The 110,939-nt window shown below is 71.4% G+C and carries 103 protein-coding genes and 5 pseudogenes; 46 read left to right on the top strand and 62 right to left on the bottom strand.

Annotation, left to right across the window (positions count from 1 at the left end):
- Positions 1-377 precede the first annotated feature (377 nt).
- The 3 genes and pseudogenes from HT134_RS47930 to HT134_RS40235 form a co-directional block, all read right to left on the bottom strand.
- On the bottom strand, positions 378-698 hold the full coding sequence (locus HT134_RS47930; protein ID WP_217708927.1) for a tyrosine-type recombinase/integrase: 321 nt from the start codon (positions 696-698) through the stop codon (positions 378-380).
- Positions 699-1,052: 354 nt separating this feature from the next.
- A pseudogene (locus HT134_RS48230) lies at positions 1,053-1,283 on the bottom strand (N-terminal phage integrase SAM-like domain-containing protein); the annotation flags it as partial.
- Positions 1,284-1,538: 255 nt separating this feature from the next.
- Positions 1,539-1,940, bottom strand: a complete 402-nt coding sequence (locus HT134_RS40235; RefSeq protein WP_175605755.1) for a squamosa promoter-binding protein 15 — start codon at positions 1,938-1,940, stop codon at positions 1,539-1,541.
- Between the two features lie 607 nt (positions 1,941-2,547).
- Between HT134_RS40235 and HT134_RS40230 the strand changes: the two genes are divergently transcribed.
- On the top strand, positions 2,548-2,910 hold the full coding sequence (locus HT134_RS40230) for a hypothetical protein (protein ID WP_175605754.1): 363 nt from the start codon (positions 2,548-2,550) through the stop codon (positions 2,908-2,910).
- A gap of 332 nt (positions 2,911-3,242) precedes the next feature.
- Here the strand turns inward: HT134_RS40230 and HT134_RS40225 are convergent, their stop codons facing one another.
- Complete coding sequence (locus HT134_RS40225; RefSeq protein ID WP_217708926.1) at positions 3,243-4,583, bottom strand: aspartyl protease family protein; 1,341 nt, start codon at positions 4,581-4,583, stop codon at positions 3,243-3,245.
- 513 nt (positions 4,584-5,096) lie between these two features.
- Positions 5,097-5,636: a signal protein gene (locus tag HT134_RS40220; protein WP_217708925.1), complete on the bottom strand. Its 540-nt coding sequence runs from the start codon at positions 5,634-5,636 to the stop codon at positions 5,097-5,099.
- Positions 5,637-6,103: 467 nt separating this feature from the next.
- Between HT134_RS40220 and HT134_RS40215 the strand changes: the two genes are divergently transcribed.
- Positions 6,104-6,895, top strand: a complete 792-nt coding sequence (locus HT134_RS40215; protein WP_175605752.1) for a type I restriction enzyme HsdR N-terminal domain-containing protein — start codon at positions 6,104-6,106, stop codon at positions 6,893-6,895.
- A gap of 99 nt (positions 6,896-6,994) precedes the next feature.
- Here HT134_RS40215 and HT134_RS40210 read toward each other — a convergent pair whose 3' ends face one another.
- Entirely contained in the window at positions 6,995-7,525 is a 531-nt protein-coding gene (locus HT134_RS40210) for a hypothetical protein (RefSeq protein ID WP_175605751.1), read from the bottom strand.
- 477 nt (positions 7,526-8,002) lie between these two features.
- Here HT134_RS40210 and HT134_RS40205 point away from each other — a divergent pair, with 477 nt between their 5' ends.
- A complete protein-coding gene (locus tag HT134_RS40205; RefSeq protein WP_175605750.1) occupies positions 8,003-8,269 on the top strand; it encodes a hypothetical protein in 267 nt (88 codons plus the stop codon).
- 15 nt (positions 8,270-8,284) lie between these two features.
- Here the strand turns inward: HT134_RS40205 and HT134_RS40200 are convergent, their stop codons facing one another.
- Together HT134_RS40200 and HT134_RS40195 are read right to left on the bottom strand one after the other, a co-directional pair.
- Complete coding sequence (locus HT134_RS40200) at positions 8,285-9,397, bottom strand: hypothetical protein (RefSeq protein WP_175605749.1); 1,113 nt, start codon at positions 9,395-9,397, stop codon at positions 8,285-8,287.
- 209 nt (positions 9,398-9,606) lie between these two features.
- Positions 9,607-10,125, bottom strand: a complete 519-nt coding sequence (locus HT134_RS40195) for an RICIN domain-containing protein (protein WP_175605748.1) — start codon at positions 10,123-10,125, stop codon at positions 9,607-9,609.
- 414 nt (positions 10,126-10,539) lie between these two features.
- On the opposite strand from HT134_RS40195, the pseudogene HT134_RS46475 reads away from it, so the two are divergent.
- Positions 10,540-11,625: pseudogene (locus tag HT134_RS46475) on the top strand (AfsR/SARP family transcriptional regulator); the annotation flags it as partial.
- Between the two features lie 2,016 nt (positions 11,626-13,641).
- On the opposite strand, the gene HT134_RS40185 reads toward HT134_RS46475, so the two are convergent.
- The 3 genes from HT134_RS40185 to HT134_RS40175 all read right to left on the bottom strand — a co-directional run bounded on the left by HT134_RS40185 (position 13,642) and on the right by HT134_RS40175 (position 16,409).
- A complete protein-coding gene (locus HT134_RS40185) occupies positions 13,642-14,478 on the bottom strand; it encodes an ABC transporter permease (protein ID WP_175605747.1) in 837 nt (278 codons plus the stop codon).
- Complete coding sequence (locus HT134_RS40180; protein ID WP_175605746.1) at positions 14,475-15,578, bottom strand: ATP-binding cassette domain-containing protein; 1,104 nt, start codon at positions 15,576-15,578, stop codon at positions 14,475-14,477. Before HT134_RS40180 ends, HT134_RS40185 begins: the two co-directional genes overlap by 4 nt.
- Positions 15,579-15,776: 198 nt before the next feature.
- Positions 15,777-16,409, bottom strand: coding sequence for a TetR/AcrR family transcriptional regulator (locus HT134_RS40175; protein ID WP_246366404.1), 633 nt, complete (start codon positions 16,407-16,409; stop codon positions 15,777-15,779).
- A 240-nt stretch (positions 16,410-16,649) separates the two neighbouring features.
- On the opposite strand from HT134_RS40175, the gene HT134_RS40170 reads away from it, so the two are divergent.
- The gene (locus tag HT134_RS40170; RefSeq protein ID WP_312888784.1) at positions 16,650-18,107 is read left to right on the top strand and encodes an MDR family MFS transporter; all 1,458 of its coding nucleotides are present in this window, start codon (positions 16,650-16,652) and stop codon (positions 18,105-18,107) included.
- Positions 18,108-18,131: 24 nt separating this feature from the next.
- Here HT134_RS40170 and HT134_RS40165 read toward each other — a convergent pair whose 3' ends face one another.
- From HT134_RS40165 to HT134_RS40140, 6 genes are all read right to left on the bottom strand, one after another.
- The gene (locus HT134_RS40165) at positions 18,132-18,545 is read right to left on the bottom strand and encodes a hypothetical protein (protein WP_175605744.1); all 414 of its coding nucleotides are present in this window, start codon (positions 18,543-18,545) and stop codon (positions 18,132-18,134) included.
- 50 nt (positions 18,546-18,595) lie between these two features.
- Complete coding sequence (locus tag HT134_RS40160) at positions 18,596-19,054, bottom strand: VOC family protein (protein ID WP_175605743.1); 459 nt, start codon at positions 19,052-19,054, stop codon at positions 18,596-18,598.
- A gap of 58 nt (positions 19,055-19,112) precedes the next feature.
- Positions 19,113-19,544: a hypothetical protein gene (locus HT134_RS40155; RefSeq protein WP_175605742.1), complete on the bottom strand. Its 432-nt coding sequence runs from the start codon at positions 19,542-19,544 to the stop codon at positions 19,113-19,115.
- Between the two features lie 316 nt (positions 19,545-19,860).
- Positions 19,861-21,108 (bottom strand): formamidase, encoded by a 1,248-nt coding sequence (gene fmdA / locus HT134_RS40150; RefSeq protein ID WP_175605741.1) that lies wholly within the window; start codon positions 21,106-21,108, stop codon positions 19,861-19,863.
- 77 nt (positions 21,109-21,185) lie between these two features.
- Positions 21,186-21,851, bottom strand: coding sequence for an AmiS/UreI family transporter (locus HT134_RS40145; RefSeq protein WP_175605740.1), 666 nt, complete (start codon positions 21,849-21,851; stop codon positions 21,186-21,188).
- A 57-nt stretch (positions 21,852-21,908) separates the two neighbouring features.
- Positions 21,909-22,187, bottom strand: coding sequence for an FmdB family zinc ribbon protein (locus tag HT134_RS40140; RefSeq protein WP_175605739.1), 279 nt, complete (start codon positions 22,185-22,187; stop codon positions 21,909-21,911).
- Positions 22,188-22,548: 361 nt separating this feature from the next.
- Between HT134_RS40140 and HT134_RS40135 the strand changes: the two genes are divergently transcribed.
- The 3 genes from HT134_RS40135 (at position 22,549) to HT134_RS40125 (ending at position 25,818) form a co-directional block, all read left to right on the top strand.
- On the top strand, positions 22,549-23,628 hold the full coding sequence (locus HT134_RS40135; RefSeq protein WP_175605738.1) for an NAD(P)H-dependent amine dehydrogenase family protein: 1,080 nt from the start codon (positions 22,549-22,551) through the stop codon (positions 23,626-23,628).
- Positions 23,625-24,134, top strand: a complete 510-nt coding sequence (locus HT134_RS40130) for a carboxymuconolactone decarboxylase family protein (protein WP_175605737.1) — start codon at positions 23,625-23,627, stop codon at positions 24,132-24,134. The genes HT134_RS40135 and HT134_RS40130 overlap by 4 nt, the downstream gene beginning before the upstream one ends.
- A gap of 61 nt (positions 24,135-24,195) precedes the next feature.
- Complete coding sequence (locus tag HT134_RS40125) at positions 24,196-25,818, top strand: GMC oxidoreductase (protein WP_175605736.1); 1,623 nt, start codon at positions 24,196-24,198, stop codon at positions 25,816-25,818.
- Positions 25,819-25,893: 75 nt separating this feature from the next.
- On the opposite strand, the gene HT134_RS40120 is transcribed toward HT134_RS40125, so the two are convergent.
- A complete protein-coding gene (locus HT134_RS40120; protein WP_175605735.1) occupies positions 25,894-27,075 on the bottom strand; it encodes a flavin-dependent oxidoreductase in 1,182 nt (393 codons plus the stop codon).
- 140 nt (positions 27,076-27,215) lie between these two features.
- On the opposite strand from HT134_RS40120, the gene HT134_RS40115 reads away from it, so the two are divergent.
- From HT134_RS40115 to HT134_RS40095, 5 genes are all read left to right on the top strand, one after another.
- A complete protein-coding gene (locus tag HT134_RS40115; RefSeq protein ID WP_175605734.1) occupies positions 27,216-27,914 on the top strand; it encodes a DUF4328 domain-containing protein in 699 nt (232 codons plus the stop codon).
- 65 nt (positions 27,915-27,979) lie between these two features.
- Positions 27,980-28,591, top strand: a complete 612-nt coding sequence (locus HT134_RS40110; RefSeq protein ID WP_175605733.1) for a TetR/AcrR family transcriptional regulator — start codon at positions 27,980-27,982, stop codon at positions 28,589-28,591.
- A 325-nt stretch (positions 28,592-28,916) separates the two neighbouring features.
- Positions 28,917-30,221 carry a hypothetical protein gene (locus HT134_RS40105; RefSeq protein ID WP_175605732.1) on the top strand — a complete coding sequence of 435 codons (1,305 nt, stop codon included), beginning with the start codon at positions 28,917-28,919 and terminating at the stop codon, positions 30,219-30,221.
- Positions 30,222-30,279: 58 nt separating this feature from the next.
- Positions 30,280-31,689 carry an amino acid permease gene (locus HT134_RS40100; RefSeq protein ID WP_175605731.1) on the top strand — a complete coding sequence of 470 codons (1,410 nt, stop codon included), beginning with the start codon at positions 30,280-30,282 and terminating at the stop codon, positions 31,687-31,689.
- Positions 31,690-31,792: 103 nt separating this feature from the next.
- Entirely contained in the window at positions 31,793-32,908 is a 1,116-nt protein-coding gene (locus HT134_RS40095) for a hypothetical protein (protein WP_175605730.1), read from the top strand.
- Between the two features lie 18 nt (positions 32,909-32,926).
- Here the strand turns inward: HT134_RS40095 and HT134_RS40090 are convergent, their stop codons facing one another.
- The 3 genes from HT134_RS40090 to HT134_RS40080 form a co-directional block, all read right to left on the bottom strand.
- Positions 32,927-33,382, bottom strand: coding sequence for a MarR family winged helix-turn-helix transcriptional regulator (locus HT134_RS40090; RefSeq protein WP_175605729.1), 456 nt, complete (start codon positions 33,380-33,382; stop codon positions 32,927-32,929).
- 80 nt (positions 33,383-33,462) lie between these two features.
- Positions 33,463-33,774, bottom strand: coding sequence for a hypothetical protein (locus HT134_RS40085; RefSeq protein WP_175605728.1), 312 nt, complete (start codon positions 33,772-33,774; stop codon positions 33,463-33,465).
- Between the two features lie 88 nt (positions 33,775-33,862).
- Positions 33,863-34,372 carry a VOC family protein gene (locus HT134_RS40080; protein WP_175605727.1) on the bottom strand — a complete coding sequence of 170 codons (510 nt, stop codon included), beginning with the start codon at positions 34,370-34,372 and terminating at the stop codon, positions 33,863-33,865.
- Between the two features lie 63 nt (positions 34,373-34,435).
- On the opposite strand from HT134_RS40080, the gene HT134_RS40075 reads away from it, so the two are divergent.
- The 3 genes from HT134_RS40075 (at position 34,436) to xylB (ending at position 37,402) form a co-directional block, all read left to right on the top strand.
- Positions 34,436-34,885 carry a MarR family winged helix-turn-helix transcriptional regulator gene (locus HT134_RS40075; RefSeq protein WP_217708922.1) on the top strand — a complete coding sequence of 150 codons (450 nt, stop codon included), beginning with the start codon at positions 34,436-34,438 and terminating at the stop codon, positions 34,883-34,885.
- A gap of 216 nt (positions 34,886-35,101) precedes the next feature.
- Positions 35,102-35,290, top strand: coding sequence for a hypothetical protein (locus tag HT134_RS40070; RefSeq protein ID WP_175590937.1), 189 nt, complete (start codon positions 35,102-35,104; stop codon positions 35,288-35,290).
- Between the two features lie 654 nt (positions 35,291-35,944).
- Positions 35,945-37,402 (top strand): xylulokinase, encoded by a 1,458-nt coding sequence (gene xylB / locus HT134_RS40065; protein WP_175605725.1) that lies wholly within the window; start codon positions 35,945-35,947, stop codon positions 37,400-37,402.
- Positions 37,403-37,751: 349 nt separating this feature from the next.
- Here the strand turns inward: xylB and HT134_RS40060 are convergent.
- Positions 37,752-38,945, bottom strand: a pseudogene (locus HT134_RS40060) (RNA-guided endonuclease InsQ/TnpB family protein); the annotation flags it as partial.
- 232 nt (positions 38,946-39,177) lie between these two features.
- Between HT134_RS40060 and HT134_RS40055 the strand changes: the two are divergent.
- The 3 genes from HT134_RS40055 (at position 39,178) to HT134_RS40045 (ending at position 42,796) form a co-directional block, all read left to right on the top strand.
- Entirely contained in the window at positions 39,178-40,050 is an 873-nt protein-coding gene (locus HT134_RS40055) for a DUF998 domain-containing protein (protein ID WP_246366402.1), read from the top strand.
- Between the two features lie 62 nt (positions 40,051-40,112).
- Positions 40,113-42,425, top strand: a complete 2,313-nt coding sequence (locus tag HT134_RS40050) for a sensor histidine kinase (RefSeq protein ID WP_175605724.1) — start codon at positions 40,113-40,115, stop codon at positions 42,423-42,425.
- On the top strand, positions 42,422-42,796 hold the full coding sequence (locus tag HT134_RS40045) for a DUF742 domain-containing protein (RefSeq protein ID WP_175605723.1): 375 nt from the start codon (positions 42,422-42,424) through the stop codon (positions 42,794-42,796). The genes HT134_RS40050 and HT134_RS40045 overlap by 4 nt, the downstream gene beginning before the upstream one ends.
- Positions 42,797-42,848: 52 nt before the next feature.
- On the opposite strand, the gene HT134_RS40040 is transcribed toward HT134_RS40045, so the two are convergent.
- Genes HT134_RS40040 through HT134_RS40025 form a run of 4 tightly spaced genes read right to left on the bottom strand, consistent with a single transcriptional unit; the run spans position 42,849 to position 46,339 of the window.
- Positions 42,849-43,421 (bottom strand): GTP-binding protein, encoded by a 573-nt coding sequence (locus HT134_RS40040; protein WP_175605722.1) that lies wholly within the window; start codon positions 43,419-43,421, stop codon positions 42,849-42,851.
- On the bottom strand, positions 43,402-43,776 hold the full coding sequence (locus tag HT134_RS40035; RefSeq protein ID WP_175605721.1) for a DUF742 domain-containing protein: 375 nt from the start codon (positions 43,774-43,776) through the stop codon (positions 43,402-43,404). The genes HT134_RS40040 and HT134_RS40035 overlap by 20 nt, the downstream gene beginning before the upstream one ends.
- Positions 43,773-44,180, bottom strand: coding sequence for a roadblock/LC7 domain-containing protein (locus HT134_RS40030; RefSeq protein WP_175605720.1), 408 nt, complete (start codon positions 44,178-44,180; stop codon positions 43,773-43,775). The genes HT134_RS40035 and HT134_RS40030 overlap by 4 nt, the downstream gene beginning before the upstream one ends.
- Positions 44,177-46,339, bottom strand: coding sequence for a sensor histidine kinase (locus HT134_RS40025; protein ID WP_175605719.1), 2,163 nt, complete (start codon positions 46,337-46,339; stop codon positions 44,177-44,179). Before HT134_RS40025 ends, HT134_RS40030 begins: the two co-directional genes overlap by 4 nt.
- A 153-nt stretch (positions 46,340-46,492) precedes the next feature.
- Here HT134_RS40025 and HT134_RS40020 point away from each other — a divergent pair, with 153 nt between their 5' ends.
- Positions 46,493-47,275 (top strand): SDR family NAD(P)-dependent oxidoreductase, encoded by a 783-nt coding sequence (locus HT134_RS40020; RefSeq protein WP_175605718.1) that lies wholly within the window; start codon positions 46,493-46,495, stop codon positions 47,273-47,275.
- 59 nt (positions 47,276-47,334) lie between these two features.
- Here the strand turns inward: HT134_RS40020 and HT134_RS40015 are convergent, their stop codons facing one another.
- Positions 47,335-49,263: an NAD(P)-binding protein gene (locus tag HT134_RS40015; protein WP_246366400.1), complete on the bottom strand. Its 1,929-nt coding sequence runs from the start codon at positions 49,261-49,263 to the stop codon at positions 47,335-47,337.
- 362 nt (positions 49,264-49,625) lie between these two features.
- On the opposite strand from HT134_RS40015, the gene HT134_RS40010 reads away from it, so the two are divergent.
- Positions 49,626-50,279, top strand: coding sequence for a hypothetical protein (locus HT134_RS40010; protein ID WP_175605717.1), 654 nt, complete (start codon positions 49,626-49,628; stop codon positions 50,277-50,279).
- A gap of 64 nt (positions 50,280-50,343) precedes the next feature.
- On the opposite strand, the gene HT134_RS40005 is transcribed toward HT134_RS40010, so the two are convergent.
- Together HT134_RS40005 and wecB are read right to left on the bottom strand one after the other, a co-directional pair.
- Positions 50,344-52,380: a glycosyltransferase family protein gene (locus HT134_RS40005; protein WP_175605716.1), complete on the bottom strand. Its 2,037-nt coding sequence runs from the start codon at positions 52,378-52,380 to the stop codon at positions 50,344-50,346.
- Positions 52,381-52,494: 114 nt separating this feature from the next.
- Positions 52,495-53,625, bottom strand: coding sequence for a non-hydrolyzing UDP-N-acetylglucosamine 2-epimerase (wecB, locus tag HT134_RS40000; protein ID WP_175605715.1), 1,131 nt, complete (start codon positions 53,623-53,625; stop codon positions 52,495-52,497).
- A 56-nt stretch (positions 53,626-53,681) separates the two neighbouring features.
- On the opposite strand from wecB, the gene HT134_RS39995 reads away from it, so the two are divergent.
- The 5 genes from HT134_RS39995 (at position 53,682) to HT134_RS39975 (ending at position 60,398) form a co-directional block, all read left to right on the top strand.
- The gene (locus HT134_RS39995; RefSeq protein WP_175605714.1) at positions 53,682-55,349 is read left to right on the top strand and encodes a glycosyltransferase family 4 protein; all 1,668 of its coding nucleotides are present in this window, start codon (positions 53,682-53,684) and stop codon (positions 55,347-55,349) included.
- Positions 55,350-55,485: 136 nt separating this feature from the next.
- A complete protein-coding gene (locus tag HT134_RS39990; RefSeq protein ID WP_281387883.1) occupies positions 55,486-56,733 on the top strand; it encodes a nucleotide sugar dehydrogenase in 1,248 nt (415 codons plus the stop codon).
- Between the two features lie 19 nt (positions 56,734-56,752).
- Positions 56,753-57,841 carry a glycosyltransferase gene (locus HT134_RS39985; RefSeq protein ID WP_175605817.1) on the top strand — a complete coding sequence of 363 codons (1,089 nt, stop codon included), beginning with the start codon at positions 56,753-56,755 and terminating at the stop codon, positions 57,839-57,841.
- Positions 57,842-57,884: 43 nt separating this feature from the next.
- On the top strand, positions 57,885-59,693 hold the full coding sequence (locus tag HT134_RS39980; protein ID WP_175605712.1) for a DUF4434 domain-containing protein: 1,809 nt from the start codon (positions 57,885-57,887) through the stop codon (positions 59,691-59,693).
- Between the two features lie 39 nt (positions 59,694-59,732).
- Complete coding sequence (locus HT134_RS39975; RefSeq protein WP_175605711.1) at positions 59,733-60,398, top strand: NUDIX hydrolase; 666 nt, start codon at positions 59,733-59,735, stop codon at positions 60,396-60,398.
- Positions 60,399-60,407: 9 nt separating this feature from the next.
- On the opposite strand, the gene HT134_RS39970 is transcribed toward HT134_RS39975, so the two are convergent.
- Positions 60,408-60,983: a TetR/AcrR family transcriptional regulator gene (locus tag HT134_RS39970; RefSeq protein ID WP_175605710.1), complete on the bottom strand. Its 576-nt coding sequence runs from the start codon at positions 60,981-60,983 to the stop codon at positions 60,408-60,410.
- A 69-nt stretch (positions 60,984-61,052) separates the two neighbouring features.
- Here HT134_RS39970 and HT134_RS39965 point away from each other — a divergent pair, with 69 nt between their 5' ends.
- Together HT134_RS39965 and hisC are read left to right on the top strand one after the other, a co-directional pair.
- Positions 61,053-62,306 (top strand): FAD-dependent monooxygenase, encoded by a 1,254-nt coding sequence (locus HT134_RS39965; RefSeq protein WP_175605709.1) that lies wholly within the window; start codon positions 61,053-61,055, stop codon positions 62,304-62,306.
- Positions 62,307-62,315: 9 nt separating this feature from the next.
- Positions 62,316-63,380 carry a histidinol-phosphate transaminase gene (gene hisC / locus HT134_RS39960; RefSeq protein WP_175605708.1) on the top strand — a complete coding sequence of 355 codons (1,065 nt, stop codon included), beginning with the start codon at positions 62,316-62,318 and terminating at the stop codon, positions 63,378-63,380.
- 18 nt (positions 63,381-63,398) lie between these two features.
- On the opposite strand, the gene HT134_RS39955 is transcribed toward hisC, so the two are convergent.
- A complete protein-coding gene (locus HT134_RS39955; protein ID WP_175605707.1) occupies positions 63,399-64,382 on the bottom strand; it encodes an EamA family transporter in 984 nt (327 codons plus the stop codon).
- A 204-nt stretch (positions 64,383-64,586) separates the two neighbouring features.
- Between HT134_RS39955 and HT134_RS39950 the strand changes: the two genes are divergently transcribed.
- Positions 64,587-65,057, top strand: coding sequence for a rhodanese-like domain-containing protein (locus tag HT134_RS39950; RefSeq protein WP_175605706.1), 471 nt, complete (start codon positions 64,587-64,589; stop codon positions 65,055-65,057).
- Between the two features lie 368 nt (positions 65,058-65,425).
- Here HT134_RS39950 and HT134_RS39945 read toward each other — a convergent pair whose 3' ends face one another.
- The 4 genes from HT134_RS39945 to purD form a co-directional block, all read right to left on the bottom strand.
- Complete coding sequence (locus tag HT134_RS39945) at positions 65,426-66,715, bottom strand: GTP cyclohydrolase IIa (protein ID WP_175590959.1); 1,290 nt, start codon at positions 66,713-66,715, stop codon at positions 65,426-65,428.
- 201 nt (positions 66,716-66,916) lie between these two features.
- Positions 66,917-68,185 carry a UDP-N-acetylglucosamine 1-carboxyvinyltransferase gene (gene murA, locus HT134_RS39940; protein ID WP_175605705.1) on the bottom strand — a complete coding sequence of 423 codons (1,269 nt, stop codon included), beginning with the start codon at positions 68,183-68,185 and terminating at the stop codon, positions 66,917-66,919.
- Positions 68,186-68,267: 82 nt separating this feature from the next.
- Entirely contained in the window at positions 68,268-69,104 is an 837-nt protein-coding gene (locus HT134_RS39935) for a phosphoribosylaminoimidazolesuccinocarboxamide synthase (protein ID WP_175605704.1), read from the bottom strand.
- Complete coding sequence (gene purD, locus HT134_RS39930) at positions 69,104-70,342, bottom strand: phosphoribosylamine--glycine ligase (RefSeq protein WP_175605703.1); 1,239 nt, start codon at positions 70,340-70,342, stop codon at positions 69,104-69,106. The genes HT134_RS39935 and purD overlap by 1 nt, the downstream gene beginning before the upstream one ends.
- Before the next feature lie 470 nt (positions 70,343-70,812).
- Between purD and corA the strand changes: the two genes are divergently transcribed.
- A complete protein-coding gene (gene corA / locus HT134_RS39925) occupies positions 70,813-71,823 on the top strand; it encodes a magnesium/cobalt transporter CorA (protein ID WP_312888779.1) in 1,011 nt (336 codons plus the stop codon).
- A gap of 339 nt (positions 71,824-72,162) precedes the next feature.
- Here the strand turns inward: corA and HT134_RS39920 are convergent, their stop codons facing one another.
- A complete protein-coding gene (locus HT134_RS39920; RefSeq protein WP_175605701.1) occupies positions 72,163-73,317 on the bottom strand; it encodes an NAD(P)/FAD-dependent oxidoreductase in 1,155 nt (384 codons plus the stop codon).
- Positions 73,318-73,382: 65 nt separating this feature from the next.
- Complete coding sequence (sigJ, locus tag HT134_RS39915; RefSeq protein WP_175605700.1) at positions 73,383-74,255, bottom strand: RNA polymerase sigma factor SigJ; 873 nt, start codon at positions 74,253-74,255, stop codon at positions 73,383-73,385.
- A gap of 115 nt (positions 74,256-74,370) precedes the next feature.
- On the opposite strand from sigJ, the gene HT134_RS39910 reads away from it, so the two are divergent.
- On the top strand, positions 74,371-75,165 hold the full coding sequence (locus tag HT134_RS39910) for a phosphatase PAP2 family protein (protein ID WP_217708919.1): 795 nt from the start codon (positions 74,371-74,373) through the stop codon (positions 75,163-75,165).
- 115 nt (positions 75,166-75,280) lie between these two features.
- Here the strand turns inward: HT134_RS39910 and HT134_RS39905 are convergent, their stop codons facing one another.
- Positions 75,281-75,733 carry a MarR family winged helix-turn-helix transcriptional regulator gene (locus HT134_RS39905; protein ID WP_175605699.1) on the bottom strand — a complete coding sequence of 151 codons (453 nt, stop codon included), beginning with the start codon at positions 75,731-75,733 and terminating at the stop codon, positions 75,281-75,283.
- Between the two features lie 62 nt (positions 75,734-75,795).
- On the opposite strand from HT134_RS39905, the gene HT134_RS39900 reads away from it, so the two are divergent.
- On the top strand, positions 75,796-76,917 hold the full coding sequence (locus tag HT134_RS39900) for an FAD-dependent oxidoreductase (protein ID WP_175605698.1): 1,122 nt from the start codon (positions 75,796-75,798) through the stop codon (positions 76,915-76,917).
- Between the two features lie 575 nt (positions 76,918-77,492).
- On the opposite strand, the gene HT134_RS39895 is transcribed toward HT134_RS39900, so the two are convergent.
- Entirely contained in the window at positions 77,493-77,870 is a 378-nt protein-coding gene (locus HT134_RS39895; RefSeq protein WP_175605697.1) for a hypothetical protein, read from the bottom strand.
- Between the two features lie 152 nt (positions 77,871-78,022).
- On the opposite strand from HT134_RS39895, the gene HT134_RS39890 reads away from it, so the two are divergent.
- Positions 78,023-78,829, top strand: a complete 807-nt coding sequence (locus HT134_RS39890) for a UTRA domain-containing protein (RefSeq protein ID WP_175605696.1) — start codon at positions 78,023-78,025, stop codon at positions 78,827-78,829.
- 101 nt (positions 78,830-78,930) lie between these two features.
- Here HT134_RS39890 and HT134_RS39885 read toward each other — a convergent pair.
- Positions 78,931-79,873 (bottom strand): annotated as a pseudogene (locus HT134_RS39885) (AraC family transcriptional regulator).
- A gap of 74 nt (positions 79,874-79,947) precedes the next feature.
- On the opposite strand from HT134_RS39885, the gene HT134_RS39880 reads away from it, so the two are divergent.
- The gene (locus HT134_RS39880; protein WP_175605695.1) at positions 79,948-80,778 is read left to right on the top strand and encodes an NAD(P)H-binding protein; all 831 of its coding nucleotides are present in this window, start codon (positions 79,948-79,950) and stop codon (positions 80,776-80,778) included.
- Positions 80,779-80,797: 19 nt separating this feature from the next.
- Here HT134_RS39880 and HT134_RS39875 read toward each other — a convergent pair whose 3' ends face one another.
- Positions 80,798-81,223 carry a hypothetical protein gene (locus tag HT134_RS39875; protein ID WP_175605694.1) on the bottom strand — a complete coding sequence of 142 codons (426 nt, stop codon included), beginning with the start codon at positions 81,221-81,223 and terminating at the stop codon, positions 80,798-80,800.
- Positions 81,224-81,272: 49 nt separating this feature from the next.
- The gene (locus HT134_RS39870) at positions 81,273-81,902 is read right to left on the bottom strand and encodes a TetR/AcrR family transcriptional regulator (protein ID WP_175605693.1); all 630 of its coding nucleotides are present in this window, start codon (positions 81,900-81,902) and stop codon (positions 81,273-81,275) included.
- Between the two features lie 313 nt (positions 81,903-82,215).
- Between HT134_RS39870 and HT134_RS39865 the strand changes: the two genes are divergently transcribed.
- Genes HT134_RS39865 through HT134_RS39855 form a run of 3 tightly spaced genes read left to right on the top strand, consistent with a single transcriptional unit; the run spans position 82,216 to position 83,447 of the window.
- Positions 82,216-82,578 (top strand): type II toxin-antitoxin system RelE/ParE family toxin, encoded by a 363-nt coding sequence (locus HT134_RS39865; protein WP_175605692.1) that lies wholly within the window; start codon positions 82,216-82,218, stop codon positions 82,576-82,578.
- A 30-nt stretch (positions 82,579-82,608) separates the two neighbouring features.
- Entirely contained in the window at positions 82,609-83,004 is a 396-nt protein-coding gene (locus tag HT134_RS39860; protein WP_175605691.1) for a helix-turn-helix domain-containing protein, read from the top strand.
- The gene (locus tag HT134_RS39855) at positions 83,004-83,447 is read left to right on the top strand and encodes a hypothetical protein (protein ID WP_175605690.1); all 444 of its coding nucleotides are present in this window, start codon (positions 83,004-83,006) and stop codon (positions 83,445-83,447) included. The genes HT134_RS39860 and HT134_RS39855 overlap by 1 nt, the downstream gene beginning before the upstream one ends.
- Before the next feature lie 25 nt (positions 83,448-83,472).
- Here HT134_RS39855 and HT134_RS39850 read toward each other — a convergent pair whose 3' ends face one another.
- From HT134_RS39850 to HT134_RS48220, 3 genes and pseudogenes are all read right to left on the bottom strand, one after another.
- Positions 83,473-83,832, bottom strand: coding sequence for an SbtR family transcriptional regulator (locus tag HT134_RS39850; RefSeq protein ID WP_376768147.1), 360 nt, complete (start codon positions 83,830-83,832; stop codon positions 83,473-83,475).
- Between the two features lie 24 nt (positions 83,833-83,856).
- Positions 83,857-83,970 (bottom strand): annotated as a pseudogene (locus HT134_RS48225) (helix-turn-helix domain-containing protein); the annotation flags it as partial.
- The gene (locus HT134_RS48220) at positions 83,919-84,029 is read right to left on the bottom strand and encodes a hypothetical protein (RefSeq protein ID WP_217708917.1); all 111 of its coding nucleotides are present in this window, start codon (positions 84,027-84,029) and stop codon (positions 83,919-83,921) included. The gene HT134_RS48220 and the pseudogene HT134_RS48225, both read right to left, overlap by 52 nt.
- A gap of 76 nt (positions 84,030-84,105) precedes the next feature.
- Here HT134_RS48220 and HT134_RS39845 point away from each other — a divergent pair, with 76 nt between their 5' ends.
- A complete protein-coding gene (locus tag HT134_RS39845; RefSeq protein ID WP_175605688.1) occupies positions 84,106-84,546 on the top strand; it encodes a nuclear transport factor 2 family protein in 441 nt (146 codons plus the stop codon).
- A 13-nt stretch (positions 84,547-84,559) separates the two neighbouring features.
- Here the strand turns inward: HT134_RS39845 and HT134_RS39840 are convergent, their stop codons facing one another.
- On the bottom strand, positions 84,560-85,189 hold the full coding sequence (locus HT134_RS39840; protein WP_246366398.1) for a LysE family translocator: 630 nt from the start codon (positions 85,187-85,189) through the stop codon (positions 84,560-84,562).
- 204 nt (positions 85,190-85,393) lie between these two features.
- On the opposite strand from HT134_RS39840, the gene HT134_RS39835 reads away from it, so the two are divergent.
- Complete coding sequence (locus HT134_RS39835; protein ID WP_175605686.1) at positions 85,394-86,233, top strand: SDR family oxidoreductase; 840 nt, start codon at positions 85,394-85,396, stop codon at positions 86,231-86,233.
- 31 nt (positions 86,234-86,264) lie between these two features.
- On the opposite strand, the gene HT134_RS39830 is transcribed toward HT134_RS39835, so the two are convergent.
- The 6 genes from HT134_RS39830 to HT134_RS39805 are packed head-to-tail and all read right to left on the bottom strand — an operon-like array spanning position 86,265 to position 90,068.
- On the bottom strand, positions 86,265-86,639 hold the full coding sequence (locus HT134_RS39830; protein ID WP_175605685.1) for a nuclear transport factor 2-like protein: 375 nt from the start codon (positions 86,637-86,639) through the stop codon (positions 86,265-86,267).
- A complete protein-coding gene (locus tag HT134_RS39825; protein ID WP_175605684.1) occupies positions 86,636-87,214 on the bottom strand; it encodes a MarR family winged helix-turn-helix transcriptional regulator in 579 nt (192 codons plus the stop codon). The genes HT134_RS39830 and HT134_RS39825 overlap by 4 nt, the downstream gene beginning before the upstream one ends.
- Positions 87,215-87,259: 45 nt before the next feature.
- Complete coding sequence (locus tag HT134_RS39820) at positions 87,260-87,595, bottom strand: winged helix-turn-helix domain-containing protein (RefSeq protein WP_175605683.1); 336 nt, start codon at positions 87,593-87,595, stop codon at positions 87,260-87,262.
- Positions 87,595-88,068: a hypothetical protein gene (locus tag HT134_RS39815; RefSeq protein ID WP_175605682.1), complete on the bottom strand. Its 474-nt coding sequence runs from the start codon at positions 88,066-88,068 to the stop codon at positions 87,595-87,597. Before HT134_RS39815 ends, HT134_RS39820 begins: the two co-directional genes overlap by 1 nt.
- Positions 88,069-88,122: 54 nt before the next feature.
- Positions 88,123-89,208: an FAD-dependent oxidoreductase gene (locus HT134_RS39810; protein WP_217708916.1), complete on the bottom strand. Its 1,086-nt coding sequence runs from the start codon at positions 89,206-89,208 to the stop codon at positions 88,123-88,125.
- The gene (locus tag HT134_RS39805; RefSeq protein ID WP_175605681.1) at positions 89,205-90,068 is read right to left on the bottom strand and encodes an NAD(P)H-binding protein; all 864 of its coding nucleotides are present in this window, start codon (positions 90,066-90,068) and stop codon (positions 89,205-89,207) included. The genes HT134_RS39810 and HT134_RS39805 overlap by 4 nt, the downstream gene beginning before the upstream one ends.
- A gap of 81 nt (positions 90,069-90,149) precedes the next feature.
- Here HT134_RS39805 and HT134_RS39800 point away from each other — a divergent pair, with 81 nt between their 5' ends.
- Positions 90,150-91,121 carry an Lrp/AsnC family transcriptional regulator gene (locus HT134_RS39800; protein WP_175605680.1) on the top strand — a complete coding sequence of 324 codons (972 nt, stop codon included), beginning with the start codon at positions 90,150-90,152 and terminating at the stop codon, positions 91,119-91,121.
- Between the two features lie 61 nt (positions 91,122-91,182).
- Here the strand turns inward: HT134_RS39800 and HT134_RS39795 are convergent, their stop codons facing one another.
- Together HT134_RS39795 and HT134_RS39790 are read right to left on the bottom strand one after the other, a co-directional pair.
- Positions 91,183-92,088 carry a glycerophosphodiester phosphodiesterase family protein gene (locus tag HT134_RS39795; protein ID WP_175605679.1) on the bottom strand — a complete coding sequence of 302 codons (906 nt, stop codon included), beginning with the start codon at positions 92,086-92,088 and terminating at the stop codon, positions 91,183-91,185.
- Positions 92,089-92,212: 124 nt separating this feature from the next.
- Complete coding sequence (locus tag HT134_RS39790) at positions 92,213-92,635, bottom strand: GNAT family N-acetyltransferase (RefSeq protein WP_175605678.1); 423 nt, start codon at positions 92,633-92,635, stop codon at positions 92,213-92,215.
- An 86-nt stretch (positions 92,636-92,721) separates the two neighbouring features.
- Between HT134_RS39790 and HT134_RS39785 the strand changes: the two genes are divergently transcribed.
- Positions 92,722-93,417, top strand: coding sequence for a GNAT family N-acetyltransferase (locus HT134_RS39785; RefSeq protein WP_175605677.1), 696 nt, complete (start codon positions 92,722-92,724; stop codon positions 93,415-93,417).
- Between the two features lie 2 nt (positions 93,418-93,419).
- Here the strand turns inward: HT134_RS39785 and HT134_RS39780 are convergent, their stop codons facing one another.
- The 3 genes from HT134_RS39780 to fbaA form a co-directional block, all read right to left on the bottom strand.
- Positions 93,420-94,703 (bottom strand): adenylosuccinate synthase, encoded by a 1,284-nt coding sequence (locus HT134_RS39780; protein WP_175605676.1) that lies wholly within the window; start codon positions 94,701-94,703, stop codon positions 93,420-93,422.
- Between the two features lie 101 nt (positions 94,704-94,804).
- On the bottom strand, positions 94,805-95,215 hold the full coding sequence (locus tag HT134_RS39775) for a DUF3151 domain-containing protein (RefSeq protein ID WP_217708914.1): 411 nt from the start codon (positions 95,213-95,215) through the stop codon (positions 94,805-94,807).
- 34 nt (positions 95,216-95,249) lie between these two features.
- Positions 95,250-96,272 carry a class II fructose-bisphosphate aldolase gene (gene fbaA / locus HT134_RS39770; protein ID WP_175605674.1) on the bottom strand — a complete coding sequence of 341 codons (1,023 nt, stop codon included), beginning with the start codon at positions 96,270-96,272 and terminating at the stop codon, positions 95,250-95,252.
- A 123-nt stretch (positions 96,273-96,395) separates the two neighbouring features.
- On the opposite strand from fbaA, the gene HT134_RS39765 reads away from it, so the two are divergent.
- Positions 96,396-97,106, top strand: coding sequence for a DedA family protein (locus tag HT134_RS39765; protein ID WP_312888776.1), 711 nt, complete (start codon positions 96,396-96,398; stop codon positions 97,104-97,106).
- A gap of 36 nt (positions 97,107-97,142) precedes the next feature.
- Positions 97,143-97,559: a hypothetical protein gene (locus HT134_RS39760; RefSeq protein ID WP_175605673.1), complete on the top strand. Its 417-nt coding sequence runs from the start codon at positions 97,143-97,145 to the stop codon at positions 97,557-97,559.
- Positions 97,560-97,581: 22 nt separating this feature from the next.
- Here the strand turns inward: HT134_RS39760 and pyrE are convergent, their stop codons facing one another.
- Positions 97,582-98,115, bottom strand: a complete 534-nt coding sequence (gene pyrE / locus HT134_RS39755) for an orotate phosphoribosyltransferase (RefSeq protein ID WP_175605672.1) — start codon at positions 98,113-98,115, stop codon at positions 97,582-97,584.
- Between the two features lie 182 nt (positions 98,116-98,297).
- On the opposite strand from pyrE, the gene HT134_RS47370 reads away from it, so the two are divergent.
- Positions 98,298-101,579, top strand: coding sequence for a sigma-70 family RNA polymerase sigma factor (locus HT134_RS47370; protein WP_175605671.1), 3,282 nt, complete (start codon positions 98,298-98,300; stop codon positions 101,577-101,579).
- A 187-nt stretch (positions 101,580-101,766) separates the two neighbouring features.
- Positions 101,767-103,032, top strand: coding sequence for an NYN domain-containing protein (locus tag HT134_RS39745; protein WP_175605670.1), 1,266 nt, complete (start codon positions 101,767-101,769; stop codon positions 103,030-103,032).
- Between the two features lie 10 nt (positions 103,033-103,042).
- On the opposite strand, the gene HT134_RS39740 is transcribed toward HT134_RS39745, so the two are convergent.
- The 3 genes from HT134_RS39740 to HT134_RS39730 form a co-directional block, all read right to left on the bottom strand.
- Entirely contained in the window at positions 103,043-104,197 is a 1,155-nt protein-coding gene (locus HT134_RS39740; RefSeq protein ID WP_175605669.1) for a VLRF1 family aeRF1-type release factor, read from the bottom strand.
- Positions 104,198-104,324: 127 nt separating this feature from the next.
- On the bottom strand, positions 104,325-104,954 hold the full coding sequence (locus HT134_RS39735) for a response regulator (protein ID WP_175605668.1): 630 nt from the start codon (positions 104,952-104,954) through the stop codon (positions 104,325-104,327).
- A 3-nt stretch (positions 104,955-104,957) separates the two neighbouring features.
- A complete protein-coding gene (locus HT134_RS39730; RefSeq protein ID WP_175605667.1) occupies positions 104,958-109,121 on the bottom strand; it encodes a HAMP domain-containing protein in 4,164 nt (1,387 codons plus the stop codon).
- 119 nt (positions 109,122-109,240) lie between these two features.
- Between HT134_RS39730 and HT134_RS39725 the strand changes: the two genes are divergently transcribed.
- Entirely contained in the window at positions 109,241-110,785 is a 1,545-nt protein-coding gene (locus HT134_RS39725; protein ID WP_246366396.1) for a PP2C family protein-serine/threonine phosphatase, read from the top strand.
- 27 nt (positions 110,786-110,812) lie between these two features.
- Here HT134_RS39725 and HT134_RS47365 read toward each other — a convergent pair whose 3' ends face one another.
- Positions 110,813-110,938 (bottom strand): BBE domain-containing protein, encoded by a 126-nt coding sequence (locus HT134_RS47365; RefSeq protein ID WP_312888071.1) that lies wholly within the window; start codon positions 110,936-110,938, stop codon positions 110,813-110,815.
- Between the last annotated feature and the right edge of the window lies 1 nt (position 110,939).

Here is a 110,939-nt window from a genome sequence, read left to right as displayed (position 1 = left end):
TCTGGGAGGTCGGGTTGCTGCCCACTCGGAGTCGCTGCGCTCTCTCGCCTCTTGACGGGCGCCAGGAGAGGGGTCACGGGCGAGCGCGAGTCCGTGTGTCCAGCCGTGCTGTGCTCCGCCGCACGCGGAACAACCGCAGTAGTGACCCTTGGCGCGCTCACAATTCACCGGATGTGTCATTCGCCCTCCGCTGCGTACGGCACGAAAGTGAACTGGCGAATCGCCGGGAGCTCCACTCCTTTGAATCACATACAAAGAAAAGCGAAAGGGGCGCCATGGTCATAGCGACATGGCTCTTCGGTTACGAGAAGAAGCCATGCACGGACAAGGGCCCTTTGGGGTGATCCCAAAAGGCCCTTGCGGTAACGAAAGCTAGGTCACACATCGCTGGGGCGATCGAGGCTCTGGTTCAGCCGGTCGAGCGCCTTGCGGGTTTCGGGAGTGGGAATCTGGGTGTAGACGTCCATGGCCATCGAGATCTGCGAGTGGCGCATGATACGCATCGCCACGCGCGGATGGACGTCGAGGGCAGCCAAGAGCGAGGCGCAGGTGTGCCGGGTGTCGTGAACGCGGATGCGCGGGACGCCGGCTTGGTGGCAGTGGCTCTCGAAAGCCCGGTTGAAGTTCCGCGGCTCGATCGGCGTGCCCGTCCGAGTCGTGAACGTCAGGTCCGAGTTCTTCCACTCCTCACCGGCCACTTTGCGCGCCTCCTCCTGAACTCGCGATGGTGCCTGAGCGCCGCGACGCAGATGCCGAAGAGCGGCAGCGAGGCGGTTGAGTCCTCTGTCTTGGTCGTCTCCCGGTGGAGGAGCCGACCGCTGACTCTGGTGAGTTGATGGGAAATGCGAGCTGGGCACTGGGGAAGTCCACGCAGCTCCATGTGAGGCCGAGGACCTCTCCGCGACGAAGGCCCAGAACGAGAATGAGCACATACGCCGCGTAGAGCGGGTCGTCGGCCTCCCGGAGGTGTTCAAGGAACCTGCGCGCCTCATCGACGCTCCACACCCCATGCTGCCGCTTCTTGTTGGTCTTGCTGGCGCTCGGAAGGGTGGTCAATGAGGCGACGTTCTTCGTGGCCAGTTCTTCCCGTAGGGCATGGCCGAGCGCTGACCGCAGGACTCGACGGACGCCGGCGATAGAGTCGGCAGGGTGTTCAACCAGGCCTGCACGTCGCGGACTGTGAGCTTGGCCAGCCGCTTCTTCCCCACTCCGGGGATGATGTACAGCCGGATGAGGGGTTCGTACGCCACGTAGGTCGTGGGCTCGCGATTGGGCGCGATGACTTCGGCGAGCCATCACTCGAGGAAGACAGCGACCGTCTACTTCAGCGGTCATGCGCAGCTCCAGGCTGGTTGCCGGTGAGTGCGGTGACGAGGAGCGGGAAGCCTTTGCCCGCGTAGCGCCATTCGCTGATCGCTAGAACCGTGTCGTCTTGGAACAGCGGCAGGCGGCCGTGGGTGACCTCTCCGGTGTGAACGAAGCGTTCACGCGCTGCTTGTAGGTCCCGGAGGGTGGGGCGTAAGTAGCGGGATCGGGCTTCACAGACCAGCGGGGTAGAAGTCCGGGTCATCCTCGTCGGGCGTGACCGGCGCGTACTGCCGTAGCTCACCGTCCCTCAGCATCCACACCCTGAAGAACGAGTCCTCCTGATCCATCACGAACACCTGCAGCGCATTCGCCCACCGCCAGGGCATCCGCACAATGCGATCAAGGACTGCTTTCAGATCGGCATGGTTGAGCGCACCGGCCCACACATCGCACTCCGGGTACTTCCACCCGCCCCATGCCGTGTCCTGGCCGGTGGTCTCGCAGAGAAAGCCGCACCCCGCTCCCAGCCGATCCCTCAGCGGAGCTTCTGTGCGCAGCCACTCGCTCAGCGTCTCCACGTTCGGACGGTCATCGGGATGGACCGACACCATCACGTTGGCGACCCAGCTCATCGACCTATTGTCGGTCACAGCCGGCCCATCAGGTGGACAACTCCGGCCCATCGGATGTCTCGGGCCGGGTGGCCCTGAGCTCCGGGTCGGCTTGCCACCGGATACGCGGGTTGTTGTGGTCTGCCGTACAGGAGGGAAGTACAGCATCGCCGTGCAGCCTGATCGTCCCGTACGCCGTCACACAGTTGAGCAGCAGCGCCAGCCCTCGACCACCGCTCTCCGCTTCACACGTGATCAAGAGAGTGTCCTCGGTGTCCCAGCTCAGCAGGGGGAGGAATGACCGGCTCAAGCGCAGCAGGGGTCTCTCTGGCTGGCGCTGCTGGCGGGACGGCCTACGAAAAGAAGGTGTCTCCGGGTCGCAAGTTTGATCGCCGCATCATGTGGATCTGTGACCCCTGGAGAGAAGGAGAGCATGTCCGAGGCCCGCTGGCAGGCTACGCGTAACTACGACAAAATCACGGCTCTGCTCAAGCGTTATAGAGGTACGCAGCGGTAGGCCGCGCTCCCGCGAACATGGCTGCGGCGGCCGAGAAAGCAGATCAGCAGGGCGGTTCTGCGCGGTGTCAGGCTGCTGCTGTTCGTGGGCGGCCTCGAGTATGGTCGCGTCATGGAGATCCCCGAGCTGGCGGAACTGATCTGGCTCTTCGAGGACGAGCCGCAAGGCGAGGACGGGGACGTTCGTTGGCCAGTCGGCCTCCACTCCTTTCGACTCACCCGAGGCGCGATATCGGCCCTCTTCTCCGTCGATCCCACGGCGGGTGAGGCGTATATCAGCCTCTACGTGGACGGTGAGGAGATCATGTACATCGGGCGGCTGCGGCGTCTCGGAAGGCTGACGGTTGAGCGCGAGCAGTCCGGCTACGAGGGGCTGAAGCTGTGGTTCCGGGAGGACTACAAGGAACCGGTTGTGCTCCAGACCAAGCCCACAATCCGGCTCTCATGGGACGTGAAGTCTCTCGGCGAGTGGTAGCCGGGGGCGCAGGTGGGTGGGCTGATCAGAGTGAAAGCGACTGCCGATTCATCGGGAGGGACCTTGGGAGCCACCCGAGCGGACGATCGTGAACTGTGGCGAACGCGACTGAACGGCGAGAGTGCCATCCACCGAGGTGACGAACGCCTACGAACGCCAGTGAAGATCGTTTGAGGACCTACGGATCAGAAGGTTGGGAGTTCTAGTCCTCTAGGGCCGCGCTCACTCGAAAGGCCCGCTAACAGGGGCAATCGCGACGCCATGACGTCGAGAAAATTCCTCACCGTCACGGCAACTCCAGGTTGCTCCCATGACGCCCGTGCGGGCAGTGGTCAGGTGGCCTTGCCGTGGGCGATGTAGAGGTTCATGTTCGTGAAGTCGAGAGTGATGTTGTAGGGCTTCCAGAAGCAGTGGGCGAACCAGCCGATCGTGTCGAACCCCGGGCCGTAGGGCCAGGGCACGTTGACCGGCATGTTGGGGTCCGTTTCGCAGTAGACCTCGTTGGCGACGGCGTCGCCGAGGCGGATCTCCTTCGGGTAGCAGGGGTAGGTGATGGTCGCATGGCTGTGGGCGGCGGTCTCGATCGGACGGTCGTAGTCGGTGCGGACGCCCAACTGCTTGGCCGTCTCCCCGGCCAGGCCCGCGACCATTTCCCCGATTCCGCCGAAGTTCACGCCCATCACCCGCGGGCCGGAGCCGGCGATGCTGCCCATGCTCTGGAGGTCGTGGTCGCGGGACAGCCACAGTGGCAGGGGTTTGGTGCCCGCCCGGATGGCGTCGGCGCGTACCTTGCCGGCCGTTTGGGGAGTCGGGCGGCGCAGGATCAGCGACCGGCCCGCGTAGTCGAAGGTGGTCAGCAGGTGGTAGAAGATCCACGTGCCGATCAGGCCGTCGTTGTCGGTGTTGACATCTTCGCCCGACTCCGTCGCCGACCAGCCGACGGGGACGTTGCGCAGTTCGATGCCGCCCAGCTTGAAGGAGTCCAGCACCCCGTAGTACACCCATATGACGGTGCCTTCGAAGTCCGTCTTTTCCTTGTAGACGGCGCTTAACCCGGCTTCCTTGGCTGCCGACGCGGTCAGGCTCAGGCTCGGGGCGCCGGTGTAGAACATGAAGCGCTTCGGTGGTCCGCCGTTGAGCGAGGCCTCTACCAGCGGAGACGGGTCCATCCGCAGCCATGGCACACGGCCGATGTCGCCGTGGATCTGATACGGCTTGCCGCGGACTGCCGCGAACCATTCGGCGTAGCCTTCCTCGCCGGCCGCTCGCCAGCACGGTACGGAGAGGGAGAGCTTGTCTTGCCGGATGTAGCAGTCGCCCAGCAGCGCGTTGGTTTCCTTGTCCGCGGGCGCCAACTTGAGGGCCATGGTGAGAAACTTCTCCGCGTCGGGGAACTTGTTGGCCAGTAGCCCGACGTAGCCGCGTCGGCGAGCCGCGTGCAGGTTCGTGGGGTCGTCTCTGAGAATCTCCTCGTACGCGCGGCCGGCCTCCACGAACTTCCCCGCCTTGAACAACGCGTCCGCGTCGCTACCACCGGCTTGCGCCATGCCCGTCCCGCCCAACAGCGGCGCCGCCGCGGCGGCGCCGGCCACCACGGCTGCGCCCCGCAACAACGAACGCCGGTCCCATGTCCCGTCATCAGCCATGGCGCTCTCCTTTTCCATGATCATCATCAGGGGCCAAGGCACTATGCCCTCGGCATGGACCGCTGTGGTCCGTGCCCTCACTGAAGACCGAGGAGTGTTGCGGTGGCGTATGCGATTTTCGATACGCCCGCGATAGCTCGTGGCGGTACAGCAACATGTACAGCGACACAGCCGCCTGCAGACGGTCTCCTGTCGCGGCTCCTACACTCACTCCAAGTCGCCGGCAGACCCTTTTTCTCCTAGGAAGCAGGGCGCCGTTCTGGACGGCTTTGTGCTTCTCGGGTGTCGGGCGGATCAGTACGGAAAGGGTTTGGCATGCCGGTTGGAGTTCTGGTACTCGGTTGAGCCGATTAAGCGCCTCACAGGTTTCGGGCTTTGGATCTGTGTTTGCACGGCTCGGGATGAGCACCAGCGTGAGTGGGGTCCGTAACTGGATGATCAGGTGGGCATGGCGTTCGTGGTTATGGGAAAGCCCGCACAGATGTCGGCAGGGTCGTAGCCGGTGAGCTTCGCCTGGCGCTACCGGACTACCAGGTGTATTTATGCTTGCTGGTCGGACTGGACGATGAGCGTGTAGTCAACCCCCGTGCGGAAGCCGCCGGATGACCCGCGAATGGTCAATTCGTGACGGCCTGGCTTCAGCGGTGGGAGGCGCACCCAGACGCCACAAGCGTAGGACGTGGTGGTTCCCTCCTCGCCGGTCAGAGGATTGCCCGCTACACCCGTGACGGTGACGATGTCGCCTTCCATCCGTTCCGGTGTGATCACCTTGCCGTCAAGCGTTGCCTTGCCCGTCGCTGTGGTCATGAACTCCGCGCATTGCTCCTCGTCGCTAGTTAGATTGACCAGCGGGAAGACCAGCGGCCGTCCCATGGGCAACCTGCATGTCCGTTGCAAAGTGCCGCCGAAGGTCCCGGCGAGAAACCACACATCAGGTGGCTGGTTCCGGTCGCAGAACTTTCCGGTCGTGTCGCTCACAGGGTTCGTGCGGTCGCCTTCGGAGGCCGCCCACGTCCACCACCTGCCCTGGATATTCTCTGACGCGGAGACTTCTGGCCTTGAGGACGGAATGACGTTCACGCCGCTGCCTTGAGCCAGCCCACAGCCGGTGACGAGGCCGAGGACCAGCAGAAGGGGAATACCTAACCTAGGGGGCATGAGGGAATCCTAGCTGCGACGCGCACCAAATGATCAAGAGTTGTGCTGGGGCTTGCGCGTCAATGCGGCAGCTCTTTCGGGAGGCGAGGGCTGCAGATCCACAGCCCTTGGCGAGCAGCCGCACCAAGGCGGTGCTTCAGGTGATGGAGCTCCTGCACGGCGAACGGTGGCTGAGGGGCCGTGCCCCAGCGCGGTGGGCTCGAATGCACCCGTGAGCGCGATGTCGGCCTGTCCGAGATCGGCGTCGAAGTCCGTATATGCTTTGCTTCTTTTCTTATGTTATGTCCTGGTCTTAAGAGTCATTTTCATATCGATGGAAAACTCGTTGATGACTTGATCTTCTGAGGTTGCTTAACCTGCGTTATCCCTACTAGACCCCAGGGGGAGCGATGGCTGAGCAGGTAGCACAGGTGATCGTCGGCGACGGGCAGGGCGTCAGCCCCTCTGAAGGGTCCAAGGCGGCCGAGGGCGCTCCCGCTAAGAAGACGACACAGGCACGAACGGCTCCGAAGTGGGAAAGCGACGCGCGAGATCGTGTCCGAGCGGCGGTGCGCCGTTACGCCAAACCGCTCAATGATCTGATGGCCCGCGATGCCAACGAAGGAGACACGCGCCTTCTGATCACGGACTTCCTGTGCGAAGGACTCGGATACGACAAGTACGAGGACCTGACCACGGAGTACCAGGTCAAGGGCGAATTCGCGGACTACGGTATCCGGATCGACAAACAGTTGGTCGCCTTCATCGAGGTGAAGCGCTGTAGCCAGAAGCTCAACCCCAAACATCTGCGCCAAGTGCAGATGTACGCCGTGAACGAGGGCGTCGAATGGATGATCCTGTCCAACGGACAGGTGTGGCAGGTGTACCACATGACGGCCGGCCTTCCTGTCGTCATCGACCTGGCCCTTGAGGTGGACCTGCTGAGTGACGCCACCCTGGCTGCGAAGACCGATGCGCTCTTCCACCTGACCAAGGAGGCGTTCAAGCGCCGCCTCATCGATGATCTCTGGAAGGCGCGTGCCGCGACCTCGCCGAAGTCCTTGGCGCAGGTTCTTCTGTCCGAGGGCGTGGTGGACGCCGTACGGAGGGAGCTTCGGCGCCAGACGAGCTACAACGCGGACCCCACCGAGATTCATCGGATCCTGCGAGAGGAAGTTCTCCGTTCGGAGGCTCTGTCCTGAGCAGGTATGCCTTCGGTCCCTGATGGCTCGGCACCACCGGCCGGTCCTGGCCGGCGGCGGCTCGGGCCGTCGCGAACCGCTTCTTCCCCTCGGGCCGAATCAACGACGCCACCACATCCACCAAGGGGCCGGCTCCTTCGCCGGAGCGTCCTTCTCCTCCCGAGCGTGGAACTCCGACACCGTCGACAGCACCGCCTCGTACTGTGCCCTGTCGAACACGAACGGACTGATATCGGCGAAGTCCTCGTAGTGGACCTCGTCCTCGTAGTCGGTCTGCCAACCCGGATCCCGCCAGATCACCTGACCGGAGGAGATCTCCAGTACCACGGTCAGAGCACCGCAGCCGAGGTCACCGCACTCCGGGCACACATACAGCGGGATCCGGCCGTCATCCAACGGTGACGCAGACCGCCCCAGCAGTCGACCGACGGCGTCATCGTCATCGAGCGTCGGTGCCAGCCACAGGACCGAAGCCATGTCCGCGTTCCCGAAGTTACGCTCCGACATCATCTCCAACAGCGACCTGCCGTCGATGACGAAATCCAAGAAACGACATTCGGAACGGAATGAGCTTCCGGTGAGCTTCTCGTAGGGTCGCACTCTGCGCGCCAACGACAGCGAACTGGTCATACCGTCAGTCTTTCAGCGCAACACTCCACCGATCGAAGCGATATTCCTCGCCTCGGGCGAGGGCGTCCGGGTCCGAGGTGATCGCCGGGCCCTGGCCCGTGCCCCTTGGCCTACTCCTCCTCCTCGTAGTGCCACTCCTCAATCACCCACGGGTCTTCTTTCGACGTTCTGCGCGCGGCGTAGCCGCACGGGAGAGACGCGGTATCGGCCAGGCTCGCTACCCGCGCTCATCGTGATTCACGACGATGAGAACGACTGGACTCGCCGGAGATCACTGTTCTCTGGACTACGGCCCCGAGGTCGGGCGGGAAGGAGTTGTCGGGAAACGGGAAGGGGGCGTGCCGCAGGACCTCACTCATATCGTGCAGTCTGCTGGTCCTGTCGAGGGTCGCAACGGCTGTCTTCCTCTTCCCGTAACTGCCGGACGCTCTCAACCGTTGGGAGGAAAGGCGCGTCCAAATGGAGAGGCAGGTACGTATGGGGATCTTCAAGCAGTCCACGAACGATGCCTTGGCTGCCAGTGCCCGCATCGCCGCTGCTGAGGGGCGTACGGTGTTCACCGCTCAGATCATCAGTGAGATCGGACATGTCAACTTCTCTGGCGAGATCGAGAAGCTGGGGCGGGGCATCGAGGCTGTTGAAGCCCAGGGGTGGAAGCTCGACACCGTGAACACCCTCAAGGTCGACAAGATGACGGGCGATCGTCCGCTCTTCGTGTGCGTGTTCCGTCGTCACGTGTGGTGAGGTGGCCGCGCTCTCCTACCGGGTCGGTGTGAAGGACGAGACGACCAGCCAGACGGCGGCGGCCGCGATGACGACGGCGACGGCGAGATCCTTCGCCCGTCCGGGGCTTGTCCGCCTCAGGCGTGCGTGGATCAGGCGATCTACGAGGCCGACGGTGCCGGCTCGGGAGATCGATGTGCCGGGGATCCATGTGGCCGCTGTGACGAGGCCGGCCGCGAGGAGCAGGTTCCACCGCACCGAATCGGCGAGAGACGACGGGAACTCGTCACCGTACTGGCTGATGTACGCCGCGATGTCGAGCAGCGGCGACAGGAGGAGCGCCGCCGCGGTCGCGGAGCCGAACGCCCGTCCCCATCCGGTTGGCGCGGTCGCTCGCGCGGTCGCCGCCAACGCGACGAGAACGACCGGCAGGCCGATCCGGTCGACGTCACAGGACCACCACGCGAGGCCGTCCCACGGCGACTCCGGAGTCTCGTCGATGTAGAGGGCGACCATGAACCTGTCGAACGTGACCGTGAGGCGGTGGAACAGCGCCGCCCACGCCGCCGCCGCGGCGGCGCCCATCCACAGGACGAGCCCGTGCCGTCCCCGCGGCATGGGGGAGCGGGCGGCCCGGAGCAGCGTTCCCGCGGCCACCGGATAACAGACGATCAACGGCCAGGGAGGTACGATCGCGCGTTGCTGCCCGGTGCACGGGTCGAGACCCGGCAGGAAGAACGCGGCGCAGAGCCCGAACGCCAGCACGGCCCCGACCGCCGCCACCCCGGCGAGCATGGCCCGGCGCGACCCGCGCAGGAGAAGGCCGGCAAGGAGGACCGGCAGCAGGAGAACGCCCCAGAAGAGGAGCTCTCCCGGCATGTTCTCCAGCGCGTACGGGCCCTCGCCTTGAGGAAGGCCCTCGCCTTGAGGAAAACCCTCGCCCTGAGGAAGGACCTCGCCCCGAGGAAGGGCGGGCAAGCCGTCCACGTCGTACGAGGCCGCGCCCGTCGCGGCGCAGAACCAGCCGACGCTTCGTCTGCCGGCCCCGAAGGCCGTCATGATCACCGGTCCGGAGGCGGCCAGAACCGCACCTAAGCGCAGCGCCACTCCGGCCAGGGATCGCGCGTCCGCGGCCGGGTCCTGTGTCACGGCGCCCTCTCCCGTTGATGATCAATGGGAGTCAGGGTAGCGAACGGCCATCCGTCGATCAGGAGCGCGCGTGCCGGCGGGGACGCCGGTCCCGGCCGCATGCCGGGACCGCGGTCCGTCGCCGGGCCGGGCTTCCCCCGCCGGCCGCGGGACCGCGGTCCGTCGCCGAAACGGGCATCCCCCGCCGGCCGCCTCGGGAGATCGGCGAATCAGGACAAGGTGTCCTTGATCGCGATCTGGCCGTCTCCGATCACGAACTTCTGGTTGTTGTTGTTGGGGTCGCACTGCCACAGGTACACCTGGACGCCGTTGCCGCGGTTGCCGGTGGCGTCCAGGCACAGGCGGTTGCTGGAGTTGAGGGTCGACTTGAGGATGATCTGGCCGTTCTGGAGCACCCAGAGCTGGTTGGCGTTGCCCAGGCACTGCCACTGGTAGACCCGGGTGCCGTTGGTGCGGCCGTTGGAGGAGTCCATGCACATCACCGGGTTCCGGCCGATGGTGTCCGCGACCTTGATGAGACCGTCCTCGACGACGAACCTCTGGTTGTTGTTGTAGGTGTCGCACGCCCACTGGTACATCAGGGTGCCGTTGCCGCGGTTGTTGCTGAGGTCGACGCACATCGCCGTCCCGATCGGGGCGGCGCCGTCGGCGGCCACCGCGGGCAGGGGGGTGACCGCGCCCACGGCGGCGGAGATGGCGGCGGCGGCCAGGAGATGGCGAGCGAGCATGGTGCCTCCCAGGAGAGTTGATCAAGACTCGAGCACCATGTCACAGCGGACAGTCGTTGATCAATTACTGTGCGTGTTCGGCGCTGCGCGCCTCGGTGTGATGTCAGCCACAGCAGGCGGCATGCCGCGCTGGCGGCGCCCGGCGTCGTCTCGTCGGCGGGGAGAGGGCGGGGAGAGGGCGGGGAGATGGCGGCCCTCCACCACTGTGCCGCCGGTCCGCGACGGCAGCCTGACGCCGCACAGCGGCCGGGCGAGGCGTGGCGAGATTCCCCGCCGCCGACCTCCTCGTCGCTCGTGGCACGTCCGTAAGCTGAAGGCGTGTCCTCCCCCGCACTGGTCCTGCTCGACGGCGTCCGCTGGCGGGGTGCGCGCGTGGTCGGTGATCGCGCACAGACCCTGCTGGCCGTGCTCGCCATGCGCGGACGCGCCGGGGTCAGTGACGAACGCCTGGTCGAGGAGTTGTGGCCCGACGGGGCGCCGGTCAACCCGACGAAGGCGCTGCAGGTGGTCGTCTCGCGGACCAGGGCGGCGACCAGCGCCGACGCCGTGGTGCGGATCCCGCGCGGGTACCGGCTCGGGCTGCCCGCCGGCCAGGTGGACGCGCTGCTGCTCGGCGCGCTGGTGGAGCAGGCGGGGGCGGCGCTGGCCGAGGACGACACGGCGCTCGCGCGTCGCCGCGCCGAAGAGGCCGTGGCGCTCATGGCCGGTGAAGAGGCGGCAGGGCCCATGGCGGGCGAAGAGGCCGCAGGGCTCATGGACGGCGCCACGGGCGCGCTCGCCGAGCTGAGGGGTGTCGCGGCGGGGTGGGTGGCCGAGGCGCGGCGGGTCGCGGCGATCGCGCAGGGCCGGAGCGGCGCCCACGAGCAGGCCCTGCCGCTGCTGGAGGAGGCCGCGGCCGGCCGGCCGAACGACGAGGAGCTGCTGGCCTGCCTGCTGCGCAGCGAGGCCGCCGTGCGGGGCGCCGCCGCGGCCCTGGAGCGCTACGAGCGGTACCGCGCGGACCTGGCCGCGCGGCTCGGCACGGAACCGGGGCCCGAGCTGGCCCGCGTGTACGCCGCGCTCCTCCTCGCCGACCGGCCGGTGCGCGAGGGCATCCTGTACGACGGCTCCTCGCTGCTGGGCCGCGACGGCGACATCCGCGCGCTGCACGCCCTGTTGCAGACCAACCGGGTGGTCTCCGTCATCGGCCCCGGCGGGCTGGGCAAGACGCGGCTGGCCCATGTCGTCGGCAGGAACGCCGCGCAGCCCGTCGCCCACTTCGTCGAGCTCGTCGGCGTGTCCTCGCCGGAGGGCGTGGTGGGGGAGGTGGGCTCGGCCCTCGGGGTACGCGACTCGGTCAGCGGGCGTCGCGCCCTGACCGCCGAGCAGCGCTCCGACGTGCGCGCCCGGATCGCCCAGCAGCTCGACCAGGCGCCGGCCCTGCTGATCCTGGACAACTGCGAGCACGTGATCGAGGCCGTCGCCGACCTGGTGGCGTTCCTGACCGTGACGACCCGTGACCTGCGGGTGCTCGTCACCTCCCGCGCCCCCTTGTCGATCCCCGCCGAACGCGTCTACCCGCTCGGCGAGCTGCCCACGGGCGACGCGGTGGAGCTGTTCCGGCAGCGCGCCACGGCCGCCCGCCCGGACGTCCGGATCGACGAGGCGGTGGTGGAGGACGTCGTCACCCGGCTCGACGGACTGCCGCTCGCGATCGAGCTGGCCGCCGCCAAGGTGCGGGTGATGTCGGTGGAGGAGATCGCGCGGCGCCTGGCGGACCGGTTCGGCCTGCTGCGCGGCGGCAACCGTACGGCCCCCGACCGGCACCGGACGCTGCTCGCGGTCATCGCCTGGTCGTGGAACCTGCTGGCCGAGCCGGAACGGCGGGCGTTGCGGTGGTTGTCGCTGTTCGGCGACGGCTTCACGCTGGCGGCGGCCGAGCACGTCCTCGGGCCGGACGCCCTGCGTGCCGTGGACGCGCTGAGCGAGCAGTCGATGCTGAGCGTCCGCGAGACGGCGTACGGCCTGCGCTACCGGATGCTGGAGACCATCAGGGAGTTCGGCCGGATGCGGCTGCGGGAGGCCGGGGAGGAGGCGTCCGCCCGGGCGGCGCAGCGGGCCTGGGCCACGGAGTACGCCCTGGAGAACGCCGCCGGCCTGTTCGGCCCGGCGCAGTTCGCGGCGGCCGACGCGTTGCGCGCCGAGGAGAGCAACCTCGCCGACCTGCTCCGGCAGGCCCTCGGCGAGCCCGATCCGGTCACGGCGATCCAGTTGCTGTCCGGCGTGGGCATGCACTGGTCGATCCGCGGCGACCACTCGCGCCTCCTCGTCCTCAGGGACGCGGTCATCCAGGCGATCACCGGCTGGGCGCCGCCGCCGCACCTCGTCGAGGTGACCCGGGCCGCCATGCTGGTCACGCTCATGAACATGGTGGTCATCACCGACCGCTACCACGATCCGCTGCGCGATCTGCTCCGTACGCTGCCGGTCGGTGACGCGACGGACCCCCGCGTGGCGGCGATGGCCGCGGTGGTGCTCGCCTGCGACGCGGCCGACGGCGCCGAAGTACGCCGCCGACTGGTGACGTTGCGCCGGAGCGACGACCCCGAGGTGGTCCTGGCCGCGACGCAGATGAGCGTCCACGTCCTGGAGAACGCGGGAGACGTGACCGGGGCGATCGCGGCCGCCGAGCAGGTTCTGACGATGCTCGACGAGGACGACGGGCCGTGGTTCGCCGCGATCAACCACGCCGTGCTGGCCCACCTGGTCATGCAGCTCGGCGACCGCCCGCGGGCGGTCGGACACGCGCGGGCGGCCATCCCGGTGCTGAGCCGGCTCGGCGCCACCGACGACGAGACGCAGCTGCGCTCGCTGCTGCTGGTCTCCGCGCTCGCCGACGGCGACCTCGACACCGCGGAGGCGGAGTTCGCCGAGATCTCCCGCGTCAACGACAACGAGACGGTGCTCGGCGGGGTGGCGATCGTCTCGCTGTGCGCGGCCGAGCTGGCCCTGGCCCGCGGCGAGAAGGCCGCCGCGCTCGCGCAATGCCGCCTGGCCGTCCAGCGGGCGCGCGACCTGCGCCTGCCCGGGGTGCCGCGCCCGGAGTCCACGCCGTGGGCGATCACCGCGGAGTCGGTCGCCCTGACGGCGTACGCGTACCACGCCTCGCCGGAGGACGTCGGCTACGGCGAGGAGCTGTTCCGCACCGTCCGGGGCCACGACGTGCTGTCCGTGGAGAACCCCGTTCTCGACTATCCGGTGTGCGGGTCGATGCTCTTCGGGCTCGGCGCCTGGGGACTGCTGCGGGGCGCCCTGGACCCCCGCGACGCGATCAGGCTGCTGGTGCTGGCCGAGCGGTTCGCGTACAACACCAACATGCCCGGCATGACCTTCGAGCGGATCGAACCGCACGCGGAGCGGGCCGCGCCCGGGGTGATGGCCGCGGTGCGGGCGGAGTACGGCGATCGACGCGGCCCCGACCTGCTCGCCGAGGCGCGGAGCTTCCTCAAGCAGGTCTCGGGCCACGACGGGCGCGGGTCACATGTGCCGCTTGTAGCTGCGTACCGACAGCGGGGCGAAGATCGCGACGACGATCAGGCACGCCAGCAGCGTCCAGGCCACCTCTCCGCTGATCAGGGCGCTGTTGGCGAGGTCGCGGGCGGCCGTGACCAGGTGTGAGACCGGGTTGATCCGGACGAACGCGGCCAGCCAGCCGGGCAGGGTGTCGACCGGGACGAACGCGTTCGACAGGAACGTCAGCGGGAACAAGATCATCATTGAGATGCCCTGCACCGCCTGGGCGCTGCGGGCGATCGTGCCGACCCAGGTGAAGACCCAGGCCAGTGACCAGCCCGTGAGGATCGCCAGCAGGATCGCCCCGAGCACGCCGCCCGCCCCGCCGCCCGGCCGGTAGCCCATCACCAGGCCCATGCCGAAGGTCAGCGTGGCCGCGATCGCGTACCGCAGCAGGTCGGCCACCATCGGGCCGGCGAGCGGCGCGATCCGGGCGATCGGCAGCGACTTGAACCGGTCGAAGACGCCCTTCTCCAGGTCCTCGCGCAGCTGCGTGCCCGTGGCCATGCACGTCGTCAGCACGGTCTGCGAGAGGATGCCGGGGATCATCAGCGGCAGATAGCTCTCCACGTCGCCGGCGATGGCGCCGCCGAAGACGAAGGCGAACATCGCGGTGAACAGGATGGGCTGGAACGCCACGTCGAAGAACTGCTCCGGGTTGCGGCGCATCTTCTTGAGCGCCCGCCACGCCATCACCAGGGTCTGGCCGAGCGTCTCCCCCAGGGTGACGCGGCGCCGGGCGGCCGCCACGCGGTCGGCGGCCCGGACCGCCCCACGGGCGGGTGCGATCACGGTGCTCATCGGTTCTCCTCCCTGCCGGAACCGGCGGACTCGCGGTAACCGCCGGACTCGCGGTAACCGCCGGACTCCTCCGTTCCGCCGGACTCCTCTGTTCCGCCGGTCTCGCCGCCGCCGGTCTCGTGGCCGGTCAGGGCCAGGAACACCTCGTCCAGGCTGGGCTTGGCCACGCTGACCGAGGAGATCGACACCCCGGCGGTGCGCAGCGCGATCAGTACGTCCGCCGCCAGGTCCGCCTGGTCGAGGGCGACGTTGAGACGGCCCCGCTCCGGGCTGAGGACCGGGTCGGAGCCGAGGACGCGCCGCACGACCTGCGCGGCGGTGGGCACCTCATCCGGCTCGGCGAGCAGCAACTGGAGGGTGGAGTTGCCGACCGCGGTCTTCAGCTCGTCGGGGGTGCCCTCGGCGACCTTGCGGCCGTGGTCGATGACGGCGACGCGGTCGGCGAGCTGGTCGGCCTCGTCCAGGTACTGCGTGGTCAGCAGCACCGTGCAGCCGTCGGCGACCAGGCCGCGGATGGTGTCCCACATCTGGCCGCGCGTGCGCGGATCGAGACCGGTGGTCGGCTCGTCGAGGAAGATCAGCGGCGGCCTGGTGATCAGGCTGGCGGCCAGGTCGAGGCGCCGGCGCATGCCGCCGGAGAACTGCGCGATCGGCTTGTCGGCGGCCTTCTCCAGGCCGAACTGGCCCAGCAGCTCGGTGGCGATGCGCCGGGCGCGCGGCGCTGCTATGCCCTGCAGGCGGCTGAAGAGCCAGAGGTTCTCGCGGGCCGTCAGGTTCTCGTCGACGGAGGCGTACTGTCCGGTGACGCCGACCAGCTGGCGGATCACGTGCGGGTTGGCGGCCACGTCCACCCCGAAGATCTCGGCGCGGCCCGCGTCGATCGTCAGCAGGGTGGCCAGCATCCGTAGCGTGGTGGTCTTGCCGGCGCCGTTCGGGCCGAGGACGCCGAAGATCTCACCGGGGCGGACGACCAGGTCGATCCCGTCGACGGCACGGTGCTCGCCGAACGTCTTCACCAGCCCTTCCGTACGTACGGCGAGGTCGGCGCCCGCGCCGGGGGACAGGTCGCCCCCGGCGCGTCCGAGTTCTGTGATGCTCATGGCCCCACTGTCGGCGGCGCCGGTTTCACGGCACCCTCGCCCGGGTTTCACCGGTTTCCCGGGGACCGCCGTGGCCGGTGATGCGCAGGCGTCGCCGCTCAGCGCCCACTCCCGCCGCTCAGCGCCCACTCCCGCCGGTCAGCGCCCACTCCCGCCGGTCAGCGCCCACTCCCGCCGGTCAGCGCCCACTCCCGCCGGTCAGTGGTCGCTCCCGCCGGTCAGCGCGCCGTGCAGGAACAGGTCCACCAAGTCGGGGTGGCTGAGCGTGGCTCCGGCGCGGCCGGCGGCCATGCTGATGGCCAGGAAGCCCTCCGCGACCAGGTCCAGCGGCAGGCGCAGCGTGTCCTGGTCGGGCTGGAGCAGCTCGGCCACCGCCTCGCGCACCATGCCCAGCGACTCGGCGCGGCCCGTGCCGCCCTCACGTCGCCGGTCGTCGCCGCTCTCGCGTCGCCGGTCGTCGCCGCCCGCGCGGTGCCCTGAGGTCATGAGGGCCCCGGCGACCGCGCCCATCCTGTCCAGGTGGGCGCGCATCGCGTCCAGGGCCTCGGTCAGGCGGTCGGCGAGCGGCTGGTCGAGGGGGATGGAGGCGAGCTCGCGCAGCAGCCCGGCGGGGTTGGCGGCCTCCGCCATGCAGGCTTCGAGCACGGCGTCCTTGTCGGCGAAGGCGCGGAAGATCGTCGCCTCCCCGATGCCCGCCGCGCGGGCGATCTGCTGGGTGGTGATCGCCGCGCCGTGCTGCGCGATCAGCGGCAGGGCGGCTTGGACGATCATCGCTCGTCGTTGTTCCGGGCTCATTCCCGGCGCGCGGCGCCGGCGCGGTTCATCGGTCATGGGTCCACGGTACGGAGTGAGTACTCACTCCGTCAAGAGCGAAGTGAGTGCTCACTCCGGCCTGTCCGCCGGGTGAAAATCGGGTGACATTTCGCGGCACTTGCCGGAATGCTGGGCGGGGGGCGATGAGTTTTGTCGGTGGTGCCGGTCAGACTGTGCATGACCACGACTTCTTGTGAGACCCGCGGCTGCGACGCCAGCCATGACCCCGTCATGTCCGACAACTCAGATCGAGGTGCCGTGTCCAGCCCACAGCTCGACTCACCCGCCAGCCCCGCGGCCGCCGCTTCAGGCCGCACCCCGGCCGTGATCCGGCTGCTGGTGCTCGCCACGTTCGTGGTCATCCTGAACGAGACCATCATGATCAACGCGATCCCGCGGCTGATGGACGCCCTGCACATCACCGAGCAGACCGCGCAGTGGCTCTCCACCGCCTTCATGCTGACCATGGCCGCGGTCATCCCGATCACCGGATGGTTCCTGCAGCGGGTGTCCACCCGCGTCGCCTACACCACCGCGATGGGGCTGTTCCTGCTCGGCACCGCGCTGGCCGCGGTCGCGCCGACGTTCGCCGTGCTCCTGGGCGCCCGCATCATCCAGGCATCCGGCACGGCGGTGATGATGCCGCTGCTGATGACCACGCTGATGCAGGTGGTGCCGGAGTCCGAGCGGGGCCGGGTGATGGGCAACGTCACGCTGGCCATCTCGGTGGCGCCCGCGATGGGGCCGGCGGTCTCGGGAGTGATCCTGCAGTTCGGCTCCTGGCGGCTGCTGTTCGCCGTGGTGCTCCCCATCGCCGCCCTGATCGCCTGGCGCGGCCTGAAGCAGCTCGAGAACGTGGGCGAGCCCGAGTTCAGCACCATCGACTGGCTGAGCGTGATGACCGCGGCGGCCGGCTTCGGCGGCCTGGTCTACGGGCTGAGCCAGTTCGAGGGCGGTGACGTCCGCGTCGCCGCCACGATCGTGGCGGCCGGGCTGGTCGCCATCGCCGTCTTCGTCGTCCGCCAGCTCGCGCTGCAGAAGCGCGGCGCGCCGCTGATGGACCTGCGCACCCTGCGCCACCGCACCTACACGGTCGCGCTGATCCTGATGTCGGTCGCCTTCATGGCGATGCTCGGCTCGATGATCCTGCTGCCGCTGTACCTGCAGAACATCCGCGGGCTCAGCCCTCTGGAGACCGGGCTTCTCGTGATGCCGGGCGGTCTCGCGATGGGACTGCTCGGTCCGACCGTCGGGCGCGTGTTCGACAAGCTCGGGGGCCGGATCCTGGTCATCCCGGGCGCGATCGGGATCACGCTGGCGCTCGCCGGTTTCACCCAGGTCACGATGACCATGCCGTACTGGCAGCTCCTCGGCCTGCACGCGCTGCTGATGGTGAGCCTGGCCGCCACCTTCACCCCGGTCTTCACCCTCGGGCTCGGCGCGGTCCCGCCGCACCTCTACTCGCACGGCAGCTCGATCCTGAGCACGTTGCAGCAGGTCGCCGCGGCCTTCGGCACCGCGCTCGTGATCACCGTGATGAGCGCGCGAGCCGATGCCCTGAAGGCCCAGGACGTCTCCGCCACCCTGGCCCAGCTCGACGGCATGCGGCTGGCCTTCATCATCGGTGCGGTGCTGTCCCTCGCCGTGGTCGCGGCCGCCCTGCTCCTGCCGGCCCGCGCCGACAACGCCGGCGAGTTCACGGGCCACGGCCACTGAGGGCCCCATGCCGGGGGGCGGGGCTCACGACGGCCGCTGAAAGCCTGCTTCAGGGGGCGGGGGTTCACCGATGCGCAGCAGCACGAGCGCGTCGTCGTGCCATTCGGAGCGGTCCTCGGCCGGGGGCAGCTCGACGCCCGCGCGTCCGGCCGGGGCGGAGAACTGCCGCAGCAGCCGTCCCATGAGGTCTTCGGCCAGGGAGAGGACCGCCGGCAGGTCGTCGGGGGCGTCCACGCTGAGTCCGAGGACGGTCGCCCCGTCACGGGTGGACGTGATGATCGCCTGGTGATGGGGGGCGCGCGCTCTGAGGTAGCGGGTGCGGCCGTGGCGCTGGCCGTCGCCGCAGCCGTCCCCGTCGACGTAGTCGTCGACGAAACGCCCGAGAGTCTCGGGGTTCCGCTCCGGAACCCAGACGTAGACGTCGAGACACGGCGGCATGAGGTCAGCGTAGGTCCCGCACGGCCCGCGCACGATGATCCGGGCCGGACTCAGCGATCACCCCAGAGGGCGCGGACCTCCTCGTAGACCTTCTGCCCGTGGGAGATCTCCACCACGTTGCCGTCCGGGTCCGTCAAGGCGCACACGTAGCCCACCGGATCGGGCAGATCCATGGGCTCCCAGTGCAGGCAGCCGGCCCGCCGCGCCTCGTCGGCCATGCGGTCCACGTCCGCGCGTTCCGGCACCTCCATGCCCAGGTGGGCGAACGGCGCCAGGTGCGGCTGCGGCTTGCCCCGGTCCTTGGCGAACTCCACCAGGACGAGCACGAACGGGCTCTCCGCCTGGCCGTCGTTGGACAGCCAGGCGTTGCGGCCGTGCTCGTCCGCGTGCCGGGCGACCACCACGAGCGGGGTCATCGTCGTGTAGAACTCGATCGCCCGGTCCAGGTCGCAGCTCGGCAGGGCGACATGGGTCCAGCGGGCCTCGGTGAGCTTGGAGCCGGGTGTCATGGACGACCCCCTTGGTGAGGTGGCGACTCTCACTCACAGTGTGCCCGCCAGGGCCGGGTCAGGCCGGGGCGCCGCCGATGGCGCAGGCGCGGCACGGGGGCTGGCCGCAGGTGCACTGCATGATGGCGTCCAGGACGTCGTGGTCATGGTACAGGCACTGGTCCTGGCAGGTGTGGCGGGGAATGAAGCCGGCCTGGATCTCGTCCGGCCAGGGCTCCTCGCCCTCGCGGCAGCGGGTGAACATCTCGGGGTTCTCCGAGTGGAGCCCGTGCATGCGCTCCCGCGCCTGGTTCTCCAGCACGCGGGTCTCCGCCGCCATGCTCTTGAGCTGGGAGGCCAGGCTGGAGTATCGGGCGTCGCCGGTTCGGACGTGGGCGGCGCGCAGCGCCATCACCGCGTTGCCCAGGAAGCGGCTGGCGTCCTGGAGGTCTGTGGTGTGGTGCAACTGCATCCCGGTGACGCCTCGGACCCACACCGCGTCGTTGTTCATGGACTGATTGACCTTTCGCAAAGGGCAGGCGCGCCAGAAAAATGCCGGGGGTCTGCGCCTGTTTGGGGAGGTGTATCACCATCTAGGTCTTTTTGTGATGATACCCAGTGTTTTGCCGGTTTTTATGGACAGCTTGTCAGCCTGTACTCGGGTAAAGCCCGTGCAGGCGCGGGGAGTCGGGGCCGCAGGCCCGATGGGACGGGCGTCCCGGCCCGGCCGGGCGCTTCAGGCGGGCATCCCGTTCTTGGCGGAAATTTTAATGACGGCTGACGAAGTGGGGCCCCGCCGGCCGCGGCGGGGCCCCACGGTGGACAGGTCAGCTCGTCACTGCGCACTGTCCACGGTCCTCCCGCACCGGCCCCTCCGACGTCGGACGGACGTCGAAGTCGAAGATCGCCGTGGGCAGGTAGAGCGAGCAGCACGCGTTCGGGATGTCGACGATCCCGCTGACGCGCCCCTCGATCGGGGCCGACCCGAGCAGCAGGTACGCCTGCTCTCCCGTGTAGCCCCACTTCTTGAGGTACTCGACCGCGTTGAGGCAGGCCCTGCGGTAGGCCACCGTCGCGTCGAGGTAGTAGTTCGTGTCCGTGTCGTGGTCGACCGAGATCCCGATGAACGACAGGAACTCGGAGTAGCGCGGCTCCACGTTCCCGGGCATGAAGATCGGGTTGGTGGTCACGCCGTACTTCTCCATGCCGCCCTTGATGAGGTCGACGTGGAAGTCGATGAAACCGCCCATCTCGATCGCGCCGCAGAACGTGATCTCGCCGTCGCCCTGGCTGAAGTGCAGGTCACCTCCGGAGAGCTTCGCGTCGTTCACGTGGACCGGGTAGAAGACCCGGGCCCCGCGCGTGAAGTTCTTGATGTCGTGGTTGCCGCCGTTCTCCCGCGCCGGGACGGTACGGGCGCCTTCGCTGGCTATCCGCTCCATCGCCTCGCCGGTCGCCGTGCCGCAGAGCGCGTTGTCGGTCAGCGGCGGGAGGCCGAGCGGCGGGACCCGGTCCGGGTCGGTGTCGATGAGCGCCTGCTCCCGGCGGTTCCAGGTCGCGAGCAGGTCGGCCGACGGCGCCGTGCCGAACAGCCCGGGGTGGGTGATGCCGGTGAACCGGACACCCGGCAGGTGGCGGGACATGGCCACCATTCCGTGGAAGTCCCAGATCGCCTTGTACGCGTCCGGGAAGTAGTCGGTGAGGAACCCGCCGCCGTTCGCCTTGGCGAAGATGCCGGTGTAACCCCACCCCTGTCCTGGCGCGTCGCCGACCTGCTGCGGCACCGGGCCGAGGTCCATGATGTCGACGACCAGGAGGTCGCCGGGCTCGGCTCCCTCGACGCCGATCGGTCCGCTGAGCATGTGCGCTCTGGTCAGGTCGACGTCGCGTACGTCGTTCGCCGAGTCGTTGTTGCCGATCTGGGCGTCGGTCCATTCCCGGCATTCGACCCGGAATTCATCTCCGGGGCGGACCATGTCCACCACGGGAATGTCCGGGTGCCATCTGTTGTGTCCGGGAGTTTCCTGCTCGCGCATCGGTTTCGACTGGTCGACGGTGAATATGATTTTCGGCATGATGTCCTTCTTCGCTGGTGGACCTCTCGGAGTTCTCGGATTCTGGTGCGTCGTGACGCCTCCCTCGAATACGCGTGTCACGTCCAACGGGGACGGTGCCGCCGGTCGCTGACCCCGAGTTCCTCGTCGCTCGGGGCCGGCGCCGCCTGCGTCGGCTCACGCCCCCGGGTCAGCGGCCAGAGCCCGCCGAAGACCACGACGCCGAAGACGGCGAGGATGACGGCGAGCACCTGCGGGTTGCGCCAGTAGCCGGTGAGGATCAGGAACGCGGGGATCGCCGCCGTGACCCAGCCCTCGATCGCCGTGACCCAGCCCGTGTACCTGGTGATCTGCTCCTTCTTCAGCCCCAGGAGCACGAAGAAGAGGAACCACAGGTACGCCCAGTAGAGCCAGATGACACCGAATGCCGGATCGTTCAGGACCCGGAAGTTGGCGAAGGAGTACCCGAGCGCCGTGATCGCCACGAACAACGAGTAGTAGCCCACGCCCGTGGAGTCGAAATTGCCGAGCAGGTTGACCCCGACGTAGAGATAGGTGAAACCGAAGAGGTAGATCCCGGACGCCGCGAGGATCGCCGCCGGCCTGGCCTGGTTGGTGACGATCAGCAGCGTGGGCACGATCACCTGCAGGGCTCCGACGAACAGGTTGAAGATCCCCGCCGCCCGCGGGTCCACCTTGTTCAGCAGCATTACGCCGTTCAGGAAAAGCACCGCGCCGACGTAGAGAAGTCCGACGGCTCCCATCAGCGACGCACCTCCTCATTCATGCTCGTGATGGATGGACGCGTAGGCCCCAACCCCTCAGGGGCGGGGCAGCCGCTGCAGGGCAGGGTGGGGAGGCCGCTGCCGGCGTCGCGGGGCGGGCACGCTCGTCACGACCTCGGGGGCCTCGCAGCTCTGCTCCTCCAGGGAGCGCGCGCGGGCCGTCGCCGGGGACAGCTGGCTGAGGTACGGCGAGGAGAAGACGCGTGACGCCGGGCCGTGGCACTCGGGGCAGTCGCACGCCGCCGCGGCGGTGCCGATCGGCAGGCGCACCTCGAATAGTCCACAATCACGGCAGCGATACTCATAAGTCGCCATAGGCACCCGCCAGAGATTGAGCCCGTCTTTGTCCGGCCTTCGGCGCGCACTGTGTCGCCGGAGGTCAATGGCGAATCAGGCCATACTTCAGCCAACCTCCGGCTCTCACCCGGTGTCAAGGTCGGCGACAATGCGGGTGGAGCGCGGTAATGCGCGCTCTAGCGGGAGGTCGGGAATCGGTGGCGTATTCGTTCCGCAGCGGCCCGGAGCGTCGCCATATTTTTAAGGCCGCAGGCCGTTGATTTCCCGAGGGCCCCGATAATTTGCCGTCGCTTGACGCCGACAACCTGGGGCTCCCGGTGCGCGGTTCCTCCCGCGGCGCCCTCTATACACCTAACCAAGCGCTTGCTACGCTCCGCACATGGTGTCCACCCTGGTCTGGGGTACCGGCAACGTGGGCCGCGCCGCCATCCGAGCGGTCGACGCCCACCCCGCGCTCGAACTCACCGCCGTCCTCGTCCACGACCCCGCGAAGGCGGGACGGGACGCGGGCGACCTGGCCGGCCTCGGCCGTCCCCTGGGCGTCCGCGCCACCCTCGACGTCGACGCCGCCCTCCGCGCGCGTCCCCAGGCGGTGGTGTACGCGGCGTCCGGCGACATCCGCCCCGACGAGGCGCTCGGCGACATCACCAGGGCCGTCCGGGCGGGGGCCGTGGTCGTCACACCGTCCCTGTACGCCCTGTACGACCCGCGCGACGCCCCGCCCGAACTGCGGGCGCGGGTCCTGGAGGCCGTCGCGGAGGGCGGCGGGTCGCTGTTCGTCTCCGGCGTCGATCCGGGCTGGGGCAACGACGTGCTCCCCCTGCTCGTCAGCGGGCTGGCCGGCACCGTGGACGTCGTGCGCTGCCAGGAGATCTTCGACTACTCCGTCTACGACCAGGAGGACTCGGTCCGTTACCTGGTCGGGATGGGGCAGCCGATGGACTACGAGCCGCCCATGATCGCCCCGACCGTGCCGACCATGGTCTGGGGCGGCCAGGTGCGGCTGATCGCCCGCGGCCTCGGGGTCCGGGTCGAGGAGATCCGCGAGAGCGTGGAGCGGCGCCCCCTCGACGCCACCGTCTCCACCGCCACGATGGGCGAGTTCAAGGCGGGCACGCAGGGCGCGCTGCGCTTCGAGGTGCGGGGGATCGTGGGCGGCGAGCCGCGGATCGTGGTCGAGCACGTGACCCGGATCCACCCGTCGTGCGCGCCGGACTGGCCGGCGACGCCCGGCCAGGGCGGGGCGCACCGGGTGATCATCGAGGGGCGGCCGCGCATCGAGGTCACGGTCGAGGCGACCGACGAGGACGGCAACCGGGCCGCCGGCGGGAACGCCACCGCCGCCGGCCGGCTGGTCAACGCCATCGAATGGCTGGCCGAGGCCGGGCCGGGGCTGTACGACGCGCTCGACGTCCCCCTTCGTCCCGCGACGGGCAAGCTCGGAAGGAGTCATTCGTGAGGGTCGACATCCCCGACGGCAAGGACCCGATCACGTACGTGTGGGGTGAGCTGGTCCCCGGCATCGGCCCCGCGGCCTCCCACTTCTCCCTCGCCGTGTACGCCCACACGACCCTCGGCCTGCGCGAGTTCGAGGCCGCCCGGCTGCGCGTCGCGCAGATCAACGGCTGCGCGTTCTGCCTCGACTGGCGTACCGAGCGGGACGGGCGGAAGGTCGAGCCGGAGTTCGCCGATGCGGTGGCGGACTGGCGCTCCACCGACGCCTTCGACGAGCGGACCCGGCTGGCGGCCGAGTACGCCGAGCGGTACGTCCTCGACCACCACGGCATCGACGACGAGTTCTGGGCGCGGATGAGCGCGCACTACAGCCAGGTCGAGATCGTGGAGCTGAGCATGAGCATCGGGTCGTGGCTGGCGTTCGGCCGGCTGAACCGGGTGCTGGGGCTGGACACCGTGTGCGTGCTGCCCGGCGGCGGCTCCTCGCCGGTCAAGCCCGCCAGGCCGTAGACGACTCGAAGACTCAGGGCGCGAGCAAACCAGAAAACCCCTCAAGAGTGAGGAACGCGGCATGAGTGACAACACCTCTGGCATCTCGCGTCGTGGATTCATCGCCGGGACCGGCGCGCTGCTCGGGGCCGCGGCCCTGGACGGCCGCGCGCCGGCGCGGGCCACCCCGCAGGCCCTGGCCGGCCCCATCGCGGACGGGGCGAGCGTCGCGGCGCTGGTGATCGGCACCGGGTACGGCGGGTCGGTCGCCGCCCTGCGCCTGGCCCAGGCGGGCGTGGACGTGCACATGGTGGAGATGGGCATGGCCTGGGACACCCCCGCCTCCGACGGCAAGATCTTCTGCAGCACGCTGGAGCCGGACCGGCGCTCGTACTGGCTGCGGACCCGGACGAAGGCGCCGCTCAACTACTTCCTCGGCTTCCCCATCGACCGCGACATCCCCCGCTACACCGGGGTGCTGGACGCCGAGGAGTTCGGCGGCATCACGGTCTACCAGGGGCGCGGGGTCGGCGGCGGCTCGCTGGTCAACGGCGGCATGGCCGTCACCCCGAAACGGGAGAACTTCGCCGCGATCCTGCCCACGGTGAACGCCGACGAGATGTACAACGTCTACTACCCGCGGGCCAACGCCGGGCTGGGGGTCTCCACGGTGGACCCGGCCTGGTTCGACTCGACCGAGTGGTACCAGTTCTCGCGGGTCGGGCGTAAGCACGCCCAGCGGTCCGGGTTCCCGTTCGTCTTCGTGCCGGACGTGTACGACTGGGACTACATGGAGCAGGAGGCGGCCGGCACCGTCACGAGGTCGGCCCTCGCGGGCGAGATCCTCTACGGCAACAACCACGGCAAGAAGTCGCTGCAGAAGACGTACCTCGCGCAGGCCAGGGCGACCGGCCGGGTCGCGATCTCGCCGCTGCACAAGGTGACCTCGGTCGCCCCGGCGTCCGCGGGCCGCTACACGGTCGTCATCGAGCAGCTCGGCACCGACGGCGCGGTCACGGCCACCAAGACCGTGACCGCCGACCGGGTCTTCTTCGCGGCGGGCAGCGTCGGCACCAGCAAGCTGCTGGTCAAGCTGAAGGCCACCGGCGCGCTGCCCAACCTCAACGGCGAGGTCGGCAGGGGCTGGGGCGACAACGGCAACGTCATGTGCGGCCGGGCCAACCACCTGTGGGACCCGACCGGGGCCCACCAGTCGACCATCCCGTGCAGCGGCATCGACAACTGGGCGGCCGGAGGGGCGTTCGCCGAGGTCGCGCCGCTGCCGACCGGGATCGAGACGTTCGCCTCGTTCTACCTGTCGATCACCAAGAACCCGAACCGCGGCCAGTTCGGCTGGAACGCCGCGACGGGCGCGGTGGAGCTGAACTGGCAGACCGCCTGGAAGCAGCCGTCCATCGACATGGCAAAAACCATCTTCGACAAGATCAACGCGAAGGAGGGGACGATCTACCGGACCGACCTCTTCGGGACGTACAAGATCTGGGGCGACCACCTCACCTATCACCCGCTCGGCGGCGCCGTACTGGGCAAGGCCACGGACAACTACGGCCGGCTCGCCGGCCACCCGGGCCTGTACGTGATGGACGGCGCGCTGATCCCCGGCAACACCAGCGTGAACCCGTTCGTCACGATCACCGCCCTCGCCGAGCGGAACATCGACAAGATCATCGCGACGGACCTGTGACGCGGGTCAGGTGACGCCGCGCGGCCTCCCGAGGCCGCGCGGTCGCCGAAGGGCGTCGCGCGGGCCGCCGGCAGGTCAGGCGGGCACGGACCAGGAGGGGCGCTCGTTCAGCACCGAGGGCAGGAAGCCCGCCGTCTTCTTGTATCCGCTCGCGATCTCCTCCAGCTCGGCCAGCGGCATGACGTCCTCGATGTCGGCGAACCCCTCCGGCGCCTTCTGGTGCGCCAGCCGCAGCACCACCTCGGGGCCGTCCTTGCGGTTGGAGGCGACGATCTGCGCGGTCGTCGGCCGGCGCTGCTCCTCGTACCACTCCACGCCCCGGCCGGTCGCCAGCGCGTACGCGAGCACGCGGGCGTCGATGATCGACTGGGTGCCGCCGTTGGAGCCGGTCGGGTACATGGGGTGGGCGGCGTCGCCCAGCAGCGTGACGCGCTCCTTCGACCAGTACGGAAGCGGGTCGCGATCGACCATCGGGTACTCGTACACCGCCTCGGCGCCGCTGATCAGCTCGGGGATGTCGAGCTGGTCGAAGCGCCAGTCGGCGACATGGTGGAGGAACTTGTCGATCTCCACCCGCCGGTTCCAGTCGCCCCTCGGCACGGTCTCGGCGGCCTGCCGCTGGATGGCCCAGTTGATCAGCACGCGGCCGTCGGGCTCGGGCGGGGCGATGGGGTAGATGACCACCTTCTGCACGTCGTCGCCGGCCATGAGCATGGACCTGCCGGTCATGAACGGCTTGCTGTAGGTGGTGCCGCGCCACAGGACCTCGCCGCTCCACAGCGGCTCCCCCTCGTCGGGGAACATCGCGGCCCGTACGCTCGACCGGATCCCGTCGGCCCCCACGAGCAGGTCGGCGTCGTGGTCGAGGCCGGTGACCGGAGAGCCGGTGATCACGGAGTCCGGGCCCAGCCGCTCCCGTACGGCGTCCAGCAGCATGAACTGGAGCCGGCCGCGGTGGATCGAGTACTGCGGCCACCTGTAGCCTGCGGCCTCGCCGCGCGGCTCGGACCAGATCGTCTGCCCGTAGCGGTTGACGAACGTGAGGTCCCCGGTCGGCACGCCGATCCGGGCCAGCCGGTCGCCGAGGCCGAGCTCGACGAGCTCGCGCACGGCGTGCGGCAGGATGTTGATGCCGACGCCGAGCGGCCGGATCTCCTGGACGGACTCGTGGACGACGACGTCCGTGATGCCCGCGGCGTGCAGGCTCAACGCCGTCGTGAGCCCTCCGATGCCGGCGCCGGCGATGATCACGCGCATGGGAACGACCTCCTGATAGGCAGCATGATCTTGCCCGTCGGCGCCCGGATGTTCAAGGGTCTAGTTCCGACCGTTCCGATCAAGAACGGTGGAGTGTGCCGTCATACTGGCGCTTCTCGGGGTTTGTGGAAGGGAGATCCATGGATCCGGCGATACCTGCCGCCGGCGTGCGGCCGGTGCGGGGGCTGGCGTTGGGGGCCGTGGTGATGCTGGCCGTCTACGCCCTGGTGCGGGTCGTGGGGTCCGGGCTGAGCCTGTGGCGGGTCACGATCATCGAGCGGATGCTCGTCGACTCGGATTCCGTGCGCTCCCTCGAGGTGGAGGTCACCGACACGCTGCTGCTCGGCGCGGCGTACGTGAAGGTCGCGGTGTTCGCGCTGGCCGCGGTGGCGTTCCTGACGTGGCTGCACCGGGTGCGGGGGAACGCCGAGGTGCTGGCGCCGGGGCCGCACCGGCGGGCCCGGCCGTGGGTGATCCTGGGCTGGTTCGTGCCGGTGGTCAACCTGTGGTTCCCCAAGCAGGTCGTGGAGGACGTCTGGAACGCCTCCAAGCCGGGCGCGCCGGTGCCGTCGCTCCCGCTGGCGCGCCGCTCGGTCCTGGTCTGGGTCTGGTGGAACGCGTTCGTGATCAGCTTCTGGGTGCTCGACGTGGTGGCCGCGCTGCTCGGGCGGGCGGACCTGGAGTCCCTGCGCGAGCTGGCGCGGGTGGACGTGATCGGATCGCTGTCCTGGGCGGGTACGGGAGCGCTGGCGGCGTACGTGGTCATGAAGATCACGCGGGACCAGGAGGCGCGGCGAAACGCTTTGCCGCGATTTATCGTAAATCTGCCCATCAAGTGATTGAGGGGGACAAAAGCGACACCTATCCTCACGGGGTGATTTCAGGTGACACACATCAGCGAGAGATGATCCTCCAGGTCGCGACGAAGCTCTTCGCCGGACTCGGGTACGACGGCACCTCCACGAGGCAGATCGCCGAGGCCGTCGGGCTGAACGTGGCCACCGTCAGCTACCACGTCGGCAGCAAGCGCGAGCTGTACCTCGCGGTCATGGAGCGGGCCAACGAGGCCCACCGCGTCGTCCTGGAGGAGGCGGTCCAGGAGCTCGTGGCGGCCCCGGTGGCGGCCAAGGTCGCGGCGCTGCACCACTTGATCGACCGCTACATCGACTTCTGCGTCGAGTGCCCCGAGCATCCCGCCCTGTGGACGCACCGCTGGCTGTCCGACGCCAGCGACGTCACCGGGCTCGAACCCGCCTACGTCCTGCCGCTGGCTCAGCTCGTCATCGACACCATCAACTCGATGCTCGACGTGGACCCCGAGGCGGACGTGCCCTACACGGTCAGCACCATGATCTGGTGCATCCACAGCTTCGTGCTGAGCGGGGTGATCGACAAGAGCGGCGCGCGCCGCGGGCCCGACGACCCGCGCGCCCAGCGCCGCTTCCGCTCCCACATGCACCACATGCTCCACCGCACCCTGGGCCTGCCCGGCTCGCCTCCCCGGCCCGCCGAGTGACCACTCTCCCGGCGGCGTGAACCTTTCGCGGGTCTGACGGCAATACACGGACGAGGCCGTTCCCGCCTGGGGCGGTAACGGCCTCGCGGTGAGAGGCCAAGAACCGACAGACGACCACGTCGGCGGGGGCTCGCGCGTGGGGGAACCCGGCTGACCCACAGCCCAGGGGGACCTCATGACGGCGCCCGCCGTTCGTTTCGTGCTGCCCGGAAACAGACGCCTGCCCGGAAGCGGGCGCCTGCCCGGAAGCGGGCGCCTGCTTGGAAGCGGGCGCCCGCCCGGGCGCCGGTCCGGAGGGCGGCACGTTCCGTTCGCCGTCGCGTTGGTGCTCGGGCTCGCCCTGCGGGGGCTGGCGATGCTCGGGTACCGGCCGGCGCTGTTCTTCTGGGCCGACTCCTTCGCCTACCTGGAGTCGGCCGCGAGGCCGGTGCCGGGGGCGTTCCGGCCGCTGGGGTACTCCCTGTTCCTCGGCGCCCTCGCCCCCGGCCCCGGCCTCGCGCTGGTCACGGCCGTGCAGCACCTGCTCGGGGTGGGACTGGCCGCGGCGGTGTACGCGCTGCTGGTACGGCGGGGACTGCCCGGCTGGGGCGCGACCGCGCTGGTGACGCCGCTGCTGTACGACGAGTTCCTGGTCCTGCTCGAACACATGGTCATGGCCGACGCGCTGTTCACCGTGCTGGCCACGGGCGGGGTGCTGGTGCTGCTGCGGCGGCGCGTCACCCCGGCGACCGCCGCGCTCGCCGGACTCGTGCTGAGCCTGTCCGCGCTCACCCGGACGGTCGGCGTGATGGTGCTCGCGCTCGCGGGCGCCCGGCTGCTGCTGCGCCGTACCGGATGGCGGGTGTGGGGCGCCTTCGCGGTCGCCGGCCTCGCGCCGCTGCTGGCGTACGCGACGTGGATGGCGGCCACCAGCGGCGTCTTCGGCCTGACCCGGGCCGACGGCCTGTTCCTGTGGGCGCGGACCATGACGTTCGCCGACTGCTCGGTGATCCGGCCGGAGCCCCGGCTGGCGCCGCTCTGCCCGGACACGCCCGTGGCCGGCCGCCCCGCGCCGCCGTTCTGGCTGTGGGCGCCCTGGTCGCCCATCAGGAAGGCGCACGGCGACCGGAACGCCCTGGCCGGCCGGTTCGCCCGCGCCGCCGTCCTGGCCCAGCCCGGCGACTACCTGGCCGCCGCCGGCTCCGACCTGCGGTGGCTGCTGCGCTGGGAGCGCACCACGAGCCGCGCGGCCGCCACGAAGCGGACGAACCCGTACTGGTTCCCCTTCGAGGAACGGCCCCTGAGACCGTCGGTCCGCCCGGTCGCCGAGGCGTACGAGGGCGGCCCGGCCGCCACCCGTATCCACGAGCCGTACGCGGGCCTGCTGCGCGCCTACCAGCGCTTCGGCTACCTGCCGTTCCCGCTGCTGGCGCTCGCCCTGGCCGGGACGCTGCCGCTCGCCGTCGTCCGGCGCCGCGGCGACGCCCTGCTGCCCGGCCTGGCCGCCGCCGCGCTGATCGTGGCGCCGCCGTTCCTCGCCGGTTTCGACGTCCGGTACGTGGTTCCCGCCATCCCCCTCGCCTGCCTGGCCGCCGGGCTGGCGCTCAGCCCGCGTACGCGCCGGTTGAGCTGCGACAACGTCCCGGCATAGGTGCGGCACCGGCGGGAAGGTCCACCCGCGGGGCCGAACCTTGCTCAGGAGGATCGTCATGGTGTCTTCTCGCGGTGTCTTCCGGCGCAAACCCGTGGACCAGATCGCGCACGAGCACGAGGGGGAGCTGTCACGGACGCTGGGCCTGTGGCAGCTCACCGCCATCGGCATCGGCGGCATCATCGGCGCGGGCATCTTCGCCCTGGCCGGCGCCGTTGCCCACGAGACCGCCGGACCGGCCGTGGTCGTCTCGTTCCTCATCGCCGGCATCGCGAGCGCGGCGGCGGCCTTCTCCTACGCCGAGTTCGCCGGGCTCATCCCGAAGGCCGGCTCGGCCTACACCTACGGCTACGCGGTGCTCGGTGAGATCGTCGGCTGGTTCATCGGCTGGGACCTGCTGCTGGAGTACACCGCGATCGTCGCCGTCGTGGCCATCGGCATCTCCGGCTACTTCGGCTTCCTGGTGCAGGAGCTCGGGTTCAAGCTGCCGGCCTGGATGCTCGGCGCGCCGGGCACGGGCGCGGGCCACCGGGTGGACCTGTTCGCGGTCATCCTGTGCCTGCTGATCGCGGCCCTGCTGAACCTCGGCATCCGCACCGCCGCCCGCTTCGAGACGTTCGTGGTCGGGCTCAAGGTTGCCGTGGTGCTGCTCGTCGTCGTGGTCGGCTTCTTCTACATCGACACCGGCAACTACTCGCCGTTCTTCCCGTTCGGCGTCAGCGGCGCGATCACCGGCGCGGCCACCGTGTTCTTCGCCGTCTTCGGCTACGACGCGATGAGCACCGCCGCCGAGGAGTCCAAGGACGCGCAGCGCCACATGCCGAAGGCGATCATCTACTCGCTCGTCATCTCGATGATCCTGTACGTGCTGGCGTGCCTGGTGCTCACCGGCATGCAGAACTACAAGAACATCGACCCGGAGAGCGGCTTCTCCTCGGCGTTCGCCTCGGTCGGGCTGGGCGGTCTGGCCGCCGTGATCGCGGTCGGCGCCATCATCGGCATCCTGACCGTCATGTTCACGTTCATGCTGGGCGTGACGCGGGTGTGGTTCTCGATGAGCCGCGACGGGCTGCTGCCGCTGTGGTTCGCCAAGCTCCACCCGGTGCGGCGGGTGCCCACGCGGGTCACCTGGATCGTGGGCGTGGCCTCTGCCCTGATCGCCGGCTTCCTCCCGATCCGGGAGGCGGCCGAACTCACCAACATCGGGATCCTGCTGGCGTTCGTGGTGGTCTGCGTGGCGGTGATCGTGCTGCGGTACCGCCAGCCGGACCTGCCGCGGACGTTCCGCACGCCGGGCATGCCGTTCGTGCCGGCCATCGGGGTCGTCTTCTCGATCTGGCTGATCACGTTCCTCGACCCGCTCACGTGGCTGCGCTTCGCCGTCTGGTTCGTGATCGGACTGATCATCTACTTCAGCTACAGCCGCAGGCACTCCGCGCTGGAGACGGAGACCGCCGGCGAGGTGTAGGCCGGGCCCACGAGTTGCCCGAACCGCCCGCGTGAGCACAGCGTCGCCGGTTAGTGTCACTCCGTACGCGGGACGCATTGTGCCGCTCCGGGCACGGAGGGTGATGATGAGCAGACTTGCGCGGGCTGTGGAGCTGAAGGCCGACCTGGTCCACTTCGCCACCTCGGGGCGGTTCGCCGCCGAGCTGGGCGTGGTGCTCGACCGGTTCTACTCCGACGAGACGCCGGCCGACGAGGCGGCGGCGTTCCTGCCCGTCGACTTCTTCGCCCACCAGCACGCGCTGCCCGGCGGCGACACGGTCGTGGACCGCTTCCTCGCCGAGACGCCGGGGCTCGACCGCGCCGACGTGGAGCTCGTGGCCAGCTGGAAGATCGTGGTCGAGGGAGTGTTCGAGGTGCGGGCCGTGGACGAGGCGGCCGTGCTGCTGTTCAACCTCGTCGACGAGCTGGTCTACCGGGCCTTCTCCAACCTGGGCGAGGGGGCGTTCGCGCCGCTGGAGCCCGGCATGTTCGTCGTGGGACGGCTGATCCCGCTCGGCGCCGACTGGCTGATCAGCGCGCCGCCGGCCGTCCACACCGCCGGCGCGCGCGACACCCTCGTGGAGGTCGCCGCGCGGCTCGCGCTCGCCCACCCGGAGTGGGTCTTCCGCAATCCCGTGCTGCTCGCCCAGGCGAGGGAGGCGCAGCGGGCGCAGCGCCGGTGCTTCACCGAGTACTTCGGGGCCGACCTCATCGTGCTGCCCGGCGCCGACGTCGCCGAGATGGTCCGCGGCTACCTCGCCCACCAGGTGGCGCGGCTCGGCGGCCCGCCGCCCCGCGACATCGACCCGCCCGCCCCGCTGGCGGCGGCGCGAACGGTCGGCCTGATCTTCGACGAGGTGGCGGGGCTGGGCTACTACGCGGAGTTCGGGCAGCTGGAGGAGTTGTTCAACGATCCTTCGCTCGTCGTCCGGGCCGCGTACCGCGACCTGCTGTCGGCCTACCTGCGCGGCGACACCGTGTCGCCGGTGCCGCTCCAGCGCCTGGCCGAGCGCGACCCGGCCAAGGCGAGCGAGGTGTTCGCCGGGCTGCTCGGCCGCAAGGGGTTCGACTGGGAGCGCAGCGGCGAGCTGCTGCTGCGGGCGCACAAGCCGGGCCACTTCGCCGGCCCGCCGCTGCCCACGGTCACGCCGGTGACGGCCGCGATCGCCGAGCACCTGGGCCTGCCCATGGAGTCCTGAACCGGCCTTCGCCCGGTCTCACGGGCGGTGGTGCGCGGTGACCCGCTCGTGGAAGGAGCGGCGGCGCAACGCCTCGGCGGTGGCCTCCAGCACGGCGGTCAGCGGCGCCGGCAGCTCCTTCTCCAGCTCGGCCACCGCCCGGGTGGTGGCCGCCCACTCGGCCTCGATGGCGGGCAGCGCCGCCCGGGTGCGCTCGGTGAGGTGGACGACGCGCTGCCGTCCGTCGGCGCCGCGTTCCAGCGTGACGAAGCCCGCGCGGCTCATCTGGTGGACCGTCTGGCTGGCCGCCGAGTGGGTGACGCCGACGGCGGCGGCCAGGTCGCGGATCGCCATGGGGCCCTCGGCGGCGAGAACCCGGACGGTGGGCGAGAAGCGCGGCCGGTAGTCGGGCATGTCGAGATCGGCGTAGAGCTGCGCGATCGCGCCGTCCATGACCTCGTGCACGTGGCGGAGGAGCGTCCCGAGCGATGCCATGCCATCAACCTAACAACCCTGGTGGATTCGGCTGATGCCCTTCGCGGCCCGCCGGGAACGCGACCGGGCGCCTGCGGGTCTCAGCGCTCGTCGCCGTTGGCGTCGGTGCTGCCCTCGCTGCCGCCGCTGTTGCCGCCGCCGGTGCCGTCGTCATCGCCGTTGCCGTCGCCGCCCGCGAGCCCGTCCAGCAGGCGCGTCACGGCGTCGCCCAGCGGGCGGAACGCCTCGGCCAGGGCGTTGGTGAGCGGAGCGAAGATCTCGGTCACCTCGCCCACCAGGTCCGTCCGCTTCTTCTCGGGAGGGACCCAGCGCATCGCGTCGGCGCTCAGCGCCTCCCATTCGTCGACGACGCCGTCGATGGCGTCGAGCACGTGATCAGGATCGCTCGACATGACCGTTCTCCAAGGCGCGGGAGTCGGACAAGGCCACGGTACCTCTCGCGCCCCGATCGTTTCCTACCGCGCCTCCCCGGTGCGGGCCTCAGGCGGGAACGGAGACGCCCACGCCGCCGCGGGTCTGCCCGCCGTACCGCTGCTTGGCGGCGGCGATGTCGAGCGGCCGGACCGAGCTGCGCGCGGCGAGCACCTCGTCGTCGATCAGCGCGGCCGGGACCAGCCACGACACCTCGAACTCCAGCCCGTCGGGATCTTGGGCGTACAGTGCCTTGGTGGTGGAGTGGTCCGAAGCGCCGACCAGCGCGCCCATCTCGCTCAGCCGGGCGGCGATGCGCTCCAGCTCGTCGAGCGTGTCGACCTCCCAGGCCAGGTGGTAGAGCCCGACCGAGGTGCGCCCGGCGGGCGACGGCCCCGCGCCCGCCCCGATCTCGAACAGGCCGAGGTCGTGGTCGTTGGTCGAACCCGGAGCCTGGAGGAAGGCGGCCCCCCGCATGCCCATGACCACCTCGAAGCCGAGGGCTTCCCGGTAGAAGGCGACGCTCCGCTCCACGTCACGGACGTACAGGACCGCGTGGTTGAGTCGCTGGACCGGCATTGCTTTTTCCCCTTTCAGCAGGCCATGTCCAATGTATATGAGAGTTCAAGTAAAATGCATCCCATGACCCGATGGCTGGATGACGACGAGCAGCGCACCTGGCGCAACTTCGTGGCCGCCACCCAGCTCCTGTACGCGGCGCTCGACCGCCAGTTGCAGCGCGACAGCGGACTGCCGCACACCTACTACGTGATCCTCGTGGGGCTGTCGGAGGCGCCGGAGCGCCGCATGCGCATGAGCGAGCTGGCCACGTGGGCGCAGTCCTCGCAGAGCCGCCTGTCGCACGCGGTCGCGCGGCTGGAGGAGCGCGGGTGGGTGCGCCGCGAGCGCTGCCCGGAGGACGGGCGCGGCAACTTCGCGGTGCTCACGGACGAGGGTTTCACCGCCCTGGCGGCCGCCGCGCCGGGCCACGTCGAGGAGGTCCGGCGGAGCCTGTTCGACGTGCTCGACCCCGAGCAGATCCGGGCGCTCGACGACATCTGCGCCACGGTCCGCGCCCGCCTGGAACGCTGACCCGGACATGACGCGCACCGGCTGACCGGGCGACGAGCCCACTCGGACCTGCCGGCCCGCGCCGTTCGCCCGGCGCCTCCCCGCGGTCGCGGACACGCTGCGCCGCTAGCGCGGAAACTGTCGGTGGCAGGTCGTAGCGTTGCGCGGGTGGCCGGGGGAGTGGCCTCGGCCCCGCGGGGAGCGGAGGCCCCGCGCGACCGGACGGAGGAGCGGGGGATGCACGACATGGACGACGCGCTGTTCAGGGCGGTCCACGGGATCGCGGGGCGGCTGGCGGGTGCGCCGGTGCCCGTGGTGCTCGACGCGCTGGTACGCCAGCTTCCCAAGGCGCCCGGTCTCGACGGTCCCGAGCTGCGCAAGATCGCTGAAGAGATCAGCGTGGGCCGCGACCCCTCCGGCCTGTGACCTGCCGCTGACCCGCGATCTCGGACCGCCGGCGGCCGGGGTGGCGACCGCCCGTCGCTTCGAGCCTGCGCCCGGCGCCCGACAGCCGGTGCTCGAAGCGGGGTGGCCGTGCCGCAGGAGGCGGCGGCGCCCGGTGCCCGGTCTCCGGAGGCCCGCTCCGCGGCGGTGGGGACCGCGATCCCGCTGTCACGCCCATGGCGGCCGGGCCGTGGTCGCCGCCGCCGCGAGATATGGCGAACGGCGCTGCCAGGCTCTCGATCCCTGCGGCCGAGAGCGTGGGGTGGCAGAGACGAGATTGCGGTGCCGTGAGGCAGGGTGCGGTGGTGGCGCAGCGGGGACTGCGGTGGCGGCGAGGCCGGAGCGCGCTGGTGGCACGGCGGGGACTGCGGTGGTGGCACGGCGGGGACTGCGGTGGCGGCGAGGCGAGGGCGCGCTGACTGCAGGGCAGGGACTGCGGTGATGCCGCGGTGACTGCGGTGGCGGCGCGCCGGGAGTGCGGTGGTGGCGGGGCGGCGCTCACGATTCCGGTGCCCGGATGTGCTCGGACGGCCGGCGGGCTTGTGATGGCCGGTGTGGTTCGTGCAGCATCGTGGCCATGGGTAGCGCTAACATCCACCTTCCCCTCCCGTACGGCGGCGTCCAGGACGTGACCGCATGACGCTGGTCGCCGGGGTCGACTCGTCGACGCAGAGCTGCAAGGTCGTCATCCGCGACGCCGCCACCGGCCGGCTCGTACGCCAGGGCCGGGCGGCCCACCCCGAGGGCACCGAGGTCCACCCGGCGCACTGGTGGGCCGCGTTCCTGCGAGCCGCCGAGGAGGCCGGCGGGCTCGACGACGTGGCCGCGATCAGCGTGGCGGGGCAGCAGCACGGCCTGGTCTGCCTCGACGAGACGGGCCAGGTCGTCCGCGACGCGCTGCTCTGGAACGACACGCGCTCGGCCGAGGCCGCCGCGGCGCTCGTGGCCGAGCTGGGCGGTCCCGCGGCGTGGGCCGAGGCGGTGGGCAGCGTGCCCGTGGCCTCGTTCACGATCACCAAGCTGCGCTGGCTGGCCGAGCACGAGCCCGGCAACGCCCGCCGGGTGGCCGCGGTGTGCCTGCCGCACGACTGGCTCACCTGGCGGCTCGCGGGGGCCCTCGGGCTGCCCTTCGACGCGTGGGCCGACGCGCCGCCCCCGCCGCTCGACCACCTGACCACCGACCGGGGCGACGCCTCGGGCACGGGCTACTGGTCCCCGGCCACGGGGGCGTACCGCACCGATCTGCTGAAGGCGGCCTTCGGCGCGGTCCCGCTGCTGCCGCGCGTCCTCGGCCCGGTCGCCGACGCCGCCACCCCGGCCGCCGCCGGGGGGAGTCCGAGCCACGGCGGTGACGCGGGACGTACGCGCATCGCGCCGGGCACCGGTGACAACATGGCCGCCGCGCTCGGCGTGGGCGCCCGGCCCGGGGACGTCGTGGTCTCGGTCGGCACCTCGGGCACCGTGTTCGCCGTCTCCGACGCGCCGAGCGCCGACCCGAGCGGCCAGGTGGCGGGGTTCGCCGACGCGACGGGCCGGTTCCTGCCGCTCGTGTGCACGCTGAACGCGGCCCGGGTCATGGACGCGGCGGCACGCCTCACGGGTGTCGGCCTGGACCGGCTCGGCGAGCTGGCCCTCCAGGCCCCGGCCGGTGCCGGCGGCCTCACGCTGGTGCCGTACCTCGAAGGCGAGCGCACCCCCAACCAGCCCACCGCCACGGGCGCCGTCCACGGCCTCACCCTGGCCACCTCGACCCCGGCCCACCTCGCCCGGGCCGCGATCGAGGGCATGCTGTGCGGCCTGGCCGACGGCCTCGACGCGCTCGGCCGCTCTCCGGAGCGGGTGCTGCTGATCGGCGGAGGGGCCCGTTCGGAGGCGGTCCGCCGCATCGCGCCCACCGTCTTCGGCCGGCCGGTGCTGGCGCCTCCGCCGGGCGAGTACGTCGCCGACGGCGCGGCCTACCAGGCGGCCTGGCTGCTGGACGGGGACGTCGACTGGTCGTCGCAGGAGGCGGAGGTCTACGAGGCCGACGCGGTGCCGGACATCCGCCACCGCTACGCCGCGGCCCGCCCCCACATCCTCGACCGCCCGCGCTGACCGCCCCACAGACCCGATTCTCGAACGCGCCCGTTCCGGGGGTGTCCGCGTCGCGCGGGCCTCCACGCTTCTCGGACGCTCCGGGGCCTCAGGTTCCGGGTGACCTCCGGGGCTCAGGGCCCTCGGGGGCTCGCGCGACGGCTGTGGCCGGTCAGGGCGCTTCCGGCGGCCGTCGCGGGTCGGGCCGCCGGGCGCCGGCGGTAGGCGCGGTTCGGGGGGTCAGCCCGTGCCGAGGGCCTTGCGCAGGACGTGGACGGCCTGCTCGACGGCCCCCGTGGCGGCGGCCGTCCCCCCGCAGCGGGTTGAGCATCTTGACATCCTCCCCCTCGTGAACGAGGGGGAGTTCCACGGTCGCCCGTGAGGTTTCCTGCTTCACCACCGGTTGCCCGCCCGAGAGAATTCTCGTTGAGGTCTTACACCAGCTCCACAGGCGTTTCAGCTCTCCGCCAGCCCGGCGGCGAGCACGTTCTTGGCCGCATTCACGTCCCTGTCGTGAACCGCGCCGCACGCACAGGTCCACTCGCGGATGTTCAGCGGCATCTTGTCGTGCAAGGCCCCGCACGCCGAGCACAGCTTCGACGACGGGAACCAGCGGTCCACCGCCACCAACTCACGCCCGTACCAGGCTGCTTTGTACTCCAGCATGCCCCGCAGCTCCCGCCAGGAGGCGTCGAAGACAGCTCGGGCCAGACTGTGGTTCTTGACCATGTTGCGGACGGTCAGGTCCTCCACGGCAATCACTTGGTTCTCGCGAACAAGCCGTGTGGTGACCTTGTGCAGGTGATCGTGTCTGCGGTCGGCAATCCGGGCATACACCTTGGCCACGCGAAGCCGGGCCTTGGCCCGGTTGTTCGAACCCTTCTCCTTACGAGCCAGTGCACGTTGCGCCTTGGCCAACTTGCGACGGTCTCGCCGTTCGTGACGAGGGTTGACGATCTTCTCTCCGGTGGACAGGGTGGCCAGGGCGTGGACGCCCGCGTCCACGCCCACCGACGCCTCGACCGGCGGCAGCGGACGGATCTTCTCCTCCACCAGGATGGAGACGAACCAGCGTCCGGCCGCGTCTTTCGACACCGTGACCGTGGACGGGTCCGCACCCCCGGGAAGGGGGCGCGACCACACGATGTTCAGCGGCGCGTTCATCTTCGCCAGCGTCAAGGTGCCATCCCGCCAGCGGAACGCGCTACGGGTGTACTCCGCCGACAGGCGCGACTTCTTTTTGCTCTTGAACGTCGGGTACTTGGCCCGCTTGGCGAAGAAGTGCGCGAACGCCGCCTGGAGGTGGCGCAGGGCCTGCTGAAGCGGCACGGACGACACCTGCGACAGGAAGTCGTAGTCGCCGCTGCGCTTCCATGCCGTCAGTGCTGCGGACGATTCCACGTAGGAGACACGACGTCCTTCCAGCGTGTAGGCGCGGGTGCGCTCTTCCAGGGCCTTGTTGTAGACGAGGGCGAACACAGCCGAACGTCCGGGCAAGCTCTTCGGTCTGCTCGGGGGTCGGGTGGAAGCGGTACCTGTAGGCCCGTTTCACGGTCTGCGCCACATCTCCCATCCTCCTGCACACCCAGGTAAGCCTCGTGCTGATTCCTCGCAGGTATCTGATGATGAGGTGTCGTCCCTCTGCTCTTCGTGCGGTCTCTCCTCGGGCTGGCGTACCCGCATCACCTGGTCCTCGCCCGTCCGCCGGACCCCTAGGGGACCCTGAGGAGGGATCAGGGGCGCTCCCGGGGTGTGGCCTGATGCCCGCGGCCCGGTGCGGGCGGGAGGGTAGGGGCATGACGGCAGTGAAGGACAGGATCGCCCCCGCGACCACGCCTCAGGGCGAGGCGCGGGTCGCGTCCGAGGCAGGGGTCGCGTCCGGGGCGCGGGTCGCCTCCGAGGCGCGGGTCGCCTCCGAGGCGCGGGTCGCCTCCGGGGCTCGGGTCGCGCCGAGGGCCGCCGGGGCTCCGGGGGAGGGCTCCGGGTACCGGTTCGGGGGCGCCGGCGCCCGGGTCGGCGTCTACGCGCTCGTGGCGTGCCTGTCCATGGTCTCCGCCGTCGTCGCGGTCGTGGCCGGGCAGTTCGGCCCCGACCCGTACCTCGACCCGCTCAACGTGACCATCAGCGAGTACGCCGTGTCCGACCGCGGGGGCGTCACGGAGGTCGCGATGGCCGTCATGGGGCTGGGGTCGCTGGCGCTGCTGGGCGGGTTGCGGGCGGCGGGGGCGCCGGTCCGGGGGATCCCCGAGCGGCTGCTGCTGGTGTGGTCGGCCGCGCTGGTCGTCGCCGCGGTGGTGCCGACCACGCCCATCGGCCACGACCTCACCCTCACGGCGCAGATCCACCGGTACGTGTCGGTGGCGGCGTTCGTGAGCCTGCCCGCGGCGGCGGCGCTCATGGTGCCGCGGCTGGCGGCCGACGCGGCGTGGAAGCCGGTGGCGCGGGTGATGGAGTGGCTGGCGCTCGCCGGGGGGTTCGGGCTGCTGGCGATCACGTACGTGGCCCTGCCGGGCGGCGGGGTGATGATCGGGCTGGTGGAGCGGCTGCTGCTGGCCGCGGAGGTGGCGTCGCTCCTGGTCCTGGCGGGGTGGCTGGCCCGGCTGGCCTGGGCCCGTGGGGTCGGAAAAGCCGTCAATTTCCCGACTTATCACAGATTTATCGCTAGTTGATCTTAAACGCCCCTGTTTCGGTGCTATTCTCTCCCGCGATCTTCTATCCGGGAGCAGGTACCATGGCATCGGGCAGATCCATCAGATTCAAGATCTCGACACTGCTCGTCATCCCCCTGGTCTCTCTCGTCGCGCTCTGGGCCTTCGCCGCCGCCACCACCATCGGCGAGGCCGTCAACCTGCTCAAGGCCCAGACCATCTGGACGAACGTCATCAACTACGCCGACGGCATGGTCGGCAACCTCCAGCAGGAGCGCCTGGCCTCCGCCGAGCGGCTCGCGGGCACCGCCACCGACCCCGCCGCGCTGACCGACGCCCGGGTCAAGGTGGACCGGGTCCGCGCCAAGCTGGTCGAGAACGGCACGACGCCGAGCACCCAGTCGGCCATGACGCAGGAGATGCGCGACCGGCTGAAGAGCGCCTTCGAGGCGATCGAGCGGCTGCCGGAGGTGCGCCGGCAGGTCGACGCCGGCAAGATGACCCCCTCGTCGCTGATCCAGCAGTACTCCGAGATCTCCGACATCGTCCACATCATGTACTCCACGTTCACGGTGAGCACCGACGTGGACCTGGCCCGGCAGAGTCACGGCCTGATCGCCGCCGACGAGGTGCGCGAGCTGCTCAGCCGCGAGCACGCGCTCATCGTGGCCGCCGACGGCAAGCCGAGCATGACCGACCTGCACCTGCTGGCCCGCATCGACGGCGCCCGGCAGAACCTCCTCCCGTCGGCCATGGCCAACATGGACCCCGAGCTGCGCGCCCGGGTGCAGAAGGTGGCGACCTCCTCCCGCTTCGCCACGATGGAGCGGGCCCTCGACTCGTACATCATGGGCGAGCCCGTCAACATGCAGATGTGGCGCGAGCTGGCCGACCCGGTGCTGAAGGACTACACCGAGGCCGTCTGGCGCACCGGTGACGCGCTGCTCGCCCGGATCGAGCCGGCCGGCATCACGATCATCGTCCGCGCCGGCATCGCGGGCGCGCTCGGGCTGCTCGCGGTCATCTTCTCCGTCGTCGTGTCCATCCGGGCCGGCCGGCGCATCGCCCACGACCTCGGCGCCCTGCGCCGCAGCGCCCTGGACCTGGCCGAGATCAAGCTGCCCGACGTGGTGACCCGGCTGCGCAGGGGCGACAGCGTGGACGTCGACGCCGAAGCGCCGCCCATCACCGTGGCCGACCAGACCACGAGCGAGGTCCGGGACCTCGCGGCGGCCTTCGACAGCGTCCAGCGCACCGCCGTGGACGCGGCCGTCGAGCAGGCCAGGCTCCGCCAGGGCGTCTCCGAGGCGCTGCGCAACCTGGCCCGGCGCAGCCAGACGCTGCTCCAGCGCCAGCTCAGGCTGCTCGACGACATGCAGCGCCAGACCGAGGAGCCGGAGGCGCTGGAGCGGCTGTTCAGGCTCGACCACCTCACCACCCGCATGCGCCGCCACGCGGAGGGCCTGGTGCTGCTGTCGGGCGGCTCGGCCGGACGCCGCTGGCGCGGCACCATCCCGGTCGAGGACGTGCTGAACGGCGCCGCGGCCCAGGTCGAGGAGTACACCCGGGTCCGCGTCTACCCGATGCCCGAGTGCGGCTTCTCCGGCTCGGCGGTGGCCGACCTCATGCACCTGTTCGCCGAGCTGATCGAGAACGCCACCTCGTTCTCCTCGCCCGGCAACGAGGTGTCGGTGCGCGGCGAGATGGTCGGCCGCGGCTTCGCGGTCGAGGTGGAGGACCGCGGCCTCGGCATGTCGCCGGAGCAGCGCGACGCGATCAACCTGCGCCTGGCGGCCCCGCCCGACTTCGACCCGTCGCAGACCGAGCAGCTCGGCTTCGCGGTGGTCGGCCTGCTGGCCAACCGGCACGGCATCTCGGTGACGCTCAAGCCGTCGCCCTACGGCGGGACCACGGCGATCGTGCTCATCCCCTCGATGCTGGTGGAGATGCTGCCGCCGCCGCTGGACATGCCGGTGTTCGAGCCGGTGTCGGTGTCGGTGGTCCGGCAGGACGCCGACGGCCCCGAGGGGCCCGCCCTCTCCCTGGAAGGCGCCACCGGGCCGGGCGGGCTGCCGCGCCGGGTCCGCACGTCCCGCCGCGCCCAGGCGCCCCAGACGCAGCAGGCGCAGTCGCAGCCGGACGCCGGGCCCGGGCTGCCCCGCCGCGTGCGGCAGACCAACCTGCCGCCCCAGCTCCAGCAGCAGGGGGCCGGAGCGTCAGCCCCGAGCGGCCGGCAGGGGGCCGGCCTGCCCTCCAGGACCCAGACGCAGCACCAGCCCGCCAAGTCCGTCGAGGAGCGCTCGCCCGAGGAGGCCAGGGCCCTGCTGTCCTCCCTCCAGTCGGGCTGGCGGCGCGGGCGCCAGGACAGCGACCAGGATGGGGGAACTCAGTCGTGAGCCGCGAGCCCGAGTGGGTGGACGAGGAGGCCGGGCCGGTGGTGCGGCCGTACGCGGTCGCCCGTGGACGCACCAGGTCCTCCGCGCCCGAGATCGACCTGCTGGCGACGGTGGTGGCCAGCGGCCTGCCGGTGCCGGCCAAGGCGGAGCTGAGCGCGCAGCACCGGCGGCTGATCGCCACCGTGGCCGCGCAGGCCAGGCCGGTGGTGGAGCTCGCCGCGGAGCTGCAGCTCCCCGTCGGGGTGGTGCGGGTGCTCCTGGGCGACCTGCTGCACTACGGGCTGGTCTCGGTGCGTCCGCCGCTCGCGAAGGGCACGGGCGCGACGGAGAACCTGCTGAGAGAGGTCATCAACGGCCTGCGGGCGCTGTAGCGCCCGTCAGAGCCGTGAGGGGCGCCGCGTCGGGGGGGCGGGCGCCGGGGCGTCAGCCCGCCGCGGTCAGGGTCCGCAGGGAGTGCTCCACCAGCGTGACCATGACCTCCTTGGCGGAGCTGCGCCGCCGTACGTCGCACAGCAGCACCGGTACGTCCGGGTCCAGGTCGAGCGCGATCCGCACGTCGTCCACGCTGTGCCGCTCGGCGCCGTCGAAGCAGTTGACGGCCACCACGAACGGCGTGCCGCGCTGCTCGAAGTAGTCCACGGACGGGAAGCAGTCGGTCAGCCGCCGGGTGTCGGCGATGACCACGGCCCCGAGCGCGCCGTAGGACAGCTCGTCCCACATGAACCAGAACCGCTCCTGCCCCGGCGTCCCGAACAGGTAGACGACCAGCCCGTCGCGGATGGTGATGCGGCCGAAGTCCATGGCGACGGTGGTGGTGGTCTTGGCCTCCACGCCGTCGATGTCGTCCACGCCGATCCCGCGCTCCGACAGCACCTCCTCCGTGCGCAGCGGCTTGATCTCGCTGATGGCGCCCACGAGGGTGGTCTTGCCGACGCCGAAGCCCCCCGCGACGAGGATCTTCAGCGCCACGGGGTCGTCAGAGAGCCCGGAGTCCATTGATCACTTCCTTGAGAATGCCCTCGTTCGAACGCTGCCGAGCCGCTGAGGGAGAGGTCACAGAGATGAGGCCGTTGTCACGCAGATCGCCCAGCAGCACCCGTACGACCCCGATGGGCAGGTCCAGCTCGACGGCCACGTCGGCGACCGAGATCGGGGAGCGCGCCGCCCGCAGGATGAGCCGCTGCTCGGGCCCCAGCTCGCCCGCCGCCTCGCCGGAGGGCTCCCTGACGACGGTCACGGTGGCGACGAGGTCGAAGGCGTCTCCCGACGACCTCGTCCTCCCCTGGATGAGCGCGTAGGGCCGGACGACCGGTCCCGCCGCGTCGTCCAGCCACTGGGGGGTCTCCGTCATGGCGCCGTGTTTCGCGGGTTGGTCGAGATGTGCTGGCCCACCCGCTTGACCAGCATCGCCATCTCGTAGGCGATGTGACCGACGTCGACGTTCGCCTCGGCCAGCACGGCCAGGCAGGTGCCCTGGCCGGCCGCGGTCACGAACAGGAACGCCGACTCCATCTCCACGATGGTCTGGCGGACGTCGCCGCCGCCGAAGTGGCGTCCGGTGCCGCGGGCGAGGCTCTGGAACCCGGCCGCCACGGCCGACAGGTGCTCGGCGTCCTCGCGGGTCAGCCCCTTGGAGTAGCCCACCGCCAGGCCGTCGGTCGACAGGATCACGGCCTGACGGACCGCCGCGACCCTGGTCGTCAGGTCGTCGAGCAGCCAGTTCAGCTCACCGGTGTTGGTCGTGGGCGCGCTCATGCCTCCCCCTCCTCTTTTGCTTCTTCTCGGGCGCGTTGGGTTCCCCGTTGGAACGCGGAGAACAGATCGCGTACCTCGTCGGGAGAGCGTTCCGTCGTCTGCTCCGGCTCCGGCTCGGGCGTCGGGTCCGCCCGAAGCTGGGGTGCCAGGTTCGCCTGCCGGACCCGCGTGGGCAGGCCGGCATGGGTCCCGCCGCTCACCACGGCGAGGGCCTTCTTCTTCCTCGTCCGGCTGGGCAGCCCGGAGGCGGTGCTCCGGGCGGCGCCGCCGCCCGTGTCCTCGCCGGCCTCGCGGCCGGTGTCACGGTCGCCGTCGCCGGCCGTCAACGCCGTCTGCTCGCTGACCAGCGAGCGCGGCACCAGGACGATCGCCGTGGTGCCGCCGAACGGCGAGCGGCGCAGCATCACCTGGATGCCGTGCCGCTCGGCCAGCTTGCCGACCACGAACAGGCCGAGCCGGTCGCTGTCGGCGAGGTCGAACTCCGGAGGGCGGGCCAGCCGCGCGTTGATCGCGGCGTACTCGGCCTGGGGGAGCCCGAGTCCCCGGTCCTCCACCTCGATCGCGTACCCGTTGCTCACCAGGTCGCCGCGGACGTGGATCGGCGTGTCGGGCGGCGAGTACAGGGTCGCGTTCTCGACCAGCTCGGCCACCAGGTGGGTGAGGTCGGCCGCGACGCCGCCGTCGATGGCGCCGGCCGGCATGGACTCCACCGTGACCCGCGTGTACTCCTCGACCTCGGCGACGGCGGCCCGCACGATGTCGAGCACGGACACCGGCTTGCGCCAGGCCCGCCCGGGAGCCGACCCCGACAGCACGATGAGGCTCTCGGCGTGGCGGCGCATGCGGGTGGTGAGGTGGTCGACGCGGAAGAGCTCTTCCAGGCGGTCGGGGTCGTGGGTGCGGCGCTGCATGCTGTCGAGCAGCGCGAGCTGGCGGTGCAGCAGGCCCTGCTTGCGCCGGGCGAGGTTGAGGAAGACCTGGCTCACGCCGCGGCGCAGCTCGGCCTGCCCCACGGCGGCCCGTACGGCGGTGCACTGGACGGAGGCGAACGCGCGGCCCACGTCGGTGATCTCGGCGGAGCCGCTGACCTTGAGCGGCTTGACGTCCTTCGCGGCGTCCACGTCGTCGCCGCGGCGCAGGCGCTCGACCAGGGCGGGCAGCCGCTCCTCCGACAGCTCGACCGCGGCGGCGCGCAGCCCGGCCAGCTCGGCGCCCAGGCGGCGGCCGAGGCGCACCGAGATGACGATCGAGGCGAGGACCGCGATCAGGCCGACGACGCCGGCGATGCCGATGCGGACGAGGATGACGGTGGCCGCCCCGGTGGCGCGGTCGGAGAGCACCTCGGAGGAGGAGACGCCGAGCCGGTCGAGCTGGGCCATCACCTGGCCGACGGCCGCGTTCCAGGCGGCGCCGTCGGGCGGCGGCTCGCCGGTGGTGACGATCCGCTTCTCCATCCGGGCGAAGTCGCGGAAGGTGGCGCCGTCGAAGACCTTCTCGTACGGCCCGCGCAGCGCGACGTCGAGGCCGGCCAGGCCGCGGGAGTGCAGGAACGTGCGGGTGGCGGTGTACTCGGTGAACGCGGCGGCCTCGGGCTGGGTGAGCTGCCCGTCGACCAGGGCGCCGCTGATCAGGGCGTGCTCGCGGGCGATGACCTCGCGGGCGTTGCCCATCGCCTGCATGGCCGTGGCCTGCTGGAAGAGCGGGAGGTCGGGCACGGAGACCATGTGGTCGTAGAAGCGGAAGAGGGCGTCGAGGACGGCGTTGTAGGCGTTGATGCCCACGAGGCGGGAGCTGAGGCCGGCGTCGATGTCGGCGCGGATGGAGCCGAGGCGGGCGAGCGCGCCGTCGAGGGTGTCGAGGGGGCGGCGCAGCTCGGCGGTGACGGCGTCGCCGGCCTCGACGGCGGCGCGGCGGAAGTCGGCGACGGCCTTGTCGGTGCGGGCTCGCTGGGCACCGAGGTCCTTGGTGAGCTCACGCGTGGTGACGGCCACGGCGGAGCGGGCGCGTTCGGCCTGAAGCTGGAGGCCCAGCTCGGTCGAGGTGACCCCGACCGTCTGGTACAGGGTGTTGGTCCGCAGGAGGGCCTGCCCATCACCGACCGTGAGGTTCAGGGCGAACCCCCACAACGCGCTCAGAGATAGGAGGGGTAGTAGCAGCAATAAGAAGATCTTGAACCGAATTGACCGGTTACGCGAGCCCATGTCCCAACCTCGGAGTCGAGGGGCATTTCCACCTTTTGTGTAAATACACCTCCGGAAGATCGCACAGGAGACTAGCACCGTTTAAGCTCCCGGCGCAGTGGGAGGAACAGGATGATTAGCGTGATTACTGGGGCAAGCGCCGGGATCGGGGCCGCCGCGGCGGCCGAGCTTTCCCGCCGCGGGCACCGGGTGGTACTCGTGGGCCGCGACCGGCGCAGGCTCGACGAGGTGGCGGCCGGCCTGACCGGTCCGAAGGCCGACGTGCTGACGTGCGACTTCACGTCGCTTGAGGACGTGCGGGCGCTCGCGGGCCGCCTCGCGGAGCGTTACGAGCGCATCGCGGTGCTCGCCAACAACGCCGGGGTCATGAGCACCGAGCGGACCGTGACCCCGGACGGCCACGAGCTCATGATTCAGGTCAACCATCTGGCGCCGTTCGTGCTGACCCGAACCCTGGGGGACCGGGTCGAGAGGGTGGTGACCACGTCGTCCCGGGCGGCCCGGAGCGGCCGGCTCGACCCGGCCGACCTGTCGCGGGAGCGGCGCAGGTGGAACGGCTGGCTCCAGTACGGCGACACCAAGCAGGCCAACGCGCTGTTCACGGTCGGGCTCGCGGCCCGCGGGGTGGCGGCCACGTGCTTCCACCCGGGGGTGATCCGCACCGGGTTCGCCTCCGGGTCGCTGCTCATGCGGGTCTTCCTGGCGCTGCCCGGGTACGCCAAGCCGCCCGAGCACGGGGCGCGCACCCTGGTCCACCTGGCCACGCACCGCGACGGGGTGGAGCACCAGGGCCGGTACTTCGACGGGCGGGAGCCCCGGGAGGTGCCGGCCACCATGTCCGACCCGGCCCTGGCCGAGCGCCTCTGGGAGGCCACCCTGAAAGCCGTCGGTTAGGTCGGCCGGCCAGGCCGTCGGTCGGGTCGGCGGGTCAGGTCGTGCGGTGGGCCGGCGCGTCAGCGGGTCAGGTCGTCCACCGCCCGGTAGGCCGCCGTGACCGCGGAGTCGAAGCCGCCCCCCGGCTCGGCGTCGGCGTTCGCGATCGCGATCCGGCCGAACGGCCGCCGGGCGGCCTCCGCGGGGAGCGGGCCGTCGGGGTAGAAGCCGTCCCACGGCCTGCGGTACTCGGGCGCGTACCCGTGCCCCCACCGGTTGACCGTGACGGCCTCGACGTCGGCGGCCGGGTCGAAGCCGTGCGGCTCCAGCAGCCGGGTGAGCTGGTCGCGCAGCGTGTACTCCAGCTCCTCGTACGGCACCTTGAGGAGCTCCTGCCGGCCCGCGGCGGCCCCACGGGCCGGCCCGAGCTCCGAGCGGCTCGGCGCGGCCACCAGATGCGCCAGGATCGGCTCGGCGGGGTCCGTGGGGCACTGGTAGCCGGGGGCGCTCACGGGCCGTCCCAGCTCCGTCTGGCACCAGTACGCGCCCGTCCACCGCACGGCCCGCACCCCCGCACGGTGCCAGGCCCGCCAGTCGCGCAGCCGTACGGTGGCGTGCAGCACGGGCGTCTTGACGGCGGCCCGCAGCGCGCGCCGCTGGTCGGCCGGCAGCTCCGGCACGAGGTACGGGATGACGGTGTGCCAGCAGGCGAGCACCACGGCCCCCGCGCTCACGGTCCTCAGCCGGTAGCCGTCGAAGTAGCCGACCGTCGCGGCGGAGCCGTCGTCGCGCACCGACACCACGGGGCTGGACAGCCGGACGCGGACCCGGCCGCCCGGCCGGTCCAGGCGGGCGTAGTCGTAGGCGGCCGTGGTCACGCCGTCCGCGGACGAGGAGCCGGCGAAGCCGGGGACCATCCGGCCCACCAGCATCCGCACCAGCGCCTGGTTGCCCTCGGGGAAGCGGACCGGCGCGCCCGCGTCCCACTCCTTGCGCACCGTGGGCGAGTTGAACCGCGACGGCTTGCCCCGGTCGAGGCCCAGGCCGCCGAAGCCGGGGAAGTCCCACCGGCGCGCCGTCCCCCAGGCGTCGATCGCGCCGAAGGCGTCGGCGCCGAGGCCCCAGCGGGCGCACGGCATCGTGCGGCAGAACCGCTCCACGTCCGGGTGGACCCCGCACACCTCCAGCAGGAACGCCGAGTAGGTCAGCTCCGCCAGCCGCCGCTCCTTCTCCTCGTCGGCCATCCCGGAGAACCAGTCGGGCGGGTCGGTGCAGAGCATGACCAGGTCACGGCGGGCCTGCTCGGCGATCGGCAGGCGGCTCACCCAGTCCTCGGCCCGCCCGCCGGGCTCGAAGGCCACCAGCCGGTCGTGCCCGAACGCCTCCCGGTCGCACATCACGCCCTTGCGCAGCCCGAGCCCCGGGTAGAGCTCGCGGTCCACGCGGCCGGCCAGCGTGTCCGGCTCGACGCCGAGGAGGGCGAGCAGCTCCTTGCCCTCGGGCGTCCACGCCTCGGGCGGGCCGAGCGACGGCGAGCCGCCCGGCCCGATCAGCGGTCCCGGCCGGGCGCCGCCCCTGAACTCGTTGCGCCGCGCGTGCCCGCCGATCTCGTCGTGGTTGTCGAGGACGAGCACGCGGGCCTTCGGGTCGCGCCGCAGCCACTCGTGGGCGGCGGTGACTCCGCTGACGCCGGCGCCCACCACCACCAGGTCGTAGCTCTCGCCGGTGGGATGGGGCGCGCCGGCGTGCTCCCAGAAGCGGCCGTCGCGCAGCGCGTGCGGCACGCTGAGCGCGTCGGGGTCGTCGCCCCGCAGCCCGGTGAGCGCCGGCGGGTACGGGGGCTCCACGGGCCGCCGCGCGCCGCGGCCGCCGTGGAGGAGCGGGATCCCGGTGACCGCGCCCACCGCCGCCGCTCCCGCGGCCACGGCGAAGCCGTCGAAGAAGTCACGGCGCGAAATCGGCCGGTCCATCCCGAGGTCGCGCGCCCGGCGCGGGTCGATGTCGCTCATGTGCTGGATCATGATGACGCCGGGCAAATGCCGCGCTACGCCGCGCAGCGCTCCGAGAAACTTTTGCGCGACCTGTTACGGCGAATTGCCGCTTTGCGGGGTGTGCGCCCGTTCGGGCCCGCTGGGATGCGGAGACTCCGGTCCGCTGCTGGTCGAGCCCGTACGGTGACTCCGCTCGCCCGGGAATGGGGGTGAATGCATATGGCCGCCATGAAACCGCGCGATTCCATGAATAGCGCTGTTGCGGGGCCTCGCCGAGGCCGTTTCCTCTAGCGTTCGGAAATATGCTGGGTAAGTCGAATCGTCAATCCACTGTCAGCCGGTTTTCCGGACTCAAGGCTTTTTCCGGGATATGTGCCGGCGTGACGCTCATGGCGGGATGCGCCGCCGGCGAGAGCGCCGGGAGCACCGGGAGCGCCGGGTCCAACCCGGCGCGGGTCGCCGCCGCCACCGCCGAGGCGGGCCGGCTGCGCGCCCTGCTGCTGCCGCCGCCCCAGGGCATGAAGGTCGTCCACGGGCCCGAGACGGGCTTCTTCGGACGCCTGGAGGCGACCCGCAAGGGCCTCGCCGCGGTTCGCGCGGCGAGCGCCGAACGGCCCGAGTGCGCCAAGGCCGCGCAGCTCGACGCCACCGAGCCGAACGTGGCCGGCGCGCCGGCCGCCGTCGTCGCCTTCGCCTCCGACAAGGGGTCGATCACCGAGGCCATCGTCTCGATGCCCGCGCCCGGGTTCCCCGCGCCGCTGTCCAAGGACTGCACCTCCTACACGGCGACGGTCAACGGCACGAAGGTGACCTATCGCACGCGCGAGCTGTCGATGCCGCGGCGCGGCGACGAGTCGCGCGCCTACCTCACCACCGCCACGGGCGGGGGGCAGGACGTCCAGGTGGGCACCGTGCTGGTGCGCCGGGGCAAGGCCGTGCTGAGCCTGCTCGTGGTGGGCGAGAAGGTCAAGCGCGACGGCCTGTACGAGCTCGGCCGGCTCGCCGACGACCGTCTGGCGAAACTGCACGGCTGAGCGGCCCGCCGGTCCCGGTCACCGCACGACCGGGACCGGACGGGTCCGAACGGTCCGGGCCGGCTCAGATCAGGACGTGGTCGTCGGGGCGGCCGACGAAGGAGAACTGGGCGTTGCGGGTCAGCTTGATGTGGTCGGCCTGCCAGGTGTGCATGCTCGCGTCGGCGCTGCGCCAGTAGACGAAGTTGAACCGGTCGGCCGAGTAGATCTTGACGCCGTCCTCCTTCAGCCGGCGCACCAGGTGGGTGTCCTCGCCCCGGGTGATGTCGGCGAAGCCGTACGAGCGGAACATGCCGGCCGTGCCGAGGAACGTGCCGCCCTGCACCAGGAACGAGTAGCGGTGCTCCAGGCCCGGCAGGCGCAGCATGGTGGTGTTGCTGCCCTCGAAGTAGGAGTAGTGGGCGCCCTTGCCGACCAGCTCGGCGTTGGTGTAGTCGAAGGCGCGCACGAGGTCCGACAGGTAGTGCTCGCCGTACAGGTTGTCGTCGTCCATCTTGGCGATCAGCTCGCCCTCGGCGGCGGCGATGCCCAGGTTCATGCAGGCGCCGAGCGACAGCTCGGGCGCCGCGGGCAGCACCACGACGTCGGTGATGCCCGCCATGCGTGCCTTGTCGGCCACCACGACGGGGTCGATGTCGAGGCCGTGCAGCACCATGACGAGCTGGAGCGGCCGGTGGATCTGCCGGGCCACCGACGAGATGGCGTGCTCGATCTGCGCGGCGCGGTTGGTCGGCAGCACCACCGAGATGGAGCGCGAGCGCGACGGCGTGGGCCTGCCGAGGAACGACAGGATCTGGTCCACGCGGTGCGAGAACAGGTGCTTGTCGAACACCTCGCGCATGGCCAGGTGCCCCATCCGGGCGCGCAGCTCGGGGCTGTTGATCAGGTGCAGCACCTGGTTGTACGACTCGACCGGCTCGCGGGCGATCGGGATCAGCTCCCCGAAGGTCTCCTCGATGGCCCGCGACCAGCCGGAGACGACCGGGGTCGAGCAGGCCGACAGCTCGAAGACGCGGCGCGCGCACATGGTCGGCGAGTCGAGCACCGAGTTGACGTTGAGGAAGACCTTGTACATCCGGTACGCGGCCAGCATCCGGTCGTAGGGCAGCTCGCCGACGATGTGCGGGCGGTACTTCTCCGGCCAGGCGTACTTCTCGTCCACCTCGCCGTTGCGGGCGAAGATGTGCAGGCCCAGCTCGCGGACCGGGTCGAGCACGATCTCCATCTGCTCGCGCCGCTCCGGGTGCTTGTCGCGGAAGTACATGCCGGCGAAGACGACGTCGTGCAGCCGGCCCTCCTTCTGCTGGACGGGGTTGTGCACGCGCGGCTGGGCGGCGAACTGGAGCACGTCCACCCGGTCGTGGCCGAGCACCTCGCGGTACTTCGGCACCATGTCGCCGTCGCAGGTGAAGACGTAGTCGAACAGCTTGGCCGTGTCGATGAAGAAGTCGAAGTTGGGCGGGTCCTCCTTGTTCCAGAAGACCGTCGGGATGCCCTCGGCCCGGCACCAGGCCACCAGCTCGCGCAGCGGCTCCTTGGGCGCGTTGGTGCCGGTCATCTGGTAGCGCCAGCGGCCCTGGTTGCCGTGCCAGGCCGACTCGCAGAACAGCAGGTCGGGCCGCTTCTCGGCGAAGATCTCCGGCCAGTCCTTGAGCCCGAACTCGATCTGGTCCCACTCGTAGCGGAACGCCGCCCGGGAGAAGTCGTCCAGGATGACCGCGACCTTCAGGTCGGGCCGGTTGACCGGCCCCGCCGGCCACTTGACCGCGGGCACCTCGACGAGCGGCGGCCGGTGGTTGGCCGTCTCGATCGCCTCGCTGACCGGGATGGGCGGCTTGGGGGCGCGGTCCTTGGACCTGACGGCCTCCAGCATCTTGCCGGGCCGCTTGGTGCCGATCGCCTCGCCCAGCTTGAACGTCCGCTTGGCCTGGGTGGCCTCCAGCTTCCAGGTGGCGTAGGCGGCCTTGGCCTCGGCGATCTCCAGGCGCCGGCGCAGCTCCCTGACCTCGGCCTCGTAGCGCTCGACGACCTTGCGCTCCTCGGGGAGCCAGTTGACGGGGCCGAGCCGCTGGAAGGTGGGCTCTTCGGGAGTTTCGGCCATGGGGATGCTCGCCTATCGCTTAGCGGAGAGATGTCATGGTACGCGGAGCGTGGGGGAGCGCGCCGACGAAACGGCAAAGCCGTGACGAACCCGGCTATGCCGTACGAAGTAGGGCTATTCGGACCGGGCGCCCTGGGCCGCCGGCGAGAGGTTGTCGCCCTTGAGCCAGGCCGAGATCACCCGCGCGATGCGCGGCCCCGCGGCGCCGTCCCACAGCGGCGGCAGTTCGCCCGACGGCGTCGAGGCGCCGTCGGCCAGCGCCTTCTCCGCCGCGGCCGGCAGCAGGGCGGGCGTGACCAGGCGGTTGGTGCCGTGGGTGATCGTGACCGGCCGCTCGGTGTTGGGCCGCACGGTCAGGCACGGCACGCCCAGCATGGTGGTCTCCTCCTGCACGCCGCCCGAGTCGGTGACCACCAGCGCCGCGCCCCGGACGAGGGAGAGGAAGTCCACGTAGCCGAGCGGGTCCACGACCTGGACCGACGGGCCGTCCACGAGCCCCGCCTCCGCGAGCCGGGCGCGGCCCCTCGGGTGGATCGGCACGACCAGCGGGATCTGCCGCGAGACCTCCAGCACCGCCGAGACCAGTTCGGCCGCCGCCTCGGGGCTGTCCACGTTGGCCGGGCGGTGCAGCGTCGCCACCGCGTAGCGCTCCGGCGCGCCCAGCCGCGCCACCACGGGCGCCGGGTCCAGCGACGGCAGCGCCGCGAACAGGCTGTCGATCATGGGGTTGCCCACGAGGTGCACCTTCGAGGCCGGCACACCCTCGGCCGCCAGGTGCGACAGCGCGTCGGGGGAGGTCGCGAACAGCAGGTCCGACAGCGAGTCGGTGACGATCCGGTTGACCTCCTCCGGCATGCCGCGGTCGAACGAGCGCAGCCCCGCCTCCACGTGCGCGGTGCGCACGCCCAGCTTGGCGCACACGAGGATCGCGGCCAGCGTGGAGTTGACGTCGCCGTAGACCACGACCAGGTCCGGCGCGTGCTCCAGCACGACCTCCTCCAGGCCCACGAGCAGGGCCGCGGTCTGCTTGGCGTGGGTGCCCGAGCCGACCCCCAGGTTGGCCACCGGCTCCGGCAGGCCGAGGTCGGCGAAGAACACGTCCGACATCAGCGCGTCGTAGTGCTGACCGGTGTGGATGATGCCCTGCCGCACCCCGAGTTCGCCGAGCGCTCGCACCACCGGGGCCGCTTTCACGAAGTTGGGCCGGGCGCCCAGCACGTGCAGGACCAGGGGGTTCTCCCTCATTGACCTCGCCTTTCAGAGCGGAAGGGAAAAAACGCTGCCTATGGTACGGTCACCGCGTGGTATCCGACGCCAGTCGACCAGACTCCTCCAAGGTTTCCGCCAAGTCCGCGCGTGCCGGTGTCGGTGGGCTGCTACGGGGCTTCGTCCAGCACCCGGTCCTCGTCTCCAGGGTCGTCTACACCAAGGTCAAGTCCGATCCCGTACGGGTCGCGCAGGCCGCCGCCGAAGCCCTCCCGCCGCGCCTTCGCCCCCTCGTCGGGCGGGTGGCCTGGCCGGCCGCCCGCCGGGCCCGCCGCGCCGTGCGCAAGTTCGGCATGCGCGTCATCCGGGCCCCGTGGAACGAGGCCAAGGAGCACTGGAACGCCGGCAACGTCACCCTGGCCGCGCAGGTGCTCGAAGCCCACACCAAGTACCCGTTCGTCAAGCGCCGGGCCGCCTACTACCAGGGCGAGCTGGCCGCCATCAGCCCGGACCCCATCCCGCCCGGCGCCAAGGTGAGCGTCGGCGAGCGCGTCCAGGGCCGGGTGCTCCACTGCGTCACCAACGCCCTGCCGTACACGCAGGCCGGCTACACCGTCCGCACGCACCGCATCGTCACCGCCCAGAAGGCCGCGGGCCTCGACCCGCACGTGGTGACGAGCTGGGGCTGGCCGATGTTCCAGGGGTTCGCCGACGTCACGCCGTACGAGGAGATCGACGGCATCCCCTACCACCGGCTGCTGCCCGACGGGCGCGGCGAGATGCCGTTCGAGATGCGCGGCCGGATGGTGCGCGGCGCCGACTCGGTCACCGAGCTGGTCAAGGAGCTGCGCCCGCAGCTCCTGCACGCCGCCACCGACCACCGCAACGGCTCGGTCGCCCACGCCGTGCGCGAGCGCACCGGCACCCCGTACGTCTACGAGGTGCGCGGCTTCCTGGAGGAGACCTGGGCCTCGCGCGACCCGATCCGCGTGGGCAGCGAGCGGCACGTGCTCCAGCGCGAGCGCGAGGCGTTCCTCATGCGCGAGGCCGACGCGGTCGTCACGCTGGCCGAGACGATGGCCGCCGAGATCGTCGAGCGCGGCGTGCCCAGGGAGCGCATCTTCCTGGCCCCCAACGCGGTGGACGACTCCCTGCTGACGGCCCACTACGACGGCGCGTCCTTCAGGCACGCCATGGGCATCGGCGACGACGAGATCGTGGTCGGCTCGGTGTCCAGCATCGTGGCCTACGAGGGCTTCGCCACCCTGCTGCGGGCCGCGGCGCTGCTGCGCGACCAGGGCGCGCCGGTGCGCGTGCTCATCGTCGGCGACGGCGCCGAGCGGCCCAACCTGCTGGAGCTGGTCGAGGAGCTGTCGCTCACCAGCGCGATCCTGCCGGGCCGGGTCGGGCCGGAGGAGGCGCTGCAGGCCCAGGAGGCCATCGACATCTTCGCCTGCCCGCGCGAGGACCTGCGCGTGTGCCGGCTCGTCACGCCGCTCAAGCCGGTCGAGGCGATGGCCCTCGGCAAGCCGGTCGTGCTCAGCGACCTGCCGGCGCTGTCGGAGCTGGTCGGCTCCGAGGGCGCGGGGCTGCTCGTGCCGCCCGGCGACCCGGCCGAGCTGGCCAAGGCCATCGCCGGGCTCAGGGACGACCCGGCCAGGCGCGCCGAGATGGGCGAGGCCGGTCGCGCAGAGGTGGCCGCCAAGCGCACCTGGGGCCGCGTGGCCGAGACCTACCGGGACCTTTACCGGTCCCTCACCTGAGGATGGGCTCCGGATTGCCTGTCTGTTACGACAGGTTCAGTCGCATTAGGCGTGAGCTAGGTGGAGTTGAGATAACCTTTGCGACCATGAAGTGTTGTTTCCGGCTTTCCAAGGCACAGCTGTGACAGAAATAGACTTGTCTGTCATCGGCCTGGGGTACGTCGGCATGCCGCTCGCCAAGGAGGCGGTGGCCGCCGGGCTGAAGGTCGTCGGCGTCGACGTCGACCCCGCCAAGGTCGACGCGCTCAACGCCGGGCGGTCCTACATCGACGACCTGTCCGACGCCGACCTCGAGCACATGCTGGCCAACGGCTTCAGCGCCACGCTCGACGAGACCGTCCTGGCCAGGAGCAACACGATCGTCATCTGTGTGCCGACTCCGCTGGACGAGGACCACCGTCCCGACCTGTCCGCGGTCGAGGGCGCCACCAAGGCCGTCGCGCGCAACCTGAGCAAGGGCACGCTCGTCGTCCTGGAGTCCACCACCTGGCCGGGCACCACCGACGAGGTGGCCCGCCCGCTGCTGGAGACCTCCGGCCTGGTCGCCGGCGAGGACTTCCACCTGGCCTTCTCGCCCGAGCGCATCGACCCGGGCAACCCGAAGTTCGGGCTGCGCAACACCCCGAAGGTCGTCGGCGGCTTCACGCCCACCTGCCGCGACCGGGCGACCTCCTTCTACGGCCGCTTCATCGAGCAGGTCGTGCCCGTCAGCGGCACCCGCGAGGCCGAGATGGCCAAGCTGCTGGAGAACACCTACCGGCACGTCAACATCGCCCTCGTCAACGAGATGGCGATCTTCTGCGACGAGCTGGGCATCGACCTGTGGGAGTCGATCGAGGCCGCGGCCACCAAGCCGTTCGGCTTCCAGAAGTTCCTGCCCGGGCCCGGCGTGGGCGGCCACTGCATCCCCGTCGACCCGTCGTACCTGTCGTACACGGTGCGCAAGCTCGGCTACCCGTTCCGGTTCGTCGAGCTGGCGCAGGAGATCAACGAGCGGATGCCGTCGTACGTGGTCGCCCGGGTGCAGCGACTGCTGAACCGGCATAAGAAGCCCGTGAACGGCGCCAAAGTGGTTATGCTCGGCGTCACCTACAAACCGGACATCGCCGACGAACGCGAGACCCCTGCCCTCCCCGTGGCCCGCGCGCTGCTGGAGCTGGGCGCCGATCTCTCGTTCGCGGACCCGTATGTCAAGGAATGGTCGGTCGACGGCACACCCGTGCCGCGCGAAGAGGATCTGGCCGAGGCCGTGGTCGGCGCCGACGTGACGCTGCTGCTGCAGCAGCACGCCGCGTTCGACCTCGACATGGTCGAGGCGAAGGCCAGGCTCGTGCTCGACACCCGCGGCGTCCTCGCCGAGGGTGAACGCGTCGAGCGGCTGTAGCGACGGAGGGTTGCGCGCTGTGCACGTGCTCGTCATGACGGTGGTGCATAACCCCGAGGACGCGCGGATCCTGCACCGGCAGATCCGCGCCCTCGTGGATGCCGGTCATGAGGTCACGTATGCGGCGTCCTTCACGGCGCACGGCATCGTGCCCCGGCCGTGGGTCACCGGTGTCGACCTGCCGCGAGCGGCGCAGCGCAAGCGCGTCGCGGCCGTCTGGGCGGCCCGCAGGCTGTTCAAGCGGATGCGCGACAAGGTCGACCTCGTGCTCATCCACGACCCCGAGCTGCTGTTCGCCGTCTGGGGCGTGCGCAACAGCCCGCCGATCGTCTGGGACGTCCACGAGGACACCCCGGCGACGCTGTCGCTCAAGCCGTGGCTGCCGTCGCTGCTGCGCCCGCCGGCGCGCTTCCTCGCCCGCATGCTGGAGGGCATGGCCGAGCGCCGGATGCACCTGCTGCTGGCCGAGACGGCCTACGCCGGCCGGTTCAAGCACGCCCACCTCATCGTGCCCAACGAGACCTGGGTGCCCGACTCGGTCACGCCGCCGGGCGACGACCGCGTGGTCTACCTCGGCTGGCTGTCGCGGGCGCGCGGCGTCATGGAGGCCATCGAGGTGGCCCGGCTGCTCCAGCCGTACCGGGTGGCTGTCGAGCTGATCGGCTACGCCGATCCGCAGAGCCGTCCGGTGCTCAACCAGGCCGTCACCGAGGGCCTGCTGGAGTGGCGCGACTTCATGCCGAACGACGAGGCGCTCAAGCGGCTCGACGGCGCCCTTGCGGGCCTGTCGCTGCTGCACGACGAGCCCAACTACCGCCACTCCATGCCGACCAAGATCGTGGAGTACATGGCGCACGGGATCCCCGTCATCACCACGCCCTCGCCGCGCGCGGTCGAGCTGGTCGAGCGGTACGAGTCCGGCGTCGTGGTGCCCTGGGAGGACCCCAAGGCCGTGGCGCAGGCCGTGCTGACCCTCCGGGACGACGTCAGGGAGCGGCGGGCGCAGGGCGCGCGCGGCTACGCGGCGGCCCGGGCCAACCACCACTGGCCCAACTCGGCCAAGCGGTTCGTCGCCCAGCTCGAAGCCTGGGCCGCGGGCCTGCGCTGACGGCTGACATCCGGCATATCCTCGCGACGATAGGTTCCTCAACGTGCGCTGGCTGTTCGTGCTCGTGGGCGCGGCGATCCTGGCGGCCGTCGTGGCCGTGGTCGTCGTCCTCCCGCCGGACCGGCCGTCCAAGCCCGTCGCCAGGCAGACCTCGCCGAGTCCCACCTCGACGTTCCCGACGCCCCAGGTCAGCGAGTTCACCGACCCCTGCGGCACGTTCGACACCGGCGAGTCCGCCCCGTACGCCGTCACCGGCTACTGGGTGACGCCCACCTCCAACCCGTGCACCTGGCGCAAGCAGCTCCAGGAGATCCACAACGTCGGCGGTGACACGGTCATCAGGATCGGCTACGGCCTGCAGTACCGTCCCGTGGACGACGACGGCGTGATCCTCACCAAGGACGGCGAGCGCGACTCCCTCTACAAGGACTGCGAGGAGGACGGGCTCACCTGCCACGACGCGGCCGTGCGCGACCTGAGGAAGGCCAACCCCGGCAACCGGGTGGCCCGCACCTACGTCTACCGGACCGACGAGGCGTTCGGCGACGGCCTGTTCCGCTGCGCCGAGATGGAGCACCGGGTCGTGTCGGGCCGGCGCGTCTACTACCGCATCCTGGCCCCCATGGACGGCTCCGACGACGCGACCTGCGACTTCACCAAGCCCCGGCCGTACGACCTGATCGTGGTCGCGGGCGCCGTCAAGAACGCGCAGGGCGAGTTCAAGGACAGCCTGAGCGAGCTGCTCGACCTCGGCGACCAGTTCGGCATCCGCATCTTCCCGGCGCTGCCGCTGGCGCCGCGCCAGCCCGACAACCAGACCAGGGCCAACCCGCAGCACATCCCCACGCTCACCACGCTGACCCGCCGGATCCTGCAGGACTACGGCGTCCGCTTCGCCGGCCGCGCCTCGCTCGGCGGCGTCTACCAGCCGTTCGAGGTGCAGATGGGCGCCACACTGGCGAAGAACCCCACCCTGCAGGTGTACGCGGGCCAGCACGACATCGTCGAGCAGGAGCTGCCCGGCAAGCCCATCCTCATCAGCCCCTACCTGGACGCGCGCAAGCGGGTCGGCTTCGGCCAGACGCCCAAGCAGGTGGCGGCGGCGTTCAAGGCGCTGGCCCTCACGGGGGTCGGCATCATCGCGCCGCAGGACAGCCGCGGCACGGGCAAGGTCGGCCTGTTCTGGCCCGACGAGCGCGACGACGAGGTGGACGAGCGGCTGCGGCCCGTCGTCGGCGAGAGCACGTACGGCACGGCGTACCACGGCTCCACCCGCGACTACTACCGCGAGATGGCGCTCGTGCGCGAGGAGCTGCTCAAGGGCGGCCGTCAGGTGGACCTCTGGGCCAACGTCGAGGCGTTCGAGCCCGCCGGCGACCCGCCGTGCGCGGCGCAGGGCTCGCGCGGCAAGACCGACAAGAAGCGCCTCGACCAGGCCATCACCATGGCCGGCCGGTACGTGCAGAAGATCGTCTCCTACATGTGGAGCGACTTCATGACCTGCGGCTCGCCGTCCCTGGAGAGCGAGGTCACGAAGGACTGGGCGCGGCCCATCGCGGTGGACGCGATCCGGCGCGCGCGTGACGTCCAGGACGGCATCGAGGTGCGCGGCTACAACCTCAAGGGCGGCACGGTCACCGTGGAGTGGGAGAGCGGCGCCCGCGACCTCGACGTGGCCGCCGTCGGCTGGCTCGACGAGGACCCGCTGGAGGAGCTGCCCGAGGGCATGCAGACGGCATGGGTGCCGTTCGACTGGGCGCAGGTGCCGCCGGGCGCCTGGGTGAAGGTGGGGGTCAGGCTGCCCTCCGGCCAGGAGACCACCGAACGCCTGCACGTCCGCGTCACGTCGTGACGCCTCCGGCCTCCGGCGGGGGCGTGTAACGTGCAGGCCATGGTCCCGAGCGTCCCGGTCAGCGTCGACCTGGTCGTGCTGACCGTGCGCTGCCAGGCGCTGTCGGCGCTGCTGTGGCGGCGCGACAACCCGCCGTTCCTGCGCCGCTGGTCGCTGCCCGGCGGGTTCGTCCAGCTCGACGAGGACCTTCCGGCCGCCGCGCAGCGCATCCTGGCCGAGCGGGCCGGCCTACCCGGCGCGCCCGTCCACCTGGAGCAGCTGCAGACCTACGGCTACCCCGACCGCGACCCGCGCCAGCGCGTGGTGAGCGTCGCCTACCTCGGCCTGGCCCCCGACCTGCCGGCCTCGGAGAAGGCGCACATGAGCTGGCAGCCGGTCGCCGAGCTCAACGTGATGGCCTTCGACCACCGGCGCATCATGCTCGACGGCATCGAGCGGGCCCGCGCCAAGCTGGAGTACACCCCGCTCGGCGCGGCGTTCTGCCCGCCCGAGTTCACCGTGGCCGAGCTGCGGCGGGTGTACGAGATCGTCTGGGGCCGCCCGCTGGACCCGCGCAACTTCCACCGCAAGGTCACCAAGGCCGAGGGCTTCCTCGTGGAGACGGGCGCCACGACGACGCGCGACGGCGGCCGTCCGGCCAAGCTCTACCGCCGCGGCCCCGCCGAGCTGCTCCACCCGCCCATGCTGCGCTCGCTCAAGGAGTGACGTCCCGCCTCAAGGAGCGCTCGGGGGCCGCAGGCCGTCCAGCAGGACGGTGAGGTAGGCGTCGGCGAGCTCCTGCGACGGCGGCTGGGCCCGGGCGACGGCCAGGGCGGTCTGGCCGATCAGCGTCGTGGTGACGCCGGGGTCGAGGTCGGTGCGGACCGTGCCCTCGCGGCGCGCTCCGTCGATCATCTCCTCGACGGCCCGGACGAGGTCGGCGCGCAGCGCCGTGGTGGCGGGCAGGTCCAGGCCGCCGAGCTGGTCGTTGACGCCGTGGTGCGCGGTCTGGAAGGCGAGCAGCTCGCGCAGGAAGACGTGCAGGGCCCGCGTGGGCGTGGTCTCGGCGAGCAGGTCGCGGGCGCGCCGCACGAGCGGTTCCAGGAGGCCGGACACGGCGGCGTCGAGGAGCGCGTCCTTGCCGCCGAAGGCGCGCACGACGGTCGCCGCCCCCAGCCCCACCCTCTTGGCGATGGCCTCCACGGTGAGGGACGCGCCCGGCTCGCTCAGCAGCGCGGTGGCCGCCTCCAGGGCGAGCTGACGGTTGCGCACGGCGTCGGCGCGGCGCCGGGGTCCGGTCGGCGTTGACAACTGGAATGCTCCTTCCACATAATCAACTGGAACGCACATTTCACTTATCGTAGCGCGAAGGAGCCTCCCATGAACGAGCGGATCCTCATCTCCGGCGCGAGCATCGCCGGCCTGACCCTGGCCCACTGGCTGGCCCGGCACGGCTTCCGGCCGACCGTGGTCGAGCGCGCGCCGGCGCCGCGGGCCGGCGGCAACGGGGTGGACGTGCGCGGCGACGCCGTCGAGGTGGTCGAGCGGATGGGGCTCATGCCGCGGGTCCGCGAGCTGGCCACCGACGTCCAGGGCATGAAGTTCGTCGACGCCGCCGACCGGGCCGTCGCCCGGATCGACACCCGGGACCCCGGCTCCGTCGAGATCATGCGCGGCGACCTGGTCGCGCTGCTGCGCGAGGTGGCCGACGTGGAGACGATCTTCGGCGACTCCGTCGCCGGCCTGGAGCAGGACGACGACGGCGTGACCGTCACCTTCGAACACGCGCCCGCCCGCCGCTTCGACCTGGTCGTCGGCGCCGACGGCATGCACTCCAACGTCCGCCGGCTCGCCTTCGGCCCCGAGGACCGGTTCGTCGAGTTCAAGGACCACTACTTCGCCTTCGCCGACACCGACGCCTCGCTCGGCGAGGACCGCTGGGTGACGATGTTCAACACGCCGGGCAGGATGACCGGGATCTACCGCTCCGGCAACCACGCCCAGGCCAAGGCGTACTTCATGTTCCGCTCCGCGCCGCTGGACCTCGACCACCGGGACGTCGCCGGGCACAAGCGCCTGATCGGCGAGGTGTTCGGGGACGACTCCTCCTGGCGGACCAGGGAACTGCTCGACGCGGCCCTCGCCGACCCCGACTTCTACTTCGACGCCCTGGGCCAGGTCCGGATGGACTCGTGGTCGAACGGCCGCGTCGCGCTCGTCGGCGACGCCGCCTGGTGCGCGTCCCCCGCCTCGGGCGCGGGCGCGGAGCTGGCCCTGGTCGGCGCCTACCGCCTCGCCGGGGAGCTCGCCGCCGCGGGCGGCGACCACCGCGTCGCCTTCGCCCGCTACGACGCCGCCCACCGTCCGCTGGTCCACGAGAAGCAGCGGATCGGCCCCAACGTCCGGCTCATGGTGCCGAGGACCGAGGGCGGCCGGTGCGTGCGCGACGTCCTCGCCCGCCTGCCGCTGATGAAGGTGGTCGGCGCGGTGGAGCGCCGGGTGCGGGCCGGGAACGCCCGCCCCCTGCCGGAGTACGCCCCGGAGGGCCGGGCCGGTGACGCCCGGCAGGAGCGGTCCCCGGCGAGCTCCACCGGTGGCCACCGGGATGGACGGTCACGCCGGCGATGCTCCTAGAGTTGGGGCATGCCTCGTTTCCGCTCCATTCTCGACACCATGCCGCCGTACCGGCCGGGCAAGGCCGTGGCCGCCGCCGACGGGCGGTCGTACAAGCTCTCCTCCAACGAGTCCCCCTACGACCCGCTGCCGTCCGTGGTCGAGGCCGTCGCCGCCGGCGCCGCGCAGGTCAACCGCTACCCCGACCCGGCCGCCGTCGCCCTGACCGAGGCCCTCGCCGAGCGCTTCGGCGTCCCCGCCGGGCACGTGGCGCTCGGCGCGGGCTCCGTCACCGTGGCGCAGCAGCTCTTCGAGACCGTGGGCGAGCCCGGGGCCGAGGTCGTCTACGCCTGGCGCTCCTTCGAGGCGTACCCGCTGCTGGCCGACCTGGCCGGCGTCACCTCCGTGCGCGTGCCGCTGGCCGGCGAGGACCACGACCTCGACGCCATGGCCGAGGCGATCAATGACCGCACCCGCATGGTGTTCGTCTGCAACCCCAACAACCCGACCGGCACCGCCATCCGCCGGGCCCAGCTGGAGGCGTTCCTCGACCGGGTGCCCGGCGACGTGCTGGTGGTGCTCGACGAGGCCTACCGCGAGTACGTGCGCGACGAGGACGTCCCCGACGGCCTGACCCTCTACCGCGACCGGCCCAACGTGTGCGTGCTGCGCACCTTCTCCAAGGCGTACGGCCTGGCGGGACTGCGGGTGGGCTACCTGATCGGGCACGAGCCGGTCGCCGAGGCGGTGCGCAAGACGACGGTGCCGTTCGCGGTCAACCACCTGGCGCAGGTCGCGGCGGTGGCCTCGCTGCGGGCCGAGGGCGAGCTGCTGGAGCGGGTCGAGCGGGTCGTCAAGGAGCGCACCCGGGTCCGCGAGGCGCTGCTCGCCCAGGGCTGGACGGTGCCGCCCACGGAGGCCAACTTCGTCTGGCTCCGCCTCGGCGAGCGCACGCTGGACTTCGCCGCCGCCTGCGCGGTGGAGGGGGTCGCGGTGCGCCCGTTCGCGGGCGAGGGGGCGCGGATCTCGATCGGCGACCCGGAGGCCAACGACGCCTTCCTGACGGCCGCCGCGGCCTTCCGCGCGCAGCTCTGAGCCTCGCTGGGGCCGCCGTTAACCCTCGGCCCCGGCTCCTTCGCGCACGACGCTCCGGGCCTCGTCCGGGGCCTCTTCGGAGGTCTGGTCAGGGCCCGGCCGGCGTCCCCTGCGCTCGGTCGAGATGACCAGCGCCACGCCGACCAGGATCACCAGGCCGCCCGCGACGATCTGCGGCGTCACCTGCTCGCTCAGCACGAGCGCGCCCAGCACCACGGCCACCACCGGGTTCACGTACGCGTACGTCGCCACCAGCGAGATGGGCGCGTTGCCGAGCAGCCACGAGAACGCCGTGAAGCCGACCAGCGAGCCCACCACCACCAGGTAGGCCAGGGCGACCCAGGACCGCCCGGTGACCGCCGAGACGTCCAGCCGCTCGCCCATGCCGCCGCCCAGCAGGGCCAGCCCGGCGCCGCCCGCCAGCATCTCGACCGTGCTGGCGACGAAGGCGTTGGACGGCATCGCGATGCGGCTCGACAGGAACGAGCCCACCGCCCACGACAGCGACGCCAGCAGGACCACGACGATCCCCATCGCGCTGCCGCCCTGGGCCCCGGTCAGCGACAGCGCCGCGACTCCGGCGAGCCCCACGAGGACCCCGGCCAGGGTCAGCGTCTTCGGCCGGTCCCGCACCACGAACCTGAAGACCACCAGCCACAGCGGCACCGACGCCACGAGCAGCGCGGCCAGGCCGGTGCTGATGTACTGTTCGGCGACGGCCAGCATGCCGTTGCCCAGCGTCAGCAGCAGCAGCCCGACCCCGGCGGCCCCGAGGAGCTGCCTGCGGGTCATCCGGAACGCCTGCGGCCCCGACTTGACCAGCACGATGCCCCCGAGCACCAGGCCGGCGACGACGAACCGCATCGCGCCGCTCAGCATGGGAGGGATCGACTCGACGGCCACGGCGATGCCCAGGTAGGTCGAGCCCCACACCACGTAGACGATGCCGAGCGCCCCCCAGACGAGGAGGGTGGCGCGGCGGTCAGGTGCGTTCTGCGTCATGGCTCCTGACAATAGCGGGCGACCCTGACAAAAACCCCGCGGATATCGGACAGACAATTGGCGGTATCCCATCGGTGGCGGTCTTGACCGCCACTGTCACCGGAAGCCCGGCCGCTGCGAGGATCCCCCTGACGCCGGATCCCCTGGCCACGGGGGCCGGCCACGCCCATCCGCCCGGTCACGGGCCCGACGACGGGAGCACCCATGCCCACCCCCGCCTCCGCGGTCACCGCGGTCCCGCCCGCCCCCAACGCCGTGGCGCTCGCCCACTTCGCCGGCCGTCTCGCCGTCGAGACCGACGTCTCGGACGTGGCCGCCGACCTGGCCGCCGCGGTGCCCGGCATCGTCGTCGTCGACTCCCGCAGCCGCGAGAGCTGGGACCAGGGCCACGTCCAGGGCGCCGTCCACCTGCCCACCGCCGAGATCGCCGCACGGGCCGCCGAGGTCGTGTCCGCCGGCGCCACGGTGGTGACCTACTGCTGGGGGCCCGGCTGCAACGGCGCGACGCGGGCGGCGCTGGAGTTCGCCAGGCTCGGCCACCCGGTCAAGGAGATGATCGGCGGCTTCGAGTACTGGGCCCGGGAGGGCTTCCCCGTGGAGACCGCCTCAGGGGTGAGCCGCCGCCCCGTGGACCCTCTCACGGCCCCGGTCACGGGCATCGCCTGCGCGTGCTGACCGGCGGGACCACGAAATGTTGGCGCCCCCGTCCGAATCCCGTCGATCGGGGGCGACCGAGAACATACCCCGATCCGCAACGGTCAACCAAGAACCTCGCCGTTGCGCCCCCAAAAATCCGGAGAGATCCCCATGGGGGGGCAAAGTCCGCTTGATCCCGGTCTCGCGTTGACGGAAGCCACGGTCGTGCCCGACGGAAGCCAGGGCCCACGGTGCGCCGTGACGGCGGCCGGCCACCACCCGGTCAGAGGCCGTCTCCCTGGAGGCCCTCAGCCCCGTGCGGCGGGTGGGGGCAGGCCGGCTGTGCCGTAACAGGGGAAAGAAAGAACGCCCGCCGCCCCCGGAACGGGACGGCGGGCGCGAACAACTCACCGCGGGCCGAGCTTCTCCACGATCAGCCGGTACAGCTGGCGCGGACGCCCCGGCTGCGGCGTGCGGTTCGGCGGAAGCGGCCACGCGAGTCCCTCGTCAACCAGCGTGCGCAGCAACCGTCGAGCCGTCCGCGGCGTGACGCCGAGCATCTTGCCCGCGCCCTCCGCGTCCACCACCGTGTCCCCGCCCTCCAGCTTGGCCGCCAGCCGGGCCAGCACCTCCACGCCCTTGGGCTTGAGCGTGCCGGCGCCCGTCGGGGGCATCCTGGGCGCGGGGATGAGCGCTCGGCCCTCGCGGTCCACGGCGAACCCCTGGGCCTGCTTGCCCGCCTGCGTGCGGGCCAGCGCCGCCCGTGCGTGCGCCTCCGCGTCGTGCGCCGTGCGGCCCATGCCGACCCCCACCTCCACGGCCAGGCCCAGCTCGTCGCGGATCCTGGAGGCGAAGGGCAGCACCCTGAACCCGTCGGTGGCCGTCGTGATCGAGCCCCGGGTCGCCGTGACCAGGTAGCTGTGATCGTCGATCGGCCACACCGTGGCGTTGATGCGGTTCGCCTCCTGCACCAGCAGCCGGTGCAGCGACAGCCGCAGCTCGTCGCGCCAGTAACGCGGCGCGGCGCGGCGCACGGGTTCGCGCAGCGTCGGCACCTCCACCAGCACCACCGTGAGCTGCGACTCCTCCAGCCTGTGGTGCGCGCCGAGCAACGCGGCCGTGTGCAGCGCGCTGCGCACCGCCGCCGACGTGGGCCTGATCCTGATGACGGGGACCCCCGCCGTCTGCAGCCGGTCGGCCACCGCCGGTAAGCACGTCAGTGCCCCCGTGGTGGCCCCCTGCCGGTTCAGGCGCTCGTGGTAGGCCGCGATCGTGCCGGTCGCTCCCGGCTCGTCGCGGCTGTGCACGTCGGACGCGGGAATGCCGAGGTCGGTGTACGCCTCCTCCACGTCCGCACGCGACACCACGTCGATGCTCACCCGTTGCGGTTCGATGCGCGGATCCAGCGCGGCCTTGGCCAGCGCCGCCACCAGCGCCGCCCCGCCGAGCTGCACGTACGTCGCCGGCATCGTCAGCACACCTGAACGCCTGGCCAGGTCATAGGGGACCGGGCTGGCGAACAGGCACGCGTCCACGCCTGGACCGAGCCGTGTCACCTTGTCGGGCGCCTCCTGCTCATCGCGGTACGCGGCGGCCACGAGGCGACACGGCAGTGGCGCTGCCGCGTGCCCCATCAACATGACGCGCTCGACCAGATCGTGGGGCCCGACCACGCCAATGGTGAGGTCCGGTGTCATGGCGCCCGGGCGCGACACTCGGGTTGTTTCTTCGGCCCTCTCGACCAATGTTCGTCCCATCCTGCCGTAACTTGCAGTGCTCTCTTTTGGAACGATCGCTCGCGAGGGCCGTAATGTCACGCCCGACTTTTCCGGAAAGTGCTTCAGGTTGGCCGCGAGGCCGACAGTCTTGGCAGCTCAGGGACTATTTCCCGGCCATTTTCAACCCTCAGAAATCTCTCGTGTAATGTCCGCTCCGAGTGCCCGCATTCGCTCGGCGAGATGCGCGTGCCCGCGGTCGATGAGGTATCCCGACTCGATGAGGGTCTCGCCCTCGGCCGCGAGTCCGGCGAGCACCAGCGCGATGCCCGAGCGGAGGTCGTGCGCGGTCACCCGCGCGCCCGTCAGCGGGGTCGCGCCGCGCACGATCGCGCGGCTGCCGTCGACCTCCACGTCGGCGCCCATCTTGTTCAGCTCGCCGGCCAGCGCGAAGCGGCCGTCGAAGATGCGCTCGTGGATGTAGCTGGTGCCGTCGGCCAGCGCCGCGACCGTCATCATGGGCGACTGCAGGTCGGTGGCGAAGCCGGGGTAGGTGTCGGTGATGATGTTGATCGGGCGCAGCGGCCGGCGGTCGCAGCGCACGTTGAGCACCGCGCCCTGCCGGGCGAAGTCGACGCCCATCTGCTCCAGCTTGTAGCGGACCACGCCGAGGTCGAGGCCGGTGCCGACGAGGCTCAGCTCGCCGCCGGTGATGGCCGCCGCCATCGCGAACACGCCCGCGTCGAGCCGGTCGGGCATCACGGTGTGCTCGACGGCGTGCAGCTCCTCGACGCCCTCGACGGTGATGAACCCGGTGCCGCCGCCGCTGATGCGGGCGCCCATCTTGGTCAGCATGTCGATGACGTCGAGGACCTCGGGCTCCAGGGCCGCGTTCTCGATCACGGTGGTGCCCTTGGCCAGGGCGGCGGCCATGATGAGGTTCTCGGTGCCGGTGTGGGAGGGCGTGTCGAGGTAGAGCGTGGCGCCGGTCAGGCCGGACGCCTTGACGTGGATGACGGTCTCGCCCTCGTCCACGACCGCGCCGAGGCGCTTGTAGCCGAGGTAGTGGAAGTCGAGGTTGCGGCTGCCCAGGTTGCAGCCGCCGACGCCCTCGACGATCGCCTCGCCCAGCCGGTGCAGCAGGGCGGGCGTGAAGAGCACGGAGCCGCGGAAGCGCCGGGCGATCCGCGCCGGCAGGACCGCGCTGTCGAGCCGGGAGGCGTCGATGACCAGCGTGCGCTCGGCCTCGTGCAGCTCGACGTGGGCGCCCACGGCCTCGGCCAGCTCGACGGCCCGGCGCACGTCCTCGATGATCGGCACGTTGCGCAGGACCGTGCGGCCCTTCGGCACGAGCAGGGCGGCGCCGATCATGGGCAGCACGGCGTTCTTCGCGCCCTGGATGAAGGCGGTTCCACGCAGGGCGTTGCCACCGCGCACGCGGTAACGGACCATTTCCGGCGGCTCCTCGGAAGTCATCGGTGGGGGCGGGGGACCGGGCCAACAGTAGCCGCTCGTACCACGTGCCCCGGCCGAATCACCCGTTAAAGGAACGGCCGGTGATGCGTTCGTAGGCTTCCAGGTAGCGCTGTCTCGTCTGCTCGACCACCTTGTCCGGAAGAGGAGGCGGCGGGTTTCCGGAGGATTTGTCCCATCCTGATTCGGGCGACATTAGCCAATTACGGACAAATTGCTTATCGAATGACGGTTGTGCGCGGCCGGGAGTCCATCCGTCCGCGGGCCAGAACCGCGACGAGTCGGGGGTCAGCAGCTCGTCGCCGACCGTCAGCACGCCGTCGGAGTCCCAGCCCAGCTCGATCTTGGTGTCGGCGAGGATGATGCCGCGCTCCCGGGCGATCTCCGCGCCGCGCGTGTAGACGGCCAGCGTGATGCGGCGCAGCTCCTCCGCCGTCTCCTCGCCCACCTGCTTCACGACCTGCTCGTACGAGATCGGCTCGTCGTGCTCGCCCACCGGCGCCTTGGTCGAGGGCGTGAAGATCGGCTCCGGCAGCCGGGAGCCGTCCTCCAGGCCCTCGGGCAGCGGCACGCCCGACACCGCGCCGTCGCTCCGGTATTCGGCCAGCCCGCCGCCGGCCAGGTAGCCGCGGGCCACGCACTCCACCGGCACCATGCGCAGCGGCCGGCACAGCATGCTGCGCGCGTCGGGCCCGGGGCCGGCGATGTGGTTGGGCACCACGTCCGCGAGCTGCTCGAACCACCACAGCGACAGCTGGGTGAGGATGGCGCCCTTGTCCGGGATGGGCGTCTCCAGCACGTAGTCGAAGGCGGACATCCGGTCGGAGGCGACCATGAGGAGCAGCCCTTCGGGCGTCTCGTACAGGTCGCGCACCTTGCCCGAGTGCAGATGCTTCATCACATGTCCTCCGCGCCCGTGCGGGCGATGTCGCTGCGGTAGAAGGAGCCGCGGAGCCGGATCCGGGTCACCAGGTCGTAGGCGTTGCGCCGCGCGGTGAGCTGGTCAGGGCCGGTGCCCACGACGCTGAGCACGCGCCCGCCGTCGGAGACCACCGCGCCGTCCACCCGCCGCGTGCCGGCGTGGATCACGTACGCGCCGTCGGTCGGCTCCAGCCCCTCGATCGGGTCGCCCTTCGTCGGCGCCATCGGGTAGCCCTCGGCCGCCACGACCACGGTCACCGCGGACCCGTCGTGGAAGGCCGGCGCGGGGTGCTCGGCCAGCGCGCCCGTCGCGCAGGCCAGCAGCAGCCCGCCGAGCGGCGTCTCCAGCCGGTCGAGCAGCACCTGCGCCTCCGGGTCGCCGAAGCGCGCGTTGAACTCCACCACCTTCGGCCCCTTGGCGGTCAGCGCCAGGCCGACGTACAGCACGCCCTGGTAGGGCAGGCCGCGCCGGGCCAGCTCGCCGATCGTCGGGTGGACGACCTCGCGCATCACCTGCTCGGTCAGCCCCTCGGGGGCCCAGGGCAGCGGCGTGTAGGCGCCCATGCCGCCCGTGTTGGGACCCTGGTCGCCGTCGTAGGCGCGCTTGAAGTCCTGGGCGGGCTGCAGCGCCACCGCGGTCCTGCCGTCGCACAGCGCGAACAGCGACACCTCCGGCCCGTCGAGGAACTCCTCGACCACCACCCGCTCGCAGGAGCGCGCGTGCTCCAGCGCCCGGTCGCGGTCGTTGGTCACGACCACGCCCTTGCCGGCGGCCAGCCCGTCGTCCTTGACCACGTACGGCGCGCCGAACTCGTCGAGCGCCGCGGCCGCCTCCTCCGGCGTCACGCAGGTGCGGGCCCGCGCCGTGGGAACCCCGGCGGCGGACATGACGTCCTTGGCGAACGACTTCGAGCCCTCGATCATCGCCGCTTCCCTGGACGGCCCGAAGCACGGGATCCCGGCGGCGCGCACGGCGTCGCCCACCCCGGCAACGAGCGGCGCCTCGGGCCCGACCACGACCAGGTCGGCGCCGATCCGCGTGGCCAGCCCGGCCACCTGCCCGGGGTCGGTGGGGGTGACGGCGTGCAGGGTGGCGACCTCCTCGATGCCCGGGTTGCCCGGGGCGCAGTGGAGCTCGGTGACCTGGGGGTCGAGTTTGAGCGAGCGGCACAGGGCGTGCTCACGCCCGCCTGATCCGATGACTAGTACGCGCACGCGCCCATTCTCGCAGCTACCGCCGTCCGCCCTCCTTGTGGGCGGCTCTCCGCCCCAGGTGGCCGGGCAGCCCGATCACCGGAAAGGGGCCCGACTGTTGGTGAACTTTCACCTGCTGGGCGGGGCGCCACCCGGGTATCGTCGGTTTGGTTCCCCTTGCCTGTGGTAGCTTAGGGCGGCTATGTGCGTCTCGTGTGATTGGAGGTGGTCCGGGATGAATCCTGGTGATCCCAGCAGTACGTGCTCGTTCACGTACACCCCACGTACCCCCGACCACTCCAATCCGGCAGCCTGATCGTGCCTCCACGCATTCGCATTGATTGAGGTGACCTTTCGTCGCGCGTGGAGCGTGCCAGGTCGGGCGGAAAGGGACCGCCATGCGCTCGTCCACGCTTTTCCGTCGCATCAACCGTCACCCTGTCCAGCCACACCCCCAGACCCGGCTGCCCAAGCCGATGCCTGAGGTGCGCGTGCCCCACTCCATCGTCGAGTACGGCGCGTACATCGACGGCGTGAAGAGCGGAGCCGTCGGCATCCCCGAGTCGCTGCGGCTCGTCCGCGAGCACAACGCCGGAGCGGCCAAGCCCGGCGCCTTCCTGTGGGTCGGCCTGCACGAGCCCGAGGCGCCCGAGGTCGAGTGGCTGGCCGAGGTCTTCGGTCTGCACCCGCTGGCCGTCGAGGACGCCGTCAAGGCCCACCAGCGTCCCAAGGTGGAGCGCTACGGCGACTCCCTGTTCATGGTCCTCAAGACCATCGCGTACCTGGACCACGACGAGCTCACCGCCACCAGCGAGATCATCGCGACGGGCGAGATCATGGTGTTCCTGGGCGCCGACTTCGTGGTGACCGTGCGGCACGGCGAGCACTGCCCCCTCGCGGAGGTGCGCGAGCGCCTCGAAGAGCGCCCCGAGCTGATCAAGCGCGGCCCGGCCGGCGTGCTGCACGCCATCTCCGACCACGTCGTCGACCGCTACCTCCAGGTGGCCGACCTCATGCAGATGGAGCTGGAGGAGGTCGAGGCCACGGTCTTCGCCGACGTCAGCTCCCGTGACATCAACCGCATCTACCAGCTCAAGCGGGAGATGATCGAGCTCAAGCGGGCGGTCACGCCGCTGCAGAGCCCCATGGCGGCCCTCCCTCAGCGGCGGGTCATCCCCTCCGAGATGCGCGAGTACTTCCGTGACGTCGGCGACCACCTCTCCCGCGTGTGCGAGCAGGTCGAGTCCTCGAACGAGCTGTGCAGCTCCATCCTCCAGGCAGCCCTGGCCCGCTCGAACGCCCTCGCCAACGAGGACATGCGCAAGATCTCGTCCTGGGTCGCCATCCTGGCCGTCCCGACGATGATCGCCGGCATCTACGGCATGAACTTCGACTTCATGCCCGAGACCAAGCAGGTCTGGGGCTACCCGGCGGTCGTGGCGGTCATGATCACCGCTTGCGTGCTGCTGCATCGCGGCTTCCGCCGTAACGGCTGGCTCTGAAGAGGCTCCCACAGCAACGGGCTTCGCTTCGGCACCGCCAAGACCCGTGTGGTGGATCCGGCTCTTGTCATCGAGGCTTTTCCTGACTGATCGCGCACGTTGCCAAGGGGCCCTGCACGCCCTGGGGACGCATCCGAAGCAGGCGGGCGGGGCAGCGCTCTGGAGGGGCAAGGGCGGAGGCGTCCACTGGGCGCTGCCGATGTCGCCCCCGAGGTTCGCGCTGCCGGGCGTCGTCGGCATCGTCGCCGAGCACGACATCTCGCCGACCACAGCGGGATGGAGGTGGTCGCGGAACGCGGCGGCCGGGGTGGACCTGGACCGCCGCGTTCCGCGATGCGTTCACACGGCGGGCGCGGTGTCCTCCTCGGAGAGCGGGAAGAACGGCAGCTCGACGGACACCCGGTCGGCGGCGGCGAGGATCGCGGAGGCGTCGTCCACCGGCGGGTGGATCCACTCGTTGATGCGCTTCTTGATGTCCGCGCCGTCGGCTCCCGTGGCCAGCACCCTGCGGTCCCAGCCGCGCGTGAACACCCCGCCGGCGCCGCCCAGGTCCAGGCACGTGACGTACGGGCCGGGGGTGAAGTCGCGCAGCGGCATCCCGAGCAGGTCGGCCGCCGCGTTGTACCCGGCGACCTTGCCGAGCGGGGTGGCGTGCTGGCAGGACTGCATGACCGTGTGCTCCGCGTCGAACGGCGCCGCGGCCGTGTCACCGGCGGCGAACACCTCGGGAAGGGCGCGCAGCCGCCGGTCCACCGGCACCCGGCCGAGACGGTCCAGCTCGCCGGAGATCTGCCGGGTGAGCTCGTCGGCCCTCATCCCCACGCACCAGACCACCGCGTCCGCCTCGACCTTGCCGCCGTCGGAGAGGACGGCGTACCCGTCGCCGACCTCCGTCACCGTCGTACCGAGGCGGCGCTCGACGCCCAGCTCGTCCAGCGCCGCCTCGATCACCTCGCGCGGGCCCGCGCCGAGCTGGTCCCCGACCACATCGGAGGTGTCCACCAGCAGCACCCGGTGCCGGGCGGCCAGCGCGGTCGCGGCCTCCAGGCCGACGAACCCCGCGCCGACGACCACGACGGAGCAGTCCTCCCGGTCGCGCAGATGCCCGGTGAGCCGCCGGGCGCCGTCCAGGGTGTCGATGTCGAAGAGCCGTTCGGCGCCGGGCAGGCCCTCGGGTCGTACGAGCCGGCTGCCCGCCGCCAGCACCAGGCGGTCGTAGCCGATCTCCCGGCCGTCGGCCACCACCACGCGGCGGCCGGTGTCGATCGTGCTCACCGAGGCCCGCAGGTGGTCGACGCCGACGGGTTCGAGGATCCTGCGGAGCTCCACCTTGGCCAGGTCCGGCTCCGGCTCGTACAGGCGTGGCCGCAGCACCAGGTGCTCGTTCGGCGCGATGAGCGTGATGCGCAGGTGTGCCTCGCCGCGCGCCAGGGCCGCTCCCGCCGCGCTCCACACGCCCGCGAAACCGCCTCCGATGATCACAACGTGTCCCACTGTCTCGTCCTCTCTACCTGACCCCCGGGGGATCGGGAGGTCGGCAGGGAGACAAGACAGCGGCTTCAGATGTGACCGAGGTGAGCGAACTTCTCCGGATTGGCGAGTCTTCTGAACACGGTGATCCGCCCGTCGGCGATCTCCACGGTGTCGAGCCACACGAGCCGGCCGCCGTGGTACGTCGCCAGGGCCGGGCGCCCGTTCACCTCGACGACCTGGAAGGCGTCCGGGCGCCTGACCTCGACCTGCCTGACCGCCAGCAGCGCGATCCGCTCCGCGCCGCTGACCGGCCTGCGTGCGGCGATCACCTCGCCGCCACCGTCGGCGACGTAGACGGCCTCGGGATGCAGCAACTCGACGAGCCCGGCGATGTCCCCCGCGTCGGCGGCCGCCTTGAACGCCTTGAGCACGCGTTCTGTCTCGGCCCGGGACGCGCGGGGCCGCCTGTCCACCGCGGCGATCCGCGCCCGCGCGCGGGAGGCGAGCTTACGGCTGGCGGCGGGCGTGCCGCCGAGCACCTCGGCGATCCGGCCGAACGGGAAGTCGAAGACGTCGTGCAGCACCAGCGCGACGCGTTCGGCCGGGGTGAGCGTCTCCATGACCACGAGCATCGCGGTGCTCACCGACTCGTCCATGAGCACCTGGGCGGCGGCGTCGGGCCCGGTCAGCAGCGGTTCGGGCAGCCAGGGCCCGACATAGGACTCGCGCCGGACGCGGGCCGACTTCAGCACGTTGTAGGACGTGCGTGCGGCCAGCGTCACCAGCCACGCCCGGAGGTCGCGCACCCCGGACAGGTCGGCGGCGGCCGCGCGCAACCAAACCTCCTGCGTCACGTCCTCGGCCTCGGTCACGGTGCCGAGGATCCGGTAGGCCGCCCCGAAGACGGCCGGACGATGCGCCTTCCAGTCGGCCTCGGCCGGCGCGCCGGTCAGCTCCACCCTCGCCCTCCTGCCCGCCTCGGACCAGCGATCGACCTCCGATCCTAGGCACATCGAGTTCCGCGTCACGGCGCAGGTGGGGCGTACCGGTGCGGTGGGAGTTAGGGTGACCGGCGTGAACCCGCGTGAGGTGACCCCCGGCCGATTACCGCGCGTGGCGGCGCGTGTCCGCTCGGCCGTACGCGTCGGGAGCATGGGTGGGCGGCGCCCCGCCCCGCTCCCCGAAGTGGCCGGTCTGCTGCTCGTGATCCTGCTGTTCTCCCGGCTGCACGCCGCCGTCGGCAAGGACGTCGCGGTCGCCACCGCCGACGCCCTGACCCTGCAGTCCATGGAACGAGCCCTCCACCTGGACGTCGAACTGAGGGCGAACCGGTGGCTGACCGAGCATCCAGCCCTCATCCAGCCGGCGGTGGCCTACTACCGCCTCTACTACGTCGTGATCGTGGGTGTGCTGGCGTGGGTCTTCGTCCGGCACGCCGACGTCTACGCCAAGGTCCGCCGGACCCTCGTCGCGATGCTCGTCCTCGTGCTGCCGGTCTACTGGGCAGTGCCGATGTCGCCCCCGCGGTTCGCCCTGCCGGGCGTCGTCGACATCATCGCCGAGCACGACATCCTGGGCGGCCAGGGCTGGCGTGAGGTCGGGAACGGCCAGAACTATTCGGCGATGCCCAGCATGCACGTGGGGTGGTCGCTGTGGTGCGCGTACGCCGCGTGGCAGGCGCTGCGGACGTCCCGTCCGCGACTGGCGTTGCTGCCGTGGATCTTCCCGCTGGGCATGACGGCGGTCGTGCTCGTCACCGGAAACCACTACGTGCTCGACGTCGCCGGCAGCGTCGTGTTGCTGGTCGTGTCCGTCGCCGTCGGAGCGGCGTGGGGGCACCTGGCCGCGCGCCGGCGTGCTCGCGATTGAACGCCCGTCCCTGACGGTGAGCAGCTGCACGATCAGGGTGTCGACCTCGCGGCCGGGGGCGCGGGCGCGGAAGCGCACCCGGTTGCGCACCACCACGGTGTCCGCGGCGGGCCGCTCAGCCCGTGTCCTCCCGCAGGTCCCTGGTGGCGCCCCGGTACGCCTCCGCGACGCGGACGAACATGTCCAGCAGCACCGGCACCTGCTCCGGCCCGTAGTGCGCGGTGAGCGTCTCCAGGTGCCGCCGGGACGCCCGGCAGGCGGCGTCGTAGTCGGCCATGTTCTCCTCGACCAGCTCCACGGTGACGGTGCGGCGGTCGCGTTCGCCGCGTACCCGGCGGACGTAGCCGGCCCGTTCCAGCCGGTCGATGAGACGGGTCGTGGACGCGGACGGCAGCCCGAGGGCCTCCGAGATCGCGCCCACGGCGAGCGGCCCGCGCGTCTCCAGCAGCATGAGGGCGGTGACGTCCAGCAGCTGCAGGCCGAGCCCGTCGGCGATCGCCTCGTTGTGGAGGAGAACCGCGATCACGAACTCCCGGAAGACCGTCTCTCCTGGATTCCTGTGGGCCACTTTCCGAACCTACTCCACACCGATATATCTTCGAAGCGGAGATACTCCGAAGTGGAGGAGATATGGACGTTCTGGTCATCGGCGCCGGTGTGGGCGGACTCGCGGTGGCACGGGTCCTGCTGGCCGCCGGCCACCGGGTACGGATCTACGAGCAGGCCCCGGAACGGCGGACGGGCGGCAAGGCGCTGCTCGTCTGGAGCAACGGCAACGCCGTCCTGAACGATCTGGGCGTCCGCCTGGACGGCACCGGAGCCCGCATCGACCGGATCGACGCCCTGGCCTCCGACGGCCGGTTACGCACCAGCATGAACATCGCCCACGCGGCCGAGCGCTTCGGCTTCGTGACCAAGGCCGTCGCACGCCGCCACCTGTCGGAACGCCTGGCCGACGGGCTGCCCGGCGACCTCGTCCACTACGGCATGGGCTGCGAGAACGTGAGCCAGGACGCGGGCCGGGTGACGGCCACCTTCACCGACGGGTCCACGGCCGAGGGGGACCTGCTCGTCGGAGCCGACGGCCACCACTCCGTCGTACGACGCCGGCTGTGGGGCGACGGCGCCGTACGACCGGCGACCTTCGGCACCTGGCAGGGCCTCAGCCCGATCGACATCGAGATCACCGGCACGCACCGCCACCTCATGATCACCGGACCGGAGGGCGCGTGCGGGCTCATGCCCGCCGGCGACGGCCTGCTCCAGTGGTGGTTCGACGTGCGCTGGTCGCCGGCCGACCCCAGGCCCGCCGCGCCGCTGGCCGAGCTGAGGCGCCGGTTCGGGCACTGGGCGTCGCCCGTCCCCGAGGTGCTCGCCGCCGCCTCCGAGGACGACCTCGAGTTCTTCGGCCACCACTGGAACAAGGTCCGCCCGGTGGTGGGAGAGGGCCGCGTCACCCTGGTCGGCGACGCCGCCCACACCATGCCGCCCACCCTGGGACAGGGCGCCAACCAGACCCTCGAGGACGCCTGGGTGCTCGGGCGCGAGCTCGCCAAGGGCGACGGCGATCCGGCGGTACGGCTGCGCGCGTACGAAAAGGCCCGCTACCCGCACATCTCCCTGGTGTCCCGGCTGGCCAAGCGCAATCCGGCCAACTGGCGCATCCCACCGCTGATCGGCCGGATGTTCCCCGAGACCTCCCAGACCACCATGCTCGCCCGCTTCAGCAACCGCCTCGCCGCCCAACCCTGACGCGAACGAGCACAAAGGCCCTCGCTCCGCTCGGACGCCTTACCAAGGGGCTTCGCCCCAAGCGGGGGCCTACCGGCCCCCACACCCCCGGCCCTAACCCCAGCTTCACAATGAGTAGTGATCACCCTCGTCAACGGGCGGTTCATTCAGGCACACGCAGGCCGGACAGGCTCGGCGCGACGTGGGCATGAACCGCAGCGACCAGCCAAGTACCGGAAGGGGAAGCACTGGTTGTCCGCACAGGCCGACCACCTCGCCAATCGTCACTGCGTGCTGCACGGCTTCGCGGTCCAGGCCGGACAGTCCCACCCGATATCGGTCGGTACCTCTATTCACCCTCTGCTGAGCACGGCAGACAAGCAGGTCCGCCCAGTGGACCGGCCAGTATCGTGCCCGCCCACCCCTCCCGCCTGGCTCGTTGTCGAGCTCGACCAGAGCCGTAGCGGCGTTACGAAGCGAGCCGACAACCGTCCCGTGCCGTCCGAGCAGCCGGACAGCCGAGCCGCGCGTCCTCGCCGGACTGTGAGAGGTGCCCACGATCTTGACCCGTGCACCGATGCGCGGCGACGGCGCCCTCATTTCGTTCCTTCGTGTGTGGACAGGCAAGCGGCAGAGGACAGATCGTCGACCACCTCCGAAACCGAATGACGTCTGCGGAGGTCGGCGTAGCGGAAGGCCACTCGGCGTGCGGCCCGTGACGGATCTGTCGCCGGATGCCGTGCGTACACCGCTCTCTTGCGTCGGTCGTCCCAGCCTGCCCGCCACCAGAACCACACCCCGTCACACCACACGACCAGCCCGACCCAGACCGAAACCAGGGCGAGGTCGTACCCGTCATGCGTGTTCGCCGGTACGCCATGGTCCGCCAGGAGGGCGTCGCGCAGGAGGCCTGCGGACAGCTCTGCTTGCGTTTCCTTGCCGTTCTCAGGCACGGCAGTGCTCTGTTTCTGCATCGTTGACGCCCCAAAGCTCTCGATGCGATCCAGACCCCTGTCTGTCGGCGGTGTTCCAGCACCGCGCTCCGACGGGCGGGGGGCTCCTTAAGCCCGCCGCTATAGGGGGGCTAAAGTTGGTTGCTGCTGCTCGCCTAGGAGGCAACGCCCTGATGGACGTGAAGACGCTGAGGGAAGTCGCACAAGTGGGCGACCCGGTCGAACGAGCGCGAATCCTCAGCCGCCTCATGACCGAGGAGCAAGGGCTGGTGACCGAAGCGGCGAAGATGCGCCGCCAGGCCATCGCGGAGGCCCGCGAGTCCGGCATGAGCCTGGAGGACATCGCCGGACGGCTCGGCGTATCACCCGGGCGCATCTCCCAGATGCGAAAAGGGCCCGCCGCCCGTGCGCCTGAGGGGCCTGCCTCGCCTGCGCCCCGCGTGCTGGTGCAGCGTGCGCTGCCGACCGAGCCTGCCGTACGGGGCTCCAAGTCGTTGTTCCTCGCCGAGGCCGAACGGCAGGGGCTCAAGGCCGGTCGCCGGATGCTGTACGTGGGCACGGAGCCCTCCAGCGAGCACGTGGCGGCGTGTCTCCGGGTCGAGGCCGGCACGGACATCATCGCCCGGCGCAAGATGATGACGGCGAACGACGTGCCCGTGCGCATCGCGACCAGCTACTTCCGCGCCGACCTCTTCGGTGGCACCCGGATCGCCGAGCCCGAGTTCGTCCAGCCGTCGCTCCAGTCCGCGCTGACCGCGCTCGGTTACGCGTTCGGCCATGCGGAGGAGAACCTGACCGCCCGGCCGCCGACACCGTTCGAGCGCGAGACGTTGGAGCTGGAGTCCGGAGAGTGGATCGTCCAGGTCCTCCGCGCGAGCTATTCGACGGAGGACACGCCCGTCCACGTCCTGGAGACCATCTGTGCCGCGAGCCGTCACATCTTCCCGATCGGCCAGGTGTCCGGGTACGACGAGTTCTGATCGGCGATCATCTCGGCCGGCCGGCGTTCGAACGGGCCATGAGGGCCGTACGGCGATGCCTGGCCGCATCCGTTTCGAAGCGTCCGTGCGAGACGAGGGTCCTACCTGGCGGAACGGACCAGGTCGCTGGGTGGCACGCCGCGCACCCGTTTGAAGGCGTTGCTGAAGGCGAAGCCGTCGGCGTACCCCACCCTCCTGGCCACGGCGGCGACGGTGGTGCCGGGCTCGCGGAGGAGGTCGGCGGCGACGGTCATCCGCCACTCCCTGAGGTAAACCAGGGGCGGCTGCCCGACCAGTTCGGCGAAGCGCCGGGCGAAGACTGCCCGCGACATGCCCGCCTCCGCGCCCAGGGACGCGACCGTCCACGGGTGGGCCGGGCGTTCGTGCATCAGGCGCAGCGCCCGCCCGATCCGCGGATCGGCCAGGGCCCGGTAGCCGGGTGGGGCCTCGACGCCGGGCCGCGCGAACCACGACCGCAGAGCCCGTACCAGCAGCAGGTCCAGGAGCCGGTCGAGGATGACCTGCTGGCCCGGCTCCTCGCGGCCGATCTCGACCGCCAGCAGGTCCAGCAGCGGCGCGAACTCGGGGTCCGCCGGGATGACGGCCACCTCGGGCAGGGCCTTGAGCAGGCGCTCGGACACGTCGCCACGCAGCGGGTACTCGGCGGTGACGAACAGGTCGGAGCCGCCGGCGCCGAACCCGTACGTGCGCGGTCCCAGCACGAGGTTGGGCCGAGCCCCCGCGGGGCCGCCGTCCGTCGTCCAGCGGACCTCCTCGCCGTCGATCACGACCTGGGGCACCGTGCCCGGGCGGTCGGCCACGACGAACGGCCGCAGTCCGCGGACCAGGACGACGCCGCCTTCCCGTACCTGGACGGGAGCCGTGCCCTCGCGGACGATCCAGGACTCGCCGCGGAGCATCGCGCCCAGCGCCAGGGGGGGCGGGGTCGTCGTAACGCACCGCCCACGGCGGCTCGGCGACCGACTGGCAGAAGATCGCGCCCTGCGCCCGCACACCCGCGAGATAGTCCTCCAGGAGGTCCATGGTGAGACGATCTCACATGCCTGCGAGATAGACGGCCATGGATTGTCTCTCGCGGTACCTGGTGTGCTTGCCCCATGTCCGATTCACCTGTTCTCGTGCTCGGCGCCCGGGGCAAGACCGGCCGCCGCGTCGTCGATCGCCTCGACCGGCTCGGCCGTCCCTTCCGCGCGGCCTCCCGCTCCGGCGGGACCAGATTCGATTTCGCCGACCGTGACACCTGGCGGCCCGCCCTGGACGGCGCGGGGGCGCTCTACCTCGTCCCGATGAACGAAGCCGTGCCGGCCGCCACCGTGGAGGAGTTCCTGACGGCCGTGGCGCACGCCGGTGTGCGCCGGGTGGTGCTGCTGTCGGCGCGCGGCGTGGGGGGCGCGGCGGATCCGTACCAGGAGCCGGTCGAGCTGGCCCTGCGCGCGACGGACCTGGAGTGGACGATCCTGCGGCCGGCCTGGTTCGCGCAGAACTTCAGCGAGGGCCTGTTCCTGGAGCCGATCCTGTCCGGAGAGCTGGCGCTGCCGGCCGGGGAGGGCCGGGAGGCGTTCGTCGACGTCGAGGACATCGCCGACGTCGCGACCGCCGCGCTCACCCGGGACGGCCACGCGGGCGAGATCTACGAGCTGTCCGGCCCTGAACCGCTGTCGTTCCGCACGGCACTGGAGATGATCTCCGAAGCCGCCGGGCGGCGCGTCCGCTACACGGCGCTGGAGACCTCCCGGTTCACCGCCGCGCTGGCGGCTCAGGGGGTGCCTCCGGAGGCGGCCGACCTGGTGGCCGAGCTCCTGGGCCGGATCCGCGACGGCGCCGGTGAGCGTGCCAGCGACGACGTACGGCGGGTGCTCGGACGCGACCCGCGGCCGTTCGCCGACTACGTCAAGACGGCCGCCGCCGCGGGCGCCTGGAGCGACTGAGCGCGTCCGTACGGCACGTTCAGCGACGCGGGCCCGGGGCCGCCGGGCCCGCGGGGGAGGCGCGGAACGCGAGTACCGCCGCGCAGAGCAGCAACAGCCCGCATACGCCCTGTTCCGCGACCATCCAGCCCGGCAGCGGCACGAACAGCAGCACTCCCACCACCGCGACGAGGATCACGACGAGCACGATCCGCAGGCGCAGGAGCGCCCGATCGCCCGCGCGCCGGGCGGCACGGCGGGCGAACCCGAGGGTGAGGATCGACGTCGCCGCCACGATGACGCCACGCACCCAGGCCTGCGGGCTGACGAGGGACGGGGCGACGGCGGACAGGACGGCGATCGCCGCGACGGTGAGCAGGCTCAGCGTGGCGTAGGCGGCGATCAGGATCCTGGCGGTGTGCAGGCTGGAACGAGCGAGCGCGTCAGTGGGGTCCGGCGTGGTCACGAGGCATCCTCCAAGTCGACGGCGGCGGCGTGGACGGCGGTGGGGAGATTCACGGTGCGGAGGCGGACGCCGAGGCAGAGGGGGCCGGGGCGGGCTGGACGGCGCGCAGGAAGAGCGCGACGGTCTCACTGATGTAGTGCTCGACGTCCAGGTCGGGATGCCTGAGGAAGAGGAACGCCGCCATGTCGATGGCGGCGCGGATCGACAGGGCGGTGATCTCGGGGTCGAACGCCCCGAACTCGCCGCTGTCCTGGCCCGACTGGAGGAGCCGTCGAAGCGGCGCGGCAGCGTCCTCGACCTCGATGACCTGGACGGTTGTGGAGTTCTGCAGGATTCTCTGCGTCGCTCCGACGTGCGCGGCGTTGAGCGTGATGAAGCGCAGGTTCGACTCGAGGTAGGTGCGCAGCCTCTCGGCCGGGGTGCCGGCGGCGCGCAGACGCTCTGCCATGTACGCCGCGCCGGTCTCGAACAGCGTCGTGGCGACCGCCTGGTAGAGCTCCTCCTTGGAGGAGAAGTGATACAGCGCGTTTCCCTTGCTGGTGCCCGCCTCGCGGGCGATGCGCTCCAGTGAGGCGGCTCCGTAGCCGTCCTGGCTGATCACCTGGATCGCGGCGGCGATCAGGTCCTCCCGTCTGGCCCGCCGGGTACGGCTGAGGGCCGCCGATTCTCTCGACCGCATGGTCTGAAGTTAGACCCCTCGGTCGAAAAACGCAATGCCCGCTCATCGGTGACGGCCGCAGTTCGCGCAGTCCGCCCATGGCCGGCTCGCTCCGCCCTCGGCCGGAACGGGGACCAACGGCTCGGCCTGCTTTTTCCTTGCTTTCACCGTGTTCGCCTTCACCGCCCCCGCTGCGATTTCTGCCCTCAGGCCGATTGCAGCCGTCCGCCTGAATGGCGACCGCATGGCTCCGCTTTTCGCGCGGGCTCGTGTGGTGTGATCGCGGTAGATTGGCGACTCCAGCTGGCTCGGTGCCGGAACGCGAGGTGAGGAAGTGCAGGACAAGCCCGCCGCGGTCTGGCACTTCTATCGCACGCCCAACGGCCGCCCCGTCGTGAGCGAGGAAATTCGAGATGCCCTCGGCGACGGTTCCCCGAAGAAGGAATTGGGCGCACTCCTTGGCAGAATTCAGTACAACACGGCCTTACCTCGAGACACGCGATCTCTCGGTCAAGGGCTGTACGAAGCCCGCCTTACCCACACGAGCAATGAATATCGCCTTTACTTCGCGTACGGGCCACAGGGCGACCATGTGCTGCTGGCGCTCGCCTTCCACATGAAGGGCAGCAGGGGTGCTCAGGACCGAGTCATGGACCGTGCCAGGGATCGGCTGGCCGACTGGCTGGACAGAATATAAGGTGAAACCGATACGGGGAGGTTGATGGTGATGGACCCTCGCATCGCCGAGCTGCTGGGCATCGACCTGGACGACCCCCAGGTCCAGCGCGAGAACGCCGCGATCGACCGCGACATGCGGCTGATCGAGACGCTCGTCGGCATCCGCCGGCAGCGCGGTATGACGCAGGCCGAGGTCGCCGAGCGCATGGGTCGCAGCCAGCCCGCGGTCTCCGACTTCGAGCGGCTCGGTGGCGACCCTCATCTGTCCACCATCCGGCGCTACGCCCTGGCCATCGGCGTGGACGTGTCCCACACGGTCAGCGTTCCGGGTGAGGCCGGCCGGACGAGCTCCACACCGGCCAGGATCCAGGTGAGCGGCTGGGAGTCGCAGACGGCTCAGACCCTGGGCACGGCGAGCATCGACCTCAGGCGGGCCGCGGGGTGATGGAGGCGTTCCTCGTCCTCGCGGACTCCGGCAACACCGATCAGGCGACCGGCAAGGTCCACCTCCTCGGAGCCGGCTGGTCGCTGACCGGTCCTGTCGTGCCGCCTTCGGCCGTGGCCGGGTTCCTGCGGATTCCGTGGAACGACGTCAAGGAGGACTTCACCTTCCGCCTCAGGCTGGTCGATGACGCCAGGAACCCGGTGGAGATCCCGCTGGCCGACGGCCAGGCCAAGCCGGTGGGCTTCGAGGGCGGGCTCGACGTCGGCTTCGACCAGCCGCAGGAGGACGTCGCCCGCCGGATCCCGATGAACCTGTCCTTCTCCCTGAACATCCCCCCGCTGCCGCTGGTCCCCGGCAGGGTCTACGAGTGGATCCTGGACGTCGGGGAGGTCGAGGTGGCGTCCGTCCGGTTCGGCGTACGGCCGGAGACCGCCACCGTTTGAAGGCTCCTCCGCCCCGCTCCGCCGGCTACGGGCGCAGGCTGTCGAACACGAGGTCCGCCAGGCGGCCGGGCCGGGCGGTGTCGGCGCGGTGGCGTTCGCCGGTGACCGCGGCCAGGACGATGGCCTGCACATCCTGGTCGTCCACGTCGGTTCGCACCACGCCCGCGTCCTGAGCGCGGCCCAGGAGTTCCGTGAAGACCTGCCGCAACTGGACGGCCGCCTGCCGGGTGGCGTCCGCCAGGGGGACGCCCGCGCCGGCGAGCGCGTCGGTGAGGTCCTGTTTGGTGCCGGACTCGCGGACGAGCTGACGCAGGAACGGGAAGAAGGCCGAGCCGGAGCGGTCGCCTGCGAGCGCCTCGCGGGCCCGGACGGTGAGCCGCTCCAGGTGGTCGGTGACGACAGCCTCGTAGAGCGCCTCCTTGGTGGGGAAGTGCCGGTGGACGGTGCCCGGGCCGACCTCGGCTCGGCGCGCTATCTCGTCGAGCGACACCCCGGCGCCCTCGATGGCGAACGCCTGGCTCGCCGCCTCCAGGATCCGAGCTCTGTTCCGTCGCGCATCGGCTCGCACGCCCATCTCCTCACGATAGACAACCGGGGCAATCGCCCCGTATATTCAAAGCGGGGCGATCGCCCCGGATATCTGTCTCAGGAGTATGCCATGCCCGTTGCCACCACGCGCGAAGTAGTCACCCGGCTCCTCCGTCTGACCGCCACCGGTCCGTGCGAGGAGATGGCCGACCTGTTCGCCGAGGACGCCGTCTTCGAGTTCCCGTTCCAGCTGCCGGGCACGCCGCGGGAGGAGCAGGACCGCGAGACCTTCCGCGCCCACCTCAGGCAGGGCGCCCGGCTCCAGAGGTTCGAGTCGGTGGACGAGGTCGAGATCCGCGAGACCGCGGACCCGGAGGTGGTGGTCGTCGAGTACCGGCTGCGCGGCCTGGTCATCTCGACGGGAAAGCGGTTCGCCTCACGGATCGTCATGCTCGCCAGGATCCGCGACGGGTTGATCACCTGGTCGCGCACCTACTCCGACCCGCTCGACGGCGTGATCGCCTTCGACATGGTGGACGACCTGCTCGCCGGCCTGTCCGCCGGCCGGTGACAGGGGAGCCGCGCTACGGCTTGCTCGTCAGGGCGAGGCGGACGGCCAGGCCGATCAGCAGGGTTCCCGACACGTACTCCAGGCGACGGCGTACGGCGGGCCGCTTGAAGAACCCCTCGGCCGCGCCGACCAGCCGGACGATCCCCAGGTACCACGCCAGGTCGATGAGGGCCGAGGCCACCGCCAGGAGCAGCAGTGTCGGCAGCGCCGGAGCCCCCTCGGGCACGAACTGCGGCAGGAAGGAGAGCGCGAACACGCCGGCCTTCGGATTGGCCAGGTTCGTCAGCAGCCCCGACCGGTAGCAGCTCCACAGTGAGGGGCCGGCGGGCGACGACGCGGCCAGGTCTGCGGACGGGGCGCCCTCGGCGCCGCGCCGCGCCTGCCACAACATCCGCGCGCCGAACCACACCAGCACGACCGCGCCGACGATCCGCATGATGTCGAAGGCGAGCTCGGACACGACAAGCAGCGCGGACAGGCCGAACGCCGCCGCCAGGCACCACGCCAGCCACCCGGTCTCGTTGCCGAGCACGGTCGCCACTCCCGCCGGCCGGCCCGCGCGGATGGACTGCCGCAGGATCACCACGGTGGTGGGTCCGGGAATCATGGACATCAGCAGGGAGGCGATCGCGAAAGCGATCATGCCACTCAGGAGCATCCGTCTTCCCTTCCGCGAGCCCGCCCGCGAGCCCTTCCGCGAGCCCTTTCGGCTGCGTTGCGCGAAGGAGCCCGATGGCTCGACATAACCCTAGATGGCCGCTTTGCGAGATTCGACGCCAGGTCTCATCGCTCCCGCCATCATGAGGGGTACCGCCGGGCGACGTGACGGAAGGACAGGTGACCCTCCATGAGGCTGCTCATCGTCGGAGGCACCGGCTTTCTGGGCGGAGAACTGGCCCGGCGGGCGCTCGCGGCCGGTCACACCGTGGCCGCGACCTTCCTGACCCGCCCCGGCGCGATCCCGGACGTGAGCTGGTCGCCTCTCGACGTCCGTGACCGCAAGGCCGTCGCCGGGCTGGTCGGCGCGCTGGCGCCGGACGTCGTCGTCAACGCCGCGTATGGCAAGGCGGACTGGACGGCGACCGCGGACGGCGCCGCCCACGTGGCGCTCGCCGTCGCGGCGGCCGGCGGGCGGCTCGTGCACGTGTCCAGCGACGCGGTCTTCTCGGGCGAGGCGGTCACCTACGCCGAGGACCGTGTGCCGGACCCGGTCTCGCCGTACGGGGCGGCGAAGGCGGCGGCCGAGGTGGCGGTGCGGGCGATCGCGCCGGGCGCGGCGGTCGTCCGGACATCCTTGATCATCGGTGGCGGCCGATCCGGCCACGAGTCGTTCGTGCGCGCGCTGGCGACCGGTGAGAGACAGGGCGTGCTGTTCACGGACGACGTGCGCTGCCCGGTGCACGTCGAGGACCTGGCCGAGGCTCTGCTGGAGCTCGCCGCGTCCGGCCGCCCGGGGATCCACCACGTGGCCGGTGCCGACGCGGTGAGCCGGTACGAGCTCGGCTGTCTCGTCGCGCGCCGGGACAGGCTCGATCCGGCGCGACTGGCGCGCGGCCGGCGGGCGGACACGGATGTGCCCGGCCCGCTCGACGTGCGGCTGGACTGCACGGCGACACAGCGGTCGCTGAGGACGCGGCTGCGGGGCGCGCGGGAGTTCCTGGGACGGCGCGCGGGAGCCCTGGGATAGGGGGAGCCCTGGGATAGGGGGAGGGCGTCGCTCAGGGCTCGATGTGCGCCTTCATCGGCTGCCACGGCGCGGCGTCGAAGAGCAGCATGATCGAGACGATCTTCCCGTCGGCCAGGCGGAAGTGCTCGGCCGTGCGCTGGGTGCCGACCGGTGTCGCGGTGTGCACGTCGTACACGAGCGTCGCCTCCGCGTCCCCGTACAGCTCGCTGATCAGGTCGACGCCCGTCACGATCGACACGAACCCCGGCAGGGTGGCCAGATGGCCTTCCCGGTCCTCCGAGGTGATGAACGGGCTCTGGAAGCGGAACGGCTCTCCCAGGTGCTCGGCCGCCGCGCCCACGTCCCCGCGGAAGCGCGCCTCGTGGTAGCCGCGCACGGTGCGCCGGGTCCGCTCAGCGGCGGTCATGGCTGTTCCCCGTTCCGGGACAGGTGGGAGAGGCGGTCGGCGAGGTGATGCTGGTTGGCGGCCAGCCGCAGGCACAGGTCGCGGAAGGTGACCAGCTCCTCGGCGGAGAACCCCTGGAACATGGCCCGCATGGCCCGCCGGGACGGCTCGCGGAACGCCTCGATCCAGGCCCGTCCGGCGGGAGTGATCCGGGCCAGCACCGAGCGCCGGTCGTCCGGGTCGGGGACCCGGCGGGCGAGCCCGTCGTTCTCCAGGGTGTCCACCAGGCCGGTGACGTTGCGGGAGCTGACCCCGGCGGCCCGGGCCAGCTCGCCGATGCTGATGCCCTTGTCGCTGCCGTTCAGCCGGAGCAGCAGGTCCAGCGCGCCCGCGCTGACGCCACGGCCCCGGGAGCCGTGCGCGCGCATGCGCTCGACGGAGTGGTAGGCGGTGCGGACGGCCGCGCCCGCCTCGAAGGTGAGCAGGGTGAGGGGGTCGGCGGGGTCGCCGCCGGCGAATTCGGCCATGGCGGCTCTGACGCGGGGGTCGTAGAGGGAGCCGTCGGGGTCGCGGTCGTAGTTATGTACGTCCTTCATGATAAGGAAAGAGAATAGTACGTCCTTCCCAATCCTGCGAGCCCGTCACCGGGCGCCTCCGCCCGGCTCCCGTACGGGCTGCTCCGGCGGCCGGTGGGCGAGTGCGACGATCCGTTGCAGGGCCGCCGCGTGCCGCTGGAACGCCTGCCTGCCCTGCGGGGTGAGCTGCACGAACGTCCGCCGGCCGCGCTTGTCCTGGTCCTTCCGCACCGCCACGTACCCGGCCGCCGCCAGCGCCGAGACCTGCTTGGACAGCGCGGAGTCGCTGGTCTCGACGCTGTCCCTGATGAAACCGAACTCCACCCAGTCGGCCGGCGCCAGCACCGCGACGATCGCCAGCCGCGCCGGCACGTGCAGGAACTCGTCGAAACCCGGTTCCATCAGATCGGCCCGCCGTCCTGCCGGACGATCGCCTTCAGGGCGCGGCGGTTCAGGGGCGTGGCGGCGACGTACGCCACCGCCGCCAAGGCCGCGCCGACCATGGCCTGGGACGGCAGACCCTCGGCCGGCACGGCCAGCAGCGCCCAGGCGGCGATGCGGCCGATGGAGTAGATGACGACGAAGAAGGCCAGCAGCCCCAGGTGGAACAGCAGCTCCTGAGGGATGAACTTCCGGCGGGTGCAGGCTCGGTGCTCGCGCAGGATCCCGATGCCCCCGTACAGTGCGGCGCCGAGAGCGCCCCCGACGAAGTTCCAGGGGCGCTCCAGGTCGGTCGAGGCGAACGCGACGAAGAGCCCGAGCGCCGCCAGGATCACGAAGGGCGGCGAGAAGCTCTGGCGGACGATCTCGTCGCGCGTCCTGTCCTGGAGGCGGCGGACGGCGTCGAGCGAGGCTTGGGCGTCGTGAGGGTTCATCTACCATCCCGGTGCTCTAGTACTTTCCTATGAGGAAAGTACCATCTACTTTCCTCATAGGAAAGTAGGCAGTGGGAGGGGGTCCTGGCCGAGGAAGCGGGCCCCGTTGGCGGCGGAGGCCCGCACGGCGGCGAAGCCGTACTCGATCATCTCCGCCTCGTACGCCCGCACCGCCTCCCGCGGATCCCCGCCGCGGGCCGAGGTCGAGGCGAGGGCCGAGGCGAGGGTCGTCGCGTCGCGCAGGGCGACGTTGGCCCCGGCCCCCGCCGCCGGGCTCATCGCGTGCACGGCGTCCCCCAGCAGCGTGACCCGCGTCGCCGGCCAGGGCGGCACCGGCACGCTGGTCCGCAGCTCCAGCGGGACGATCTCCGTCCAGTGGGCGATCATGTCGTGGACCCGGGGGTGCCAGCCGGGCGTCAGCTCCATGACCAGGGCGCGCAGCTCCTCCTGGCTCATCAGGTCCAGGCCGGGAGGGAGGTCCTCGGCGCGGGCGCCGAAGGAGCACGTCGCGTAGCCCCGGGTGGGCGCCACCCCCACGGTCCGGTGGCCGGGCCCGGTGATCGCGGTGAACACGTTGCCCATGTCGTACGCCAGGCCCAGCGGGATCTTGCCGTAGAGCTGGACCAGGCCGGTGCCCACGACCCGGGCATGGGGCAGGTAGCGCCCCCGCACGGCGGAGCCGATCCCGTCGGCCCCCACCAGCACGTCCCCCGCGACGGCGGTCCCGTCCGCGAACAGCGCCACCACCGAGCCCCGTCCCGTCTCGAAGCCCGTCAGGCGGGCTCCGAACGTGACGGCGTCCTCCACATCGGCCAGCAGCGCCCGGCGCAACGCCTCGCGGTCCACGGACAGGTGCCGACCGCCGTGCTCCACGACGTCCAGCACGTTCAGCCCGGGGTCGAGGCGGACGAAGCGCGGCTCCGGCACGTGCGCCCCGGCCAGGAACTCCTCCCACCGCCCGGCCGGCAGCGCCGAGGAGAGCGCCTCGATGCCCGGCTCGCCCAGGTGCAGCCGGTACCCCTGGCGGCGGGAGCTCACCGCGGGGTCGCGCTCATGGACGGCCACCTCGATCCCGGCCCCGCGCAGCGCGTTGGCCAGGCACAGCCCGCCGACCCCCGCGCCGGCCACGATCACCTTCACGGCAGGAACCTCTCGAACGCGGCGGCGTGCTCGACGGCCCACGCGGCGAGCGTGGCGGGAGGCGTCCCGGTGATCTCCTCGACCGTCGCGGTGACGGACGGCGGCGGGGCCGCCGCCATCCTCGCGTACCCGTCGAGGAGCTCGTCCACGAACGAGCCGGGGAAGGACGGGTCCGCCAGCAGCCGCGCGCGCTCCTGCTCGCGCGACAGCTCCTGCCAGCGCAGCGGCCGGCCGACGGCCTCGCCGATCACCCGTACCTGCTCGGCCTGCGTCAGCACCTCCGGGCCCGTCAGCGTGTAGCGGCGTCCCGCGTGCCCGGGGCTGGTCAGCGCGCTGACCGCCGCCGCGGCGATGTCGTCCTCGTGGATCGGCGTCATCGCCACCGAGCCGTACGCCCCCCGGACGGTGTCGCCGGCCCTGATCTGGTCGGCCCACCACAGAGTGTTGGCCATGAACGTGCCGGGGCTCAGCACCGTCCACTCCATGCCCGACTGCCGGATCAGGTGCTCGACGGTGGCGTGCCAGCGGGCGACGGGGTTCGGCTGCCGCTCGGGCGGCAGCTCGGGACGCACCCCGCCGCCGGTCATGAAGACGACGCGGCGCGCGCCGCGCTTGATCGCGTCGAGGTACGGGGCCGCCCGCTCGTCCGAGTGGAACGGCCACATGAGGAACACCGCCTCGACGCCGTCCATGACGCCGGGCGCGGTCAGGTCGGGGACGACCACCTCGACCCCCTCGGGGAGCCGGGCGGACTCGGGACGGCGGCTGGTGGCGCGCACGGCGGCGCCCGACCAGGACAGCCGCTCGACCACCCTCCTGCCGACGTTGCCGGTGGAGCCGAAGACCAGGTAAGTGCTCATGCCGCAACGATCGTCCCGGCGGGCCGGGCGACGCACCTCGGACCCGGCTGAGTGCTCATTTCCATCGTGAAATCATGAAATATGGAGAAAAGCGGCTCGCTTGATGCGATCGACCTCGCTCTCGTGCACGCCCTGCAGCTCGACGGGCGGGCCGCCTTCAGCCGGATCGGCGAGGTGCTGGGCGTCTCGGAGCACACGATCGCCCGGCGCTACCGGAGGCTGCGCGGGGAGGGCCTGCTGCGCGTCGTCGGCGTCCTCGACGGCACCCTGGACGGGCACACCTCCTGGGCGGTGCGACTCGTCTGCACGCCCGACGCCGCCGGGCCCGTGGCCGAGGCGCTGGCCCGCCGCGACGACACGGTGTGGGTGCGCCTGATGTCCGGCGGCACCGAGATCGTCTGCGGCGTCCACGCGGCCGGCGAGGACGGCGGTGAGCTGCTGCTGAAGAAGCTGCCGCGCACGCCCCGCGTCGTCGCCATGACCGCGCACGCGTTCCTCCACATGTACGCGGGATGGCGCAGCCGCGTCGCCGTCCTCTCCGACGATCAGGCGGCCCGGCTGCGTTTCGGTCCCCAGTCGCCGCCCGTCCCGCCGTCCCCGGCGGCGGTCCTCCTCAGCGAGCAGGACCGCGCCGTGCTGCGGGTGCTCGCCCAGGACGGGCGGGCCGGTCACGGCGAGCTGGCGGCGGCCGCGCGCTGCTCGCAGTCCACGGTACGGCGGCGCCTCGACCACCTCCGCGGCGCCGGCGCGCTCAGGTTCGACGTCGAGATCCCGTCACAGGCCCTCGGCCACCGGGCCGAGGCGTGGCTGTGGATGAAGGTGCGCCCGTCGCGGCTGGCGGAGGTCGGGGCGGCGCTGGCGGCGCACCCGGAGGTGGACGTGGCCGCGGCCATCACCGGCCCGAGCAACCTCATGGCCGGAGTGACCTGCCGGGACACGCAGGATCTGTACCGGTACCTGACCGAGCGGGTGGCGCCCCTGGAGGGCGTGCGGGAGCTGGAGACGTCCCCCGTCATCCGCACGGTCAAGCGGGTGGGCGCCGTCCTGCCGTGAATTCCGCGCGGGCTCGGCCGGAGACGGGCCTCAGGGCTCGGACGAAGACGGGCCTCAGGGCTCAGACGGAGACGGGCCTCAGGGGCTCGACCGGGCCGGGCAGCGGCAGGCCGCGCTCGCGCCACAGCTCCCGCATCCGGTCGGGGTAGTCGGTCACGATCCCCGACACCCCGAGATCCAGCATGCGCGCCGCCAGCTCGGTGTCGTTGACCGTCCAGACCGCCACGTCCAGGCCCGCCGCGGCGGCCTGGGACATCAGGTGCTCGTCCACCATCACGTGCTCGGGCGACAGTGTGGTGGCCCCGGCGTCGCGGGCGGCGGCGGGGACGTCGTCGCCCAGCTCGCCGTTCCAGTGCAGGGTGTCGGGCTCGATCAGCGCGAAGCGCCGCGTGCCGGGCGCCATGGCCGCCGCCTGCGCGATGACGCGCCAGTCGAAGCTGAGGATGGCCACGTTGTCCAGCCGGCCGTGCCGGTCGAGCTCGTCGATCACCAGCCCGGTGAACAGCTCGGGGTCGGCGGTCAGCTCGGGCCTGGTCGGGTCGGACTTGAGCTCGACGTGCAGGCGCACGGAGTCGGCCTCGTAGGCGTTGACCAGGCCGAGGACCGCGCCGAGCGTGGGCATGCGGGTCTCGGGGATCGCCACCTGGGTGATCGCGAACGGGTCGTCGGGGTGCCGCGGCAGCCGCACGCCCACGTCGAGGGTGCGGAGCTGGGCGAGCGTGAGGGAGTTGATCGGCTTGCCGACGTACGGGAACGCCGGGTCGCCGGCCCGTGCCGGCCGCGTGTCGGCGCTCGTGACGGCCGAGACCGTGAGGTCGTGCGTGAGCACGAGCCGCCGGTCGGCGGTGAGCGCGACGTCCAGCTCCAGTGCGTGGACCCCGAGCTCCAGCGTGCGGCTCAGGCCGGGCAACGTGTTCTCGGGCCAGAGGCCCCTAGCCCCCCGATGGCCATGTATCTCAACGCGCACACCCGGACCCTACCGGGCCCCCGCCACCTTCCAGCGCCGCCACGCCGCATCCTTTTTGCCCGCAATATCCCGATGCATGGAGCCGGGCGGCTCCGGGAAGGCCCGTCGAACATCGAGCTGTAGATCATCGGGGCGGGCCGTCGAACGCCCAGCTGTAGATCACCTGGTCCGCCTCCGCGTCGCCGCCCGCGCCCGCGTACGTCGCCCGGGCCGGCGCGTTGTCCCCGCCCGTCGCCGTCCACAGCCCGTACAGGCCGCGCTCCCGGGCCAGCCGGGCCAGGGCCAGCACCAGCGCCCGCGCGATGCCCTGTCCGCGGAAGCGCTCGTCCACGCCCAGCTCGTACAGGAACATCTCCGTGCCCTTGTCCGGGTGCGTCATCTCCACGCCGGTGACCATCCCGGCGGGCGTCCCGTCCACGTACGCGATGAGGAGGTGGTGCCCCTCGTCCGCCAGGAACCTGGCGGTGGCCTCCCGCCGCGGCGTGGCGTCGAAGAGGTGGCCGGCCGCCTCGACGGCCTCGGACGCGGTGACCCGGCGGATTTCCATGGGGCCGAGGGTAGGTGTCCGATGTGAGGCGTCGCATGCCCTTTTTGCCTGGATAGTTGCAATCTTCGTGCAATAAGCTGACCGCCATGACGGGGGCTCTCAAAACGGTCCGGCCGGAGCCGGTGCTGGCATGGGTCTACGGCTGGGTGGTCTCCCGCGACGCCCCCACACCGGTGCGCGAGCCGTGGGGCCTGCGCGTGGACGTCGGCTTGCCCGGCCACATGGTGCGCCACGTCGTCCCGGCGCCCACCCCGGCCACCCTGCGCCATCTCACCGCCCTGCCGAGCGTTCCCGGCACCTGGCTGAAGCTCTGCGCGCCGCGCGAGGAGGTCGCGCCCTGGCTGCCGCCGTCCTGGGACGTGCAGGAGCAGGAGTACCTGATGACCACCCCGCTCGACCCCGCGCCGCCGCGGACCAGGGGCGTCAGCGGCCCGACGGCCGCCGCGCGGGCCGGCGTGGCCGCGCCCCACGGCTACACGCTGGCCGTCACCACGCGCGCCGGCGTCACCGTCGCCCGCCTGCTCACCGCCGCCGGCGAGATGGCCGCGCGCGGCCAGCTGGCCATCGCCGGCGCCACCGCGGTCGTGGACAAGGTCGAGACCGCCCCGAACCACCGGCGGCGCGGCCTCGGCACCGTCGTCATGCGCGCGCTGACCGCGACCGCCGCGGCGGGCGGCGCCGCCGACGGGGTGCTCGTCGCCACCCCCGCCGGCCGCTCCCTCTACGAGACCCTGGGCTGGGCCGTCCACACGCCCATGACCGCCGCGGTCCTCGCCGGATAACCTCAGGTCAGCGGGCGCAGCACCAGGGTGGCGTCGCGCGCCGGGCCCACGCCGACCGCGCTGATCGGGGCGCCGCTCATCTCCTCCAGCGCCCGGACGTACGCCTGGGCGTTGGCCGGCAGGTCCTCGAAGGTCTTGGCCCCCGTGATGTCCTCCTGCCAGCCGGGCAGCTCCTCGTAGATCGGCTTGGCGTGGTGGAAGTCGGTCTGCGTCATCGGGATCTCCTCGTGCCGCACGCCGTCCACCTCGTACGCCACGCAGACCGGGATCGTCTCCAGCCCCGACAGGACGTCCAGCTTGGTGAGGAAGAAGTCGGTCACGCCGTTGATGCGCGTGGCGTACCGGGCGATGACCGCGTCGAACCAGCCGCAGCGGCGGTTGCGGCCCGTGGTGACGCCGTACTCGCCGCCGGTCGTGCGCAGCCAGTCGCCCATCTCGTCGGTCAGCTCGGTCGGGAACGGGCCCGAGCCGACGCGCGTCGTGTACGCCTTGAGGATGCCGATGACCTTCGTCAGCCGGGTCGGCGGGATGCCGGAGCCGGCGCACGCGCCGCCCGAGGTGGGCGAGGACGAGGTGACGAACGGGTACGTGCCGTGGTCGATGTCGAGCAGCGTGCCCTGACCGCCCTCCAGCAGCACGAGCTTGCCGTCGTCCAGCGCCTTCGACAGCACCAGCGAGGTGTCGGCGATGTGCGGCTTGAGCCGCTCGGCGTAGCCGAGGTACTCCTCCAGGACCCGCTCCGACTCGATGCCGCGCCGGTTGTAGACCTTGGTCAGCACCTGGTTCTTCTCGATCAGGGCCGACTCGATCTTCTTGGCCAGGATGCCCGGGTCGAGCAGGTCCTGCACGCGCACGCCCATGCGGTAGATCTTGTCGCCGTACGCGGGGCCGATGCCGCGCCCGGTCGTGCCGATCTTGGCCTTGCCGAGGTAGCGCTCGGTGACCTTGTCCAGCGCCCGGTGGTGGGGCATGATCAGGTGCGCGTTGGCGGAGATCAGCAGCCGCTCCGCCGAGATGCCCCGGGCGGCCAGCCCGTCGATCTCGTCCAGCAGCACGCGCGGGTCGATGACCACGCCGTTGCCGATCACCGGCACCACCTCGGGCGACAGGATGCCCGTGGGGAGCAGGTGCAGCGCGTACTTCTGGTCGCCGATGACCACGGTGTGGCCCGCGTTGTTGCCACCCTGGTACCGGACGACGTAGTCGACGTCGCCTCCGAGCAGGTCGGTGGCCTTGCCCTTGCCCTCATCGCCCCATTGGGCGCCCACGAGAACGACAGCCGGCATGGTTCTAGTCTCCCGAGCACAAAACGAAACCCCTGGCGCAAGCGCGACAGGGGCTCTTGCGTGCAGAGACTACCCGACTGTGCCTGTCTGTCCCAAGGGGGCTATCCGGCCGTCAGCGCGTCGTAGGCGGCCTCGTCGCTGTCCTTGAGGAACTGCACGCACCGCTCGGCCTCGTCCTTCTCACCGATGGCCTGGGCGGCCCTGGCCAGTGCGTACAGGCAGCGCAGGAAGCCGCGGTTGGGCTCGTGCTCCCACGGGATCGGCCCGTGCCCCTTCCAGCCGTTGCGGCGCAGCTGGTCGAGCCCGCGGTGGTAGCCCGTGCGGGCGAAGGCGTAGGAGGTCACGGCGTGCCCCTGCGCGAAGTACTCCTCCGCGAGAGCGGCCCAGGCCGCCGGGTGGGCGGGGAAGCGGGCGGCCACGTCGGAGGGCTTGGCCCCGGATTCGAGCGCCTCCCTGGCCTCGGGCAGGTCCGGCAGGTAGGTCGGGGGCGGCCCGGCGAGAAGGTTGTCCATAGGACAAGTCATACCCGCCGGGCCCCGGACGTGGCTAGGAGATCTTCGTCCCAGCGCTCTTGAGGTGTTCGCACGCCTCCACCACGCGGGCGGCCATGCCGGCCTCGGCGGCCTTGCCGTACGAGCGCGGGTCGTAGGTCTTCTTGTTGCCGACGTCGCCGTCGACCTTGAGCACGCCGTCGTAGTTGCGGAACATGTGGTCGGCGATCGGCCGGGTGAAGGCGTACTGCGTGTCGGTGTCGATGTTCATCTTCACCACGCCGTACGAGATGGCCTCGTGGATCTCCTCCAGCGACGAGCCGGAGCCGCCGTGGAAGACCAGGTCGAACGGCTTGTCCTTGCCGTACTTGCCGCCCACCGCCTCCTGCAGCTCCTTCAGCACGCCCGGTCGCAGCTTGACGTGGCCCGGCTTGTAGACGCCGTGCACGTTGCCGAACGTGGCGGCCAGCAGGTAGCGGCCCCGCTCGCCCAGCCCGACCGCCTCGGCCGTGGCCAGCGCGTCGCCGGGCGTCGTGTACAGCTTCTCGTTGATCTCGCCGACGACGCCGTCCTCCTCACCGCCGACGACGCCGATCTCCATCTCCATGACGACCCTGGCCCGCGCGCACTTGTCCAGGAGCTCCTGCGCGATCTCCAGGTTCTCCTCCAGCGGCACGGCCGACCCGTCCCACATGTGCGACTGGAAGAGCGGGTCGAGGCCGCGCGAGACACGTTCGAGCGAGATGTCGATGAGCGGCCGCATGAAGCCGTCCAGCTTGTCCTTCGGGCAGTGGTCGGTGTGCAGGGCCACCGTCACGGGGTACTTCTCGGCCACCACCCGGGCGTACTCGGCGAGCGCCGTCGCGCCCGTCACCATGTCCTTCACCGTGGCGCCCGACAGGAACTCGGCGCCTCCCGTGGACACCTGCACGATGCCGTCGCTCTCGGCCTCGGCGAAACCGCGCAGCGCGGCGTTCAGCGTCTGCGAGGAGGTCACGTTGATGGCCGGGTAGGCGAAGCCGCCGGCCTTGGCCCGGTCCAGCATCTCCGCGTAGATCTCTGGAGTGGCTATCGGCATGATTCATCTCCCTGAGAAGTAAGGCTCGGCGTTGCCCAGTATTACCGTCCGCTACCCCGCGTGGTAGTGACAACGCCTCGCGCGTCACCCGTCGCGCCTCTGTGCTAAGGGTAGGCTCAGCCTGTGGACTCGCTCTTGAATCTCCTCGACCCGACGTGGTGGCTCACCATCCTCGGCGCCTTCGCGACGATCGGCGTTCTGGCCATCATCTTCGCCGAGACGGGTCTGCTGCTCGGCTTCTTCCTGCCGGGCGACTCGCTGCTGGTCGCGGCCGGGATCTTCAGCTCCGCGTCCGTGGCCGTCGGCATGGGGATCGAGCCGCTGTCCTTCCCGATGCTGCTGATCGGCACGCCGCTGTGCGCCATCGCGGGCGCCCAGCTCGGCCACTTCCTCGGGGCGCGGTTCGGGCGGAGGATGTTCGACAAGCCCGACTCGCGGCTGTTCAAGCGCGAGCACGTCGTACGGGCCGAGGAGTTCTTCGAGAAGTTCGGCCCGGCCAAGGCCGTGGTGCTGGCCCGGTTCGTGCCCATCGTCCGCACCTTCATGAACCCGGTCGCCGGCGTGCTGGAGATGCCCGCCAAGCGGTTCTTCGTCTGGAACGTCATCGGCGGCGTGGTGTGGGTCGAGGGCCTGCTGCTGCTCGGCCACTTCCTCGGCAACAAGGTCGACCCCAAGCAGATCGACAAGTACATCCTGCCGGGCGTCTTCCTCATCGTGCTGATCTCGCTGATCCCGATCATCTTCGAGGTGGTCAAGCGGCGCCGGAATCCCAAGGCCGCGCCGATGCCCACGGGCAAGCACCACCGCGTCCCCACGAGCACCGACGGCCCGTAGCCGGGACCGGCCTCTCCCGGGGGTACTCTCCGGTGTGTGGGACGCCACAGGTCAGATCCGATGGGCCTCGCCCGCCTCGCGGTCGCCGTTCTCGCGGTCGCCGGGGTCGCGACACTTCTCGTCATCGGCGGGCGCGCGCTGTTCCTGTCGCTCGACACCCCTGAGCGGGCCGAGCCGCAGCGCGCCACCGCCGAGCCGACGGCCGGCGCCCAGGTGCCGACCGTGCGCCTCGAATGCGTGGCCGACACCTGCCCCCTCGTCACGGTCCGGGTGCCGGGCGGCGACGTGCTGCAGTATCGCGACATGACCAGGGGCGAGGAGGTGCGCTACTTCCAGCCGGAGCTCGACGTCGTGCTCACGGACGCGGCCACGGTCCGGGTCACCGAGAACGGCAGGCCGCGCGCCCAGGGCAAGGCGGGCGAGCGCGAGGCGTTCACGGTCGAGGCGCCCTGACGCGACCCGGGCGCGGGGCGGCTCAGAGCCCCAGGTCGGCGAGCGTGTACGCGCTGCGGTACTCCAGCCCCTCCTCGGCCATGCGCGCGGCCGCGCCGCGGTCGACGATCGTGGCCACGGCCACCACCTCGGCGCCCGCCTCACGCAGAGCCTCCACGGCCGTCAGCGGCGACGCGCCGGTCGTCGAGGTGTCCTCGACCACGAGCACGCGTCGCCCCTTCACCTCCGGGCCCTCGATGCGCCGCTGGAGGCCGTGCGCCTTCTGCGCCTTGCGCACCACGAACGCGTCCAGCCGGCGTCCCCGCGCCGCCGCCGCGTGCAGCATCGCCCCGGCCACCGGGTCGGCGCCCAGGGTGAGCCCGCCCACGGCGTCGTACTCCAGGTCGGCGGTGAGGTCCAGCATCACCCTGCCCACGAGCGGCGCCGCCACGGCGTCGAGCGTGATGCGGCGCAGGTCCAGGTAGAAGTCGGCCTCCTTGCCGGAGGAGAGCACCACCTTGCCGTGGACCACGGCCTTGTTCTCGATCTCGGTCAGCAGGTCGTCGCGATCCGTCATGCGCCCAAGCTTAGGGGCCTGATCAGGACGCGTTCCCTCCGGTCCGCAGGTAAAGGCGCGCCGGGGGTTTGACCACGCCCATGGCTGCGGAATGACTCGGCGAGGCAACGAATCGTAATCGCGAGGTGACCATGTGTATTGCATCACCACAGAGCGATGCCGAACTCCTCGAAGCCGTCGAAGTGGGCGATGCCGCCGCCTATCGCCTGCTCCAGGAGCGCCACGCGCCCGCCGCACGCGCGCTGGCCCGCCACCTCGTCCGCGGGGAGGCGGAGGTCGAGGACGTGGTGGCGGAGGCGTTCACCAGGATCCTCGACCTGGTCGGACGGGGAGCCGGGCCGCGGGACGCCTTCCGCGCGTACCTGCTGACCGTGGTGCGGCGCACGGTGCACGACCGGGCGCGGGTCGAGAGCCGCCGGGTGACGCCGGACGACCCGTTCGACCCGGCCGCGCCGTTCGTGGACCCGGCGCTCGCGGGGCTGGAGAGGTCGATGCTCGCCCGCGCGTTCCTGTCGCTGCCCGAGCGGTGGCGGGCGGTGCTGTGGCACGTCGAGGTCGAACGCGCCGGGCCCGCCGAGGTGGCGCCCCTGTTGGGGCTGTCGCGGGGCGAGGTCCCCCCGCTGGCCTACCAGGCCCGTGAGGGGCTGAGACAGGCGTACGTCCGGCTGTACCTGTCCGCCTCGCCCGACCCGGCGTGCGTGCCGGTGCTGGGCAGGATGGCGGCGCACGTGCGGGGCGGGCTGTCGCGGCGCGACTCCAGGGCGGTGCGGGCGCACGCGCGGGGCTGCGCCCGCTGCCACGCGGTGCTGACCGAGCTGGCGGACATCGGCGCGGGGCTCCGGGTGGTGGTCGGGCCCCTGCTGGCCGGCCCGGCCTTCCCCGAGTACGCGGCGGACCCGTCGCGCGCGTCGGCGGGGGCCCCGGGGTCGGCGCTGCTTCGGGTCACGGTGACGGCCCGGCGCGCGGACGAGGAGGCCGCGTTCTGGGGGGTGGAGGGTGACGATCGGGACACGGACGAGGGGGCGGAAGCGGAGGAGGAGGACCTCGCCTTCTGGGAGTCCGTGGCCGACCGGGCGGGAGCGGAGCACCGGGCGGGCGGGGAGGGCCCGCAGGGCGCAGACGCTGAAGGAAACGGGGCCGGAGGGGGAGGAGCCGGAAGGGGAGGCGCCGGCGGCGGTGGGGCCGACGGAGGCCGTCCCGGGGCGGGAGGCGCTGAGGGCGGAGACGCTGGGGACGGAGGCGCTGAGGGCGGAGGCGCTGAGGGCGGAGGTGGTGAGGGGGAGGCCGGCGCTCGTGGGGCGCGCCGGAGCCCCCGCCTGGTCGGCTGGCTCCAGCGCGTGGCGGCGAGCCCGCGGGTGGCCGTGGCGGGCGGTGCGGCGGTGGCCGTCGCCGCGGCCACGACGTTCGCCGTCGCCTCCGGGAGCCGGACGGTCGAACGGATCGCCACCTCGCCCATGGCCCACCCGCTCGGGTCCGGGCGGTCGCCGCTGACCGTGGTGGAGCCGGACCCGATCTCACCGCCCGGCCCGGACCCCGGGGACCCGACCGGCGGCGACGAGGCCCGCCTGCGTGCCACGATCGAGCCGCTGGGGGCGCTGGTGCGGGGCCGGGCCGGCATCGTGGCGATCCGGGTGCGCAACTACGGCAGGGGGCCGAGCGCGGGCATGAAGGCCATGGTGGACCTGCCTCCGGGGATGACGATGATGCCCCCGGGCAGCCGCGGCCACGGGGCCGTGCTGGGTCCGGCGACCGCCCCGTCACGACCCGCTCCGCCGCGCGGCGCGGCCCCTCCCGAGGACGAGACCCCGGGCCGCCGCGGCGCCGCCCCCGGCGCCGGCGGCTCCTCGGGCGCCGCTCACTCCTCGGGGGGCGGCGGTTCCTCGGGCCGGGACGGTTCCTCGGGCCGCGACGGTTCCTCGGGCCCCGACGGCTCCTCGGGTCGTGATCGGCCGGAGGAGCACGGTGGCGCGCAGGGGCGGGAGACGTCACCGGATCTCGGCGGCCTGCTGGACCTCGGCACCGCTCCGAGTCTCGGCACCCCGCCGAGCCCTGGCACCCCGCCGAGTCTCGGCACCCCGCCGAGCCCGGACGCCGCGCCGGGCAGAGCGGGGGCGGCGGATGGGGGCACGTCCACGCGTCGTCACCGTCACGGCGCCGGTTCGCCGAGGTCGTCCGGCGGATCCGCCGATCCCCGCCGGTCGGGCGGCGCGGTCGCCAGGTGGACGTGCCGATCGGTGCCGGAGGGGGCGCGGTGCGTCCGAGGGCCGCTGGAAGCCGGTGACAGCACGGTGCTGTTCCTGCGCGTCCAGGTGGCCGCCGGCGCCGGGGACGGCGCGGCCCCCGCCGTACGGATCAGGGCCGGGCGGGTGCGGACGGCGGCCAGAGCCGCGACGGGGGTGCGGCCGTCCGGGGCGCCCGCGAGGTTCGCCACGGAGGGCAAGGTCGCGGTCATGGCGATCGGCAACTCCTTCCTGACCTGCCCCGGCGGCCAGACCGGCTGCGCCGCGGCGCGGCGGCGCGAGGGCGCCAGACGCGACAACGACCTGTGGTCGATGGTCCCGCTCGACGCCGACCGGACCGGCTCCACGGCTGCCTCCAGCGCCGCGCGCCTGCGGATGCCACGGGGCGGCCGGATCGTGTGGGCGGGGCTCTACTGGTCGGCCGGCGGGAGCGTCCCGGGGCCGATCAGCCTCAGGCCGCCGGGCCACCGGAGGTACGAGCCGGTGCGGCCGGACGAGGTGGAGGAGGCCAGGCTGCCGTCCGGCCCGGCCTACCAGGCGTTCGCCGACGTCACCGGCCTGGTCGCCGCCTCCAGGAGGGAGGGCGATTGGTGGGCGGCCGACGCGCCCATGCGGCCGGGGGTGTCCCGGCACGCGGGGTGGAGCCTCGTGGTCCTCGCGACCGACCCCGCCAGGCCGTACACCAGGACGGTCGTCCTGGACGGAGCCGTCGCGACCGGCGGCGGGAGCGCCCCGCTGCGCCTCCCGCTCGACGGCCTCGCACCCGTCCGGACGCCGGACGAGACGCTCGGCCGGACGCCGGGCGCGCCTTCCGGAGAGGCGCTCGGCCGGACGCCGGGCGCGCCTTCCGGAGAGGCGCTCGGCCGGACGCCCGGCGCGCCTTCCGGCGAGACGCCCGGCGTGGCGACGGAAAGCCGCCCACCCGGCGGGACGGCGGCGGGACGGACGCCGGCGCGGGTGCGGCTGGTGACGTGGGAGGGCGACGCCGAGCTGGACGGCGACGCGGTGTCGGCCGGCGGCGGCCCGCTGGTGCCGGCGGGCGGCGACCGCGACGCCGCCAACCCGTTCGACGGCTCCTCCGACGGGGCGCCGGGCATGACGTTCGGCGTGGACGTGGACACGTTCGAGACGGACCTCGGGGACGATCCCACCCTCACCATTACCAGCGAGAAAGATGCGATTTTGTTTGGAATTGCCGCTGTCAGCACCCGTACGCGCCAGTAACCATAAACCCGGACAAACTGGTACGGTCTTCATGAATCATCTGGCGTATGCCCGGCCCGGTGGCGAATCGTCGGGATTAACCCTCGGACGATCACCCGCTTTCACTACCCTGAGAAAGGGCCGCCAGTCCGGCTCTGACGGTGCAGAGCCAGTGAGGTCGGACCATCAGGAAAGGGGCGGTGTCACAGTGGATCGCTGCGCGCTGTTCGTGGACGCCGGCTACCTGCTGGCCGACGGCGCGATGGCCGTGCATGGGACCCGTCATCGCGAGGCGGTCGCGTGGGACTACCCGGGTCTGCTCCAGCTCATGAGCAACCTCGCGCGGGAGCGCACCGGGCTGCCGCTGCTGCGCTGCTACTGGTACGAGGCGACGGTCGAGGGCCGCCGCACCCCGGAGCACGACGTCCTCGCCGACATCCCGGGCCTCAAGCTCCGCCTGTCGCGCATCCGGCCGGGCCGGCGCGAGGGCGTGGACGCCCAGGTCCACCGCGACCTCATGACGCTCGCCCGCAACAACGCCATCTGCGACGCGGTGGTCGTCAGCGGCGACGAGGACCTCGCGCAGGTCGTCTGCGACGCGCAGGACCTCGGCATCCGGGTGACCGTGGTGCACATCGCCACCGAGGGCGCCTGGGCCGTCTCGCGCGCCCTGCGCCAGGAGGGCGACGACCTCATCGAGCTGGGCAGCGTCCACCTGCGGCCGTTCGTCAACCTGGTGACCGGCATCAGCGAGGTCGCCAACGGGCACCACCCGCTCTCCAACGGCCACGCCGCCGCGCACGCCGCGACCCACTCGCTGCCGCCCGCGCCGCCGCCGTCCTCGTCCCTGCCCACGCCGCTGCCCGCGCCCAAGCCGAGCGGCAGCCACGCCGCCCCGCCGACGACCCCGTCCCCGGCGCTTCCCGCCACACCCGCGGCGCAGCCCGAGGCGCAGCCGTCGTCCGGCCGCGGCCAGTCCTCGACGCCGTCGCCGTCGCCCACGTACTACCACCAGGAGCCGGCCGGCCAGGCCCCGGCGACCGGGCCCATCCAGCAGCCGGCGTCGCAGCAGTCGCCGTCCACCGGGCAGTTCGCCGCGCAGCCGGCCAACGGCGCCTACCAGCAGCCGTCGCAGCCCGCGCAGCCGTCGAACGGGTCCTACCAGCCGTTCGGCGCCTTCACCGGCCCGCAGGCGACGCCGCCGTCGCCCCCCTCGACCTCGCAGGCCACCACGCTGGCCGACGCGGTGAAGGCCGCGCACCGCGAAGGCCACGACTTCGGCGAGTCGGTCGCCCGTGACGCGCCCGCGTTGTGGCTGGAGGCCGTGCTGGCGCGCAAGCCCCGCATGCCGTCGGATCTGGAGGCCAGGCTGCTGCAGGGCTCGTCCCTGCCGATCGACTTCCTGCTGCACGACGAGGTGCGCCACGCCCTGCGCCGCGGCTTCTGGGACGCCCTCGAACGCGCCCGCCACTGAGGAACGGGTCCTACCAGCGCAGCAGCGCGCCCACCCCGCCGTACGGCGCCAGGGCGCCCGCCGCGTGGGGATGGATGATCGTCACCTCGGCCCGGCTCTCCAGCGCCCGTTCGATCATGCGCTCCCCGAGGTCGGGCTCGTCCGTGGTGACCATGCCCCGCGGCACCTGGTCGGCGGGGTAGAGGAACCCGTCCGGCCCCCGGCCGCCGTGCCAGTGCCCGTTCTCGTCGAGGAGCAGGCGGCCCACCCGTCCCTCGTTGAGCACGGCGAGCGTCTGGGGCGCCCCGAGCACGGCCCGCCCGCCGGACAGCGTCGTGTCCACGACCCGCTGGACCAGCTCCGCGTCCCGGCGGACGCGCACCGTGACCAGCTCCTCGACGATCCGGTTGACCACGTCGGCGGCCGGCTCGTCCGGCACGACCTTGTCCACCCGCACCGGGTCGAGGGGGCGCAGCGCGTTCCCCAGCGCCGAGGTGAGCCGCGGCTCGCCGACCAGCAGCACGTCCTGCCAGCCCAGGGAGCCGACCCGGCCGGTGATCTCGGGGGCGATCGCGTACAGGTGGCGCACCAGGTTCTCCTCGGCGCGCCGCCGGAACAGGTCGCGGTGGACCGACGAGCGCTGGTCCGTGCCGGCCTGCGCGGGTCCGCGCATCTCCCGCCAGTCGTCGGAGTCCAGCGCGTACGCGGACCGGTAGACGTCCTCGGCCTTGCCGTACCGGTAGTCGACGATCCGGACGCCGTCCCGGCGGACGACGACCACGCCGGCGGGGGCGCCGGTGGCCATCGCGGTGAGCATGGGGCGCACGTACGCGGTGGACTCCAGCACCGCGCACGTCACGAAGGGGATCTGGAGCGACGTCCGCTGGATCTCGTCCGAGCAGACCGGGGCGAACAGCGCCCGCCCGATCCCCGGCTCGGAAGGGTCGACCAGCCTGTCGATCTCGGGTTCGAGGGCGTCCAGGTGCTCCAGCACGGTGGAGCGCCGGATCCGTTCCGGCCAGGCCGACACCTGGGCGCGCACGGCGGCGAGCTCGTCGCGGAGCCGGATCTCCCAGGCGGGCCGGATCCCCGGGTCCACCCGCGGTCCCGCGGTGACGTACAGCGACACGACGCCCATCTCGTCCTTCATGGCGACGAGCTCGCGGAGGAAGCCATCATCATGCATCAGATCGGTTCTCCTCTGCATCGGATCCTTCCGACTGTAGAGAACCAAAATGGTGATAAATCGATACGTTGGGGGATATTGTCCCCGGTTTTACGTCAAAGGCCGCGATTTGCCCATTTCCGGCGGGTCATGACAGCGCGTCGAACCCGGCCCGCAGGGCGGTCACCCGCTCCGCCAGGTCGCCCAGCGGGGCGGACAGCGCCGGGTCGGGCGACTTGCGCGCCAGCTCCCGGACCCGCGCCAGCTCCTCCTCCACCGCGGTCAGCCGCCGCGACAGCTCCGGCAGCACCGACGCCGGCTCGCTGAAGCCCGGCGGCAGCTCGCCCACCACCCGCTCGCGCAGCAACGCCGACTGCTCGGCCAGCCGCTTGTTCATGTTGTACAGCTCGATGAACACCGACACCTTGGCCCGCAGCACCCACGGGTCGAACGGCTTGGTGAGGTAGTCCACGGCCCCCGCCGCGTAGCCCCGGAAGGCGTAGTCGGGGGCGCTGTCGACCACGGTCAGGAAGATGATCGGGATGTTGCGCGTGCGCTCGCGCCGCTTGATGTGCGCGGCCGTCTCGAAGCCGTCCATGCCCGGCATGCGCACGTCGAGCAGGATGAGCGCGAACTCGGTGTTGAGCAGGGCCTTGAGCGCCTCCTCGCCCGACCGGGCGCGCACCGGCACCAGGTCGAGCGAGCTCAGGATGGCCTCAAGGGCGATCAGGTTCTCCTCGCGGTCGTCGACCAGGAGGATCTTGGCTCGATCCGTCATGGATCACGCCCCTTCGGCTGGGTCCGTGGTGGTCGACACCCGCCCACGGCTGAGCCAACCGCGCAGCCGTTCGAGCAGACGGTCCACGTCGACCGGCTTGGGCACGTAGTCCGACGCGCCCGAGGCGATGCTCTTCTCACGATCGCCCCGCATGACCTTAGCGGTCAACGCGATGATCGGCAGATCGGCGAACTGCGGCATGCGGCGGATGGCCGACGTCGTGGCCCAGCCGTCCATCTCGGGCATCATGATGTCCATCAGGACCAGCGCGACGTCCTCGTTGCGTTCGAGCTGCTCGATGCCCTCCCGGCCGTTCTCGGCGTAGACCACCGTCGAGCCGTGCCGCTCCAGCACGCTGGTGAGCGCGAACACGTTGCGGATGTCGTCGTCCACGATGAGGATCTTGGCGCCGTTGAGCGGGTCGTCGCCCTGCCACTGCGGCGCCTCCGTCGGCGTCTCGACCAGCTCGGGCAGGTCCATCGGCACCGGCGGCTCCGGCGCGGCAGGCTCCTCGACCGGGGTGGTGGTCATGAGCTGGCGGCGGCCGGCGTCGCCCTCGGCGGCGGCCAGCGGCCCGCTGTAGGAGGCCGGCAGGTACAGCGTGAACGTGCTGCCCTTGCCCAGCTCGCTGTCCACGTGGATCTCGCCGCCCAGCAGCCGGGCGATGTCGCGGCAGATCGCCAGGCCGAGCCCCGTGCCGCCGTACTTGCGGCTGGTCGTGCCGTCGGCCTGCCGGAACGCCTCGAAGATCAGCTCCCGCTTGTCCGGCGCGATGCCGATGCCGGTGTCGATCACCTGGAACGCGAGCAGGTCGGTCGCCTCGTGCAGCGTCTCGTCGTCGTAGGCGACCCCGGGCGGCGCGGGCGCGACCCGCAGCTTGACCTCGCCCCGCGGGGTGAACTTCACCGCGTTGGACAGCAGGTTGCGCAGCACCTGCTGGAGGCGCTGCTCGTCGGCCCGCAGCTCCTGCGGCACGTCGGCGGCCACGTCCACGCTGAACGACAGCCCCTTGTCGGCGGCCAGCGGCGCGAACGCCGCCTCCAGCAGGTCCACCATCTTCGGCAGCGACACCTGGATCGGGTGGATGTCCATGCGGCCCGCCTCGACCTTGGACAGGTCGAGCATGTCGTTGATGAGCTGGAGCAGCGCCGAGCCGGCCCCGTGGATCGTGCGGGCGAACTCGACCTGCTGCGGCGTCAGGTTGCCCTCGGCGTTCTCGGTCAGCAGCTTGGCCAGCACCAGCAGGCTGTTGAGCGGCGTGCGCAGCTCGTGCGACATGTTCGCGAGGAACTCGGACTTGTAGCGCGAGGACACGGCCAGCTGCTCGGCCCGCTCCTCCAGCGTGCGGCGGGCCTGCTCGATCTGGAAGTTCTGGATCTCGATCGCGCGGTTCTGCTTGGCCAGCAGCGCCGCCTTGTCCTCCAGCTCGGCGTTGGAGCGGCGCAGCTCCTCCTGCTGCCGCTGCAGCTCGTCGGAGCGCTCCTGGAGCTCGCGGGTGAGCCGCTGCGACTCGGTCAGCAGGTCCTCGGTGCGGGAGTTGGCGATGATCGTGTTCATCGTGACGCCGATGGTCTCGACGAGCTGCGTCAGGAAGTCGAGGTGGACCTCGCCGAACGGCGTGAACGAGGCCAGCTCCAGCACGCCCAGCACGCGGTTCTCGAACAGGATCGGCAGCACCACGATCTGCGCCGGCGTCGAGGAGCTGAGCCCGCTGTCGATGGTGATGTAGCCGGGCGGCACGTCGTCGAGCACGATGTGCCGGCCCTCGGCCGCCGCCTGGCCGACGATGCCCTCGCCGACCGCGAAGCGCTGGCGCGGCCCCCGGTCGGGACGCACGCCGTAGCCGCCGATCAGCAGCAGCTCGTGGTCACCCTCGGGATCGACGCTGTAGAAGGCGCCGTAGCGGGCCGAGACCAGCGGCGTCAGCTCGCTCATCGTCAGCTTGGCCACCTCGAACAGGTCGCGGTGGCCCTGCATGAGCCGCGAGATGCGGGCGAGGTTGGACTTGAGCCAGTCCTGCTCCTGGTTGGCCTGCGTGGTCTCGCGCAGGTTGGCCACCATGGAGTTGATGTTGTCCTTGAGCTCGGCCAGCTCGCCCTGGGCCTCGACGGCGATCGAGCGGGTCAGGTCGCCCCGGGCCACGGCGCTGGTCACGGTCGCGATGGCGCGCACCTGCGTGGTGAGGTTGCCGGCCAGCTCGTTGACGCTCTCGGTGAGGCGCTTCCAGGTGCCCTCGACGCCCTCGACCCGGGCCTGACCGCCGAGCTGGCCCTCCGAGCCCACCTCGCGGGCCACGCGGGTCACCTCGGAGGCGAAGGAGGAGAGCTGGTCCACCATGCGGTTGATGGTGGTCTTCAGGGCGAGGATCTCGCCCTGCGCGTCCACGTCGATCTTGCGGGTGAGGTCGCCGTTGGCGACCGCGGTGGTCACCTCGGCGATGTTGCGCACCTGGTACGTCAGGTTGTTGGCCATGAAGTTGACGTTGTCGGTGAGGTCCTTCCAGACGCCCGACACGCCCTGCACCCGCGCCTGGCCGCCGAGCTGCCCCTGGGTGCCCACCTCGCGGGCCACGCGGGTCACCTCGTCGGCGAACGACGAGAGCTGGTCGACCATGGTGTTGAGGGTGTCCTTGAGCTGGAGGATCTCGCCCTGCGCGTCAACGGTGATCTTCTTCGACAGGTTGCCCTGGGCCACGGCCGACGACACGGCCGCGATCTGGCGCACCTGCGAGGTCAGGTTGTTGGCCATCGAGTTGACGTTGTCGGTGAGGTCCTTCCAGACGCCCGACACGCCGCGCACCTGGGCCTGGCCGCCGAGCTGGCCCTCGGTGCCGACCTCGCGGGCCACGCGGGTCACCTCGGAGGCGAACGAGGAGAGCTGGTCCACCATCGTGTTCATCGTGGACTTGAGCTCCAGGATCTCGCCCTGGGCGTCCACGTCGATCTTGCGGGTGAGGTCGCCGTTGGCGACCGCGGTGGTCACCTGGGCGATGTTGCGCACCTGGTACGTCAGGTTGGCGGCCATCGAGTTGACGTTGTCGGTGAGGTCCTTCCAGACGCCGGAGACGCCCTTGACCTCGGCCCGGCCGCCCAGCTTGCCCTCGGTGCCCACCTCGCGGGCGACCCGGGTGACCTCGTCGGCGAACGACGAGAGCTGGTCGACCATGGTGTTGAGGGTGTCCTTGAGCTGGAGGATCTCGCCCTGTGCGTCGACGGTGATCTTCTTCGACAGGTTGCCCTGGGCCACCGCGGTCGCCACGGTGGCGATGCTGCGCACCTGGCTGGTGAGGTTGTTGGCCATGAAGTTGACGTTGTCGGTGAGGTCCTTCCAGACGCCCGACACGCCCGTCACCTGCGCCTGGCCGCCGAGCTGGCCCTCGGTGCCGACCTCGCGGGCCACGCGGGTCACCTCCTCGGCGAACGCGGAGAGCTGGTCGACCATGGTGTTGACGGTGTTCTTCAACTCGAACATCTCGCCCACGGCGTCGACGGTCACCTTGCGGCTCAGGTCGCCCTTGGCCACGGCGGTGGTCACCACGGCGATGTCGCGCACCTGCGCGGCCACCCGCGACGACATCGTGTTCACGGCCTCGGTCAGGTCGCGCCAGCTCCCGGACATGCCGCGCAGGTTGGCGCTGCCGCCCAGCCGGCCCTCCGTGCCCGCCTCGCGGGCCACCCTGGTCACCTCGGAGTTGAACAGGGCGAGCTGGTCCACCATGCCGTTGATCGCCTTGCCCAGGCGGCGCACCTCGCCGCGGGCCGACCGGTCGAGGTCGATGCGCCGCGACAGGTCGCCCTTGGCCACGGCGTCGATCACGTCGGCCGCGCCGCTCACCGGGCTCACCAGGGCGTCGATCAGCATGTTGACCGACTCGACGCCCTCGGACCAGGCGCCGACGCCGGGGCCGGGCGTCAGCCGCTCGCCGAACCGGCCCTCCTTGACGACCTCCTTGCGTACCCGGTTGAGCTCGTTGGCCAGATGCTCACGGCGGTCGGCGACCTCGTTGAGGAGCAGCCGGACCTCGCTCAGGATGCCCGGCTTGGCGTGGGGCACCCGACGCCGGAAGTCGCCGTCGCGCCAGGAGAAGAGCGTCTCCAGGATGGGGACGAGATCGGCCTCGCTGTAGACCTTCTCCTCGGATACGGGTGCGGTCCTGACCGTGGTCATAGGCCCTCCTTGACGCGCGGGGTGCCGCTTGAGTGGTTCAAGTCTGTCACGTTGTGTAGCTCGTAGTCCTGTCCTTGGATTTACCCCAAGTCAGTGGGAAGTGTGGTAGGCACGATGGGATGACTGCTTCTCCTCAGGCGGTGCTCGCCGCCACGTTCGCGCCCGGAGAGACCGCTGTGCCGGCCGCGATGCGGTTCACGCGTGAGGTGATGACCGCCTGGGCGGTCGGCGGGCTGTTGCAGCACACCGCCGAGCAGGTCACGGGTGATCTGGCGGAGCAGGTCGTCGACGAGCCGTTCGAGGTGGTGTGGAAGCACCACGGCGACGCCGTCCAGGTGGAGCTGAAGCAGCGCAACGCCCCTCAGGGCGATCCGAAGGCCCCCTCTGTGACGGTGGCGGAATGGGGGATCACCTTCTCTCGCGACGGGCACGTCCACTGGGCACGACTCACGCTACCCGGCTCCACGGAAACAGTCGTACCCGATCGGCCGGTCGAGAGCTCGCGCGGCCCGCACTGGCTGGGGTTCCTGGCCGACGCCAGCGACCTGCTCGCGGGCACCCTCAACCCCGACATGGTGCCGGCCATCATCGCCCAGGTCGTGGTGCCCAGGCTGTCGAGCTGGTGCGCCGTCTACACCTCCGACAACGCCGACGGGCCCATGCGCCTGGTCTACGTCTGGCACGCCGACGAGGCCCGCATCGACGGGCTGCGCCAGGAGCTGGAGGACATCGACGTGGAGGCGGTCGAGGAGCAGCCGTCCCTCATGCACGTGGCCGACTCCCAGGTGCTCACGGTCCCGCTGACCGCGCGCGGGCGCGGCCTCGGCGTGATGTTCCTGGGCCGCTCCGACCGGTTCCCCGACGAGGTCATCCAGCTCGCCGAGGACATCGGCAGGCGCGCCGCCCTCGCCATGGACAACGCCCGCCTGTACGCGCAGCAGGCCGCCGCCAACCGGGCGCTGCAGCGCAGCCTGCTGCCGCCCAACGAGCCCGAGGTGCCCGGCCTGGACTACGGCGTCATCTACGAGGCGGCCGGTGAGGTCAACGAGGTCGGCGGCGACTTCTACGACCTGTTCAAGGCCGGCGACGACTCCTGGCGCTTCGCGATCGGCGACGTGTGCGGCACCGGCCCGGAGGCGGCGGCCGTGACCGGCCTGGCCCGCCACACGTTGCGGCTGCTCGCCCGCGAGGGGTACGGCGTGGCCGCGGTGCTGGGCCGGCTCAACCAGGCGATCCTGGAGGAGGGCGAGCGGGCGAGGTTCCTGACCCTGCTGCACGGCGACATCACGCCGGTGGCGACGGGCCTGGAGATCAGGATGGTGTCCGCCGGCCACCCCGAGGCGCTGCGGCTCAAGGCGAACGGCGAGGTGGAGACGGTGACCACCCCGCAGTCGCTGCTGGGAGTCTTCTCCGAGGTGGTGTTCGAGGCCGACACCGTGCACCTCGACCACGGCGACGTGCTGCTCGCGGTCACCGACGGCGTGACCGAGCGCCGCTCGGGCGCCCGGTTGCTCGACGACGACGGCGGCCTGGCCAAGCTGCTGGCCGAGTGCGCCGGGCTGTCGGCGCGGGCGGTGGCGGAGCGCATCCGCCGGGGCGTCGCCGACTTCGCCAGCGAGCCCAGCGCCGACGACCTCGCGATCGTGGTCCTGCGCGCCCGCTGACGCCCTGCCCGCGTCCCGAAGAGCGATCTATCCGAGCACCGGGTAGTTCGCGCGGAACACGTTGTGCGGGTCGCGGGCCCGCTTGATCTCCCGCAGCCGCGCGAGCGTGCCGGCGGAGAAGGACTTCGCCGCCGTCTCGCCGGGGGACAGCACG

The organism is Nonomuraea rhodomycinica (assembly GCF_013363995.1).
Lineage (GTDB): Bacteria > Actinomycetota > Actinomycetes > Streptosporangiales > Streptosporangiaceae > Nonomuraea > Nonomuraea rhodomycinica.
The sequence above is the reverse complement of the archived record's forward strand: the minus strand, read 5'-3'. Positions and strand labels throughout refer to the sequence as shown.

What these genes read in the sequence shown, in the direction of transcription:
- HT134_RS40235 (WP_175605755.1), bottom strand. Translation starts at nt 1,940, where the DNA reads ATGAGCTGGGTCGCCAACGTGATGGTGTCGGTCCATCCCGATGACCGT.
- HT134_RS40230 (WP_175605754.1), top strand. Translation starts at nt 2,548, where the DNA reads ATGGAGATCCCCGAGCTGGCGGAACTGATCTGGCTCTTCGAGGACGAG.
- HT134_RS40225 (WP_217708926.1), bottom strand. Translation starts at nt 4,583, where the DNA reads ATGATGATCATGGAAAAGGAGAGCGCCATGGCTGATGACGGGACATGG.
- HT134_RS40215 (WP_175605752.1), top strand. Translation starts at nt 6,104, where the DNA reads ATGGCTGAGCAGGTAGCACAGGTGATCGTCGGCGACGGGCAGGGCGTC.
- HT134_RS40210 (WP_175605751.1), bottom strand. Translation starts at nt 7,525, where the DNA reads ATGACCAGTTCGCTGTCGTTGGCGCGCAGAGTGCGACCCTACGAGAAG.
- HT134_RS40205 (WP_175605750.1), top strand. Translation starts at nt 8,003, where the DNA reads ATGGGGATCTTCAAGCAGTCCACGAACGATGCCTTGGCTGCCAGTGCC.
- HT134_RS40195 (WP_175605748.1), bottom strand. Translation starts at nt 10,125, where the DNA reads ATGCTCGCTCGCCATCTCCTGGCCGCCGCCGCCATCTCCGCCGCCGTG.
- HT134_RS40185 (WP_175605747.1), bottom strand. Translation starts at nt 14,478, where the DNA reads ATGAGCACCGTGATCGCACCCGCCCGTGGGGCGGTCCGGGCCGCCGAC.
- HT134_RS40180 (WP_175605746.1), bottom strand. Translation starts at nt 15,578, where the DNA reads ATGAGCATCACAGAACTCGGACGCGCCGGGGGCGACCTGTCCCCCGGC.
- HT134_RS40175 (WP_246366404.1), bottom strand. Translation starts at nt 16,409, where the DNA reads ATGACCGATGAACCGCGCCGGCGCCGCGCGCCGGGAATGAGCCCGGAA.
- HT134_RS40165 (WP_175605744.1), bottom strand. Translation starts at nt 18,545, where the DNA reads ATGCCGCCGTGTCTCGACGTCTACGTCTGGGTTCCGGAGCGGAACCCC.
- HT134_RS40160 (WP_175605743.1), bottom strand. Translation starts at nt 19,054, where the DNA reads ATGACACCCGGCTCCAAGCTCACCGAGGCCCGCTGGACCCATGTCGCC.
- HT134_RS40155 (WP_175605742.1), bottom strand. Translation starts at nt 19,544, where the DNA reads ATGAACAACGACGCGGTGTGGGTCCGAGGCGTCACCGGGATGCAGTTG.
- fmdA (WP_175605741.1), bottom strand. Translation starts at nt 21,108, where the DNA reads ATGCCGAAAATCATATTCACCGTCGACCAGTCGAAACCGATGCGCGAG.
- HT134_RS40145 (WP_175605740.1), bottom strand. Translation starts at nt 21,851, where the DNA reads ATGGGAGCCGTCGGACTTCTCTACGTCGGCGCGGTGCTTTTCCTGAAC.
- HT134_RS40140 (WP_175605739.1), bottom strand. Translation starts at nt 22,187, where the DNA reads ATGGCGACTTATGAGTATCGCTGCCGTGATTGTGGACTATTCGAGGTG.
- HT134_RS40135 (WP_175605738.1), top strand. Translation starts at nt 22,549, where the DNA reads ATGGTGTCCACCCTGGTCTGGGGTACCGGCAACGTGGGCCGCGCCGCC.
- HT134_RS40125 (WP_175605736.1), top strand. Translation starts at nt 24,196, where the DNA reads ATGAGTGACAACACCTCTGGCATCTCGCGTCGTGGATTCATCGCCGGG.
- HT134_RS40120 (WP_175605735.1), bottom strand. Translation starts at nt 27,075, where the DNA reads ATGCGCGTGATCATCGCCGGCGCCGGCATCGGAGGGCTCACGACGGCG.
- HT134_RS40115 (WP_175605734.1), top strand. Translation starts at nt 27,216, where the DNA reads ATGGATCCGGCGATACCTGCCGCCGGCGTGCGGCCGGTGCGGGGGCTG.
- HT134_RS40110 (WP_175605733.1), top strand. Translation starts at nt 27,980, where the DNA reads ATGATCCTCCAGGTCGCGACGAAGCTCTTCGCCGGACTCGGGTACGAC.
- HT134_RS40100 (WP_175605731.1), top strand. Translation starts at nt 30,280, where the DNA reads ATGGTGTCTTCTCGCGGTGTCTTCCGGCGCAAACCCGTGGACCAGATC.
- HT134_RS40095 (WP_175605730.1), top strand. Translation starts at nt 31,793, where the DNA reads ATGATGAGCAGACTTGCGCGGGCTGTGGAGCTGAAGGCCGACCTGGTC.
- HT134_RS40090 (WP_175605729.1), bottom strand. Translation starts at nt 33,382, where the DNA reads ATGGCATCGCTCGGGACGCTCCTCCGCCACGTGCACGAGGTCATGGAC.
- HT134_RS40085 (WP_175605728.1), bottom strand. Translation starts at nt 33,774, where the DNA reads ATGTCGAGCGATCCTGATCACGTGCTCGACGCCATCGACGGCGTCGTC.
- HT134_RS40080 (WP_175605727.1), bottom strand. Translation starts at nt 34,372, where the DNA reads ATGCCGGTCCAGCGACTCAACCACGCGGTCCTGTACGTCCGTGACGTG.
- HT134_RS40075 (WP_217708922.1), top strand. Translation starts at nt 34,436, where the DNA reads ATGACCCGATGGCTGGATGACGACGAGCAGCGCACCTGGCGCAACTTC.
- HT134_RS40070 (WP_175590937.1), top strand. Translation starts at nt 35,102, where the DNA reads ATGCACGACATGGACGACGCGCTGTTCAGGGCGGTCCACGGGATCGCG.
- xylB (WP_175605725.1), top strand. Translation starts at nt 35,945, where the DNA reads ATGACGCTGGTCGCCGGGGTCGACTCGTCGACGCAGAGCTGCAAGGTC.
- HT134_RS40055 (WP_246366402.1), top strand. Translation starts at nt 39,178, where the DNA reads ATGACGGCAGTGAAGGACAGGATCGCCCCCGCGACCACGCCTCAGGGC.
- HT134_RS40050 (WP_175605724.1), top strand. Translation starts at nt 40,113, where the DNA reads ATGGCATCGGGCAGATCCATCAGATTCAAGATCTCGACACTGCTCGTC.
- HT134_RS40040 (WP_175605722.1), bottom strand. Translation starts at nt 43,421, where the DNA reads ATGGACTCCGGGCTCTCTGACGACCCCGTGGCGCTGAAGATCCTCGTC.
- HT134_RS40035 (WP_175605721.1), bottom strand. Translation starts at nt 43,776, where the DNA reads ATGACGGAGACCCCCCAGTGGCTGGACGACGCGGCGGGACCGGTCGTC.
- HT134_RS40030 (WP_175605720.1), bottom strand. Translation starts at nt 44,180, where the DNA reads ATGAGCGCGCCCACGACCAACACCGGTGAGCTGAACTGGCTGCTCGAC.
- HT134_RS40020 (WP_175605718.1), top strand. Translation starts at nt 46,493, where the DNA reads ATGATTAGCGTGATTACTGGGGCAAGCGCCGGGATCGGGGCCGCCGCG.
- HT134_RS40015 (WP_246366400.1), bottom strand. Translation starts at nt 49,263, where the DNA reads ATGAGCGACATCGACCCGCGCCGGGCGCGCGACCTCGGGATGGACCGG.
- HT134_RS40005 (WP_175605716.1), bottom strand. Translation starts at nt 52,380, where the DNA reads ATGGCCGAAACTCCCGAAGAGCCCACCTTCCAGCGGCTCGGCCCCGTC.
- wecB (WP_175605715.1), bottom strand. Translation starts at nt 53,625, where the DNA reads ATGAGGGAGAACCCCCTGGTCCTGCACGTGCTGGGCGCCCGGCCCAAC.
- HT134_RS39975 (WP_175605711.1), top strand. Translation starts at nt 59,733, where the DNA reads ATGGTCCCGAGCGTCCCGGTCAGCGTCGACCTGGTCGTGCTGACCGTG.
- HT134_RS39965 (WP_175605709.1), top strand. Translation starts at nt 61,053, where the DNA reads ATGAACGAGCGGATCCTCATCTCCGGCGCGAGCATCGCCGGCCTGACC.
- hisC (WP_175605708.1), top strand. Translation starts at nt 62,316, where the DNA reads ATGCCTCGTTTCCGCTCCATTCTCGACACCATGCCGCCGTACCGGCCG.
- HT134_RS39955 (WP_175605707.1), bottom strand. Translation starts at nt 64,382, where the DNA reads ATGACGCAGAACGCACCTGACCGCCGCGCCACCCTCCTCGTCTGGGGG.
- HT134_RS39950 (WP_175605706.1), top strand. Translation starts at nt 64,587, where the DNA reads ATGCCCACCCCCGCCTCCGCGGTCACCGCGGTCCCGCCCGCCCCCAAC.
- HT134_RS39945 (WP_175590959.1), bottom strand. Translation starts at nt 66,715, where the DNA reads ATGACACCGGACCTCACCATTGGCGTGGTCGGGCCCCACGATCTGGTC.
- murA (WP_175605705.1), bottom strand. Translation starts at nt 68,185, where the DNA reads ATGGTCCGTTACCGCGTGCGCGGTGGCAACGCCCTGCGTGGAACCGCC.
- HT134_RS39935 (WP_175605704.1), bottom strand. Translation starts at nt 69,104, where the DNA reads ATGAAGCATCTGCACTCGGGCAAGGTGCGCGACCTGTACGAGACGCCC.
- HT134_RS39900 (WP_175605698.1), top strand. Translation starts at nt 75,796, where the DNA reads ATGGACGTTCTGGTCATCGGCGCCGGTGTGGGCGGACTCGCGGTGGCA.
- HT134_RS39895 (WP_175605697.1), bottom strand. Translation starts at nt 77,870, where the DNA reads ATGCAGAAACAGAGCACTGCCGTGCCTGAGAACGGCAAGGAAACGCAA.
- HT134_RS39890 (WP_175605696.1), top strand. Translation starts at nt 78,023, where the DNA reads ATGGACGTGAAGACGCTGAGGGAAGTCGCACAAGTGGGCGACCCGGTC.
- HT134_RS39880 (WP_175605695.1), top strand. Translation starts at nt 79,948, where the DNA reads ATGTCCGATTCACCTGTTCTCGTGCTCGGCGCCCGGGGCAAGACCGGC.
- HT134_RS39870 (WP_175605693.1), bottom strand. Translation starts at nt 81,902, where the DNA reads ATGCGGTCGAGAGAATCGGCGGCCCTCAGCCGTACCCGGCGGGCCAGA.
- HT134_RS39860 (WP_175605691.1), top strand. Translation starts at nt 82,609, where the DNA reads ATGGACCCTCGCATCGCCGAGCTGCTGGGCATCGACCTGGACGACCCC.
- HT134_RS39855 (WP_175605690.1), top strand. Translation starts at nt 83,004, where the DNA reads ATGGAGGCGTTCCTCGTCCTCGCGGACTCCGGCAACACCGATCAGGCG.
- HT134_RS39845 (WP_175605688.1), top strand. Translation starts at nt 84,106, where the DNA reads ATGCCCGTTGCCACCACGCGCGAAGTAGTCACCCGGCTCCTCCGTCTG.
- HT134_RS39840 (WP_246366398.1), bottom strand. Translation starts at nt 85,189, where the DNA reads ATGATCGCTTTCGCGATCGCCTCCCTGCTGATGTCCATGATTCCCGGA.
- HT134_RS39835 (WP_175605686.1), top strand. Translation starts at nt 85,394, where the DNA reads ATGAGGCTGCTCATCGTCGGAGGCACCGGCTTTCTGGGCGGAGAACTG.
- HT134_RS39830 (WP_175605685.1), bottom strand. Translation starts at nt 86,639, where the DNA reads ATGACCGCCGCTGAGCGGACCCGGCGCACCGTGCGCGGCTACCACGAG.
- HT134_RS39825 (WP_175605684.1), bottom strand. Translation starts at nt 87,214, where the DNA reads ATGAAGGACGTACATAACTACGACCGCGACCCCGACGGCTCCCTCTAC.
- HT134_RS39820 (WP_175605683.1), bottom strand. Translation starts at nt 87,595, where the DNA reads ATGGAACCGGGTTTCGACGAGTTCCTGCACGTGCCGGCGCGGCTGGCG.
- HT134_RS39815 (WP_175605682.1), bottom strand. Translation starts at nt 88,068, where the DNA reads ATGAACCCTCACGACGCCCAAGCCTCGCTCGACGCCGTCCGCCGCCTC.
- HT134_RS39805 (WP_175605681.1), bottom strand. Translation starts at nt 90,068, where the DNA reads ATGAGCACTTACCTGGTCTTCGGCTCCACCGGCAACGTCGGCAGGAGG.
- HT134_RS39800 (WP_175605680.1), top strand. Translation starts at nt 90,150, where the DNA reads ATGGAGAAAAGCGGCTCGCTTGATGCGATCGACCTCGCTCTCGTGCAC.
- HT134_RS39790 (WP_175605678.1), bottom strand. Translation starts at nt 92,635, where the DNA reads ATGGAAATCCGCCGGGTCACCGCGTCCGAGGCCGTCGAGGCGGCCGGC.
- HT134_RS39785 (WP_175605677.1), top strand. Translation starts at nt 92,722, where the DNA reads ATGACGGGGGCTCTCAAAACGGTCCGGCCGGAGCCGGTGCTGGCATGG.
- HT134_RS39780 (WP_175605676.1), bottom strand. Translation starts at nt 94,703, where the DNA reads ATGCCGGCTGTCGTTCTCGTGGGCGCCCAATGGGGCGATGAGGGCAAG.
- HT134_RS39775 (WP_217708914.1), bottom strand. Translation starts at nt 95,215, where the DNA reads ATGGACAACCTTCTCGCCGGGCCGCCCCCGACCTACCTGCCGGACCTG.
- fbaA (WP_175605674.1), bottom strand. Translation starts at nt 96,272, where the DNA reads ATGCCGATAGCCACTCCAGAGATCTACGCGGAGATGCTGGACCGGGCC.
- pyrE (WP_175605672.1), bottom strand. Translation starts at nt 98,115, where the DNA reads ATGACGGATCGCGACGACCTGCTGACCGAGATCGAGAACAAGGCCGTG.
- HT134_RS39740 (WP_175605669.1), bottom strand. Translation starts at nt 104,197, where the DNA reads ATGCATGATGATGGCTTCCTCCGCGAGCTCGTCGCCATGAAGGACGAG.
- HT134_RS39735 (WP_175605668.1), bottom strand. Translation starts at nt 104,954, where the DNA reads ATGACGGATCGAGCCAAGATCCTCCTGGTCGACGACCGCGAGGAGAAC.
- HT134_RS39730 (WP_175605667.1), bottom strand. Translation starts at nt 109,121, where the DNA reads ATGACCACGGTCAGGACCGCACCCGTATCCGAGGAGAAGGTCTACAGC.
- HT134_RS39725 (WP_246366396.1), top strand. Translation starts at nt 109,241, where the DNA reads ATGACTGCTTCTCCTCAGGCGGTGCTCGCCGCCACGTTCGCGCCCGGA.